Origin of the sequence: Halorussus marinus, assembly GCF_004521895.1 — an archaeon.
GTDB lineage: Archaea > Halobacteriota > Halobacteria > Halobacteriales > Haladaptataceae > Halorussus > Halorussus marinus.
The window spans coordinates 54,340-163,503 of record NZ_SBIR01000007.1 but is presented as its reverse complement, the minus strand read 5'-3'; the positions used below and the strand labels follow the sequence as shown (position 1 = coordinate 163,503).

119 protein-coding genes and 1 tRNA gene (2 of these 120 cut by a window edge) are annotated in these 109,164 nt (G+C 69.7%); 45 read left to right on the top strand and 75 right to left on the bottom strand.

Features of this window, described 5'->3' with window-relative positions; genetic code table 11:
• On the bottom strand, positions 1–21 hold the 5' portion of the coding sequence (locus tag EPL04_RS10995; RefSeq protein WP_134671393.1) for an archaeosine biosynthesis radical SAM protein RaSEA. 1,065 nt of this gene lie to the left of the window's left edge; only the first 21 of its 1,086 coding nucleotides appear in the window; the start codon lies at positions 19–21; its stop codon lies beyond the left edge, outside the window.
• A 125-nt stretch (positions 22–146) separates the two neighbouring features.
• Entirely contained in the window at positions 147–569 is a 423-nt protein-coding gene (locus EPL04_RS10990) for a VanZ family protein (RefSeq protein ID WP_134671392.1), read from the bottom strand.
• Positions 570–702: 133 nt separating this feature from the next.
• Between EPL04_RS10990 and EPL04_RS10985 the strand changes: the two genes are divergently transcribed.
• The 3 genes from EPL04_RS10985 to EPL04_RS10975 all read left to right on the top strand — a co-directional run bounded on the left by EPL04_RS10985 (position 703) and on the right by EPL04_RS10975 (position 4,839).
• A complete protein-coding gene (locus tag EPL04_RS10985; RefSeq protein WP_134671391.1) occupies positions 703–2,634 on the top strand; it encodes an aldehyde ferredoxin oxidoreductase family protein in 1,932 nt (643 codons plus the stop codon).
• A gap of 269 nt (positions 2,635–2,903) precedes the next feature.
• Positions 2,904–3,389 carry a GNAT family N-acetyltransferase gene (locus EPL04_RS10980; RefSeq protein ID WP_134671390.1) on the top strand — a complete coding sequence of 162 codons (486 nt, stop codon included), beginning with the start codon at positions 2,904–2,906 and terminating at the stop codon, positions 3,387–3,389.
• A 169-nt stretch (positions 3,390–3,558) separates the two neighbouring features.
• Positions 3,559–4,839, top strand: a complete 1,281-nt coding sequence (locus EPL04_RS10975; RefSeq protein ID WP_134671389.1) for a trans-sulfuration enzyme family protein — start codon at positions 3,559–3,561, stop codon at positions 4,837–4,839.
• Positions 4,840–4,845: 6 nt separating this feature from the next.
• On the opposite strand, the gene EPL04_RS10970 is transcribed toward EPL04_RS10975, so the two are convergent.
• Genes EPL04_RS10970 through EPL04_RS10950 form a run of 5 tightly spaced genes read right to left on the bottom strand, consistent with a single transcriptional unit; the run spans position 4,846 to position 6,637 of the window.
• A complete protein-coding gene (locus tag EPL04_RS10970) occupies positions 4,846–5,211 on the bottom strand; it encodes a hypothetical protein (RefSeq protein WP_134671388.1) in 366 nt (121 codons plus the stop codon).
• Positions 5,208–5,477 (bottom strand): hypothetical protein, encoded by a 270-nt coding sequence (locus EPL04_RS10965; protein WP_134671387.1) that lies wholly within the window; start codon positions 5,475–5,477, stop codon positions 5,208–5,210. Before EPL04_RS10965 ends, EPL04_RS10970 begins: the two co-directional genes overlap by 4 nt.
• Positions 5,478–5,747 carry a ubiquitin-like small modifier protein 1 gene (locus EPL04_RS10960; RefSeq protein ID WP_134671386.1) on the bottom strand — a complete coding sequence of 90 codons (270 nt, stop codon included), beginning with the start codon at positions 5,745–5,747 and terminating at the stop codon, positions 5,478–5,480.
• 33 nt (positions 5,748–5,780) lie between these two features.
• Positions 5,781–6,251, bottom strand: a complete 471-nt coding sequence (locus EPL04_RS10955; RefSeq protein WP_134671385.1) for a hypothetical protein — start codon at positions 6,249–6,251, stop codon at positions 5,781–5,783.
• Between the two features lie 2 nt (positions 6,252–6,253).
• A complete protein-coding gene (locus tag EPL04_RS10950) occupies positions 6,254–6,637 on the bottom strand; it encodes a hypothetical protein (protein ID WP_134671384.1) in 384 nt (127 codons plus the stop codon).
• 107 nt (positions 6,638–6,744) lie between these two features.
• Between EPL04_RS10950 and EPL04_RS10945 the strand changes: the two genes are divergently transcribed.
• Together EPL04_RS10945 and EPL04_RS10940 are read left to right on the top strand one after the other, a co-directional pair.
• Entirely contained in the window at positions 6,745–7,158 is a 414-nt protein-coding gene (locus tag EPL04_RS10945; protein WP_134671383.1) for a MoaD/ThiS family protein, read from the top strand.
• Between the two features lies 1 nt (position 7,159).
• Entirely contained in the window at positions 7,160–8,338 is a 1,179-nt protein-coding gene (locus EPL04_RS10940; RefSeq protein ID WP_134671382.1) for a hypothetical protein, read from the top strand.
• Here the strand turns inward: EPL04_RS10940 and EPL04_RS10935 are convergent.
• Positions 8,335–9,192, bottom strand: coding sequence for a GNAT family N-acetyltransferase (locus tag EPL04_RS10935; RefSeq protein WP_134671381.1), 858 nt, complete (start codon positions 9,190–9,192; stop codon positions 8,335–8,337). The genes EPL04_RS10940 and EPL04_RS10935 overlap by 4 nt on opposite strands.
• 73 nt (positions 9,193–9,265) lie before the next feature.
• Positions 9,266–11,065 (bottom strand): archaeosine synthase subunit alpha, encoded by a 1,800-nt coding sequence (arcS, locus tag EPL04_RS10930; RefSeq protein ID WP_134671380.1) that lies wholly within the window; start codon positions 11,063–11,065, stop codon positions 9,266–9,268.
• 106 nt (positions 11,066–11,171) lie between these two features.
• On the opposite strand from arcS, the gene EPL04_RS10925 reads away from it, so the two are divergent.
• Entirely contained in the window at positions 11,172–11,564 is a 393-nt protein-coding gene (locus EPL04_RS10925; RefSeq protein ID WP_134671379.1) for a hypothetical protein, read from the top strand.
• A 5-nt stretch (positions 11,565–11,569) separates the two neighbouring features.
• Here the strand turns inward: EPL04_RS10925 and tgtA are convergent, their stop codons facing one another.
• On the bottom strand, positions 11,570–13,045 hold the full coding sequence (tgtA, locus tag EPL04_RS10920; RefSeq protein WP_134671378.1) for a tRNA guanosine(15) transglycosylase TgtA: 1,476 nt from the start codon (positions 13,043–13,045) through the stop codon (positions 11,570–11,572).
• 94 nt (positions 13,046–13,139) lie between these two features.
• Between tgtA and EPL04_RS10915 the strand changes: the two genes are divergently transcribed.
• Positions 13,140–13,577 carry an FxLYD domain-containing protein gene (locus tag EPL04_RS10915; RefSeq protein WP_134671377.1) on the top strand — a complete coding sequence of 146 codons (438 nt, stop codon included), beginning with the start codon at positions 13,140–13,142 and terminating at the stop codon, positions 13,575–13,577.
• Positions 13,578–13,607: 30 nt separating this feature from the next.
• Here the strand turns inward: EPL04_RS10915 and EPL04_RS10910 are convergent, their stop codons facing one another.
• The 6 genes from EPL04_RS10910 to nucS all read right to left on the bottom strand — a co-directional run bounded on the left by EPL04_RS10910 (position 13,608) and on the right by nucS (position 20,095).
• A complete protein-coding gene (locus EPL04_RS10910; protein WP_134671376.1) occupies positions 13,608–14,906 on the bottom strand; it encodes a COG1470 family protein in 1,299 nt (432 codons plus the stop codon).
• Positions 14,907–15,089: 183 nt separating this feature from the next.
• Positions 15,090–15,695, bottom strand: a complete 606-nt coding sequence (locus tag EPL04_RS10905) for an NUDIX hydrolase (RefSeq protein WP_134671375.1) — start codon at positions 15,693–15,695, stop codon at positions 15,090–15,092.
• Positions 15,696–15,750: 55 nt separating this feature from the next.
• The gene (locus EPL04_RS10900) at positions 15,751–16,539 is read right to left on the bottom strand and encodes an ABC transporter permease (protein ID WP_134671374.1); all 789 of its coding nucleotides are present in this window, start codon (positions 16,537–16,539) and stop codon (positions 15,751–15,753) included.
• Positions 16,536–17,525, bottom strand: a complete 990-nt coding sequence (locus EPL04_RS10895) for an ABC transporter ATP-binding protein (RefSeq protein ID WP_134671373.1) — start codon at positions 17,523–17,525, stop codon at positions 16,536–16,538. The genes EPL04_RS10900 and EPL04_RS10895 overlap by 4 nt, the downstream gene beginning before the upstream one ends.
• 55 nt (positions 17,526–17,580) lie before the next feature.
• On the bottom strand, positions 17,581–19,248 hold the full coding sequence (locus EPL04_RS10890) for a potassium channel family protein (protein ID WP_134671372.1): 1,668 nt from the start codon (positions 19,246–19,248) through the stop codon (positions 17,581–17,583).
• Positions 19,249–19,342: 94 nt separating this feature from the next.
• Positions 19,343–20,095 carry an endonuclease NucS gene (gene nucS, locus EPL04_RS10885; protein ID WP_134671371.1) on the bottom strand — a complete coding sequence of 251 codons (753 nt, stop codon included), beginning with the start codon at positions 20,093–20,095 and terminating at the stop codon, positions 19,343–19,345.
• A gap of 145 nt (positions 20,096–20,240) precedes the next feature.
• On the opposite strand from nucS, the gene EPL04_RS10880 reads away from it, so the two are divergent.
• Positions 20,241–21,146 (top strand): glycosyltransferase family 2 protein, encoded by a 906-nt coding sequence (locus EPL04_RS10880; RefSeq protein WP_134671370.1) that lies wholly within the window; start codon positions 20,241–20,243, stop codon positions 21,144–21,146.
• A gap of 20 nt (positions 21,147–21,166) precedes the next feature.
• On the opposite strand, the gene EPL04_RS10875 is transcribed toward EPL04_RS10880, so the two are convergent.
• Positions 21,167–21,697 (bottom strand): AAA family ATPase, encoded by a 531-nt coding sequence (locus EPL04_RS10875; RefSeq protein WP_134671369.1) that lies wholly within the window; start codon positions 21,695–21,697, stop codon positions 21,167–21,169.
• A gap of 116 nt (positions 21,698–21,813) precedes the next feature.
• A complete protein-coding gene (locus tag EPL04_RS10870) occupies positions 21,814–23,010 on the bottom strand; it encodes a carboxylate--amine ligase (protein ID WP_134671368.1) in 1,197 nt (398 codons plus the stop codon).
• A 285-nt stretch (positions 23,011–23,295) separates the two neighbouring features.
• Between EPL04_RS10870 and EPL04_RS10865 the strand changes: the two genes are divergently transcribed.
• Both EPL04_RS10865 and EPL04_RS10860 read left to right on the top strand, forming a co-directional pair.
• Complete coding sequence (locus EPL04_RS10865) at positions 23,296–24,492, top strand: M20 family metallopeptidase (RefSeq protein ID WP_134671367.1); 1,197 nt, start codon at positions 23,296–23,298, stop codon at positions 24,490–24,492.
• Between the two features lie 81 nt (positions 24,493–24,573).
• Positions 24,574–25,194, top strand: coding sequence for a hypothetical protein (locus EPL04_RS10860; RefSeq protein WP_209019614.1), 621 nt, complete (start codon positions 24,574–24,576; stop codon positions 25,192–25,194).
• Here EPL04_RS10860 and EPL04_RS10855 read toward each other — a convergent pair whose 3' ends face one another.
• The 27 genes from EPL04_RS10855 to EPL04_RS10725 all read right to left on the bottom strand — a co-directional run bounded on the left by EPL04_RS10855 (position 25,195) and on the right by EPL04_RS10725 (position 41,028).
• Positions 25,195–25,920, bottom strand: coding sequence for a hypothetical protein (locus tag EPL04_RS10855; RefSeq protein ID WP_134671366.1), 726 nt, complete (start codon positions 25,918–25,920; stop codon positions 25,195–25,197).
• A gap of 48 nt (positions 25,921–25,968) precedes the next feature.
• Positions 25,969–26,433 carry a nucleoside deaminase gene (locus EPL04_RS10850; protein WP_134671365.1) on the bottom strand — a complete coding sequence of 155 codons (465 nt, stop codon included), beginning with the start codon at positions 26,431–26,433 and terminating at the stop codon, positions 25,969–25,971.
• 64 nt (positions 26,434–26,497) lie between these two features.
• Positions 26,498–27,964 carry a preprotein translocase subunit SecY gene (secY, locus tag EPL04_RS10845; RefSeq protein ID WP_134671364.1) on the bottom strand — a complete coding sequence of 489 codons (1,467 nt, stop codon included), beginning with the start codon at positions 27,962–27,964 and terminating at the stop codon, positions 26,498–26,500.
• A 188-nt stretch (positions 27,965–28,152) separates the two neighbouring features.
• Complete coding sequence (locus EPL04_RS10840; RefSeq protein WP_134671363.1) at positions 28,153–28,629, bottom strand: uL15m family ribosomal protein; 477 nt, start codon at positions 28,627–28,629, stop codon at positions 28,153–28,155.
• A 2-nt stretch (positions 28,630–28,631) separates the two neighbouring features.
• Positions 28,632–29,096 (bottom strand): 50S ribosomal protein L30, encoded by a 465-nt coding sequence (gene rpmD / locus EPL04_RS10835; protein WP_134671362.1) that lies wholly within the window; start codon positions 29,094–29,096, stop codon positions 28,632–28,634.
• The gene (locus EPL04_RS10830) at positions 29,093–29,740 is read right to left on the bottom strand and encodes a 30S ribosomal protein S5 (RefSeq protein ID WP_134671361.1); all 648 of its coding nucleotides are present in this window, start codon (positions 29,738–29,740) and stop codon (positions 29,093–29,095) included. The genes rpmD and EPL04_RS10830 overlap by 4 nt, the downstream gene beginning before the upstream one ends.
• Before the next feature lie 3 nt (positions 29,741–29,743).
• The gene (locus EPL04_RS10825) at positions 29,744–30,295 is read right to left on the bottom strand and encodes a 50S ribosomal protein L18 (RefSeq protein ID WP_134671360.1); all 552 of its coding nucleotides are present in this window, start codon (positions 30,293–30,295) and stop codon (positions 29,744–29,746) included.
• 2 nt (positions 30,296–30,297) lie between these two features.
• Positions 30,298–30,738, bottom strand: coding sequence for a 50S ribosomal protein L19e (locus EPL04_RS10820; RefSeq protein WP_134671359.1), 441 nt, complete (start codon positions 30,736–30,738; stop codon positions 30,298–30,300).
• Positions 30,735–31,439, bottom strand: coding sequence for a 50S ribosomal protein L32e (locus EPL04_RS10815; protein ID WP_134671358.1), 705 nt, complete (start codon positions 31,437–31,439; stop codon positions 30,735–30,737). Before EPL04_RS10815 ends, EPL04_RS10820 begins: the two co-directional genes overlap by 4 nt.
• A gap of 3 nt (positions 31,440–31,442) precedes the next feature.
• Complete coding sequence (locus tag EPL04_RS10810) at positions 31,443–31,979, bottom strand: 50S ribosomal protein L6 (RefSeq protein ID WP_134671357.1); 537 nt, start codon at positions 31,977–31,979, stop codon at positions 31,443–31,445.
• A 2-nt stretch (positions 31,980–31,981) separates the two neighbouring features.
• Positions 31,982–32,374, bottom strand: coding sequence for a 30S ribosomal protein S8 (locus EPL04_RS10805; RefSeq protein ID WP_134671356.1), 393 nt, complete (start codon positions 32,372–32,374; stop codon positions 31,982–31,984).
• Positions 32,375–32,376: 2 nt separating this feature from the next.
• A complete protein-coding gene (locus tag EPL04_RS10800) occupies positions 32,377–32,559 on the bottom strand; it encodes a 30S ribosomal protein S14 (RefSeq protein WP_132059700.1) in 183 nt (60 codons plus the stop codon).
• Entirely contained in the window at positions 32,556–33,080 is a 525-nt protein-coding gene (locus EPL04_RS10795) for a 50S ribosomal protein L5 (protein ID WP_134671355.1), read from the bottom strand. The genes EPL04_RS10800 and EPL04_RS10795 overlap by 4 nt, the downstream gene beginning before the upstream one ends.
• The gene (locus EPL04_RS10790) at positions 33,077–33,820 is read right to left on the bottom strand and encodes a 30S ribosomal protein S4e (RefSeq protein WP_134671354.1); all 744 of its coding nucleotides are present in this window, start codon (positions 33,818–33,820) and stop codon (positions 33,077–33,079) included. The genes EPL04_RS10795 and EPL04_RS10790 overlap by 4 nt, the downstream gene beginning before the upstream one ends.
• Positions 33,817–34,173, bottom strand: coding sequence for a 50S ribosomal protein L24 (gene rplX, locus EPL04_RS10785; RefSeq protein WP_134671353.1), 357 nt, complete (start codon positions 34,171–34,173; stop codon positions 33,817–33,819). The genes EPL04_RS10790 and rplX overlap by 4 nt, the downstream gene beginning before the upstream one ends.
• Complete coding sequence (locus EPL04_RS10780) at positions 34,170–34,568, bottom strand: 50S ribosomal protein L14 (protein WP_134671352.1); 399 nt, start codon at positions 34,566–34,568, stop codon at positions 34,170–34,172. Before EPL04_RS10780 ends, rplX begins: the two co-directional genes overlap by 4 nt.
• The gene (locus EPL04_RS10775) at positions 34,568–34,948 is read right to left on the bottom strand and encodes a 30S ribosomal protein S17 (RefSeq protein WP_134671351.1); all 381 of its coding nucleotides are present in this window, start codon (positions 34,946–34,948) and stop codon (positions 34,568–34,570) included. The genes EPL04_RS10780 and EPL04_RS10775 overlap by 1 nt, the downstream gene beginning before the upstream one ends.
• Positions 34,939–35,367 (bottom strand): ribonuclease P protein component 1, encoded by a 429-nt coding sequence (locus tag EPL04_RS10770; protein ID WP_134671350.1) that lies wholly within the window; start codon positions 35,365–35,367, stop codon positions 34,939–34,941. Before EPL04_RS10770 ends, EPL04_RS10775 begins: the two co-directional genes overlap by 10 nt.
• Position 35,368: 1 nt before the next feature.
• A complete protein-coding gene (rpmC, locus tag EPL04_RS10765; RefSeq protein ID WP_134671349.1) occupies positions 35,369–35,587 on the bottom strand; it encodes a 50S ribosomal protein L29 in 219 nt (72 codons plus the stop codon).
• The gene (locus tag EPL04_RS10760; RefSeq protein ID WP_134671348.1) at positions 35,587–36,507 is read right to left on the bottom strand and encodes a 30S ribosomal protein S3; all 921 of its coding nucleotides are present in this window, start codon (positions 36,505–36,507) and stop codon (positions 35,587–35,589) included. Before EPL04_RS10760 ends, rpmC begins: the two co-directional genes overlap by 1 nt.
• Entirely contained in the window at positions 36,507–36,968 is a 462-nt protein-coding gene (locus EPL04_RS10755) for a 50S ribosomal protein L22 (RefSeq protein ID WP_134671347.1), read from the bottom strand. Before EPL04_RS10755 ends, EPL04_RS10760 begins: the two co-directional genes overlap by 1 nt.
• Before the next feature lie 3 nt (positions 36,969–36,971).
• Entirely contained in the window at positions 36,972–37,397 is a 426-nt protein-coding gene (locus EPL04_RS10750; RefSeq protein WP_134671346.1) for a 30S ribosomal protein S19, read from the bottom strand.
• Position 37,398: 1 nt separating this feature from the next.
• Complete coding sequence (locus EPL04_RS10745; RefSeq protein WP_134671345.1) at positions 37,399–38,118, bottom strand: 50S ribosomal protein L2; 720 nt, start codon at positions 38,116–38,118, stop codon at positions 37,399–37,401.
• A gap of 3 nt (positions 38,119–38,121) precedes the next feature.
• Complete coding sequence (locus EPL04_RS10740) at positions 38,122–38,376, bottom strand: 50S ribosomal protein L23 (protein WP_134671344.1); 255 nt, start codon at positions 38,374–38,376, stop codon at positions 38,122–38,124.
• Positions 38,373–39,119, bottom strand: coding sequence for a 50S ribosomal protein L4 (rpl4p, locus tag EPL04_RS10735; protein ID WP_134671343.1), 747 nt, complete (start codon positions 39,117–39,119; stop codon positions 38,373–38,375). The genes EPL04_RS10740 and rpl4p overlap by 4 nt, the downstream gene beginning before the upstream one ends.
• A 3-nt stretch (positions 39,120–39,122) precedes the next feature.
• Positions 39,123–40,139: a 50S ribosomal protein L3 gene (locus tag EPL04_RS10730; protein ID WP_134671342.1), complete on the bottom strand. Its 1,017-nt coding sequence runs from the start codon at positions 40,137–40,139 to the stop codon at positions 39,123–39,125.
• Between the two features lie 4 nt (positions 40,140–40,143).
• A complete protein-coding gene (locus EPL04_RS10725; protein ID WP_134671341.1) occupies positions 40,144–41,028 on the bottom strand; it encodes a putative RNA uridine N3 methyltransferase in 885 nt (294 codons plus the stop codon).
• Positions 41,029–41,249: 221 nt separating this feature from the next.
• On the opposite strand from EPL04_RS10725, the gene EPL04_RS10720 reads away from it, so the two are divergent.
• Positions 41,250–41,320 (top strand) — tRNA-Gly (locus tag EPL04_RS10720).
• Between the two features lie 91 nt (positions 41,321–41,411).
• Here EPL04_RS10720 and EPL04_RS10715 read toward each other — a convergent pair.
• Positions 41,412–47,396 (bottom strand): S8 family serine peptidase, encoded by a 5,985-nt coding sequence (locus tag EPL04_RS10715; protein ID WP_134671340.1) that lies wholly within the window; start codon positions 47,394–47,396, stop codon positions 41,412–41,414.
• A 176-nt stretch (positions 47,397–47,572) separates the two neighbouring features.
• On the opposite strand from EPL04_RS10715, the gene EPL04_RS10710 reads away from it, so the two are divergent.
• From EPL04_RS10710 to EPL04_RS10695, 4 genes are all read left to right on the top strand, one after another.
• Positions 47,573–47,884, top strand: a complete 312-nt coding sequence (locus tag EPL04_RS10710) for an MTH1187 family thiamine-binding protein (RefSeq protein WP_134671339.1) — start codon at positions 47,573–47,575, stop codon at positions 47,882–47,884.
• A gap of 73 nt (positions 47,885–47,957) precedes the next feature.
• Positions 47,958–48,896, top strand: a complete 939-nt coding sequence (mch, locus tag EPL04_RS10705) for a methenyltetrahydromethanopterin cyclohydrolase (protein WP_134671338.1) — start codon at positions 47,958–47,960, stop codon at positions 48,894–48,896.
• Positions 48,896–49,384 carry a hypothetical protein gene (locus tag EPL04_RS10700; RefSeq protein WP_134671337.1) on the top strand — a complete coding sequence of 163 codons (489 nt, stop codon included), beginning with the start codon at positions 48,896–48,898 and terminating at the stop codon, positions 49,382–49,384. The genes mch and EPL04_RS10700 overlap by 1 nt, the downstream gene beginning before the upstream one ends.
• Positions 49,385–49,410: 26 nt before the next feature.
• A complete protein-coding gene (locus EPL04_RS10695) occupies positions 49,411–50,151 on the top strand; it encodes an HAD family hydrolase (RefSeq protein WP_134671336.1) in 741 nt (246 codons plus the stop codon).
• Positions 50,152–50,172: 21 nt separating this feature from the next.
• On the opposite strand, the gene EPL04_RS10690 is transcribed toward EPL04_RS10695, so the two are convergent.
• From EPL04_RS10690 to EPL04_RS10670, 5 genes are all read right to left on the bottom strand, one after another.
• A complete protein-coding gene (locus EPL04_RS10690) occupies positions 50,173–50,493 on the bottom strand; it encodes a hypothetical protein (protein ID WP_134671335.1) in 321 nt (106 codons plus the stop codon).
• 37 nt (positions 50,494–50,530) lie between these two features.
• Positions 50,531–52,168 carry a GTPBP1 family GTP-binding protein gene (locus EPL04_RS10685; protein ID WP_134671334.1) on the bottom strand — a complete coding sequence of 546 codons (1,638 nt, stop codon included), beginning with the start codon at positions 52,166–52,168 and terminating at the stop codon, positions 50,531–50,533.
• A 72-nt stretch (positions 52,169–52,240) separates the two neighbouring features.
• The gene (locus EPL04_RS10680) at positions 52,241–53,290 is read right to left on the bottom strand and encodes a restriction endonuclease (protein ID WP_134671333.1); all 1,050 of its coding nucleotides are present in this window, start codon (positions 53,288–53,290) and stop codon (positions 52,241–52,243) included.
• Between the two features lie 75 nt (positions 53,291–53,365).
• Positions 53,366–54,826, bottom strand: coding sequence for a DUF7827 domain-containing protein (locus EPL04_RS18765; RefSeq protein ID WP_167599458.1), 1,461 nt, complete (start codon positions 54,824–54,826; stop codon positions 53,366–53,368).
• A gap of 89 nt (positions 54,827–54,915) precedes the next feature.
• Positions 54,916–55,431, bottom strand: a complete 516-nt coding sequence (locus EPL04_RS10670) for a J domain-containing protein (protein WP_134671332.1) — start codon at positions 55,429–55,431, stop codon at positions 54,916–54,918.
• 339 nt (positions 55,432–55,770) lie between these two features.
• Between EPL04_RS10670 and EPL04_RS10665 the strand changes: the two genes are divergently transcribed.
• Entirely contained in the window at positions 55,771–57,471 is a 1,701-nt protein-coding gene (locus tag EPL04_RS10665; protein WP_134671331.1) for a DUF255 domain-containing protein, read from the top strand.
• A 57-nt stretch (positions 57,472–57,528) separates the two neighbouring features.
• The gene (locus EPL04_RS10660; protein ID WP_134671330.1) at positions 57,529–58,341 is read left to right on the top strand and encodes a TrmB family transcriptional regulator; all 813 of its coding nucleotides are present in this window, start codon (positions 57,529–57,531) and stop codon (positions 58,339–58,341) included.
• Between the two features lie 13 nt (positions 58,342–58,354).
• Here EPL04_RS10660 and EPL04_RS10655 read toward each other — a convergent pair whose 3' ends face one another.
• Positions 58,355–59,248 carry a Vms1/Ankzf1 family peptidyl-tRNA hydrolase gene (locus EPL04_RS10655; protein ID WP_134671329.1) on the bottom strand — a complete coding sequence of 298 codons (894 nt, stop codon included), beginning with the start codon at positions 59,246–59,248 and terminating at the stop codon, positions 58,355–58,357.
• Between the two features lie 192 nt (positions 59,249–59,440).
• Here EPL04_RS10655 and EPL04_RS10650 point away from each other — a divergent pair, with 192 nt between their 5' ends.
• Positions 59,441–60,436 (top strand): metallophosphoesterase family protein, encoded by a 996-nt coding sequence (locus tag EPL04_RS10650; protein ID WP_167599457.1) that lies wholly within the window; start codon positions 59,441–59,443, stop codon positions 60,434–60,436.
• A 27-nt stretch (positions 60,437–60,463) separates the two neighbouring features.
• On the opposite strand, the gene carA is transcribed toward EPL04_RS10650, so the two are convergent.
• Positions 60,464–61,522, bottom strand: a complete 1,059-nt coding sequence (carA, locus tag EPL04_RS10645) for a glutamine-hydrolyzing carbamoyl-phosphate synthase small subunit (RefSeq protein ID WP_134671327.1) — start codon at positions 61,520–61,522, stop codon at positions 60,464–60,466.
• A 102-nt stretch (positions 61,523–61,624) separates the two neighbouring features.
• Between carA and EPL04_RS10640 the strand changes: the two genes are divergently transcribed.
• A complete protein-coding gene (locus EPL04_RS10640; protein WP_134671326.1) occupies positions 61,625–62,038 on the top strand; it encodes an Lrp/AsnC family transcriptional regulator in 414 nt (137 codons plus the stop codon).
• A gap of 71 nt (positions 62,039–62,109) precedes the next feature.
• Here EPL04_RS10640 and EPL04_RS10635 read toward each other — a convergent pair whose 3' ends face one another.
• Positions 62,110–62,844 carry a CehA/McbA family metallohydrolase gene (locus EPL04_RS10635; RefSeq protein WP_134671325.1) on the bottom strand — a complete coding sequence of 245 codons (735 nt, stop codon included), beginning with the start codon at positions 62,842–62,844 and terminating at the stop codon, positions 62,110–62,112.
• 53 nt (positions 62,845–62,897) lie between these two features.
• On the opposite strand from EPL04_RS10635, the gene EPL04_RS10630 reads away from it, so the two are divergent.
• Complete coding sequence (locus tag EPL04_RS10630) at positions 62,898–63,857, top strand: diacylglycerol/lipid kinase family protein (protein ID WP_134671324.1); 960 nt, start codon at positions 62,898–62,900, stop codon at positions 63,855–63,857.
• On the opposite strand, the gene EPL04_RS10625 is transcribed toward EPL04_RS10630, so the two are convergent.
• The 7 genes from EPL04_RS10625 to EPL04_RS10595 form a co-directional block, all read right to left on the bottom strand.
• Positions 63,821–64,060 (bottom strand): hypothetical protein, encoded by a 240-nt coding sequence (locus tag EPL04_RS10625; protein ID WP_134671323.1) that lies wholly within the window; start codon positions 64,058–64,060, stop codon positions 63,821–63,823. The genes EPL04_RS10630 and EPL04_RS10625 overlap by 37 nt on opposite strands.
• Before the next feature lie 96 nt (positions 64,061–64,156).
• The gene (locus tag EPL04_RS10620) at positions 64,157–64,690 is read right to left on the bottom strand and encodes a DUF5815 family protein (protein WP_134671322.1); all 534 of its coding nucleotides are present in this window, start codon (positions 64,688–64,690) and stop codon (positions 64,157–64,159) included.
• Positions 64,691–64,787: 97 nt separating this feature from the next.
• On the bottom strand, positions 64,788–65,201 hold the full coding sequence (locus tag EPL04_RS10615; RefSeq protein WP_134671321.1) for a DUF7124 domain-containing protein: 414 nt from the start codon (positions 65,199–65,201) through the stop codon (positions 64,788–64,790).
• A 44-nt stretch (positions 65,202–65,245) separates the two neighbouring features.
• Positions 65,246–65,482 (bottom strand): hypothetical protein, encoded by a 237-nt coding sequence (locus tag EPL04_RS10610; RefSeq protein ID WP_134671320.1) that lies wholly within the window; start codon positions 65,480–65,482, stop codon positions 65,246–65,248.
• A gap of 113 nt (positions 65,483–65,595) precedes the next feature.
• Positions 65,596–65,832: a DUF7120 family protein gene (locus EPL04_RS10605; protein ID WP_134671319.1), complete on the bottom strand. Its 237-nt coding sequence runs from the start codon at positions 65,830–65,832 to the stop codon at positions 65,596–65,598.
• Positions 65,833–65,941: 109 nt separating this feature from the next.
• Positions 65,942–67,462: a PAS domain-containing sensor histidine kinase gene (locus EPL04_RS10600; RefSeq protein ID WP_134671318.1), complete on the bottom strand. Its 1,521-nt coding sequence runs from the start codon at positions 67,460–67,462 to the stop codon at positions 65,942–65,944.
• An 81-nt stretch (positions 67,463–67,543) separates the two neighbouring features.
• Positions 67,544–68,785, bottom strand: a complete 1,242-nt coding sequence (locus tag EPL04_RS10595; RefSeq protein ID WP_134671317.1) for an NAD(P)/FAD-dependent oxidoreductase — start codon at positions 68,783–68,785, stop codon at positions 67,544–67,546.
• A 105-nt stretch (positions 68,786–68,890) separates the two neighbouring features.
• Here EPL04_RS10595 and EPL04_RS10590 point away from each other — a divergent pair, with 105 nt between their 5' ends.
• Positions 68,891–69,484 (top strand): DUF6149 family protein, encoded by a 594-nt coding sequence (locus EPL04_RS10590; RefSeq protein ID WP_134671316.1) that lies wholly within the window; start codon positions 68,891–68,893, stop codon positions 69,482–69,484.
• 5 nt (positions 69,485–69,489) lie between these two features.
• Positions 69,490–70,836 (top strand): hemolysin family protein, encoded by a 1,347-nt coding sequence (locus EPL04_RS10585; protein WP_134671315.1) that lies wholly within the window; start codon positions 69,490–69,492, stop codon positions 70,834–70,836.
• A gap of 31 nt (positions 70,837–70,867) precedes the next feature.
• On the opposite strand, the gene EPL04_RS10580 is transcribed toward EPL04_RS10585, so the two are convergent.
• Positions 70,868–72,256 carry an NAD(P)/FAD-dependent oxidoreductase gene (locus EPL04_RS10580; RefSeq protein ID WP_134671314.1) on the bottom strand — a complete coding sequence of 463 codons (1,389 nt, stop codon included), beginning with the start codon at positions 72,254–72,256 and terminating at the stop codon, positions 70,868–70,870.
• A 119-nt stretch (positions 72,257–72,375) separates the two neighbouring features.
• Here EPL04_RS10580 and EPL04_RS10575 point away from each other — a divergent pair, with 119 nt between their 5' ends.
• Positions 72,376–73,254: a homoserine kinase gene (locus tag EPL04_RS10575; protein ID WP_134671313.1), complete on the top strand. Its 879-nt coding sequence runs from the start codon at positions 72,376–72,378 to the stop codon at positions 73,252–73,254.
• 20 nt (positions 73,255–73,274) lie between these two features.
• Here the strand turns inward: EPL04_RS10575 and pdxS are convergent, their stop codons facing one another.
• On the bottom strand, positions 73,275–74,183 hold the full coding sequence (gene pdxS, locus EPL04_RS10570; RefSeq protein WP_134671312.1) for a pyridoxal 5'-phosphate synthase lyase subunit PdxS: 909 nt from the start codon (positions 74,181–74,183) through the stop codon (positions 73,275–73,277).
• Positions 74,184–74,321: 138 nt separating this feature from the next.
• On the opposite strand from pdxS, the gene EPL04_RS10565 reads away from it, so the two are divergent.
• Genes EPL04_RS10565 through EPL04_RS10555 form a run of 3 tightly spaced genes read left to right on the top strand, consistent with a single transcriptional unit; the run spans position 74,322 to position 78,177 of the window.
• The gene (locus EPL04_RS10565; RefSeq protein WP_134671311.1) at positions 74,322–76,181 is read left to right on the top strand and encodes a formate/nitrite transporter family protein; all 1,860 of its coding nucleotides are present in this window, start codon (positions 74,322–74,324) and stop codon (positions 76,179–76,181) included.
• A gap of 53 nt (positions 76,182–76,234) precedes the next feature.
• Entirely contained in the window at positions 76,235–76,915 is a 681-nt protein-coding gene (locus EPL04_RS10560; protein ID WP_134671310.1) for a DUF1405 domain-containing protein, read from the top strand.
• Between the two features lie 53 nt (positions 76,916–76,968).
• Positions 76,969–78,177, top strand: coding sequence for an outer membrane protein assembly factor BamB family protein (locus EPL04_RS10555; RefSeq protein WP_134671309.1), 1,209 nt, complete (start codon positions 76,969–76,971; stop codon positions 78,175–78,177).
• A 64-nt stretch (positions 78,178–78,241) separates the two neighbouring features.
• On the opposite strand, the gene EPL04_RS10550 is transcribed toward EPL04_RS10555, so the two are convergent.
• The 4 genes from EPL04_RS10550 to EPL04_RS10535 form a co-directional block, all read right to left on the bottom strand.
• Positions 78,242–79,129 carry an HFX_2341 family transcriptional regulator gene (locus EPL04_RS10550; RefSeq protein ID WP_134671308.1) on the bottom strand — a complete coding sequence of 296 codons (888 nt, stop codon included), beginning with the start codon at positions 79,127–79,129 and terminating at the stop codon, positions 78,242–78,244.
• Between the two features lie 36 nt (positions 79,130–79,165).
• A complete protein-coding gene (locus EPL04_RS10545; RefSeq protein ID WP_134671307.1) occupies positions 79,166–80,635 on the bottom strand; it encodes a sodium:solute symporter family protein in 1,470 nt (489 codons plus the stop codon).
• A complete protein-coding gene (locus tag EPL04_RS10540) occupies positions 80,632–80,850 on the bottom strand; it encodes a DUF3311 domain-containing protein (protein ID WP_134671306.1) in 219 nt (72 codons plus the stop codon). The genes EPL04_RS10545 and EPL04_RS10540 overlap by 4 nt, the downstream gene beginning before the upstream one ends.
• A gap of 174 nt (positions 80,851–81,024) precedes the next feature.
• Entirely contained in the window at positions 81,025–81,981 is a 957-nt protein-coding gene (locus EPL04_RS10535) for a D-2-hydroxyacid dehydrogenase (protein WP_134671305.1), read from the bottom strand.
• Between the two features lie 104 nt (positions 81,982–82,085).
• Between EPL04_RS10535 and EPL04_RS10530 the strand changes: the two genes are divergently transcribed.
• Entirely contained in the window at positions 82,086–82,808 is a 723-nt protein-coding gene (locus tag EPL04_RS10530) for a sugar phosphate isomerase/epimerase family protein (RefSeq protein WP_134671304.1), read from the top strand.
• 347 nt (positions 82,809–83,155) lie between these two features.
• Positions 83,156–84,766, top strand: a complete 1,611-nt coding sequence (locus EPL04_RS10525; protein WP_134671303.1) for a Na+/H+ antiporter NhaC family protein — start codon at positions 83,156–83,158, stop codon at positions 84,764–84,766.
• 76 nt (positions 84,767–84,842) lie between these two features.
• On the opposite strand, the gene EPL04_RS10520 is transcribed toward EPL04_RS10525, so the two are convergent.
• Positions 84,843–85,196, bottom strand: a complete 354-nt coding sequence (locus tag EPL04_RS10520; RefSeq protein WP_134671302.1) for a hypothetical protein — start codon at positions 85,194–85,196, stop codon at positions 84,843–84,845.
• A gap of 160 nt (positions 85,197–85,356) precedes the next feature.
• On the opposite strand from EPL04_RS10520, the gene dnaG reads away from it, so the two are divergent.
• Positions 85,357–86,751, top strand: a complete 1,395-nt coding sequence (dnaG, locus tag EPL04_RS10515; protein WP_134671301.1) for a DNA primase DnaG — start codon at positions 85,357–85,359, stop codon at positions 86,749–86,751.
• On the opposite strand, the gene EPL04_RS10510 is transcribed toward dnaG, so the two are convergent.
• Together EPL04_RS10510 and EPL04_RS10505 are read right to left on the bottom strand one after the other, a co-directional pair.
• Positions 86,748–87,167 (bottom strand): GNAT family N-acetyltransferase, encoded by a 420-nt coding sequence (locus EPL04_RS10510; RefSeq protein WP_134671300.1) that lies wholly within the window; start codon positions 87,165–87,167, stop codon positions 86,748–86,750. The genes dnaG and EPL04_RS10510 overlap by 4 nt on opposite strands.
• Complete coding sequence (locus EPL04_RS10505) at positions 87,164–88,474, bottom strand: DUF92 domain-containing protein (protein WP_134671299.1); 1,311 nt, start codon at positions 88,472–88,474, stop codon at positions 87,164–87,166. The genes EPL04_RS10510 and EPL04_RS10505 overlap by 4 nt, the downstream gene beginning before the upstream one ends.
• A gap of 153 nt (positions 88,475–88,627) precedes the next feature.
• Here EPL04_RS10505 and EPL04_RS10500 point away from each other — a divergent pair, with 153 nt between their 5' ends.
• Positions 88,628–89,236 (top strand): undecaprenyl diphosphate synthase family protein, encoded by a 609-nt coding sequence (locus tag EPL04_RS10500; RefSeq protein WP_134671298.1) that lies wholly within the window; start codon positions 88,628–88,630, stop codon positions 89,234–89,236.
• Between the two features lie 179 nt (positions 89,237–89,415).
• Here EPL04_RS10500 and uppS read toward each other — a convergent pair whose 3' ends face one another.
• Positions 89,416–90,339, bottom strand: a complete 924-nt coding sequence (uppS, locus tag EPL04_RS10495; RefSeq protein WP_134671297.1) for a polyprenyl diphosphate synthase — start codon at positions 90,337–90,339, stop codon at positions 89,416–89,418.
• Positions 90,340–90,473: 134 nt separating this feature from the next.
• Here uppS and EPL04_RS10490 point away from each other — a divergent pair, with 134 nt between their 5' ends.
• The 6 genes from EPL04_RS10490 (at position 90,474) to EPL04_RS10465 (ending at position 94,263) form a co-directional block, all read left to right on the top strand.
• A complete protein-coding gene (locus EPL04_RS10490; RefSeq protein ID WP_134671296.1) occupies positions 90,474–90,668 on the top strand; it encodes a cold-shock protein in 195 nt (64 codons plus the stop codon).
• A 100-nt stretch (positions 90,669–90,768) separates the two neighbouring features.
• Positions 90,769–91,173 (top strand): DUF5778 family protein, encoded by a 405-nt coding sequence (locus EPL04_RS10485; protein WP_134671295.1) that lies wholly within the window; start codon positions 90,769–90,771, stop codon positions 91,171–91,173.
• A 152-nt stretch (positions 91,174–91,325) separates the two neighbouring features.
• On the top strand, positions 91,326–92,672 hold the full coding sequence (gene hemA, locus EPL04_RS10480; protein WP_134671294.1) for a glutamyl-tRNA reductase: 1,347 nt from the start codon (positions 91,326–91,328) through the stop codon (positions 92,670–92,672).
• Positions 92,673–92,933: 261 nt separating this feature from the next.
• Positions 92,934–93,209: a 4a-hydroxytetrahydrobiopterin dehydratase gene (locus EPL04_RS10475; protein ID WP_134671293.1), complete on the top strand. Its 276-nt coding sequence runs from the start codon at positions 92,934–92,936 to the stop codon at positions 93,207–93,209.
• Positions 93,209–93,577, top strand: coding sequence for an LWR-salt protein (gene lwrS / locus EPL04_RS10470; RefSeq protein WP_134671292.1), 369 nt, complete (start codon positions 93,209–93,211; stop codon positions 93,575–93,577). The genes EPL04_RS10475 and lwrS overlap by 1 nt, the downstream gene beginning before the upstream one ends.
• A 41-nt stretch (positions 93,578–93,618) precedes the next feature.
• Positions 93,619–94,263, top strand: a complete 645-nt coding sequence (locus tag EPL04_RS10465; RefSeq protein ID WP_134671291.1) for an HAD family hydrolase — start codon at positions 93,619–93,621, stop codon at positions 94,261–94,263.
• Here the strand turns inward: EPL04_RS10465 and EPL04_RS10460 are convergent.
• On the bottom strand, positions 94,243–96,216 hold the full coding sequence (locus EPL04_RS10460) for a molybdopterin biosynthesis protein (RefSeq protein ID WP_134671290.1): 1,974 nt from the start codon (positions 96,214–96,216) through the stop codon (positions 94,243–94,245). The two genes, EPL04_RS10465 and EPL04_RS10460, sit on opposite strands and share 21 nt — an antisense overlap.
• Positions 96,217–96,259: 43 nt before the next feature.
• Positions 96,260–97,540, bottom strand: coding sequence for a molybdopterin molybdotransferase MoeA (locus EPL04_RS10455; RefSeq protein ID WP_134671289.1), 1,281 nt, complete (start codon positions 97,538–97,540; stop codon positions 96,260–96,262).
• A 95-nt stretch (positions 97,541–97,635) separates the two neighbouring features.
• Here EPL04_RS10455 and EPL04_RS10450 point away from each other — a divergent pair, with 95 nt between their 5' ends.
• The 7 genes from EPL04_RS10450 (at position 97,636) to speB (ending at position 103,817) form a co-directional block, all read left to right on the top strand.
• Positions 97,636–97,992: an Hsp20/alpha crystallin family protein gene (locus EPL04_RS10450; RefSeq protein ID WP_134671288.1), complete on the top strand. Its 357-nt coding sequence runs from the start codon at positions 97,636–97,638 to the stop codon at positions 97,990–97,992.
• A gap of 9 nt (positions 97,993–98,001) precedes the next feature.
• On the top strand, positions 98,002–99,675 hold the full coding sequence (locus EPL04_RS10445) for an ABC1 kinase family protein (RefSeq protein ID WP_134671287.1): 1,674 nt from the start codon (positions 98,002–98,004) through the stop codon (positions 99,673–99,675).
• Between the two features lie 71 nt (positions 99,676–99,746).
• On the top strand, positions 99,747–100,637 hold the full coding sequence (locus EPL04_RS10440; protein ID WP_134671286.1) for a ZIP family metal transporter: 891 nt from the start codon (positions 99,747–99,749) through the stop codon (positions 100,635–100,637).
• A gap of 191 nt (positions 100,638–100,828) precedes the next feature.
• Positions 100,829–101,902, top strand: a complete 1,074-nt coding sequence (locus tag EPL04_RS10435; protein ID WP_134671285.1) for an aminotransferase class I/II-fold pyridoxal phosphate-dependent enzyme — start codon at positions 100,829–100,831, stop codon at positions 101,900–101,902.
• Positions 101,903–102,191: 289 nt separating this feature from the next.
• Positions 102,192–102,461 (top strand): hypothetical protein, encoded by a 270-nt coding sequence (locus EPL04_RS10430; protein WP_209019613.1) that lies wholly within the window; start codon positions 102,192–102,194, stop codon positions 102,459–102,461.
• A 168-nt stretch (positions 102,462–102,629) separates the two neighbouring features.
• Positions 102,630–103,010: a translation initiation factor IF-5A gene (locus tag EPL04_RS10425; protein ID WP_134671284.1), complete on the top strand. Its 381-nt coding sequence runs from the start codon at positions 102,630–102,632 to the stop codon at positions 103,008–103,010.
• Entirely contained in the window at positions 103,011–103,817 is an 807-nt protein-coding gene (gene speB, locus EPL04_RS10420) for an agmatinase (RefSeq protein WP_134671283.1), read from the top strand. It abuts the gene before it with no gap.
• On the opposite strand, the gene EPL04_RS10415 is transcribed toward speB, so the two are convergent.
• Together EPL04_RS10415 and EPL04_RS10410 are read right to left on the bottom strand one after the other, a co-directional pair.
• Positions 103,814–104,266, bottom strand: a complete 453-nt coding sequence (locus EPL04_RS10415) for a UPF0179 family protein (RefSeq protein WP_134671282.1) — start codon at positions 104,264–104,266, stop codon at positions 103,814–103,816. The genes speB and EPL04_RS10415 overlap by 4 nt on opposite strands.
• Positions 104,267–104,291: 25 nt before the next feature.
• Positions 104,292–104,684 (bottom strand): DUF5820 family protein, encoded by a 393-nt coding sequence (locus EPL04_RS10410; protein WP_134671281.1) that lies wholly within the window; start codon positions 104,682–104,684, stop codon positions 104,292–104,294.
• Between the two features lie 543 nt (positions 104,685–105,227).
• Here EPL04_RS10410 and EPL04_RS10405 point away from each other — a divergent pair.
• Together EPL04_RS10405 and EPL04_RS10400 are read left to right on the top strand one after the other, a co-directional pair.
• A complete protein-coding gene (locus EPL04_RS10405) occupies positions 105,228–107,291 on the top strand; it encodes a PrkA family serine protein kinase (RefSeq protein WP_134671280.1) in 2,064 nt (687 codons plus the stop codon).
• Between the two features lie 86 nt (positions 107,292–107,377).
• Positions 107,378–109,164: the 5' portion of a PrkA family serine protein kinase gene (locus tag EPL04_RS10400; protein ID WP_245154557.1), read on the top strand. It continues 481 nt past the right edge of the window; only the first 1,787 of its 2,268 coding nucleotides appear in the window; it begins with the start codon at positions 107,378–107,380; the stop codon falls past the right edge of the window.

Genomic DNA, 109,164 nt, shown 5'->3' with positions numbered 1-109,164 from the left:
CTCCGGACTCGGTTCGCTCATTGGCCACGAGTAGTCGTCGGGGGCGTAAATCGGCTTCGGGTCCCCGACGGCCTCGCAACCCCGAAACCCCGAACGGCCGTCGGGACCGCGACTCGTCGACGGTTCAGCGCGTCCGAGTCGTCTCCTCAGCCCTCCGATGGGGGTGACTCGAAGCGCCGCAGGCCGCCGACCGCGAGGCGCCAGCAGACGACCGCGAGCACCGCGCCGACGGCGTCGGCCGCCATGTCGCCGACCGAAAAGGACCGCTCGGGGATCGACGCTTGAACGAACTCGATGCCGACGCCGTACGCGACCGCGATGGCGGCCGCCAGCAGGGCCGCGACGAGCGCGCTCCGGTCGGCCGCCAGCGCCGACGCCAGCGCGGCCGCCAGCGCCGCGTACCCGAGACCGTGGAGCCACTTGTCGAGGCCGAACGTGCCGAACGGACCGAGCGGCGACAGCCCCGAACCGGGCGCGTCGAGTACCGACCCGTAGAACAGGACGCCGGCGACGACCGCGACACCGAGCCAGCGAACCCACCCGGGCGGTCCCAGTGATTCGAATCGCATCGGCGAGACGTTCTCGGGACCGCAAGTAAAAGACGGCGGTCGACGACCCCACCCCGGCGTAACCGGTTCCAGTTACGGCCACACGGCAATGACTAACTCACTTGCGGCCCAATATAAGCGTACGACGTTACTTATGACTGATTTAGGCGGATTCCAAGACAACGTTGCGAGAGTCGATCTGACCGAGGCCGGCGTCGACTACGAGAGCATCGACGACGAGGACGCGCGCAAGTACATCGGCGCGCGAGGCCTCGGCGTGAAGTACCTCTTCGACAAGGGGCCGGACGTAGACCCGCTCGGACCCGACAACCTGCTCGCGTTCATGAACGGGCCGCTCACGGGGACCCAGACCGTGATGAGCGGACGGATCGCGATCGTCACCAAGTCCCCGCTCACCAACACCGTCACCGACTCCCACCACGGCGGCTGGTCGGGCGCGCGACTCAAGTGGGCCGGCTTCGACGGCCTCCTCTTCGAGGGGAAGGCCGACGAGCCGGTGTACGCCTACGTCGAAGACGGCGAGGTAGAGCTCCGGGACGCCTCGCACCTCTGGGGGACCGGCATCCACGAGACGATCGACCACCTCGGCGAGGAGGTCGACGGCGAGGTCGGCAAGAACGTCTCGGTGATGGCGATCGGCCCCGGCGGCGAGAATCAGGTCCGGTACGGCTGTATCATCAACGAGGACGACCGAGCGTCGGGCCGCGGGGGCACCGGCGCGGTGATGGGCTCGAAGAACCTCAAGGCGGTCGTGGTCAAGTCCGGCACCAAGATGCCCAAGCCCGCCGACAAGGAGACGTTCCAGGAGGGCCACAAGCAGGCGATGCAGGTGATCCAGGAGTCGGACGTCACGGCCCCGAACGAGGGCGGACTGTCGATGTACGGCACCAACGTCCTGATGAACCTCACCGAGGAGATGGACGGACTGCCGACGCGGAACGCCCAGTACACCTCGACCCACAGCGAGCAGGAGGGCGACGACTCGGCGCCGAACATCGACGCCGAGAACGTCTCGGGCGAGAACGTCCGGGAGAACATTCTAGTCGACGAACCGACCTGCCACTCGTGTCCGGTCGCGTGCAAGAAGGAGGTCGAGGTCGACGTCCACCACAAAGGCGAGGACCACAACGTCCGGATGGAGTCCTACGAGTACGAGTCGGCGTGGGCGCTCGGCCCGAACTCGATGAGCGACGACCGCGACAAGGTCGCGATGATGATCGACCGGTGTAACGACATGGGCGTCGACACCATCGACGTGGGCAACACGATGGCGATGGCGATGGAGGCGACCGAGGAAGGCCACATCGAGGAGGGCCTCGACTGGGGCGACGCCGACACCATGATCGAGATGATCGAGCGCATCGCCCACCGCGAGGACGGCCTCCCGGACACGCTGGCGGAGGGCGCCGGTCGGGCCGCCGCCGAGTTCGGCGACCCGGACATGTCCCTCGACGTGAAGGGCCAGACGATGGCGGCCTACGACCCGCGAGCGATGAAGGGGATGGCGATCGGCTACGCCACCTCGAACCGCGGCGCCTGCCACCTCCGGGGGTACACCCCGGCGGCCGAGATCCTCGGCATCCCCGAAAAGGTCGACCCGAGCGAGCCCGAGGGGAAGGGCGAACTCTGTGCGACCTTCCAGGACCTCCACGCGATCAGCGACTCGTTCGACATCTGTAAGTTCAACGCCTTCGCGGAGGGCATCGAGGAGTACGTGCTCCAGTACAGCGGGATGACCGGCCTCGACGTGACCGAGGACGACCTGCTGGAAGCCGGCGAGCGCATCTACAACCTCGAACGCTACTACAACAACCTCGTCGGCTTCGACGGGAGCGACGACGACCTGCCCGCCCGGTTCGTCGAGGGCGATCCCAAGGCGATCCCGGGACAGGGCGGCTCCGAGGGCGCGCTCGTCGAACTCGACCAGCTCAAAGCGGAGTACTACGAGGTGCGTGACTGGGAGGACGGCGTCGTCCCCGACGAGAAGCTCGACGAGCTCGGCATCGAGGTCGGCCCGGGCACCGGCGTGAGCTCCGGCGGCGCGGCCGCTCCGAGCGACGACTAGCGACCGTTTGCAAGGCGGGACACGAGCGCCGCGCCGTTGCAAACGCTCGACCAAAAACGCCGGGAGAGTTTCGCTTTCCCGAGCCTGCGTTCACTCCGTTCACGCAGACACGGCGCTCTTCCCGACGGTCCTCGCTTGGGCCGCTCGCGGTACAGTTGCCCGTGTGGTCGCGTCGCCCGCTGTCGGATTCGCGATTCGTCTTCGCTCGGTCACGTCGACCCGCGAAACCGACCGCTACTGCTAATCCGCCTTGCGTGCTATCTTTTCGCATGGACATTCGCGAAGCGAGCGAACGAGACGTCTCGACCGTCCGGTCGGTCGCCCGGGAGGCGTGGACCGAGGCGTACGCCGACGCGGTCCCGGAGTCGGTCGTCGACGACGCGGTCTCGGCGTGGTACGCCGACGAGACTATGACCCGACTCATCGGCGACGACGAGCAGGTGTGTCTGGTGGCGGTCGAAGACCGTGAGGTGGTCGGATTCTGTCACGGCGCGACCCGGGACACCGAGGGCGACATCCTGCGTCTGTACGTCCGTCCCGGCCGGTGGAACGAGGGGATCGGCACCGCCCTGCTGGAGGCGATGGAGGAGCGGCTGACCGAGATGGGGATGGAGCGCCTGCAGGCGATGGTGCTGGCCGACAACGAGATCGGCAAGGCCTTCTACGAGTCACGCGGCTTCGAGAAGACCGACGAGGCAGAGACCAGACTCGACGGGACGACCCGAACCGAAAACGTCTACGCGAAGGCGCGGTGACCGCGCGCGAGTTCCATCCGACCGCGCGGACCGCTGAAATTTCCCCGCTCGTCCCGGCGAAAACCGCCGGTATTCTCCACGGTTATCTCTGGCTCGCACACATTCTTTCAGTGCATTAAATAATCGAAGGAATAATATAGCGGGTCGTGATACCGTGAGAGTGTTACGCATGAGCCCTGACAACCTCTCGGGCGAGGACGGCCGGCGGTTCGAAACGCTCGCGGTGACCCACGGCGAGGAGCCCGACCTCTCGAACGGCGTCGGCGACGTCACGTCGCCGATCCACCTCGCGTCGACGTACGCGGTCGACGGCATCGACATGGACACCGCGCTCGAGGACCTCGACCCCGACGCCGACGAGTTTCTCTACACCCGGCTGTCGAACCCGACCCGCCACGCCGTCGAGAAGCGGGTCGCGGCGCTCGAAGGCGGCGACCACGCGATGGCGTTCGCCTCGGGCACCAGCGCGGTCGTCGCGAGCGTGATGGCCGCGGTCGAACCCGGCGACCGGATCGTCGCGTTCGAGGACCTCTACGGCGGCACCAACACGATGCTGAAAGAGCTGTTTCGCGACAGGCTGAACGTCGCGGTGGAGTTCGTGGACGCGACCGACCCCGAGGCGGTGCGGGCGGCGACCACCGACGACACCGCGTTGCTCTGGATGGAGTCGCCGACGAACCCCCTGTTGCGGCTCTGTGACATCGAGGAGATGGCCGCGGTCGCCGACGACCACGACGCCCTACTCGGGGTCGACAACACCTTCATGGGGCCGTACTTCCAGCGGCCGCTCGAACTCGGCGCCGACGTGGTCGTCCACAGCACCACCAAGTACATCAACGGCCACAGCGACTCGCTCGGCGGCGTCGCGGTCCTCTCGGACGACGCCTACGCCGAGGAGATCGGGTTCCTCCAGCAGGTCGGGATGGGCAACGTGATGGCGCCGTTCGACGCCTACATGGTGTTGCGCGGGCTGAAGACGCTCCCGATGCGGATGCGCCAGCACGAGGCCAACGCCGCGGAGGTCGCGGCGTACCTCGACTCCCACGAACGGGTCGAGGCCGTCCACTACCCCGGACTCGACGCCCACCCCCAACACGACCTCGCGACCGACCAGATGGACGGCTACGGCGGGGTGCTGTCGTTCGAGATCGACGGCGACCTCGCCGACGTCGAGCGGTTCGTCGCCGCCCTAGAGGCGTTCACCCTCGCGGTGAGCCTCGGCGGCGTCGAGAGCCTGATCGAACACCCCGCGAGCATGACCCACTCGCCGCTCCCCGCCGAGGAGCGCGCCGAACTGGGTATCACGGACACGCTGTTGCGGGTCTCGGTCGGAGTCGAACACCCGAAAGACCTGCTCGCGGACCTCGAACGCGGCTTCGAGGCGATCGACGCCGCGGAAACCGACCCCCGGGACGCCGACCCCTCCGAGGCCTCGGCGTCGATGGACTGACGCCGCCTACGCGTCGGCGCCGACCACGACCGCCGCCCGCAGGTCGAGGGCGGTCTCGAACTCCTCGCGGCGGTCCTCGCGACCGCCGACCCTGAGCAGTTGCTCGGCGTGGGCGCGCGCGACCGCCTCGTGTTCGCGCCGCGACCACCCGAGCGCCTCGCCGACCTCCGCCCAGAACCCCTCGGGCGCGAGAAAGACCGCCCGGACGTCGTCCTCGTGGACGCACTCGAACCGGCGCCGGAACTCGTCGACCCGCGGCTCGACCGCCCGCCGGCCCGCCGCGACCAGCTCGGGCAACCGCCGGCCGTCGACGCTGGCCTTCGCGGCCGTGAGGACCAGCACTTGCCCCTCGACGGGGTTGTCCTCGGTCATCCCCCCGCGCGCATCGCCTTCTGGGAGAAGGCCTCGACGAGGTCGTCGAGGCGCTCCGCGTCGCCCTCGAAGACGACCGTCACCTCGGTCAGTTTGACCGACGGGCCGATCGAGACCTTCTCCGAGGAGAGGCTCGCGCGCCACTCGTCGGCGATCACGTCGCCGTCGCCTTCGGGGTCCCCGCCCTCGATCTCGCCGCCGAGGTTCGAGAGGTACCGGCGCGCGAGTCGCTCGGAGATGCCGCGAAACGACTTCTCGACCCGCATCTATCCCCCCGCGACCGGCGGGAAGACGCTCACCGCGTCGCCGTCGGCCAGCGCGGTGTCGATCCCGTCGAGGTGGTAGACGTCCGTCCCGTTTTTCATCACCGACACCTGCGATCTGATGTCACCGTCCTCGTAGACGTCGAGGTCGTACTCGGCCACGAGGTCGTCGAGCATCTCTCCGACCGTGGTTCCCGGCTCGACCTCGCGTTCGAGCACTTTCTGTCCGACGGCCTCCCGAAAGGTGGCGAAAAACCGCAGTTCCACGTCCATGGGGAACGGTTGCGCCGCCCCGGACATAAACCCTCAGTCGTCGGGACGACGCCGGCCCGCCCCGAGCGCGCCGACCGCCCCGCCCGCGAGGCCGGCGGCCGCGACGCCCGGCGCCAGCCAGTCGGCGAGCGCGAGCCCCGCGAACGGAATCGAAAGTACCGAGGGGCCGACCAGCAGGACCGCGGTCCCGGCCGCCGCGAGCGTCGACGCGACCAGCGCGACCGCCCCGTGGCGGGCGCCCCGTTCCCGACCCGGGCCGCCGAGCCGTCCCGCGACGACGCCCCCGAGCGGGACGCAAAGCGCCGTCAGCCCGGCCGTCGCGGTGAGGACGGTCTCGGGGACGCTCGCGGCGAACAGAATCGAGGGAACCACCTGCGGGCCGAGCGCGGCGACCATCCCGGCCGCGACGGCGCCGCCGTCGAGCCACCGGTCGGCGCTCGGGCGGGCCTTCGCGCGCCGGACCCGATCCAGCGGTTTCGGGGCGTCGCCGTCGGGGTCGCCCATCCTCAGTCGCCGAACCGGATGCCGTCGCTGACCAGCCGCGCGTGGCGCTCGCGGTCGATGCGCTCGCCGAGGTCCTCGTGGTCGTAGAGCTGTCGGGCGAGCGCTCCCATCAGGTCGCGCCACGCCATCGCGTAGATCGGCGACTGGCCCCACGCCCGGAGTTCGGCCACGAAGTCGTCGTACTGCTCGAAGCGGTTCTCGAACCGTTCGAGGGCGTCGACGACCGCGGCCGCGGCGTCGTCGTCGGCGTCGGCGGCCGCGATGGCGCGGTTGAGCCGGCGTTCCCACCCGGCGACCGCCTCCTCCATGTCGCGGGCCGCGTCGTCGCCGTCGGACGGGAGCGATTCGACGATCGCCTCGGGTAGCGTGAGCGAGATCTCGTCCATGTCCGGTGGTTGTGGCTGGTCGCTCAAATAGGTACGGCAGATCGCTCCGGATCCGTCCGAACATGTTCGGAAGGTCCTATTCCCCCGTGGCTCACGTAGCCACAACTATGACCACCACCACCGAGCGCGGCGCCGAGCGGCCGACCGGCGAGACCCACGAGACGACCACCGTCGAGGTGCGCTGTACCGGCCACGTCCGCGAGGCGGTCGGGGCGGCCGGACTGGAGTTCACCTTCGAGGGGACGACCCTCCGGGCGCTCCTCGAGGCGTTCTTCGAGGCGTACGACGTGAAAGACCTGCTCATCGCCGAGACCGAGGACGAAGCGACCACCGACGGCTGGGCCGACCCGCCCGACGAGCTCCCGGGGACGTGGCACAAGAACCCCGAGGGCGAGCAGACCCGCCAGTACGCCCGGGTGGCGATCGACGGCACCTTCAACGAACACCTCGCGGGGCTCGACACCGAGCTCTCGGACGGTGACCGGGTCTCGCTGATGTACCCGTTCATCTTCTGCTGCTAGGATGGCCGCCGACGCGGTGTCCCGACGGGCCCGGCGGTTCCTCGCGGCGAGCGCCGGCTATCTGGTCGCGTGGCAGGCGGCCGCGCTCGCCGGCCTGCCCCGTCGGAGTTGCGTCGTACTCGCGGTCTACGGGTTCGTCCTCCACGCGGTGTTCGGGAAGGCCTACTCGCTGGTGCCGTCGTACTTCGACCGGACGCTCGCGACCCCGGCCGCGCCCGCGATCCACCTCCCGCTCGCGGCGCTCGCCGCCGGCTGTCTCGCGGTCGAACCGCTCGCCGGCGTCCCCGACTGGGTCGGGGTCGCGGGCGCAGTCCTGTGGGCCGGCGGGGTCGCGGTGTTCGTCGGCGCGCTCGCGTGGACGCTCCGGGACAACCCCACGGGCCGCGAGACGGGGACCGGCGGCCCGAACGCCCACCGCGAGTCGGTCGACCGGTACGCCAACGCGTTCGTGCCGGTCGCGCTCGCGTACCTGCTGGCGGGGAGCTACGCCACGCTGGCGACCCGCGTCGGCGGCCCGCGGCCGATGGCGCTCGGGGCCGCGCCGACCGCCCACCTGCTCGCGGCCGGCGTCGCCGCCCTGCTGGTGTTCGCGGTCGGCTTCCGGCTGTTCCCACGGTTTCTGGTGGCCGCGCCCCCGCGCGCGCTGGTCGCGGTCGTCCTCCCCGCGGGCGCGCTCGGCCCCGGAGTGCTCGCGTGGCACTTCTACGGCGGGGCGTGGTTCCGGGTCGGCGCGGTGCTCGAAGCGGTCGCCGTGATCGGGTTCGGGGCCGCCTACGCCGCGCTGTTCGCCCGATCCGAGCGCCGGCGGGTCGGGCTGTACGGCCCGCTCGCGGGGGGCGTCTGCGGGCTCGCGGGGGTCGGGCTGGGGGTTCACTTCGCGTTCGCCGGGGTCGCGGGCGGGCTGACGGCGGTCCACTTCCGGCTCAACGCGCTTGGGTTTCTCGGGCTGACGATCGTCGGGGCGACCTACCAGTTCTACCCGCCGACGGTGGGCTCGTTTCCCGGGGCGTCCGACCGGACCGCGCTGGCGTCGATCGGGCTGGTCGGCGCGGGACTGGCCGCCGAGCTTTCGGGGGCGATAGCGGGGTCGACCGGCGCGGTGACCGCCGGCCGGGCGAGCGCGCTGGCCGGCGCGCTCCTGTTCGCGTCTCTGATCGGCGGCGTGTTCGCCGAGCGCTAATCCGACTCGTCGAGGCGGGTCGCGAGCTGGACCTCGTCGACGAGTTCGCCGTCGATCCGGTAGTGGTCCGCCCGGGTCGCCTCCCGCTCCCAGCCGTGGGTTTCGAGCAGGTCGAGGGCCTCCTCGTTGGTCGCCGGGATGCTCTGGTACACCTTGAGACAGCCGGCGTCGTCGGCCCACGCGATCCCGCGTTCGAGGAGCACCCCGCCGACCCCCTGCTCGCGGTACTCGGGGGCGACACCGACGGTGAGCTCGGCGGTGTGTTCTCGGGCCGGAAGCTCGAACCCGTGGACGTTGACCCACCCGATCGTCTCGTCGGCCGCGTCCTCCTCGCCCGGGATCTCGGCGACGAAGAACATCCGCGACTCCCGGTCGTTCAGCCGGATCAGCGCGCCCTCGCGGTCGGTCGGGGCGTCGGACCGCGTCCGGCGGTTCGTCGAGCGGGGCTCGACGGCGTCGGCCACGCGCTCGTCGACGACGATGGCCCCCTCGGCGGCGACCGATCGGATGAGGTCGGCGACCGCCGCCCGGTCGCGCTCGTCGGCGGGGCGGACGACGTACTCGAACTCGTCGGTCTCGTGGCGGTCGGTCCCGGCGTCGGGCGAGACGTAGAGGGTCCCGTCGCGCTCGGCCAGCGCCCCGTCGTCGAGCAGTTCGTCGATGTGCTCGTTGCACGCCGGCACCGAGAGCCGGGTCGCCGACTCGGTTCCCGACCGGGGCGGCTTCGCGCCCGGCGTCTCCTCGACCCGGACCGCGTCCCGGACCTCCTCGCGGGCGGCCGCCCCGCGGGCCTCGACGTACTCGTAGACGCGACGTTCCACGTCGCTGTCGAACTCCAGTTGCGTCGTTCCCATGTCGCCGGTGGCTACGCCGCCGATCGGCATGGGTATTGGGGCGATACGCCCGAGTACGGGCCCGCTTCGCGGGCTACTTCTCCTCGACGTGGCGGACGTTGGCGGCGATCCCGCGGGTGCTCTCGGACATCTCCGGGCCGGCCATCTCGGCGCGCCCGACAGCGAACGCTTCGGGGCCCTCGATGACGACCTCGTCGCCGACCCTGACGTCGTCGTCGGCGTCCACGACTCCCGGCGCGAGCACGCTCCCGTGGGGCGCGAACGCGTCGATCTCGACCCGCTTGGTGGGCGCCTCCGAGTCGACCCACCGGCGCGCGCCCGCGAGGGTGAACGAGAGCACGCCGTACTGGGGCACCATCGCCGCGAGCTGGACGCCGTCCCGATCCTGCACCCGGAGCTTGGGGTAGCGGCTCTCGGTCCGGATCTCCTCGAAGAGCGCGTCGCCCGCGCCCGGTCCGAACTGGTAGTCGGCGATCGCCTTCACCGTGTTGTGCTGGCGCTCGCGCTTGCCGTACTTGAGTTCGCCGTCGAGAGTCCGCATCAGGTTGCCGAGCGACTCGGTCGTCGTGGGGTGGTCTTCGACCGTGTACTCGAACTCCACGCCGAGGTCGGCCTCGACGCGCTCACAGACCTCACGGTACCCCTCCGGCGGGACGTGGGCGATCACCCGCGGGTAGTCGTTTCGTTCGAGGTACCGCCGGAGTACCGACGCCACGAACGCCGTTTCGTCTTCGGACCACCGGCCGGTCACCACCGCGTCGTAGTGTTGGGCCGGGTAGGTGAGTTCGAGTTCCTGGGGGACGACGCCGATCGGCGAGGTCATCGAGACGGTGTGGCCCCGGAACTGGATCGCGTCGTGGAACTGGCCGTGGCTCTGGGAGTCGCTGTACGGCTTGGTCGCCGAACAGGGCACCAACACGAGGGGGTTGTCGAAGCGGTTGCGATACCGGGTCGTCACGCGCTCGGCGAACCGCTGGATCTCGACCCGCCGCAGGGTGTCTTCGGTCGCGGCCGCGAGTTCGGCGTCCCGGACCACCGGCGCGCGCTGTTCGAGGTACGACCACTGCTGGTCGAACTCCCGGAGCGCGGCGGTGAGCCACTGGTCGTGACGAGCCTGCCCCTCGACGTAGTCGCGGAGTCGCCCCGCCCGGATGCGCTCGCGGACGACGCCGAGTTCGGCCCGGAGCGCGTTCTCGTTGTGCTCGGCGCAGTCGGCGCGGGTGAACTCCGAGACGGGCGTCCGGCATGCCGGACACGCGCAGGGCAGTTCCGAGAGGTCCTCGAGGTAGTGGGTCCCCTCGGTGGTGAGGTACTTGCCCTGCGTCCCCGCGACGACCGCCCGGTCGGCGTCGACCAGATCGACGCCCGCGTAGACCAGCGTCGCCACGTTCGCGGGCGTCGCCACGCCGGGCAGGTAGAGCGCGCTGTCGGCGGGGATCGACTCGCGGAGTTCGACGACGGCGTCTTTGAACCCCGCGCCGTGGCCGACAAAGCCCTGTGCGCCCGAGGCGACGTAGGCGTCGGTCCCGTAGTCGCCGGCGGTCTCGGGCGCGACGACCGCCGCGCTCGGGTAGTCGACGTCGGGGTACTCGACCGCGAACGAGTCCATCACGGCCTCGTCGGTCCCGCTCGGGAACCCCCGGTGCGGGAGGACGGTCAGTGCGTCGTCGTTGCCCTCCGGCAGGTCGCGGTCGGCGGTCCAGAGACTGCCGGCGTCGGCGACGGCGACGGTTCCCCGGCGACCGCCGGCCGGCCCGTCGGCCGAGCGGGGCTCCGCCTCCGCGATCGCCGGCGTCGTCACCGGCTCGGCGAGGCGCAACTCGGCGATCCGCGCCGGGCCGTCCCGACGGTGAATCTCGAAGTAGTCGGTCATACCGTCCGGTCGGGGGGCGAGACGCAACTATCTTGCGAGACACGCCGCTCGCCGACCGGCCGGCGTGGCAAAACAGTTAGGTCGGTGACGTGCGACGGTCGACCCGATGGCCGACAACCGCCCCGACGCCGGGTCCGGCGAGTCCCGCCGCCTGGCGCCGTCGTGGACGGTGGCGCTCTTCGCGCTCGTCGCGCTCTCGCCCGCCTTCGACCTCTACGAGGCCGGACGAGTCTCGCTTGTGTGGTTCGGTATCGGGGTCGTCTCGTGGGCGGCCGCGACGGGACCGGTCGCGGCCAGCGGATTCGGCCGGCGCGTCGGGGCGTGGTTCCGCGGGATCGGCGCGCTCGGCCGGGCGATCGTCATCCTCGGGGTCGCGGGCGCGTGGACGGGGGTCGTCGTCACCTTCGAGCCCCCGGCCGTGCCGATCGACAGCTTCGTTCTGGGGGGGCTCTGCGGGGGAGTAGCGACGATCCTTCGACGACGCGGTCGGCGGTCCTGACCGCCTCACTCCGCGAGGTCGACGGTCGCCACGCGGTCGGGCACGGCCGCCAGCGCGCGCTCGGGCCAGTCGTGGTGTGCGAGCGTGAACTCCGTCTCGGGGTTGGCCTCGGCGAGTCGGGCGACTCCCTTCGCGGCCGACCGGTGTCCCTCGGCGTCCATCCGTTCGGGCACCTCCGCGGTCAGGGGGTAGGTCTCCGAGAGGTGGCGCGGGAACGGTCCGAACGGTGCGAGCACCCGCCACGACTCGTCGTAGCGGTCGCTCGGCCCGCCCTCCGTGAGGAGGACGCTGTCGCCGGGGTCGAGCGAGAGGCGCGCGAGGCGCTCGCGGTGGCGCAGGACTTCGGGCCGGCGGGCGCTCTCGCCCGAGAGGTAGAAAAAGGCGCCCTTCGACGCCGAGTCCTCGCGTTCGAGGAGGTCGGCGTGGTCGGTCAGCGCCCGGTAGCCGTCGAGCATCGCGGGGTGGGCCCGAGCGCGGGTCTCGACCAGTTCGAGGAGATCGCCCGCCCGCAGGGCCTGCTTGATGGTGCGGATCTCCTCGAAGGTGACGTGGAGGTTGTGCTCGGCCAGCAGTCGCTCGCGGTCGCGGTCCCCGAGCGCCCGGAGGTCCGCCGGTTCGTGGTCGGCACAGACCGGACACGAACACGGGAAGTACTCGAGGTCGTCGAGATGCTCGGTCCCCCGGACGGTGAGATACCGGTCGTCGCGGGCGTACAGCGCGTAGGCGGCCGAATCGAACAGGTCACACCCCATCGCGACCGCGAGCGCGAACATCATCGGGTGGCCGGCGCCGAACAGGTGGACCGGCGCGTCCCGACCCAGTCCGCGCTTTGCGCCCGCGATCACGTCGACCATGTCGGCGTACCGATAGTCGTTCATCAGCGGGACCACCGCGCCGACCGGGAACACGTCGAGGTCGGTGGCCGCGACGTGGCGACCGGCCCGCTCGCGGAGGTCGGGGTAGGTCGACCCCTGAACCGGCGCGTTGACGAGCATCTCGCCGACGTCGACCCCCTCGGCGACTTCGAGCCGCTCCTGAGTGGTCGCCAGCTCCTCGTCGGCCTGCTCGCGAGGGGCGTCGGGCGGCGTGGGGACGTCGACCGGGGTTCCGATGTCGCTCCCGACCTCGCGCTGGAATCGGAGTATCTCGGGGGTCGTCACGTCGATCTCGCCGTACTCGGCCAGCTGGAACGACCCCGAGTCGGTCATGATCGCGCCGTCGAATCCGAGCACCTCGTGGAGCCCCTCGTCGAGCGCCCGCTGGCGGTAGTCGTCGCTCCCGTAGAAGATGTAGGAGTTGGTGATGAGGATCTCCGCGCCGAACTCCGACCGGAGCCGCGAGGGCTCGACCGTCCGCAGGTGGGGGTTGATGACGGGCAACAGCGCCGGCGTCTCGACGGTCACGTCCGCCCGCGGGACCGCGAGCTCGCCGATGCGACCCAGCCCGTCCTGGTCGCGGATCTCGAAGTGCTCTCTGGTCATCGGCTTCGGGTAGCCCGAGCGGGCGGGTAAGGGTTCCGTTCGCCGCCGGTCCGTCTCGACAACCCTTATGAGGGACGGATGTATTGGATCGCCTATGCGACGCCGTGCCCTCCTGTGCGCCGTCGGCGCGAGCGCGCTCGCCGGCTGTGGCGGCCGCCTCGGCGACGACGGCGACGCGACCGAAGTCGAGACCGAGACAGACACCCAGACGACGGCTTCGACCACCACCGCCGCACCGGAGCCGGTGCTCGAACTGGAGAACGACGACCTCGTCCGCTCGAACGAGGGCTCGGAGAGCGAGCTCGCGAGGGTGGTCGGGACCCTCCACAATCCGACCGAGGAGACGGTGGCGGAGGCGACCGTCACCGCGACGTTCGAAGACGAGGACGGCGAGGCGCTCGACGCCGCGAACGCGAGCGTCTCGGAGCTCTCGCCCGGCGGCTCGTGGTCGTTCGAGCTCGTCTACCCGGCGACCGGCGAGGACGCCCGCGCGGTCGCGGACTACGAGCTAACCGTCGAGATCGGCGAGTAGCCCCACCGAAGAGAAAAGACCGCGGAGCCGCTATTCTGCGCTCTCGTTGCGGACGATCTCGTAGCCGAACCCGATCACGTTCTCGGGCATGACCTGCAGGTCCCAGCTACCGGCTTCGGGATCGTCGATCCGGTAGACGAACTCCTGTGCGCCGCTCCGGACGCCGTACTCGCCCTGCTGTTCGACGTCGGGGTTGTTGGTCTCGCTCAGGTCGACCGACCCGCGGTCGGTCACCTGCACGCGCTCGGCCGTGACGGTCGTGCCGTCGGGCTTGACGAAGGTGACCTCGAAGTTCGCGGGGTCGTCGGAGCTCGACCCGTACATCGCGGTGCGCGGAGAGAGCGTGAGCGTGACGTTCTCGGCGTCCTCGCTCACGTCGAAGGAGGTCTCGAACGCCTGCTCGGGCTGGTTCCAGACCTCGAAGTTCATGCTGATCTCCTGCCAGTAGCCGCGGTCGTCGGCGCGGTTCGGGTCCTTCAGACCGAGGTCGAGGTTGCCGCGGTAGCGCATGCTCTCGGCGTCCTCGGGCGGCGAGACGGTGACGCTCACCGTCGCGGTTTCGCCGGGGTCGATGCTCGACGGCGCCTCGATGTCGACCCACGCGGGGTCGATCTTCGAGGAGCTACCGCCGTAGCGTCGGTTGCGCTCGTCGCCGAACTGCGGGCTGAGCGGGACCGCCTGCTCGCCGGTGTTCTCGATCACGATCTGCTTGGTCGCGCTGTCGCCGGCTTCGACCTGTCCGCGGAGGTACGTCGAGGAGACGATCTCGACGGTCGGCTCCTGCCAGACGCGGACGCTGAGGCTCGCGGCGTGGACCGGACGCTCGGGGCGACCGGGGTAGGTCACGGTCTCGTCGGTGAACGCGATCTGGCCGCGGTAGTGGCCGATCTCCGCGTCCTCGGGCACCGAGACGGTGACGCTGAACTCCTGCTCGCCGCCCGCCGCGACCGTCGAGTCGCCCTCGATGGTGACCCACGACTCGTTGAGGAGGTTCTCGCCGACCGGCGGCACGACGACGTGCGGGTCGAGGTCGACCTCGGAGTCCTCGCCGTTCTTCACCGTGACGGTGAACTCGGTGGACTCGCCGGGCTTGAGGTCGGGGTAGTCGTAGTCGCTCTCGACGTAGAGGTTGCGGTAGTCCGAGGAGTCCGACTCGGAGTCGTTTGTCGTTGTCTCCTCGGAGGCGGTCTCCTCGGAGGCGGTCTCCTGGACTGACGATACGTCTCGGTCGCTCAGGGCGGTCGCGTCGGCTGGCGACGGGGCGGACGCCGTGGCGGCGGGCACCGCGCCGACGACCAGCACGATCATGGCAAGTACTCGGAATCTCATATCTGTTGGTTGCAACTCCGCTCGCGGACGCTCTCGGGGTGGAGGGCGGTCTCGTCGGCGGAGTTGCTCGTTCGAAACAATTCGTCCCGCCCATATATGTTTAACGACTAAGTAGTTCAGGCGTTGATTACCCGCCAGAACCGATCACACCCCCGAGATGTCGGGCGGTCGGCGCCGCGACCCTCACTCACCGAACGCGTCGTAGTAGAGGACGCCTAACGTGGTCCGACCGTCCCGGACCTCGTCGGCGGCGACGTGCTCGCGGAGGTCGGCCATCGTCGTGGTCGCGACCCGAATCGACTCGTCGGCGTCGAGGTCCTGTTGGGCGGTCGGCGTACAGCCCCGGGCGACGAAAAAGTGGAGGACGCTGTTGGCGACCCCGTTCGCGGGCTCGACGGTGGTGAGGCGCTCGACGGCCTCGGCCTCGTGGCCGGTCTCCTCGCGGAGTTCCCGGCGGGCCGCCGCCGACAGATCGTCGTCGTCGGGCTCGGTGCCCCCGACCGGGAGCCCGCGGTTCACCCGACCGACCGCCTGTCGCCACTCCTCGATGACGACGACCTCCCCGTCGGGCGTGAACGGGAGCACGACCACGCTCGGCGGTTCGGCGAGGTAGTCGTAGTGGGTCTCGGTGCCGTCGGGGAGCCTGACTCGCTCGCGCCGGACGTCGAACCCCGGACAGCTGTAGGCCACCTCGGCGTCGAGGCTCTCCCACGCGAGCGGGTCGGCGGCGTCGGCGCTATCGCGGTCGTCGCCGTCGGTGCCCCGAGCGTCGCGTTCGTCGTCGGACATGCCCGAGAGGTCGTGGCGGGCCGGCAAAGAGCCACCGCTTGCCGACGACGGCCCCTCAGTCGGTCAGGCCGTACCCGCGCTCGAACAGCGCCACGTCGAGGCCGGCGACCGCGGCGGTCAGCCCCGTCAGCACCGCGAGCGACCAGACGGGGTCGACCTCCGAGACGCCCAGAAAGCCGTACCGGACGCCGTTGACCATGTACACCATCGGGTTCAGGAACGACAGCTCTTGGTACGGCGACGGGAGCTCGCGGACCGCGTAGAACACGCCGCCGAAAAACACCAGCGGCCGGACGATGAACTGATTCATCATGGTGAGGTTGTCCCAGTCGTCGGCCCAGAGCCCGACGACCACGCCGAAGCTCGCAAACAGCAGGCTCACCACCAGCCCGAACGCGAGCAGGTAGAGCGGTCGGGCGACCCCGACCGAGGTGAAGAAGGCGCCGATGACCGCGATGAGCGACCCCACCAGGATCCCGCGGGTCGCGCCCGCGACGATGTACGCCGCGACCATCCGGGAGTAGGGCATCGGCGACGTCAGCGTCTCCTCGATGTACTCGTTCCACCGGCCGTGAAAGATCGAAAACGAGGCGTTCTCGAAGGCGTTCGAGATGGCGCCCAGCACCACCAGCCCGGGCAGGATGAACAGGATGTACGGGACGGGGTCGCCGTCCGCGAGGCTGATCTCGCCCACCCGGTCGCCGAGGATGACGCCGAACACCGCGAAGTAGAGCACGTTGGTCACGAACGGCGGCACGAACGTGTTGCGGGGCCGCCGGAGGAATCGCAGGATCTCGCGCTTGGTGAGCGTCTTGAACCCCGTCAGCCCGGAGACCAGACTCACGGCAGTTCACCCCCGTCGGCCGCGACCGGCTCTGCGGTCCGGTCGCCACCGCCCTCGCGGGTCATCTCCACGAACACCTCTTCGAGGGAGGTCCGGGAGATGTCGAAGTCGACGATCTCGTGGCCCGCCCGGTCGAGCGCCCGGACCAGATCGGGCGCGACCAGCCCGCCCCGCGTGGCGGTGACGACCAGTTTGTCGCCGTCGAGTTCGACCGCCTCGATCCGGCCCTCGCGCTCGCCCGCCGCGAGCGTCGGCAGGTCGGGGACCGTCGCGGGCGCGTCCCGAAGCGTGACGGTGATCCGGTCGGGACCCCGGTCCATCAGCTCCTCGGGGGTCGCCACGGTGAGCAGACGCCCCGAGTCGAGGATCGCGACCTCGTCACAGAGCCGCTCGGCCTCCTCGATGTAGTGAGTGGTGAGCAGGATGGTGGTTCCGCCCTCGTTGAGCTCGGTGATGAGGTCCCAGAGGTCGTGGCGCAACTGCACGTCGACGCCCGCGGTCGGCTCGTCGAGGATCAGCAGGTCGGGGTCGGTGATCAGCGCGCGTGCGAGCATGAATCGCCGTTTCATCCCGCCGGACAGCCAGTCGAACCGGGTGTCGCGCTTGTCGTAGATCCCCACCCGCCTGAGCACCTCGTCGGCGCGCTCGCCCGCGGTCGACTCCGGGATGCCGTGGTAGCCCGCCTTGTGCTGGAGCACCTCCCGGATCGGGAAGAACCGATCGACGTTGAACTCCTGGGGCGCGAGCCCGATCGCGTCCCGGGCCCGCCGGTAGTCGTCCTCGACGTCGTGGCCGAACACCTCGGCCCGACCGCCGGTCCGGCGGACGAGCCCGACGAGGATGTTGATGAACGTGGTCTTGCCCGCGCCGTTCGGACCCAGCAGTCCGAAGAAGCTCCCCTCGGGGACCGTCAGCGAGACGCCGTCCAGCGCCCGGACGTCCTCGTAGCGCTTTTGAAGGTTCTCGACGTCGATGGCAGCAGTCATTCGACCCGGCCTACGCGTGTCGCGGCGTTAAGGCCGTTGGTGCGGACCGAGGCGGCTACGCGAGTTCGCGCTCGAACTCCCGGATGGTCACGTCGGTGCCGGCCACGATCACGGCGTCGCCGTCGGCGATCCGCGTCCCGTCGTCGAGCAGTAGCTCGCCGCCGCGCTCGACGCCCACGAGGACGTAGCCGCTCGCCGGGTCGGGCTGGGCCGCCCCGAGGGTCCGGCCCGCGAACGGCGCGGCGTCGATCCGGACGAGCCGGAGCTGTTCGACCGGCGTGAGCACGTCCTCGCCGCGGACCTCCCTGGCGAGCAGTCGGGCGCTGACCCGCTGGGTCGACAGCGCGTAGTCGGCGCCCGCGTCGAACGCGGTCGGCGACTTCGCGGTGTCGTCGACCCGGACCAGGATCTCGAGGTCGTCGGTGAGCGTGCGCGCGATCGCGACCGCGAGGAGCGCGGTCGAGTCGTCGTCGACGGTCACGACGAGCGCGCTCGCCGTCTCGATATCGGCGAGTTCGAGCGTCCGCGGGTCCGAGACGTCGCCGACGACGTCGACGCCGCGGGCCTCCCGCCGGTCGACGGTCGTCACGTCCGTCTCGTCGGCCAGCGCCTCGCGAGCCGCCCGGCCGCCGGTCCCCACGCCCGCGACGATCACCGCCGAGTGGCGGCGGGACGGCCGGACGCCGGCCGCGACCTCCTGAAGGTCGTCGAGCGCGTCCTCGGTGCCGGCCACGATCAACACCGAGTTCGGCGTGAGCTCGGTCCCGGGGTCGACGGGGAGTTCGAGCTCGCCGTCGACCCAGGCCCCGACGAGCGAGCGATCCGAGTCCCCGGCGAACCCGACGTCCTCGATGGCGACCCCGGCGAGCGCCCCGTTGCGCCGGACGAGCACCTCCCGGATCCGGAGGTCGCCCACGGCGGCGTCGCCGGCGGCCTCGGGCGACTCGGCCCACACGCCGGCCTTCTGGCCCAGCCGCCGGCCGATGAGCGCGTGGGGCGACAGGACCGTGTCGGCACCGACCTCCCGGAGCGCCGGCTCGTGGTCGGGCGTGTCGGTTACCGCGACGACTTTCAGGTCGTCTGCGTGTCTGCGAGCCGTCAGGATCACGCTCGCGTTCCGGTCGCCCGCGTCGGCGACGAGGGCGCTCGCGTCGCCGATCATCGCGCGATCGAGCGACTCGGGGGTCTCCGGGTCGCCGTGGATCACCTGATAGCCGTCGTCCGAGAGGCGTTTGGCCTCCTCGGGGTCGGACTCGATCAGGACGTAGTCGACGCCGAGCCGGCGAAACTCCTCGAGCAACACGCCGGTGTCCCGGCGGTACTCGCAGATCACGACGTGATCGTCTTTCGCGGTCAGCCGGTCGCTGAGGTCGAGAGGCGCGCGCTCGAACAGCGGGATGACGAGCACCCGGAGGGTCGCGAACCCGATCGCGACGCCCGTCAACTGCATGAACGCGACGTAGACGTTCATGATCGGCGACGACCACGGCGAGTCGGCGCCGTACCCCGTCGTGGTCATCGTCTCCACGACGGTCTGGAACGACCGGAAAAGCGAGTGGTTTCGCCCCTCCAGCGTCCGCATGCCGTAGTTGTAGAGGACGCTGTACGCCACGATGACCGCGAGGACGACCCCGGCGTAGGCGATCACGAGCCGCTGGCGCCGGGTCAGTCCCGGGATCGGTCCGTCGACGTCTCGAAACAGGTCGGCCCAGTTGCTAGGCATGTGATCGTCGGGGCGCGGTCGTCGGTCGAACAGTTCGCATCCCCCTGCCGTACACGCGCCTCCGTCATGAGTGATGTGACCGCGAGCGGGCCGCTCAGAAGTCGGTCAGCTTCGCCTCGACCGACCCCTTCGCGTCGGTGTCGAACGCCGAGAGGCCGACGAACTCCAACCCGTCGTCCCGGAGTGCGCGCTTCACCCGGTCGGACGCCGAGGGCGCGACCAGCATCCCGCGAACGTCCTCGTTGGTCTCCTCGTACAGCGAGACGTACCGTCGTAGCTGGTCGAAGTGGTCGAGCGTCGCCTGAATGCGCTTTACCTCCACCACGACGGGGTCGCCCTGAGCGTCGCGGGCGAAGAAGTCGACGTAGCCGTACTTTGTCTCGCGTTCGTGTTCGACGATCCGGAGTCCCGCTTCGAGCGCCTCGGGGTTGGCCTCGATGTACTCGTGCATCTCGGCCTCGGTGCCCGACTCCTCGTAGGTCGCGCCGTCGGTGGCGTCGAACCGCGTGAGCCCGTACGCGTCGTGGATGCGGGCCTCAACGCGCTCGTTGGGGTTGGTGCGACGCGCGAGCACCACCGCATCGCCGTCGCTCACCCGCGCGGAGACGCGCCCGCCGCCGGGCATCCAGTTGACCGGTTCGTGGCCGGTCGGCTGGTGGACGAGGAAGGTGCCGTCGGGCTTGGCGACCAGCACCCGATCGCCCGGCCCCAGCGAGCCGCTCGTGCGGCCCTCGTACGTTACCTCGCAGTTCGCCGCCACCGTCAACACCGCGCCGTCCCGGACCGCGGCCGTCACCGCCGCCGCCACGTCGTCGGGGTCGGGCGCGTCGAGTTGCTCGACCGCCATGCTCGTTGCCCGGTGGTCGCGTCGGTGATAAAAAGGTGGCCGATTCGACGCCGAGAGCGTCCGCGAGGCGGCCGCCGTCGCGGCGGACGCCCGCGCCGAGACAGCCGGTGGGGATTTGGGCCCCCGCGTCGTACCTGACCCACCCATGAGCAGGGACGGAGACGGGTCGGGACTGGTCTCGGTCGTCGTTCCGACCTACTACCGGAACGATCGGCTCCGAGAAGCCCTCGAAAGCGTGGCGGCCCAGGAGTACGAGCCCGTCGAGACGATCGTGGTCGACAGCGCCGAGGACGGCCACGCCCGGCCGGTCGCCGCGGAGTTCCCGGCGGTCGAGTACGCGTCCACCGACCGCGACGAGGGACCGCAGGCCGCCCGGAGCCTCGGTGCGGAGCGCGCCTCGGGCGAGTACGTCCAGTTTCTCGACGACGACGACCGGCTCGCGCCCGACAAGCTCCGCAAGCAGGTCGCGCTCCTCGACCCGCCAGTCGGCGTCGTTTACTGCGGGATGGACGACGAGGACCGCGGCGAGGTCCTGCCGAACCCCGCGGTCCGGGGCGACGTGCTGGCGTACGCCCTGGAGATGCGGACGTTTCCCTGCATCTACTCCACGATGCTCGTCGACGCCGACGTGGTCGAGGACCTGCTCCCGCTGGGACACCGCCACGGCGCCGACGACACCGCAACCAAGATCGATCTCGCGCTCCGGACCCGGTTCGACTTCGTGGCCGAGCCCCTGATCGTCCGGGGGCGGACCGACACCTCGCTGTCGGCGTCGTGGGCGTATCTGGAGGGTCGCAAGCGAGTGATCGCCGACTTCGACGATATCTACCGCCGGTTCCCGCGGGAGGTCCGCCGGCGCGCGGTCCGGGAGACCTACTCCCAGATCGGCCGGAAATTACTCGACGAACAGGGCTGGTCGCCGGCCGCGACCGTGGCGTTCGCCCGCGCGGCCTACTACACGCCCGACGACCGGGTCGACTACGTCGGGGAGTGTCTCGCGTCGGTGTTCGGCCGGCGAGGGGTTCGGGTCGCCGACCGCCTGCGCTCGTAGCGCCCGCCCGACGCCTCGACTCAGGGCTCTGCGTTCGGCGGGTCGCCGGCGCGCTCGGGGAACTGCTCGGCGACCTGCCGGCGGGTCGCTTCGAGCCCCTCGGAGTTGTCCACGGTGACGTGATCGCGCGCGAGCGGGTCGAACGTCTCGCGGTAGAGCCGGTGGACCTCGAAGTCGGCGTCGCTCTCGTCGCCCTCCCGGCGCTCGATCCGGTCGCGGACCACCGACTCCGCACACTCGACTTTCACCAGCCGGAACTCGGCGCCGAGGTCCGCGGCGAGCGTCGCGAGTCGGTCCCGGCGGCCGGCGTCCTGGAAGGTGCCGTCGAGCACGACGCTCCGGCCGGACCCGACGGTCTCGCGGGCCCGATCGAACAGTTCGTCGTACACCAGCCGGGACTCCTCCTCGGTGTAGTCGGGGTCGGTGAGGAGTTCCTTGCGGACCACGTCGGTCCGGAGGAGCCGGCCGTCGAGCCGGTCGGCGACGGTCTCGGCCACCGTCGTCTTCCCGACGCCCGGCAGGCCACAGACCGCGACCAGCGACTCAGCCATCGATACCACCGTCGGTCGAACGGGCGTGCGCGTCGGCCGCCGCGAGTCCCCGGATCATCCTGACTACCGTGTTCTGGCCGGCGACCCGTTATGAAAGTGGGGCAAACGCGTCGGGCTCACCCGCGCGCCGAGAGCATGTGACGGACGCCCTGAACGAACGGGCCGGGGTCGTCGAGCCGGAGGTAGTCGAAGTTCGGGTGGTCGTAGCACGACGAGAGGATCTCCCACGCGGTGGCGGCGAGCGAGGGCCGCTCGACGTGCGGGGAGTCGTCCCGGAGCACGCTCAGCAGGTAGCCGAGTTCGCCGTACAGGAGGTGGCTCCCGGCGCCGACCTCGTAGCCCGACTCGACCCGGTCGGGACGGTCAGTCGCCGCCAGCCAGTAGTGGAGCGGGAAGTCCGCGCCCGCCCGGACCGTCAACGGAAGCGACTGGTACATCCGGGGGTTGATCTCGGTGAGTACGAACTCGCCGGTCTCGGCGTCGCGCATGTACTCGATGCACGCGACCCCGTGCCAGTCGAGGGCCTCCAGCAGGGTCCGGCCGGCCCGTTCGAGCGCGGGCACGTCGACCGACTCGCGGTAGACGCCGCCCCCGCCGGTGTAGGAGTTGCCCCGGATCTGGCGGTGCTGGAACGTCGAGAGGAGTTCGCCCCGATCACACACCGCCCCAAAGAGGTACTCGTCGCTCGACTCGACGTACTCTTGGACGAGCGGCTCGTGGTGCATCTGCGCGACGAGCGCCTCGCTGTCGGGGCGCTCGCCGGGGCGCAGGTGGGTGACGGTCTTGACCTCCTCGGCCTCGTCGGGGGCGTAGGCGTCGAGGTACTCGTCAGTCAGGAGGTTGTACCGCGACTTCACGATCATCTCCTCGCTCCAGTCGTCGACCTCGCTCAGGAGCCGGGTTTCGGGCACCGCCAGGCCCGCCTGCGCCGCGATCTCGAACAGTCGCTTTCGGTCGTGGACGTTCCGGAGCGTCTCGAGGTCCGGCACGAGGAGCGAGACGTACGCCTCGAACTCCTCGCGGTACTTCGTGAGGACGTAGCTGTCCTCCTCGCGGATCGGGACCACCGTGCGGACGTCGGGACGGGCGGCGATGCCGACCAGCGCGTCCTTGTACGCGAGCAGGTCGTCGTGGGGCGAGGGAATCGTCAGCGCCTCGTCGCAGAACCGCGAGGCGAACTCCGGGACGTCGTCGTGGTGGGACGCGACGATCACGCGGAGCCCGCGGTCCGAGAGCGACCGCAGACACGCGTACGTCGCCGGGTCGTACCCCGTCGGCAGGAGGACGGCGTTTCGGTTCTCGGTCGTCGCCATACCCTCGGGTCGGCGTAGACGCTCATTAAGATAGGGAACCGTTAACTCCGGTTCGGCGGCGCAGGCCGAGCCTACGCTCCGATAGGCGTCGTCTGGGGGCGGTCCCGCGGTGCCTGCGCGACCCGGATCGTGCGAACCGTCCCCAGTCGAACCGCCTGCACTTATACGGGCCCCATTCACACTGGTAGCCATGACCGGAGACGAGCGGCGAATCGAGTCGACGGCGAACGCGGCGAGCGGAGACGAACGCGGCGCGCCGGGACGGACCGGCCCGGAGGGCGACCCATGAGCGGCGAGGCCGGCGCCGACCCGACTGCGAGCGACCTCGACGATCTGCCGGGGCTGGCCGCCGAACTGGTCCGCATCGAGACGGAGAACCCGCCGGGCAACGAGCGGCCCTGCGCGGAGTTCGTCGTCGAGTGGTTCGACCACCGGGGGATCGACGCGACGCTGTTCGAGGAGCCAAGCGCCCAGCGCCCGCAGGCGGTCGCCGAGGTCGGCGACCGCGAGGACGGGCCCACGCTCGTGCTGAACGGCCACACCGACGTGGTGCCCGCCGGCGACCGCGAGGCGTGGACCCACGACCCCTACGCCGGCGCGATCGCCGACGGCCGCCTCCACGGTCGGGGGAGCGCCGACATGAAGACGGGGATCGCGCTCGCGATGGTGACCGCCCGGGACCTCGCGCCAGAGATCGAGTCGGGCGACCTCGACGGCTCGCTGGTGGTCCACGCCGCGATGGGCGAGGAGACCGGCGACCCCGGCACCGCGAGCCTCCTTGAGGCGGGCTACGGCGGGGACGCCGCGGTCGTGCTCGAACCCACCGGCTTCCGGGTCGGCACGCGCGCGAAGGGGGTCGCCACCTTCCGGGTCGGCGTCGCCGGGGCCGCCGCCCACGCCAGCCACCCCGACGAAGGCGCGAACGCGATCGACGCCGCCCGGCCGGTGCTCGACGCGATCGACGAGTACGACGCCCGACTCCGCGAGCGCGTCGACGACCTCGTCGGGCGGGCCTACGCCACGGTCACGGAGCTGTCGGCCGGCACCGATTCGAACATGGCCGTGCTCCCCGAGCGCGCGGAACTGTTGCTCGATCGGCGAATCCTCCCGGACGAACGCTTCGAGGACGTGGAGACGGAGCTCGACGACCTGTTCGCGGGCGTCGAGCGCGAGGCGGGCGTCGAGACCGACCGCGAACTCGTGATGCACTACGCCTCGGCCGGGATCGCCGACGACAGCCCGCTGGCCGAGCGGTTGCGCCGGCTCTCGGCCGACCGGGCCGACGCCCCGACCGAGCCGTGGGGGATGGCGGCCGCGACCGACGCCCGGGAGTTCGTCGAGCGAGGCATCGAGGCCGTCATCTGGGGGCCGGGCGACCTCTCGAAGGCCCACGCGGTCGACGAGTGCATCGACCTCGCGGACGCCGCGACCGGGCTCGAAATCCTGAAAACCGCGACGAGAGAGGTTTTGTCGGAGTCCTAGCCGGGGACCGACGCCAGCAGGTCGACGCCGAACCCGGAGAAACCACAACTATGATCGGACGGCGGTCGGCTCCTGTCGGATATGGTAACGGAGCTCGCACGGCTGTACTCCGAGGCGTTCGCTCCGGAGTACTTCGTCCTCCTCTGTACGATCGCGCTCGTCGGACACGAGTGGCGACGGCGGCGGTTCGGTCCCGCCGGACTCGCCGGACGCGCGCTCGCCGTCGTCGCGGGATGGGCGGTCGCGTTCGCCATCTACGAGTCGACCGGCGCGGTCTTCGAGTCGGTGCCGTCGTGGGGCGAGGACTTCACGGGGAGCGTCGGGCTCGGGGTCGGGATCCTGCTGATCGGGATCGTCTGGCGCCTCCGAGAGTGGGGCCGACACGTCCCGCGGTTCGCGGCGCTCCTGCTCGGGGTCACCGTCGTCCACGTCGCGATCACGCCGTTCTGGGACGTTTCGAGTCACGTCGCGTACGCCGTCGCGCCCGCCGGCTACCTCGTCTCTGCGGACCGCCGGTTCTGGCCGCTGCTCGCGGTAGCGATCGGAATGGTGGCGGCCCGACCGCTGGCGGGGGCTCACACCTGGCTCCAGTCGATCGGTGGGTTCGCGCTCGCGGCGGCGTTCATCGCGGGCCTCAGCTACCGGGTCGGTCGAACCGGCGGGGCGGCGGCACCCGACCGAGCGACCGCCGATCGAGAGTAACTACGGATCGAGCGACACCGTCGAGAGGCCGGCATCGAGGTCCTCGACGTGGTCGTTGAACGCCGCCACGAATCCCGAGACGTCCCCCGCGAGCCGGCGCACGTCGCGGGCCGAGGGCTGTTCGTACTGCGAGAGGAGATAGACCCCGCCCTCGCCGCCGACCCGGAGGTAGCTCGCGCCGTCGACGTCCCACTTGAGTTCCCACCGGGTCCCATCGACCCGCGCCGCGAACGTGCCGTACTCGTCGGCCTCGTACCGGGAGAGTTCGAGCGCCATCCGATCGGCCGCGTCCCGGATCGCGCCGAGCACCCGGTCGCGCTCGGCGACGACCGACTCGGTCGAGGCCACCTCGGGGAACTCGTCGGCCACGTCGTCGAGGACCCCGGAGAGCGACCCGACGTAGTCGTTGTACGCCGCCACGAACGCGTCGTAGTCCTCCATGGCGGTCGCGAGTGCGTTGGGGTCGGGCGGATGCTTGGTCGAGACCACGTACGTCTCGGTCCGACCGCCGTCGAACAGGAGAAACTGGAGCGCTCCGGCCTCGTACTTGACCGTCCACTCGCCGCGCTCGGTCTCGAAGCTCCGCTTGCCGTAGTCGCCGCCGTGCAACAGCGCGAGTTCGCGCGCGATCGTCCCGGCGTGGTCGGCCACGCGCGCGACGACCTCGTCGCGGCGCTCGGCGACCGCCTCGGTCGATGCGGGGTCGCGGTCGGTGGGTTCGGTCATCGTCGACCGAACGCACTCGCAGGGGTTAACGACTGTGACCTGCGCCGGCTACCGGAACTCCCGGTGGAGCGCCAGCCCCTCCTCGTCGAGGACGCCCCCGACGACCGGGATCTCCCGGCCGCGGCGCTCGAAGATTTCGCCGCAGGGGACGCTCTCGGGCCCGCCGAACGCCTCGGCGAGGGCGGCGGCCGAGACGCTGTACACGACGCCGCCCAGTCCCGCGATGGCGATCGCGCCCGCGCACATGGGGCAGGGCTCGGTGCTGGTGTACATCACCGCCTCCGCCCGCTCGCCGGCGTCGAGTTCGCGAGCGGCGCGACGCGCCAGCGTGAGTTCCGGATGGAGCGCGATGTCGTCGTCGGTGTGCTCGCGGTTTGTCTCTTCCATCACCACGTCGCCGTCCCGGACGAGCACCGATCCGTACGGGCCGTCGCCCCGGTCGCCGGCCCGTCTGGCGAGCCGAATCGCTCGCCGGACGTGCGGTTCGTGATCGCGTTCGTCGAGTGAGCTCACGCCTCAGCAATCGGAGGCGACCGACAGAAACGTTTGGGTGCGACGGGGCGAGACGGGATCGGAGTCAGTCCGAGCCGAACATGTCCCGCATCATCGGGTGCATCTCCATCAGCTGCTCCTCGGCGATCTCCTCGTAGATCTTGTACGTGATCGAGACCGTCAGCAACAGCCCCGTCCCGGAGACGTCGCCGATGGTGCCGAGCATGTTCGCCATCACCGCGAGCAGACCGACCAGCGCGCCGCCGATGACGGTGACCTGCGGGATGTATCGCTCCATCACCTTCTCGATGACGCCGGTGTTCTGGCGGAAGCCGGGGATCTGCATCCCGGAGTTCTGGATCTGCTTGGCGGTGGCCTCCGGGCCCATGTCGGTGGTCTCGACCCAGAAGATGGCGAAGATGGCGCCGCCGATCACCATGAAGGTGAGGTCTACCGCGACCCGGATCATGATCTGCCACGGCTCCTGGGTCGCGCCCGCCGCCCACCACATCCACTGCTGGGGCGACTGTACCGGCGCGAGGTAGTAGAACAGCCCGCCGGTCGGCTGGCCCTGGCTGTACTGGCCGAGCCACGCGGGCATAGCCCCGAGCTGGCTGTTGAGGATGCGCCCGAGGAACTGGATGTTCATCTGGAGCGCCCGGACGAGGATCATCGGCAGGACGCTCGCGTAGATGAGCTTCACCGGGAACCGACCCCGCGCGCCCTTCACGCGGGCGTGGCTGAGCGGGATCTCGACCCGGACGCTCTCGGCGTACACGACGACCGCGAAGATGAACACCGTCGTGAAGATGGCGAGGATGCCACCCGGCCCGGTCAGGAGGTACTGGATGCCGTCGCCGGTCAGCAGCGAGGGCATGTTCTGGGCGCTCCCCGAGACGATCCCCCACCAGGTCGCGAGCAGGCCGGTCCGCTCGCCGAGCCCGGGCCACGCGAACAGGCCGCCGATGAGCCGCTGGCTCACGCCGGCGATGATGAACAGCCCGATCCCGGAGCCGACGCCCCACTTGCTCACGATCTCGTCCATGAACAGGATGAGGATCCCCCCGACGGCGATCTGGGCGAAGATGAGCCACTTGACGCCCCCGAGGCCGATCCCGAGGCTCTGGGCGACCTGCGGGTCCGCGGGCAGGAAGTTGCCGGCGAACACCATCGGCAGGCCGGTCAGGAAGATCATCACGACCACCAGCAGCTTCTGGAGGCCCTGATAGAGGATCTGATCGCGGGGGTCGTCGGTGTCGAGCCCGAGCAGGTCGGCACCGCCGAGCAGCTGCAACACGATGCTCGCGGTGACGATCGGTCCGATACCGAGCTGGAGGATGGTCCCCTGCCCGCCGGCCAGGATCGACCGGAACTGGCCGAACACGTCGGCAGTCTCGTTGGCACCGTACAGGAAGATGTTCGTGAGGAAGAAGTACAGGACCAGCACGCCCGCGGTCCAGCCAAGCTTTCGCTTGAACGGGACGTGGCCCTCCGGCCGTCTCACGGAGGGCATCCGGCTGAGGACTGGTTCGGCCGTCTCTTTCCAACTCATATATCGCAATACATCGGACGGGGGCTTGTATGTGCTTCGCTTTGGACCACGTTCGATCCCCGGAAGACGCCGCGTCTATTCGTCACGAATCCGGTAGGACAGCGGCGCACGCGCCGGTCGAGCTCGCCGCCGAAAGACGACTACGGCTGGCGCTCGCCGTCGAAAAAGAACGGAAAAACTCCGAGACGTTACTCGTCGTCGGCGTCTTCGTCGTCTTCGTCCTCGGCGCGCTCGCTGAGGACCGCCTCGCCGCCCTCCTCCTCGATGAGCTCGACCGCGCTCGCCGAGAAGGCGTCGGCGGTGACTTCGAGCTCGTTGCGGACCTGGCCGTCGCCGAGCACCTTGACGGCGTCGGCGTCCCAGCCGTCGTCGACGATGTCGCGAGCGTCGAGTCGGTAGCCCGAGTCGGTCTCCTCGGCGTCGCCGTCGGCGGCCAGCAGGGCCGCGTCCTCGTCGAGCTTCTGGACGGTGACGGTCAGGACCTCCTCTTTGACCTTCTCCGGCCGGGAGAAGCCGTGCTTGCCGAGCGGTTCGTAGTTGTGGAACTCGTGTTTGTCGCGTCCCGCGCGCCCGCGGCCGCCGCGGTTGCCGGCGCCGCGCCGGTTCTTGTGCGTGCCGCCGCCGTGGGTGCGAGAGCCGCGCTGTCGTCGTTTCTTGTCCGTCATGGTTATCGCATCGCCTTGAGGAGCGCGTCGATCTCCTCGGTGTCGTGCTTGCCGAGTTCGCCGCCCTCCACGACGGGGTGTTTGAGCCCCTCGTGGCCGCCCCGCGGCGGGTGGAGGCGAAGGACCGGTGCGAGTCCCTGCTCGCGCAGGGTCGTCTCGTCGTCGAGCAGTGCCGACGCAAGGTCGCTGACGCCGTCGTAGTCGGTGTTGTCCGCGACCCACTCGTCGTCGACGTCGGCCGAACCCTCGGCGGGCTCGGCGCGCTTCTCAAGCAGGGTTTCGAGCACGTCTTGGCTCGGTTCGCCGTACGCGGTGTAGTCGTTGACCTTCGTGATCATCCCGCGGTAGGCGTCGCCGTCGGGGACCAGCGCGCAGTGGTTCACGCGGTGGATGTTGAGCATCTCCAGGGTGTCCTGGATGTCCCCGCTCATGTCGACTTCGCCCCGAATCTGGACGACCGCCTTCATGAGTCGGCTACCTCCTCTTCGAAGTCCACCTGACCTCGCGGGCCGCGCGACTCGGCGGCGTTCTCCAGGGCGTTGTAGGTCGCCTTGGCGAGGTTGAGCGTGGTGCGGGTGTTGCCGTGGCTCTTGGTCCAGGCGTTCTCGACGCCGCCCAGTTCCAGAATCTTCCGGACGGTGTCGGTCGCCGCGAGTCCCAGCCCGGTCGGGGCGGGGATCAGTTCGACCTCGACCGAGCCGGCCTTGCCGGTCGTCCGGCGGGCCAGCGAGTGGGGTCGGTCGCTTCGGTCCTCCCACGACCCGGCGCCGCGGTTGACCTTGATGAGGTTGAGCTTCGCGATGTCGATCGCCTTCTGGATGGCCCCGCCGACCTGATCGTCGCGGCCCTCCGCGTAGCCGACGTAGCCGTCGCGGTTACCGATCGCGACGACGCATCGGAACTTCACGCGGCGACCGGAGTCGGTCATCCGCTGGACCATGTTGATGTCCAGTACCTCGTCTTCGAGCCCCGGCAGGAGCTGGTCGACGAGTTCGGACTCCTTCAGCGGGAGGCCGGAGTTGAGGGCGTCCTCCATCGTGTCGATCTCGCCCTCGGCGACTTTGCGGCCGAGACGGGTCTGGGGTTCCCAGCCGTCGTGGTTTGCACACATGTGTTAGTCCTCCTGTAGCGTTTCGAGCACGTCGTCGAAGTGCTCGGGCAGTTCCGTCGCGTCGAACTCCCCGCTGTAGAGGGGCTCGTCGCGCTGTTGGGCGTACTCGGCGATGTGTTCGCCGCGGTTACGCGACCAGTCGGCGAGCACCGACTCGTTGTGGGGGATCTCGAGGCCGGCGTCGATAGCGCCCTCCTGCACCGCGAAGGCCTTGTTGCCGGGCGTCGCGGTGTTGAGGCCGATGTCGAGCACCGCCTCCTCGTACCCCGCGTCGAGCGCACGCTTTCCGAGCAGGTACCCCGTGAGGTACGCGCTCGGGAGATTGCCCGTGGGGGCCTCCCAGCCGTACTCCTCGAGGTCGCCCGAGAAGGCGCTCGCGACTGTCTCGTCGCCGTCCGGACCCATCGTGACCAGCTGCGCCCTGACGTGCTTGTTGCTCTTGCGAGCGACCAGCCGGGGCTTACCGGATTTCAGCAGGCGCAACCGCTGATGGTAGTTGGTCCGGACCTCGCGGCGACGGCGCATCGGCACCGTGTATCGTGGTCCTGTTGCCATGGTTAGTAGTTACTCTCGATGTAGTTCAGCAGATACCGGACGCTCCGGAACTCGCCGCCTTTCGCCTTGTCGTAGAGGTCGCGGTACTGCGACTGGGTGATCTCACCCTCGGCGCGGAGTTCCTTGAGCTTCCGGCGCTGTGCGCGGATCGTCTTCTGCCACTGTTCTTTCTCGTTCTGGCGACCGCCCGCCTTCCCCTTGCGGGTGCCGGGGCCGGTCTGGTGCCCGTAGTCGCGCTTTTGCTTGCGCTTGCGGGCGCGACCGCGGGAGTTGCCCTTCTTGTCCTTGGCCCGAATCGTGCCGTCCTCGACGAGTTCGCGGATGTCCTCGCGGGTGATCGCCTCCGCGATGTCGCCCTGCGCGTCGGGGTCGAACCAGACGCGGTTCTCGCCGACGTCGAGCACGTCCGAGGCGAGTCGCTTCTGTGCGTTCAGGTCAGTCATTCGTCGACCTCCACTTCCTCGTAGGTCGGGTTCAGGACGCGGACGCCCTGGTCTTCTGCCTGTTCTTCGATGCGCTCGCGCTTGCGGGCGCCGACCTTCGAGGCGATGCGGACCGCCTCGCGGTCGCCGTCGACGCCCTCGAGGTCGTCGACGTTGTGGACGCGGACTTCCTCGAAGCCGCTGGGGTGCTTGCCGCGCACCGCCTTCGGCGTGCGGTAGCCCGCCTCGACCTTCGGGCCCTTGCCCTTGATGCCGCGGCGCTGTTTCGACAGCGTCCCCTTCGGACGCCGCCACGAGGTCGGGGTGCGCTTTTTCTTGTGGTAGTCCTGACGGTTGAACTGCGGTTTGCCCACGCGCTTGCGCTGGGCGAGCAGTTCCTCCTCGCGCTCGGTGAGGTCGGGCGTCTTGTCGACCAGCCCGCGGGGCTGGAGTTCGGTCTCGACCTCCTCGGCCTCGGCCTCGTCGGCTTCGGTCTCGTCTTCTTCGATCTCTGCCTCGGTCTCGTCCTCGACTTCGAGCCCGCCCACGTCCGCCTTGATGCGGGCCGCGAGGGCGTTCCCGATGCCTTCGACCTCGGCGAGCTCGTCCTGACTGGCCGCCTTGACGTCCTCGACGGCGTCGAAGCCGGCCTCGCGCAGCGAGTCGGCCTTGCTCGGGCCGACGCCGCTGATGTCTTCAAGCTCTTGGGGTTCGTCTGCCATTCGTTAGACACCTCCAGTCTGGGGCTTCTCGGTGATGTAGACGCCGTCCTGGAACACGCGGGTGTCCTTGTCCTGCACGCGGGTCAACTGCTCGATGTCCGCGGCGGTCTGGCCGACGTCCTCGATGCTCGGGCCGCTGAGACGGACGACCTCGTCGTCCACGTCGACGGTCGTGTCGCCGTGAACGTCGGTCCGTCGCGGGGCTTTCTCTCCGAGGAAGTTCTCGATGACGACCTCGTCGCCCTCGGCGCGGACCTGCATCGGGAAGTGAGAGTAAAACACCTCCATGGTGTACTCCCAGCCCTCGGTCACGCCGTGGAACATGTTGCGAACGTGGCTCTCGAACGTGCCGACGGTCGCGTTCGTCTTCGCGTCGTTCTCCTCGCTCTCGATGACCACCGAGCCGTCGTCCGTTTCGACGGTCACGTCGGGGTACCAGAGGCGTCGGGTGACGGCGCCGTTCGGACCCTCGACGGTGAGTTCGAGGTGGTCCATCTCGGCGGTTACCTCGTCCGGAATTTCCAGTTCTACTCGTGCCATTGTTAGTACACGTAGGCGATGATCTGGCCACCGACGCCGCGCTCGCGGGCCTCGTAGTGGCTCATGACGCCGCGGCTGGTCGTGACGACGAGCGCCCCGTAGTCCCGGGCGGGGAGGAACCGCTTCTCCCACTTCTCGAACTCGTCGGCCCCGGCCGAGTACCGGGGCTTGACCGCGCCGCACTCGTTGATTGCGCCTTTCAGTTCGACCTCGAACTCTCCGGCTTTACCGTCGTCGACGAACTCGAAGCCGTCGATGTACCCTCGGTCGTAGAGGACTTCGAGTACGCTGCCGATCTCGTTCGAGGCGGGCTGTACCGTGTGGCTCAGATGCCCGACGCTCTCGGCGTTGTCCACGCCCGAGAGTGCGTTGGCCAGCGGATCGTTTCCTGCCATGGTTATCGGTACTTCTTGAATCCCATGCTTCGGGCGATCTCGCGGAAGCACTGGCGACACAGATTGATGTCGTACTTGCCGACCAGTCCCTGCTTGCGGCCACAGCGCTGGCACTCCTCGATCTGGCCAGTGCGTTTGGCCGCGTGCTCTCCCGTCGCGTCGGATTCGGTTTCGCTTTCGCTCATTGCTCTATCTCCACGTCGAAGTTGGCTTCGAGGTACGCGATGGCGTCCTCTGCGCTCAGTCGATGACCCGACGGAATCGAACGGGTCACCTTGTCTCGCTTCGAGACACGGTAGCCGGGGCGGACGAGGTTGACCGTCACGTCGAGCCCGTAGATGCCGACGTTGGGGTCGTACTCCTGGCTCGGGAACTCGGTGTGCTCCTCGATGCCGAAGCTGAAGTTCCCGGTGTCGTCGAACTGCCCGGCCGAAACGTCCGCGATGGGGAGTGCCGTCTCGAGGAACTCCTCGGCCTCGTCGTCGCGCAGGGTGACCTTCGCGCCGATCGGGTCGCCCTGCCGGATGCCGAACTCGGGCTTGGTGGCCTTCGCCTGCGTCCGAACGCTCTGCTGGCCGGTGACGTCCTCGATGATCTCCTCGGCGTCCGCGAGCGCGCGGCCGCCCTCGCCGACGCCCATGTGGACGACGATCTTCTCGATGGTCGGCTCCCGCATCTCGTGGAAGTCGGCCTGCGACTCGCTCATTCGTCGTCACCTCCGTCCTCGGAGCTCTCGTCGTCAGAGGCGGCGTCCGCCTCGTCGCCGACGAAGTTCTCGTCGATGACGACGACGTACTCCTCGACCGTCTCGAACGAGTCGTCGCCAGCGTCGACCACGACGTTGTTCGAACCGCTGCCGGGAGTGGTCTGGATCTCGTCGACCTCGCCGATGTCGCCGGCGTGGGACCCCCGAACCGCGGTCACGAGGCTCCCCTCTTCGTAGGGGAAGTGGGCGACGATCTCGCCGTCGTCGTTGTCGATGACGATCGAGTCTTTGGCGGCGTACTCGTCGTCCTCGACGAGCAGGTTCTGCCCGTCGTGGAGGTTGAGCTGCGTCCGGCCGCCGGCGACCTTCGTCTTGTCCTCGATCTTCGAGAGCTTGCTGTCGGCGTCCGCGGCGTCGATGGGGGTCAGCGCGAGCCGACCGCCCTCGTCGGGGAACACCCGGTAGTACTCGTCGCGCTCGGTGAACGCCAGGATGTCGAACATCCCGATGGGACGGTCCTCGGCGACGTTCGCGTCGCCGTTGACCAGCACCGTGCCCTGTTCGAGCGCGTAGCGGGCTTCCTTCCGCGACGCGACGTAGCCCAGCACGTCCCGCAGCACGATCAGCAGCGGGACGCCGTCCTCGCCGTGGGGGCCTTGGGCCTTCACGGTGAACGTCTCGGTCTTGCGCTCGACCGGCCAGGACTTCGGAACGGAGAGTCGTTTCTGGTGGTTGCTCATTCGTCGTCACCTCGGAGGCGCGCCTCGCGCACGTCGTCCTCGAGGTCGAGGTCGGTCACGCGGAGGTTGCTCGCGTCGAGCGCCCGGGGCACTTCCTCCCCGTCTGCCTTCTCGGTCGTCACGTCCTCGACGCGAACGACCGCGTCGCGGAGGTCGACGTCGATGACTTCGCCTTCTTCGCCGGCGTAGTCACCGCGCATCACCTCGACGGTGTCGCCCGCGTTGACCCGGACGCGCCGGGTGTCGAACTCCTCGCGGAGGTCGTCGGACAGCGTGGCGTTGACCTGCTTGTGACGCTCGTGGAGCGAGGCGCTTTCGGTCTGGTTTCGCTGTTTGCGTGGTTGTTCAGTCATACTATCATCGTAGCCGTGCTCGCGATCGAGCCGAACCGTTCGGCGACTTCCCGCGCGATCGGACCCTTGATCTCGGTCCCGCGGGGCTCTTCGACGTCGTCGATGATGACGGCCGCGTTGTCTTCGAACTTGACGCGGGTGCCGTCGGGGCGACGGATGGGCTTGCGCTGGCGGACGACGACCGCCTCCAGCACCTGCCGGCGCATCTCGGGGGTACCCTTCGTGACCGAGACGGTCACCTTGTCGCCGATCCCCGCCTTGGGGTGTCGGCTCTTGGTGCCCGAGTAGCCGGAGACGCTGATGACCTTGACTTCGCGCGCGCCGGTGTTGTCGGCGCAGGTCAGCAGCGAGCCCTTCGCGAGGCCCTGCGTGACGTCAGCCTTCAGTGCCTCCATCAGTCTTCGCCCTCCTCGTCGGTTTCGGCGTGTTCGGTGCCGCCCGCTCCGAAGTCCTCGGTCGTGTCGAGGGTCTCGACGACGACGTGGGACTTCGTCTTCGAAAGCGGTCGGGTCTCTGCGATACGAACCGTGTCGCCGACTTCCAGGCCGAGGCACTCCGGCGCGTGAGCCGGAACGCGGGACCGGCGTTTCATGTACCGGTCGTACTTCGGCACCGGAACGTCGTACTCTCGCTCGACGATCACGGTCTTGTCCATGTCTGTGGAGGCGACCTCTCCTTCGAGGGTCTGTCCGCGCACGGAAAGCGTTCCGTGGAAGGGACAGTTCTCGTCGGAGCAGGTCTCCTCCGGTTCTGTTACGTTCAGTCCTATTGCCATCTGGATTCACCTGCCTTCTCGGTGCGTAGTTCGGGTCGTGAGAGCAGTCGCGCGCCATCCACCGTAACGTAGGCCACGCCCTCGCAGTGACCAGACTGACCGGAGCGACCTCCGGCAGTTTCCGATCCCCGTTTGGACGCGGTCCCCGACTCCTTGGCGGCGCCGTCACGCGAGACGCGACGGGGCTCCGAGCGCGGCCCGGAGCAGTCGGCGGGTTCATCTGTGAGCGCGAACTCGAACGTCGAGCCCTGCTTTTGCACCTGCCGCACCCGATCGGCCGACGCGACGCTCAGCGTGGCCCGCGTCTCGGCGACCACCCGGCCCTCGATTCCGACGAGGTCCGGATTGGCCGCGTCCACGACGCGGACCGACAGCCCGTTGAGCTCGTGTCGCGTCAGCGTTTCGGGTGTGAGTGGCATGTTATTCGTCGTCTTCGTCCAGGTCGCCTTCCTCGCGCTGGACCGTCTTGATGCGCGCGATGGTCCGGCGCAGTTCCTGGAATCGGCCGGGGTCCTCGGGCGCGCCACCCGCGGCCTTCACGGCCTTCGCGTTGAGCAGTTCGGTCTCGAGCTCTTCGAGCTCGGATTCGCGCTCTGCCGGAGTCATGTCGCGGATCTCCTCGACGTGAACGATCGCCATTATTCGTCACCCTCCTCGTCGGAGTCCATCTCGTCCATGAGCTCCTCGGCTTCCTGTTCGACCTCTTCTTCGAGTTCGTCGAGCTCCTCTTCGACCGACTCGTCGGCCTCGGCGTCCGCGTCGGACTCCTCGTCCGTCGCGGTCTCCTCTTCGAGGACCTCCTCGACGACCTCTTCGTCGACTGCCTGCTCGTCGGACTCGTCGGCGTCTTCGGCCGCCTCGTCGGCGCCGAGCTCTTCGAGTTCTTCGTCGGTCGGCTCGTCGAGCAGTTCCTCGACCGACTCGTTGGCTTCGACGGCCTCCGGGACGACCTCTTCGGGGCTCGCGCCCTCGTGGATCTCGAAGTCGTCGGGGAGGTCGGCGCCCGGCGGGATGATCTTGACGTCCACGCCGATAGTGCCGAGCTTCATCACCGCGACGCCCTGACCGTGGTCGACGATGTCCTCGGCGGGTTCGCCGTTGTGCTTGATGTAGCCGCGGTTGAACTTCTCGACGCGCGAACGCGCCCCGGACACCTTGCCCGAGAGGACGATCTCGGCGCCGAGCGCGCCCGCGTCCATGATTCGGTCGATGGTGGTGTGGCCGGCCTTCCGGAAGTACCAGCCGCGTTCGAGGGCGTTTGCGAGCCGGTCGGCGACGATCCGGGCGTTCAGGTCGGGCTCGTCGACCTCCTGAACGTCGATCTGCGGGTCGTCGAGGTCGAACCGCTCCTCGAGCTGGGTGGTGATCTTCCGGATGTTCTTGCCGCCCTTGCCGATGACCATGCCGGGCTTCTCGGCCTTCAGCACGATCTGGGTTCCCATCGGGGTCTTGGCGACGTCCATGCCGCCGTAGCCGGCGCGCCCGAGTTCGTCGCTGAAGAACTCGTCGATCTGGGAGCGCTGGAGCCCGTCTTCGATGAACTGGTGTTCGTCCGCCATTACTCGTCAGCCTCCTCGAGGATGAGTTCGACGTCTACTTCCATGGTGTTCCACGCGCTCGCGCGACCCATCGCGCGGGGCTTGCGGCCCTGGACCTCGCCGACCTTGTGGGCGGCGACGTGCATGATCTCCATCTCCTCGCCGTCGAAGCCCTGCTCGTCGGCGTTGTTGACCACGTTCTCGATGAGGTCGAGAAACGCCGAACTGGCCTTCTCGGGGTAGCGACCGGCGTCCCAGCCGTCGATGTCGCTTCGGTGGCCCACGCCGCTGTTGTGGGACTTGAACGGCACCGACCGCTCGCCGTCGATGACCTGCTGGAGGTAGTCGACGGCGTCGGCGGCGGTCATGCCCTTGATCTCGCGGGCGATGGCCTTGCTGTGCTTGTGACTCATGTGCCGCTCCCGGAGCATCCCCTTGGCGGTGGTGTCCGGGTCGGCCTCGACGCTGTAGCTGATTCCCATGATTTACTTGAGTGGCACGAACTTCGAGGAGCGGGTCGCCCCGATACCGGCCTGTCCGTGTTCGACCGAGGTTCGGGTCAGCTGGAACTCGCCGAGGTAGTGGCCGAGCATCTCGGGCTCGACGCGCACGCGCTCGAAGCTCTGACCGGTGTACACCGCGAACGTCTTGTCGACGAACTCCGGGAGAATCGGCATGTTCCGCAGGTGAGTGCGGATCGGGTCGTTGGCCGTCTCCTCCTCGCCGGCCTCGCGGGCCTCTTCGAGCAGTTTCTGCTGCTCGGTGGACAGGCCCCGCTCGATAGTTCGCCGCTGGCGTGCGGGAAGCAGTTCCGCGACTTCGTCGATGTCCATCTCCTGCAACTCGTCTAGCGTGTGACCGCGGAAGGTGAACTCACCCTCGCGGCCGGTTCTGTACTCGCCTTCGCTCATGTTAGTTCCCTCCTCGTCCCGTTCGTCGAGACGAGATGTCCCCGACCTTGCGGCCCGGCGGCGCGTTCCGCGAGACCGACTTCGGTCGGCCGGGGTGCTGGCGGCCACCGCCGCCGAACGGGTGGTCGACGGCGTTCATCGCGACGCCGCGCACGTTCGGCCACTTGGTGCCCCGCGCTTTCATCTTGTGGTGCTTGTTCCCGGCCTTGACCATCGGCTTCTCGGTCCGGCCGCCGCCGGCGACCACGCCGATGGTGGCCCGGCAGTCGGGCGAGAGCCGCTTGACCTCGCCGCTCGGGAGTTCGACGACCGCGGCGTCGCGGTCGTGGGTGATGAGGCTCGCGCTCACGCCGGACGCGCGGGCGAACTTTCCGCCGTCGCCCGGACTGCTCTCGACGTTACACACCGGGACGCCTTCCGGAATCTCGGCGAGCGGGAGCGTGTTGCCCTGCTTGATCTCGGCGCTGACGCCGATCTGGAGTTGCTCGCCGATCCCGACGCCCTCGGGCACGAGGATGAGCCGCTGGTCGCCGTCGTCGAACTCGACGGCCGCGACCGGCGCGCTCCGGGCCGGGTCGTGTTCGATGTCCACGACCGTCCCCGAGACCACGTCTCGCTCTTCGGGCTTTTTGTGCGTGAGGTCCGCCTTGTACCGGTGCGACGGGGCTCGGAACGTGGAGGTCCCGCGACCGCGTCGCTGTCCTTGAATTCGTCGTCCCATGTGTCAGAACACCCCGATTCTCGAGGCGACTTCCTGCGCGTCGTCGTCCTCCGAGAGTGTCACCGTGGCCTTCTTGTCGCCGTTCATGGTGACCTGCGTGTTGATCTTCTCGACGGTGACCTCGTACTGGTCCTCGATCTCCTCGCGGATCTCGGGCTTGTCGGCGTCGAGGTGGACGATGAACTGGAGCTTGTTCTTGAAGTCCATCTCGTTCATCGCCTTCTCGGTGACCCACGGGTACTCGATGATACCGCTCATCGGTCGGCCACCTCCTCGATCGCGCTCTCGGTCCAGACGGTGAGTCGGCCGGCGTCGGCGCCGGGCGCGAGGTCCTCGGTGTTGACCTCGCGGGCGGTCGCCACGTCGGCGCCCGCGAGATTGCGGGCGGCCTTCGAGGGCTCGCTACTGGTCACGAACAGGACCGACCGGGGCGTGTTGTACTTCCGGCCGCGGGTCGTCCCCTGACCGGCCCGGATCGAGCGGTTCTCCTCGGCGCGCTCGACGTCGGCGTCTGCGCCGACCGCTTCGAGGAACGAGACGACTTCCTTGGTCTTCACGAGGTCCTCGAAGTCGTCGCTCACCACGAGCGGCAGGTCGAGGTCGTCGTCGAACTGATGGCCGCGCTCGGCCACACGGTCGGCGTCGGCGGTCGCGGCGACCGCACTCCGCACCGCCTGCTTGCGCTCTTTGGTGTTGATGTCGAGCGAGCGATCCTTCTCTTCTTTCGGCGGGTGGGCCTTGCGACCCCCGACGGCCTGCGGGACCCGGGCGGCCTCGCCGTTCGTTCGGGGAACGTGGGCCATGCCCCGGCCGCTGCCGGGCGACTCCGCCGAGGTCCGCATCCCGGCGTAATCGTCGGCGCCGTAGTCCTGCTTTCGGTTTGCCTGAGCGGCGAGGACGGCGCGCTCGATGAGGTCCGTCCGGACGGTCGTCTCGAACACGTCCGGCAGGTCCACACTGCCGTCTTCCTCGCCGTCGAGGTTTCGGATAGTTGCTTGCATGGTTTATCCCTGGTTGGATTCGGTGCTCACGTACCGCACCTCGGGGTCGAGGCGCGGTTGGTCGTTCGGTCGGACGGCGGGACGGAAGCGCAGGAGGCGCTTGTCCGGGCCGGGCACCGAGCCTTTGACCAGCGCGTACTCGCCGTCGACCTCGCCGTAGTTGACGAAGCCGCCGTCGACGTTGATGTCGTCGCCCTCGCCGAGGTCGACGAGGCGCTTGTTGAGTTCGGTGCGCTGGTGGTAGCCGGTCTGGCCCTGCTGGGGGACGGTCGAACGCACGCGGGAGGGGTTCCACGGGCCGAGGTTACCGATCCGGCGCCGCCAGCCCTGCCGGGCGTGCTTGCCCTTGCGCTTCTGGACGCCCCACCGCTTGACGGGGCCCTGCGTTCCTTTCCCTTTGGTCACGCCGCTGACGTCCATGTACTCGCCCGCGCGGAACACGTCGTTCATCGCGTGTTCCCCGCCGTCGTCGAGGAGATCGAGCGCGAAGTCGACGCGCTCGTCCAGCGACCCGCCGCCGACGCGAGTCTCCATCACGTCGGGCTTCTTCTTGGGGACGCTGGCGATCTCGCTCGGGACGGTGTGGGTGACGACCCGGAGGTCCGCGACGTCGCCGTCCGCGACTGCTTCGCGCAGTTCGTCGGCGGCGGCGTCGGTGTCGTACTCCTTCGGGACGTCGAGGGTGCGGTCGAGTTCCTCGTGGAACTCTCCGCCCCACACTTCCGTCAGCGGCTTCTTGCCGTACGGCGTCTGCTCGTAGGCTCGCAGTGCGACCGCTCGCATCGGCGGCGTCTCCACGATGGTGACGGGCACGGTCTCCTCCATCCCCTCGCGCGGGGAGTCGGACTCGTCGTTGACCATCACCACATGGGTCATGCCGGCCTTGTAACCCGCGAAGCCCTGGAGCGACGGACTGCCGTCGCCGTCGGGCCACGAGTTGAAGCGCGGAACCTCGCTGGCCGCACGCGTGCGGGGGCCGAACCCTAGCGAACCTTTTCGTGGTCTGCTTGTTTCTGGCATCGTATCACTTCTCTTTGAGGTTCAGGCAGGCGAGGGCGGCGAACATCGCTTCTTCGGTTCGCACGACCTCGCTGCCTTGATTCGGAACCGCGTTGACCCAGAGGTCGAACCGGCCGGGTGCGCCCGATTCGACTCCGGACTCCGCGTCCGCCTCGTCCTCGCGGCCGTCGCCCGGGTCGCCGAGCGAGTCGACCGAGAGGTCGAGTATCTCCGGCAGGCCGCGACCGGGCGAGCCGAAAGCGACGGTCATCCCGTCGTCGGCTGTGCGGCCGACCAGTTCGGTCAGCCGCCCGGTCGTCAGTTCGACCCCGTGGCGGGACGTCGCGATGCGAACGCCCGCGTCGTCGCGGTCGAGGGCCGCCGGGAGGTCCGTGCGCGTCACTCCGAACCCCGGGAGGGGTTCGTCGACGAGCTTCGCACGGACCGGACTTCGCGAAGAGATCCTGACGGTGACGCGCTCCCCCTCTTCGACCGCCATTTTCGGCGGTGCGACGAGGGAGATCGGGTGTTGCAGTCCGCAATTGACCCGAACGCGCCCTTCAGGTCCGACCTCGGTCACGATTCCCTGTCTTAACGACCCCGAACCCTCGGATTCGGAGCCGGTCAGCGACGGGCCGCGGAGCGGCGGTAGGACGCCCGCGTACTCCAGTTCGTCGCGCTTGCCGAATACCTCCTTTCGGAGGTAGGGCGGCGTCGCGGCGTATTCCAGCACGGTGCTTACGAACCCGCCGCCCCAGTGGCGTTCGCCGTCGGGATCCGGAAAGACCCCGAGGCGATCGGCCCGGAACACCATCGCCGCGCGGGCGACGTAGCCGAGCTTGCGAGTTGCCTCGCGTTTGTCCTCGGCTTCCCGGACGAGGGACGACGGAACGAGTACGCTGACGGTCATACCGTGACGCTTCGACGGCCGGTCACTAGACTGTAGCGAATCGTACCGGCTTGGGTCGTAAAAGGGTGCCGCTTCTCGTCCGGCGGTGGGAGGCGCTCACAAAGTCGCTCGCGCCGGAACTCGGCGATTGAACCGTGGTACCGGGCCTCGCTCTGCCCGCGATTCGGAAGCCTTATTTAGTATCCTCCGGTTATGTGTGAATGCAGACGAAGGCCCGCAGGGCGCCGGTAGTGTAGTGGTATCACGTGACCTTGCCATGGTCGCAACCTGGGTTCAAATCCCAGCCGGCGCACTTCTCTCCGATCCGCTTTTCGCCGAGTTACGTCTCCGACAACCCCACCGTTCTCTCACGCTTCGACAGACGCCCGAGAGCCCGTGGCGGCTCACGAGGACTCGCGCCAGGCGGCCACCGCGGCGCCGACCAACGCGACGACCGTCGCGAGGAGTCCGAATCCCGGCGCCCCGGTGGTGGTACCGCCGTCGCGCGTCGGGTCGTCGGTCGCGTCGGTTTCGGCGGTCGTCGGTTCCGGCGTCTCGGCCCGGTCTGCGGTCACCGCGAGCGTCCCCGCCGTGGCCCCGCCCACCGCGATCGAGCGCTCTCCGGGCGTCTCGAACGCCCGATCGAACCGAACGGCCTCGGTTTCGCCGGGCGCGAGCGTCACGTTCGCCGTCACAACGGTCTCGCCGTCGACCGCGAGCCCGACGCGTTCGATACCGGCCGCCATCCCCGCGTTCTCGACGCTCGCTGTCACCGCGACCGCCTCGCCGACCCGCACCGACGAGGCGTTCAGGCCGGCGCTCCGCACCTCGAAGACTGGCTCGTCGAGCCCGACAGCGAAGGCGCCGGTGCCGGCGGCGCTCGCGGTGAATCGGTGGGCGCCGTCCCGCGTCCCGACGAGATCGGTGTCGAGTCGCCGCCAGTCGCCGTCGGCGTACCGGTACAGCGAGACGCCGGCCGGGGCGTCCGTGGTCGCGGTGTCCACCCCAAATCTTACCCACACCGCGTCGAGTTCGCCGTCCGCGATGTACGTCGGCGTCGCGTTCAGGTAGCCGAGCGTCCGGCTCGCGTCCGCGAGCGCGGGAACGCCGGTCGGCGCCCCCGCGGAGGCGTCGAGACCGAGGAAGAATCGCGGCTCGGGCTCCGAGCTCGCCGGCGTGAGTCCGACCGTCCGGAACGCGACCTCGCCCCCGCGGAGGCCGTCGTCGAGCGTCACGCGACCGGGCGCGTCCGCGCGGGCGCTTACTATCTTTATCGTGGCGCTGGCGGCGTCGCGCTCGGTGACCTCGGCCCGGACTGACGGAGGCGGGACGGACCCGCCGCCAGACCCGCCTCCGCCGCCGGCGCCACCGCCGGTCTGCTCGGGCTCCGAGTCGGCGACGCCGAACGCGTGGGTGTAGGTCGCGCCGTTGCCGGCCTCGTCTTCGAGGACCAGTTCGATCGCGTGGTCGGACCCGTCGGCCAGCGAGTCGACGGTGTACGCGACCGCGTCGGCGGAGACGGTCGCGTCGGCGGTCACGTCCGCGCCGTCGTACCGGACTCGCACGGCGTCGGGGTTCACGCCGGTCGCGTCGTCGGCGAGCGCGAACTCGAACCGGCGGCTATCGGTGCCCGCTGGGAGTTCGGCGCCGTCGGCGGGCGAGGCCTCGACTACGCGCGGGGGCGTCTCGTCGCCGACGACCGCGAACGTGGTCGTCGCGTTCGCCGCGTTGCCCGCCTCGTCGACCACGCGGATGGTCGCGGCGTGGGTCCCGTAGTCGAACGCCCCGCCGTACCGGACGGCCTCGCTCGTGACGCTGGTCGCGGGAGCGTCGGTCACGCGCTCGCCGTCGACGAACAGTTCGACCGCGCTGGCGTTGACGGCCGAGCGGTCGTCGCCGTACTCGAACGCGACGGCCGGCACCCCACCGTCGCGCCGGTACTCGCCGCCGTCGGGCGCCCGACCGTCGATCGTCGGCGGGGTCTCGTCGGGCGCGACCGCGCCGTACGTCGAGAAGCGGGTGACGTTCGCGACCCAGTAGGCGTCCGTGGCGCCGTCCACCGTCACGTTCCGGACCGCGGTCGCACGCCGGTCCCAGCCGCCGGTCGCCGGGTCGCGGTAGCGTACCTCGACGTCGCCGGGTGCGACGCCGGGCGGGAGTCGGGACTCGTCGACGGGGATTCCGACGGTTGCGTTCGCGAGCGCGCCGGACACCGCCGAGTCGAGATCGGCGTTCAGAAAGCCCAGCCCGGTCAGTCCGGGTTCGAGCGGCGCGAACGCCGACCCGCTCTGGGTCAGAGTCACCGAGCCGTTCGCGACCCGGTCGGTCCGGAGTCGGACGAACGCGTCCGACCCCGCCGGCGAGACCGTCGCCGGGCGACCGGGGCTGGCGTCGACCGCCGCGACGCTCGCGTTCGAGACCGCGCGACCGGGGTTGCCGGCGCGGTCGGTGGCGGTCGCGGTCACGCCGTAGCCGGCGTCGCCGTCCGCGAGCGAGACGGTCCCGGCCCACTCGCGGTCGCCGGTCGCGTTCAGCGCCACGTCGGTCGACGTGCCGTTCGGACGTTCGACCGTCGCCTCGGGCGTCGACGCCAGCGGCTCGTCGGCCGAGACGGTCACCCGGCCGGTCGCGTCGTCGACCCGGGTCAGCGTCGCGCCGAGCGCCGGGGGCTCGCGATCGAGCGCGACCGTTCCCGCCGGGGCGGTGCGGTTCTCGTTGCCGAACCGGTCGCGGGCGAGCGCCCGGACCGAGTAGGTGCCGTCGTCGGGCAGGTCGGTCAGGTCGCCGTCGACCGCCCAGTCGCCGTCGGGCGTCCGGGCGGCGGGGAGTTCGGTCCGGTAGTTCGCGAACGCCGCCGACAGCCCGAGCGAGACGTTCCCGACCGCCCCGGCGGCGTCGTCGGCCGTGACGTTCGCCGACACCGTGCCGTTGGTGTGGATCGAGCCGTCGGTCGCGGTCGACCCGTCGGCCCCGAGCGACGCGACCGCGACGGCCGGTCCCCGAGCGTCGACCCGGACGGCGTCGAAGACGGTCGACTCCATCGCGTTGCCCCGGTCGTCGGTCGCGGCGACCGCGAGGTCAACCCGGCCGAGATGCCCCGCCGCCACTCGGAAGGTCGCCTCGTAGACCGCGGCGTCGCCCGGCGCGTCGACGCGCTCGACCGACCCCGCGGTCCAGCCCGTCGGATCGTCGCCCGCCGGGGCCGAGTCGCCGCCGAACGGGACCGCCTCGGCGTCGGTCGCCAGCCACGCCTCCGCGCGCTCTGCGTCGCCGTCGACCGCGAACCGCACCCGGAGGTCTCGGCCGGCGGTGTTGTTCGCCGACAGCTCGCGGACCGCGAGCGAGCGGAGCCCCGGCGGCGTGTCGTCGTCGCCCGGCGCGTAGGTCGCGCGGTGAGTGGTCACGGTCCGGGTCGAGAGCGGGGTCGCGCCGTTCCGGCCGACGACCGTGAGTTCGAGATCGGCGCCGGGGGCGATCTCGACGCCCGGGTCTCGCCACGCCGGCGCGCCCCCGAGCTCTCGGGAGAGCCTCTCGCGGCCGTCGACCCGGACCCGGATCGAGTCCGCGCGACCGTCCGCGAACCGGTGGCCGTCCCCGTCGGTCTGGCCGGCCGCGCGATATCGGAGGTCGCCGTCGTCGACGGTCCACCGGAGGCTCCCGAGGAACGGGTGGCGGTTGAACGCGACCTCGCTGGTCGCGTTCGGCCCGTGGAAGCCGGTCGCCGACGGGGTCAGCCGCCACTCGTCGCCGGACGCGCCGATCGCGTGGTCGTCGACGCCGTCGGTGAGATACACCGTCTGGGTCCGGCGGTCGCCGACGCCCCCGACGACGGCGTGGGTGAACTCGCCCGCGGTCGCCCGCATCGTCGCCTCGTACGAGCCGTCCCGGCTCGCCCGCCGGTAGGTCACGTTCTTCGCCGCGAGCGCGTCGGGGTCGACAGTCGTCGTCCGACCCCCGTCGACGCCGTCGACCTCGTGGAGTAGGTGGTAGACCGCGGCCGCGTCGAACGCGGCCCCGTCCCCGGAGCCGTTCGAGACCAACAGGCGGCCCACGGTGGCGTTCAGCGCCGAGTCCGGCCCGAACCGGACCGCCGGCGCGTCCGGGTTCGGGGCGGTGATGGAGCCGCCGTACGTCCGGCCCGACGCGGTGGTCGCGGCGTAGTCGACGGTCACGTTCCGGGTCGCGACCGGGCCGATTTCGCCGGTGTCGAGGTCGTGGCGGACCGTCTCGGTCTCGTTCAGGACGACCCGCTCGTCGCCGTCGACGGTCAGCGTCCGCTCGAACACGATCGGTTCGCCGGTCCGCTCGTCGCGGCCCGACGAGAGGAGCCGGTAGGTCCCGCCGCCGACCGCGTGGTAGGTGGTCGACGAGCCGTTCAGCCGGACGAGCCCGTCCCGGCCGGTGAGCTTCGACCGTCCCGGTCGGTCGGCGAACAGCCAGACGCGGTCGCCCGCCGTCGAGGTGTTCGGGACCGGCGCCTTCTCGACGGTGATCGCGTGTTCGCGGACGAACCCGAAGACGACGGTGTGGTTTCCGACCGAGAGCCGCCCGGAGTAGGTGCCCGGCGACGCGTCGCCGGCGTCGACCGCGAGACGGAGGTGTGCGGTCTCGCCGGGGTCGACCGAGACGGTCGAGCGGTTCACCGAAACCGGCGCCGCGTCGCCGTCTCGGACGTCGGTCGCGGCGGCGTCGGCGTCGACGGTCGTCGTCTCGTCGCCGGTGTTGGTGAGCTTCACGGTCCGGGCGGCGTCGTCGCCGCGCCGAAGGGTGCCGAAGTCGACGGTGGCGGGCGCGACCGCCAGTTCAGAGCCGAGCGCCTCGGTGGCGTTCAGGACGCCCGCCCCCTGCGTGTAGACGTCTGGCCCGGAGAGTGGGTCGGCCGTCGCCGTCAGGACGCCCCGGATCCGGGCGGGCGACCAGTCGGGGTTGTCCTCGAGGAGGAGCGCGGCGACCCCGCTGACCGCCGGGGCGGCCATGCTCGTGCCCGTCTTGCGCGCGAAGCCGTCGGTGCCGGCCGCCGCGCTGACGACGCCCCAGCCCGGGGCGACCAGATCGGGCTTGAGGTAGTAGCCGTACTTGGTGGGCCCGCGCGAGGAGAAGCCCGGAATCCCGTCGTCGTCGACGCTCGCGCCGACCGTGAGCGCCCGCGACTGGATGCCGGGCGTAGTGACGGTGCCGTACGCGTCGCCGCCGTTACCCGCGGACGTGACCACCACGGCGCCGCGATCGGTCGCGCTGTCGACCGCCTCAGTGTAACGGTCGTCGGACCGCTCGGAGCCGACGCTCCCGCCGAGGCTCACGCTGACGACGTCGGCGCCGCTGTCGACGGCGTACTCCATCCCAGCGAGGATCCACGAGGTGTACCCCCACCCGTCCTCGGTCAGCACCCGGGCGTCGATCAGGCTGGCGTCGGGCGCCATCCCGGTGTAGGTCTCGTCGTCGCTGGCGACGATGCCGGCGACGTGCGTGCCGTGACCGTTGGGATCGTCGGTCCGGCCCTCGTAGGTGAAATCGCGCTCGGCGACCACCCGGTCGATCGCGGGGTGATCGTCGTCGATGCCGCTGTCGACGACCGCCACCGTGACCCCGTCGCCGGTCGCGCCGTAGGTCCGGCGGGCCCGCGTCGCGCCGACCGCTTCGTCGGCGTCGCGCAGGTCGAGGCGGTGTTTCGCGTCGAGGGTCACGCGAGCGACGGCGTCGTCGGCCGCGAACCGCCGGGCGGCCCGTCGGGCCCGCGCCTTCCCGACGGTCGCGGCCGCGGCCCCGATGCTGTCGAGGGTCGCCCGCGGTCGGACGCCCTCGACCGCCTCGAGCGTGTCGGCCGGAGTTCGCTCCTCGGCCGTCGGGCCCGGCCGGTCGGGGCCGCTGACGATGACCGGGATAGCGTCGGTCTCGGCGTCGGTCAGGTTCTGTCGAACGAGGAGATCGACGTCGAACAGCCGGCGGCCGAACGTCTCGAAGTCGACTCCCGCGGGGTAGACGTAGGTGGCGTCGCCGGTCGTCACCTTCCGCATTCGGTCGTCGCCGGCGACCCGGTATCGGGTCCCGTTCGCGGTCTCGACCGCGGTCACGGTCTGGCCGGTGACGAGGGTCACGTCGGTCCGGTTCGCGCCCGTCGGGGGCTCCGAGTCGTTCGCGCCGATGATCTCGACGTCGGCGCTCTCGTTGACCCCCGGCGGGCGCGGAATGCCCTCGGAGGCGGTCGCGTCCGGTCCGAGTCCGGCCGGCGGGGCGGTGACAGCCGTCGCCGCGCGGTCGGCGGCGGCCGGCGCGCCACCGGTCGGGGCCGGCGCCGCGAACGCCGGAACCGCGGCGCTGGTCACGAGTACCGCGACGAACGCGAGCGTCGCCGCGAGCCGTCGCGCCCGCGGACGGGGCCGGTCGCTCATTCGAGTGATCGACGGCAGGTCCCACTACGTATATTTAAATACTTTCCTTCAATTAGAAACTAAATTCTGATATGAAATCTGACTTACCGCCGGGCGGTCACCGTCCCGGACGCGAGGCGACCCCGGAGCGGTCGCGCGGCGGTATCTTGAACTGGCTCGGGCGCGCGTGGTCCGGTATGACGACGATCGGTTTCCTGAGCGTCGCACCAGTCACCGAAGGTAGCATGGCCGGGGAGGTCGCCAAGGCGGTCGCCGCGCTCGATGACTTCGAGGTCTCCTACGAGACGACGCCGATGGGGACCACGATCGAGGCAGACTCGGTCGACGAGCTGTTCGCGGCCGCACAGGCCGCCCACGAGGCGGTCGACGGCGACCGGGTGAGCACGTTCCTCAAGATCGACGACAAGCGAGCGCGCGACCAGCGCGCCGACGAGAAGGTCGACGCCGTCGAGGACGCGCTGGGCCGCGAGGCGAGACGCGACCGATAACACCTCGCGGGCGCCGAACGCCCGCGCGAGCCAGACTGAAAACTGTTTACCGGATCGCGCCCAACCCACGTCCATGGACAGTCTCAATCGCAACGCGCTCGAACTCGCCGACGAAGCGCTCGATTTCGCCGAGGAACTCGACATCGGCGCCCACGAACTCGACAACGGCGCGACGGTGCTCGACTTCGGCCACGAGTTCGACGCCGGCGTCGAGGCCGGCCTCCTGCTCGCGGAGCTCCAGACCGGCGGGCTCGCCACGGTCCAGAGCCGGCTCGACGACGTGGCCGACGCCCCGTTGCCCCACGTCGAGCTCTCGACCGACCACCCCGCGCTGGCGTTGCTGTGCGCCCAGAAGGCCGGCTGGGAGGTCGCGACCGACGACTTCGAAGGCCTCGGGAGCGGGCCGGCCCGCGCGCTGGTCGCCGACGAAGAGGAGTTCGCCCGGGTGGGCTACCGCGACGAGTTCGAGTTCGCGGTGCTGGCGGTCGAGAGCGACGACTACCCGACGGCGTCGGTCGCCGACCACGTCGCGGACCTGACCGGCGTCGAGCCGTCGAGCGTCTTCCTCCCGACGGCGCCGACCGCGAGCCTCGCCGGGAGCGTCAGCGTCGCGGCCCGCGCGGCCGAGATGGCGGTGTTCCGGCTCTCGGAGTTGGGCTACGACCCCCTCGACGTGGTGAACGCGACGGGGTCGGCGCCGGTCGCGCCGGTCGCGGGCGACGAGCAGACCGCCATCGCTCGCACCAACGACGCGCTGGCGTACGGCGGTCGGGTCCACCTCACCGTCCGCGAGGAGTTCGACCGGTTCGACGAGATCGTCTCGACCGCGACCGACGAGTACGGCACGCGGTTCGCCGACATCTTCGAGTCGGTCGACTGGGACTTCTACGAGGTCGACGAGAGCGTCTTCGCGCCCGCGCGGGCGACGATCAACGTGATCGGCGGCGACACCCACGTCGTCGGTGGGCGCGACGAACGACTGCTGGCCGAGAGCTTCGGCCTCGGGGACTGATGCGTTTCAAGCTCGTCCCCGAACCGCCCGCCGATCTCGACTCCGTGGCCGAGGCCCAGCGGGCGGTCCCGCTCGTTCCCGGCACCGAGGACGACTGCTGTGCCCGACTGCTCGACCGGACCGACCTCCAGATGCGAGACGAGGCCCGGACGTGGCTCACCTTCCTCCGGGCGCTCGGGTTGGCCGAGGAGACCGACTCGGGGTTCGTACGGCTCCGCCGGGATCCCGACCCCGAGTACCTCCGCGAGCGGTTCCGCGACCACGTCTTCGGCGCGCCAGCGATCCTCGCGGCGTTAGACGACGCCGACGAGCCCCTCTCCGTGGAGGCGGCTTTCGAGCGGTTCCGCGACGAGGTGCCGACGTGGGAACACCACAAGAACCCGAACTCGTGGGAACAGCTCTGGCGCGAGCGAGTCGGGCACATCCTGGAGTGGTGCGTGCTCCTCGGACTGGCCGAGCGCGCCGACGGCGGCTACCGCGGGCCGTAACCCGCGGCGACGACGAACCCATCAGTATGACGAGCGACGACCCACACCCGAACGACGACCCGCATCCGAACGACGACCGCGCGGCGTCGACTCCCGACTCGCCCGCCGACGCGGTCCTGTTCGACCTCGACGGCACCCTCGTCGAGTACGACCGCTCGCCGGCCGAACTGCTCGAAGTCGCCTTCGAGGCGGCGGGCGTCGAGCCCTTCTTCGGCGCCGAAGCGTACCTCGAACGGTTCGGCGACCACCTCGGACCGGGCGTCTCGATCGCGGAGGGCCGGGCGGCCTGCTTTGCCGACCTCGCCGAGCGCCGCGGGCGCGACCCCGCCCTCGGCCGGCGGGTCGCCGCGGCCTACGCGGCCGAGCGCGACCAGACCCGGGTGTCGACGCTACCGGGCGCGGTCGAGGCCCTCGACGCGCTCGGGGCGGACCACGCGCTCGGCGTGGTGACCAACGGGCCGCCGGAGATGCAGACGACGAAGCTAGAAGCCGCGGGGCTCGCCGACCGCTTCGAGACGATCGTGTTCGCGGGCCACGACGCTCCGCCCAAACCCGACCCCGAGCCGTTCGACCGCGCGCTCGACGCGCTGGGAATCCCGGCCGGCCGCGCCGTCCACGTCGGCAACTCCCTGTCCTCGGACGTCGCGGGCGCCCACGCCGCGGGACTGCGGTCGGTCTGGGTGCCGGCCGAGTCGGACGCGGACCCCGACCCGGCGCCCCACTACTCGCTCGCGTCGCTGGCGGAGTTGCGCGACGCGCCGTGGTGAGCCCGGCGGCTCACCGCGGGACTACCGGTCGATCGCGTTCGCGGCGACCATCACGACGCCGATCGCCGCCAGCGCCAGCGAGAGGACGCCGCCGTCGGCCGCGAAGTACTCGTAGGTGCCCCAGACCGCGACCCCCGAAAAGAACGCGAGCCGCCAGCCGCGGGTCCGCATCGAGTCCCGAAGGACCGCGAACAACAACAGCCCCGTGAGGTAGACCCCGAACAGCGCCGAGAGCACTCCCTCGCCCTCGAGCACCGCGCCGTAGACCCCGAAGGCGCTCAGGACGAACAGCGCGGTGACGAACACGCCGACGGCGATCTCGACGGCTCTGTCGCGGTTCACAAACGTAGTGGTCGCTCGCCCTACAAAAACCACGCGATCAGGAGGGGTCGAGGTCGGTGACGGTGCCGACGCCCTTGCTCTGGCCCTCGCGGAACACGAACCGCTGGCCCTCCTCGAAGAGGTACGACCGGAACTTGAATCGGACGCGCGTTTTACCCGAGTCGCCGGGAAGCAGTTGGCCGCCCTCGGGGTGGAACTGCGCGGCCTCGCTGATCGTTTCGAGGTGGACCACCGGCTCGTAGCCGTCGCGGATCCGGGTGGGGTGGTTGAGCACCACGACCTCGGCCTCGAACTCCCGGACGGGCTCGGGCTCGGAGCCGGCCGGCACGAGCACCATCCCGCGCTCGATGTCGGCCTCTTGGACGCCCTTCAGCGCGATGCCGACGATCCGGCCGGCCGTCGCCCGATCGACCCGGTGGTAGTGCATCTCGATCGACCGGACCTCGACTTCCCGGAACTCGCCGTCGGCCATCGGCCCGAGCAGGAGTTCGTCGCCCGCCTCGACCTCTCCGGCCATGATGGTGCCCGACGCGACCGCTCCCACGCCGGTGACCGAGTAGCTCCGGTCGATGTACATCCGGAACTCCCCCGCGTCGGCGGTGGTTTTGGGGAGGCGCTCGAACAGCTCGTCGAGGGTGTCGAGCCCCGTCATCGTGACCGCGCTGGTAGTGAGCACCGGGACCACGCTCTCGTCGATCTCCTCGACCGCGGCGTCGACGCCGTAGCGCTCGATCCGGAGCGGGGTCTTGCCCGCGTCCCGGAGCAGGCGCTCGACCGCCCGCTCGACCTCGGCGAGGCGGTCGTCGGTGACCGCGTCGGCCTTGGTGATCGCGACGATGGTCGGGAGTTCGGTCGCGAGCAACACCCCGAGGTGCTCGCGGGTCGTCTTCGTGGGGCCGTCGTCGGCCGCCACGGTCAGCAGGCCGTAGTCGAGCTTCTGACCCACCAGCCCCCGGATCGTGGTCCGGAGCCACGGCTCGTGGCCGACGGTGTCGACGAACGACACCAGCCGATCGGACTCCTCGACCACACGGGCGCGGTCGGACTTCCGGTGGGGGTTGTCCATCCGGACCGGCCCCTCGCCGTCGAAGCCGTAGACGCCGTACGAGAGGTCGGCCGAGAGCCCCCGCTCGACCTCGTGGGGCTGGACGTCGAGGTAGCCCCGGGTGCCGCCCTCACCGTCGTCGGCCTGCCCGGTCACCAGCGACCCGACCAGCGTGGACTTGCCGTGGTCGACGTGGCCCGCGGTCCCGACGACGATGTGGTCGCTGTCGGTGTCGAGCATCGCGCCCTCCCGGATCGTCGCCACGCCGACGAGGCCGTCGGCCCCGCCGTCGCGGTTGGTCGCCACCGACCCGTCGTCGTCGATCCCCCACGTTTGGACGTCCTCGATGTGGGCGCCCGCCTCCTCGGCGAGCAGGCTCAGCACGTCCATCGACTCCGAGAAGGCGTCGTGGCTGATTCCCGCGATCCCGCCGTCGTCGGTGACGCCGACCACGTAAGTGGCCTCGCCGTCGCCCGACAGCACGCGGTGTCTGAGCTGTGCCGCCAGACTCTCCATCCGACCGTCCCCGAGGTGGAGGTCTCTGGTGAGTCGCTCCTTGAACTCGACGCTGCCGCCCTCTCGCTCGCCGCGATCGAGAGCGCGTTGCAACGTGGCCCGGTTAGGGCACATACCGCGCGATTAGGCCGGAGTCGGCAAAAGCCTTGCCCGGAGTGTGAGGCGCAGTACCACGGATTCGGGGAGTCACCGCGCGGTCACGTTCGTCGAGATGGCGGTGTCGCGCTCGAACTCGACGGCCACCGTCGCGTCGGTCGCGTTCTGGTCGTACACGAGCGTGCCGCCCGAAACCCCGTCGGGAACCACGAACACGGTCCAGACCACGCGGTTCTCGCCCGGCCCCATCGGGAAGTCGACGAAGCCGTCGTGGTCGGCCAGCGTCTGATTGTCGTAGGTCGTGGCGTTGGCTCGGAACCGGAACGCGGCCTGCCGCAGGGGCGCCCGCGTCTCGCCGGTGTTGTTGACCGACATCCGAACCACGACGAACCGGGTCCCCTCGGGCGCCCGGTAGGCCAACTCGTCGGACTCGTTGGGGTCGATCGTGTCGGTCGTCGCGGCGTTCCACGCGACGTGGAGGCTGGCGTTCGCCCCCTCGGGGGAGACCGACTCGGCGGTGATGTCGTCGCCGCCCCCGCCGATGAACGGGATCGACGGCACGCCGAGCACCCCGGCCGCGACGATCGCGACCGCGACGACCACCGCGAGTGCGAGCCCCCGCGAGCCGACCCCGCCGGCGAGGCCCGCGACGCGCCCGACCGCGGTCTCGGCGATCGCCCGGACTCGGTCGACCGGCGACCCGCCGTCCGATCCGCCTCCGGTCGCGCCCCCGGCGTGGCGTTCGAGCAGATCGGTCATGTCGCGACGCTCCAGGAACGACATCACGCCCTCGCCGTCGAGCAGTTTGATCTGGGTCCCCTGGGCGGCCTTCTCGGCGTGGTCGGAGGCCGACCCCGCCGAGACGATGGCGGCCTCGTCGACGCCGTACTCCCGACAGAGTTTGACGAACTGCTGGACCTGCTTGCCGCCGACCTCGCCGGCCGAGGCCGGGATCGCCCAGAGCAGTCCCTCGTCGCCGGTCTCGGGGCGCTGGACCGCGACGAACGTCCGACCGTCGTCGGTCTTGACCTGCGTCTCCCAGCCCTGCTGGTCCCAGAGGGCCGCCACGAACTGCCCGAACTCCGACTGGTCCATTTCCTGCAACATGGTAGTCACCGCGGGGACTGCGTTCGATCTCACATCCGCAGGCCCCGTATAAAAAACATCACCCCTGCGACCGAATACGAAGAGCCGACCCCCCGCGGGCGCAGGCGGTCAGGTCCGACGGGCGGCCAACACCCCGGCCGCGAGGAGCGCGACGACCACCGCGGCGACGTCGAACCCCGGCACGTCGGTGACGCCGCTACTGCCTCGTTTCACGGGTCGCTGGGTCAGCGGCCCCGACTCGCGGCCCGACGAGACCTGTGTGAGCCCGACCGCGGTGGAGTCGGCGGTCGTCGTGGCGGCGGTCGTCTCGGTCGGCGCCCCGGTGGTCGCGGTCGTCGGAGCGACCGTCGTCTCTGTGGCGGTCGGCTCGGTCGTGTTCGGGGCGGCCGTCGTCTCGGGCGCCAGCGGCCCCACGACGGCGTCGTACGTCCGGTCCTGATCGCGCAACTCGACGACGAGCTCTCGGCCGGACTTGTAGTCGCTCAGATTGAACGTCGCGGCGAACGCCCGGTCGCCGCCGACCATCTTCGTGCGAGGCATGTGGATCGGCGGGAGGTCGTCGTCGGTGGCGGTGATGTTGACGGTCGTCCCCGGCGCGAGAGTGGTGTCCGCCCAGAGCGTCGTCCGGTTCTCGAAGACGATCCGGTCGCCCCCGTACTGGAGGTCGACACGACGCTCGACCACCCGGAGTTCGGTGGAGACCGCCTCGCGTTCGGCCGCGAGCGGGCTGTCGGCCGCGATCGAGAAGGTCACGTTGTACCGATCGCCCGCTCGGATGCCGTGTTCGGCGGTGTCGACGAAGAGGTAGAACCCCTTGCGGTCGGGGTCGCGGACGATCCGCTCGTCGCCGGCGAACGAGAAGCCGGGCGAACTAAGGTTGAAGTCGTTGGGCTCGATGTTCATGTTCCGTTTGGACTGGACGAACGAGACATCGACGTTGTCGCTCAACAGGTCGTCTGGGAGGAGCCCGTTCAGTCCCGTGGCGTCGACGTGGACGACGAACCAGTCGCCGCGCGCGACAGTCCCGTTGTCCCCGAGCGGGGTCGTCGCGCCCACCGCGTCGCCGGGCGCGAGTTCGCCGACGTTCGTGCTCCGGGGCGCGATGCGGGCCTCGATCCCGTTCGTCGACCGGCCCTCGATCACGAAGCCGGCCTTGTCCTGGGTGACCCCGTTCACCGTGACGTTCATGGGGTAGTTGGCGACTTCCAGCGGTGCCGAGAGCCGGTCGGTCTTGAGTTCGACCGCCGGGTTGCTGTTCACGAACCACTCGCTCTTGTCGGTCCCCGTACGGCCGACTTTGTACGTGTTGATGCTGAGTTCGGTCGTCCCCCCGCCGACGTCCACCTGAAGCCAGAACCCCTTTTTGGGCGAGCCGAGGTTCACCGTCCCCGCGTCGGACGTCGAGACGGTGACGTTCAGCACGTCGCCGCGGTCGGCGTACACGACGTTGTCGCCGAACGAGCCGCTGGGCGCTGCGGTCGCGCCGGCGGCGCCGACCCACGGAGCGACCGCCGCGAGCAGAAGCGCGAGGACGGCGAGAGCGGCGCCGTACGGGGGATTCGAGAGCATAGACGGTGCGTAATCGAGGTGTAACGACCCATCCGTAATAAATCCGCGTGGTGGTGACCGCCGCGGTCGGCCCGCCGACCCCGGATCGTCTACTCCCGGAGGCGCTCGTAGGCGTCGTTGACCCGTTTGAACGCCTCCTCGTCGCCGCCCTCGCGGTCCGGGTGGACCGACTTCACGCGCTCGCGGTACGCCTCCCGGACCGCCTCCTCGTCGGCGTCGGCGTCGAGGCCGAGCGTTCGGTACGCCTCGGCCGCGGTCGGGCCGGCGTCGGTCCGGGGGCCGGCCGCCCCGCGAGTTCGGCGGCGACGGCCGCCCCCGGCCTCGCGGTCGCCGAACCCGCCCCGGCGTCCCGAGAACGACTCTCGCGGGCCGGCGCCGAACCCCCCGGCCTCGGTCCCGCGGTCACGATATTGGCCTGCCCGCCCACGCTCGACGCGCTCGCGGAGTCGACCGCTCGCCTGGTACCACACCAGATACGCGGCCGCGCCGAACGGGAGCGCAACCCCCAGCAGGGCCGGCGAGTAGACGAACGCCAGCACGAACTGGAGCGTGGCGATGCCCGCGAGCACCGCCGCCAGTCCGAACAGGAACCGCGTTCGGTTCACAGTTCGACGTTGGCGCCCATCCCCGTAAGCGTCTCGCTACCGGCGGTCGGGCCGACGGTCTGCCGGCGCGGAATTTAAGTGGGCGCGGCGTCGACTCGGACGCACGGCGTTTTGCGAACCGGCTCCGAGCAGGTGACCGGCCGGAGTCGCCCGATGATGCCGTCCGGCGGAGGGCGCTCGAACGCGACTCGCAGGAGGACCGCGCCCGTTCGACTCCTCGCGGCCCGACCGGCCGCGGGGCGCCGGTCCTTCTGCTCTCTTGCCCCGAGTCCGACCGCCCGCCGAGCCGCGCGAGTATAGCAAGACCCATCCCCGACAGACACGAACCGTGGGGTACCGATGAACGAGAGCGCCGAGCGAACCAAAGTCGAGTGGCGCGAGTGGGGCGCCGACGCCTTCGAGGAGGCCCGAGCGGCCGACAAGCCCGTCCTGCTCTCGCTGTCTGCGACGTGGTGTTCGTGGTGTCACCGGATGGACCGGGAGGCCTACAGCAACCCCATGGTCGCGGCCAACGTCAACGATTCGTTCGTCCCGATTCGGGTCGACATCGACCGCCAGCCGCGGGTCCGCGAGCGGTACAACGTCGGCGGGTTCCCCTCGAACGTGTTTCTCACCCCCGAGGGCGAGACGCTGACCGGCGCGACCTACCTCGGAGTCGACGGCATGCGGCAGGTCGTCGAGCGCGTCCGGGACCTCTGGACCCACAAGGGTCGGGACGCCGCCCGGGTCCCGCGAAGCCTGCGCGAGGACCCGCCCGCCGGCGAGCTGTCGCCGGAGATCGAGCGGCTGGTCGCGGGCCAGCTCGGCGAGAAGTTCGACGACCAGTTCGGCGGGTGGGGCGACAGCGAGAAGTTCCCGCTCGCCCGCACCGCGGAGTTCGCCCTGAAGCGCGAGCGCGAGCAGGCGCTGGCGAGCCTCACGGCGGTCCGCGAGCACCTCTTCGACGACTACGACGGTGGGTTCTTCCGGTTCGCCGAGGGGCGAGACTGGACCGACGTCCACCACGAGAAACTGCTGTCGACCAACGCCGCGCTCGTCCGGGCGTTCGCCGAGGCGTACCTCTACACCGGCGAGGCGGAGTACCGCGAGCCCGCCGACCGGACGGTCGAGTACCTCACGACGACGCTCTGGACGGGCGAGGCGTTCGCCGGGAGTCAGGCGCCCGGCGACGAGCCAGACGCCCCGGACGACTCCGAGAGCGAGGCCGACGAGCCGGGCTACTACGACCGGCCGGCGAGCGACCGCGAGGCCGCCGACCCGCCGGCGGTCGACGCCACCGCGTTCGCGGACTGGAACGCGATGGCCGCCGACGCGCTGTTGACCCTCCACGCGTACACCGACGACGAGCGCGCCCGGACGTACGCCGAGCGCGCGCTCGATCACGTCCTCGACGAACTGGTCGCGGACGGCGCGATCACCCACTTTCGGGCCGACGGTCGGACCGGCGAGACCGACCTGCTCGCCGACCACGCCCACCTCCTCGGCGCGCTGACGACCGCCCGACAGGTGACCGGCGATGCGGCGTCCCTCGGGGCCGCCCGCGAGGTTGCCGACCGCGCGCTCGAGGCGCTCCGGGACGAGGACACCGGGGCGTTCGTCGACGGTCCCCGGTCGGGGCCGGGACTGCTCGACCGACCGCTCCGACCGCTCGACGGCAACGCCGAACTCGCGGACGCGCTGATCGACCTCGCGATCCTGTCGGGCGAGGACCGCTACCGCGAGGCCGCCGCCGAAGCGGTCGCGGCGTTCGCGGGCGCGGCCGACCGCTTCGGGGTGCAGGTCGCGAGCTACGCGACCGCGGCCGCCCGGCTCTGCCGAGAGCCGCTCGTGATCGAGGTCGCCGACCCGGCGGGGTCGGACCTCCACCGGGCCGCGCTCCGGGTCGCCGACCACGAGAAGGTCGTGATCCCGGCGGTCGGAGAGCTCCGGGACCGCGAGTACGAGGCCGGGACCGCTCACGTCGTCGTCGACGGCGAGCGAGCGGGGACCGCGAGCGACCCCGCGCAACTGAGCCAACTCGTCGGCGAGGCGACCCAGTAGCCCCGGATCAACAAACGGGCCGGGAGTTTATATGTCGGGAGCGTAATGTCGAGGCGTATGGCGAGTCTACGAGACCTCGGCCTCTCCGAGTACGAATCTCGGTCCTACCGATCGCTTCTCGACGCGGGGCCGACAACTGCAAAAGAGTTGTCACGCGCGAGCGACGTCCCGATGGGACGCATCTACGACGTCCTCTCCAGCCTCGAAACCCACAGCCTGGTGCGCTCCCAGAGCGCGAGCCGCCCGAAAAAGTACGTCGCGGTCGAGCCCGAGACCGCGCTCAACCGACTACTGGAGGACAAGCTCGCGGAGTTAGAGGAGCAGGCCGAGCAGTACGAGGAGATCGTCGACACCCTCACCGACGAGCTCGAGGCCGCCGAACCCCTCGAAGAGCAGTTCTGGACCGCGTCGGTGGGCGCCGAGGAGTCGGTCGACCTGCTGATCGAGCGCCTCGACGCCGCGGACCGCCGGATCGTGATGGTGGTCGGGCGGTCGTCGGCCCAGTTCGACCTCGGGAGCGTGGGCGACCGGGTGGCCGAACACCTCGAAGCCGCGCTCGACCGCGGGGTCGAGATCTCGCTGTTGATGGCGCCGGATCTCGTCGACACCCTCCCGCCGAGCGTCGGCAGGCGCTACACCGAGCGCCTCGCCGACCGCTCGACGTTCGCGGTCCGCACCGTCGACGGGCTCCGGGGGACGTTCAACCTCATCGACAGCGTGGAGGTCTGTATCGAGGTCGTCAACCCCCTGAACCCGGGCGAGCCGTTCGCGATGATCGACCTCAAGGACCCCGAGTTCGCCGCGGACGTCCGCGAGGAGTTCGCCCCCCGATGGGAGGCGGCCGAACCGCTCTCTATCGGTGGCTCGTGAGCCGCCGGGGCTCTCAGATCCGGTAGAGCCGCGTCGTCCAGAACGTGCCGAACGCGTCGTCGAGCGCCGCCTCCGGGTCGCCGGTCGCGTCCACGGCCGCGGTCGCGTCCGCGCGGTCGTCGAACTCCCCCAAGAGCGTCGACTCGCCCACGACGAACAGGCGGTCGGCGTCGACCGCCGCCAGCGCCGCCTCGGCCTGTTCGAGGTGCTCGTCGATCTGGGCGTCCCGGCGGCGCTCGAATCGGCCCTGCGAGAAGCCGCCCTTCGAGTGGTCGGCTTTCACGTCGCTCTCGAACCCCTCGAAGTCGACCCGCTCGCGGCCCTGGTAGGTGCCGACCGCGAACAGATCCGAGCGCACGAGCGCGAGCGCGAACCGACCGGTCGGGAGGAACCACTTCCGTTCGAGTCGGAAGCCCGCGTCCCACTCGGCGAACGGGGCGGGCGCGACCGGGGGCGCGAGCGCCGCGCTCACGAGGCCGGCGTCGTCGGCCACCGCGAGACAGGGCCGGGCCCGGTCGACCAGCGCGGCCCGATCGCCAAAGGCCTCCTCGACCGCGTCGGGGCGGGAGCCGCCCGCACCGACCATCGCGGTCAGCGCGCCCTCCGGGTCGGTCTCGACCGATTCGAGCCGCGAGAGGACCTCGTCGAGTCGGTCGCCCCGCACCGTCTCGACGCCGCGGAACTCCAGATCGGGGGCGTCGCTCTCGGTGCGCTCGACCCGGTCTTCGAGCTCGGCGATGCGGTCTTCGAGGCGGTTGACCCGCTCCTCGGCCGCCTGCCGCGCGGTGGCGGCCTCCGCCCGGCGCTCCTCCTCGGCCTCCGCGCGGCGTTCGAGGTGGCGCTTTTCCTCTTCGAGTTCCTCGATGCGCTCTTTGAGCCGTGCGCGCCCGAGCAGTCGGTCGAGCATTCGCCGAAAGGGCGCACGCGGGCGCCTTGTAGTTTCTGCTTGCGCCGGGGGCGTCGCCGGCCCGCGACTCTCGGGTGGTGTCGGTGTCGCCGGACATCGGCTCTCGGGCGCCACTATCTATATATTATATGGTGTTAAATATATATTATGTGCGTCATCCTTATATCTCTCTGCCCGGTAGTCCCGATCGAGATGCGAACCGAAGACCGGGGGCGACCCGAAACGGAGTACGGGACGAACGCCGACGGCGCCGAGACCTCGACGACGCGCGAGTCCGCGGGCGCCCGAACGCTCGCTCGCTTCGCCCGCCCGCGAGCCGACACCGAGACGGCGCTGGCGGTCGTCTCGGACCCGCACGTCTCGACCGCGAAGACGGGGACTTGGAAAGCGTTCCACCGGACAGAGGCCCGACTCCGGGCCGCGCTGGCCGACGCCGACGCGCGCGGGGTCGACGGCGTCGTTCTCACGGGCGACCTCACCGAGGACGGCCGGCCGGACGACGTCGAGCGAGTCGCCGACCTCCTCGGAGCGCTGGACGCGCCGTTCGTCGCGGTGCCGGGCAACCACGACGTTCCCAAGGCGTTCGACGAGCACGAGACGCCGCCCGTGTCGGCGTTCGAGTCGCGGTTCACGCCCGACGGGCTCCCGTTCCGGGCGCGGCTCGGCGGCGTCGACGTGCTGGGACTCGACAGTGCGACGGCGCCTGACGGCGAACTCGACGCGACCCACGACGGCGAGATCTCGGCCGGCCAGCGCGAGTGGCTCGACGGCGCGCTCGCCGACGCCGAGGCCCCGCTCGTCGTCTCGCACCACAACCTCCCGGGGCTGGACGCGCGGGTGGGCGCCGACGGATACGCGCCTCACCCGCCGGTCGGGGACGCGACCGCGTTCGCCGACGCGCTCGCGGGCCACGACGCGCTGCACGTCTCGGGACACGTCCACCTCCCGGCGGCGATGTCGGGCGACTTCCGGGGGCTGATCTGCCCGCCGCTGTCGTCGTTCCCGCAGGCCTACGTGCTCGCGGAGATCGGTCCCGGAGGGACGACGCTCCGACAGGTCCCGGTCGCCGACGAGGCGGGACTCGCCGAGGCCCGCGAGCTCGCGCGGGACCACTCGACCCGGAGCGCGGACGTCTGCGAGATGGTCGAGGCCCAACTGGCGGACCTACCGCTGGTCGACGAGCGATAGATCGGGAGAACAGAAGGGGTAGCCGGATCAGTCGGCGGCCACGGGCGTTCGACAGTCGGCCAGCTCCAGCACGTCGTCGAAAAAGCCCAGCGAGTCGTTCGGGCCGGGGTTGGCCTCGGGGTGGTACTGGCGGGTCAACACGTCGAGGGCGTCGCTTTCGAGCCCCTCGGGCGTGTCGTCGTTGACGTTGACCTGCGTGACTTCGAGCTCGCCGGGATCGGCGACCGTGTAGCCGTGGTTCTGGGTGGTCATCACGACTCGGTCGGTCCGGAGGTCCCGAACGGGCTGGTTCACGCCGCGGTGGCCAAAGTCCATCTTCTCGGTCGACCCGCCGAGCGCGCGAGCGATGATCTGCTGGCCGAGACAGATTCCAGCCAGCGGAATCTCGCCCGCGAACTCCTCGACCAGCGACTGGGCGGCCTCGAAGTTCGCCGGGTCGCCGGGGCCGTTCGAGATGAACAGCACGTCGGGGTCGAGGTCGGCGACCTCCCCGGGCGCGGTGTCGTACGGCAGGACGTGGACCGTGGCGTCGCGCTCGACCAGCGACTGGGCGATGCTCCCCTTCGCGCCGCAGTCGACGAGCGCGACGTCGGTCGACCCGTCGCCGCGAGTCTGGGTCTCGGCGACGCTGACCTGCGCGCCGATGTCGGTGTGGTCGCTCATCCCGGGACAGTCCGCGAGCGCCTCGCGGGCCTTCCGCTCGGAGGCGTCGGGGCCGGCCGAGATGCCACACTTCATCGCGCCGCCCTCCCGGATCTGGCCAACCAGATCGCGGGTGTCGAGGCGGTCGACCGCGGGCACGCCCTCCTCGGCGAGCCACTCGGCCACGTCCTCGGTGAGTTCGCGAGCGACGACCGCGCGGGGGTGGACGCGCTCGCTCTCGAACCGCTCGGATCGGACGCCGTAGTTCCCGATCAGGGGGTACGAGAACGTCAGGACCTGCTCCTCGTAGGAAGGATCGGTCAGGCTCTCTTCGTACCCGGTGTAGGCTGTCGTGAACACCAGTTCTCCGTGGGACGTGCCCGGAGCGCGACAGCGCGCCGCCACGACGCTGCCGCCCTCCAGCGCTACGTATGCGTCCGGCATTACGAGATTCATACGAAACCCGGCGTTATAAACCTTGCTTTCGTAGTGAGATTACGAATTTCGTAATCGTCAAGTGTACCCCCCGTCTACGTTCGCACCTCGATGGACGAACTGGACCGCGAGATCCTGACCATACTGCGCCGAGACGCCCGAAAGCCCTACACCGAGATCGCCGACGAAGTCGGGACGTCCGAGGGGACGGTGCGCAACCGCGTCGATCGGCTGACCGAGGAGGGGGTCATCGAACGGTTCACCGTCTCGACCCGGACCGGGAACGTGAAGGCGATGATCGAACTCGACGTGGCGGTCGACGTCAACACCGCCGACCTCGGCGAGCGGGTCGCCGACTGGGAGCAGGTCGACTTCGTCTGGCAGGTCTCGGGCGAGGAGGACATCGTGTTGGTCGTCGACGCCGCCGACACCCAGAGCGTGAACCAGCTCATCACGAAGGCCCGCGAACTGGAGGAGGTCGTCAACACCAAGACGCGACTGATTCTCGACGAGAAACTGGGGTGAGAGACAGCGCGCCGCGCCGCCCCCGAATCGCCCGGCGACGCGCCGCTCCAATACACAGGGCGCTCGCCGGGCTACTTCGGCGGTTCGCCCACGCCCGGCGACTCGGCCCACTCGGGGCGCTGGAGGTACCCCTTGTCCTCGTGGATCTCCCGGTAGAGCCACCGGACGCCTCGGTTGATCGGCCCGCGGCTCACCCGCGACTCGACCCGGCCGTCCCGGATCGCGTCGACGACCGCTTCGGGCGTGAGCTCGGCGGCGCCTGGCCGGCCGCTCGTCCCGAGGTCGAGCTTCGTGTACGCCCGGCCGACCTCGACGGGGTAGTGGGCGTCGCTCCCCCCGACGATCGGGAGGTCGTGGGTCTCGGCCAGCCGTCGGACCCACTCCTCGGTCCGGGGATGCTTGCCGTTGACCTCGATGGCGTCGAAGTCGGCCTCGACGTTCCGGACGGTGCTGTTGCGGTACGGGTGGGCGATGATGGCCACACAGCCCCGGTCGTGGGCCAGTTCGACGGTCTCCTCGGGCGTGAGCTCGCCGGGAGCGGTCCGGCGCGGCGGGTCCGGGCCGACGACGAGGACGTGTCCGTGGGTGGTCGTGACTTCGACGCCCGGGATCGTGGTCGCGAACGCCCCCGATCCCCCGAGGTCGAACTCGCGGTAGTAGTCGTGGTTGGTCAGCGCGACGCCGTCCAGCCCGCGGGCCCGCGCGACGCCCGCGAGCAGGCGGACGCCGAGCGGATCGAAGGCCGCCGCGGCGTCCTCGTGGCCGTGGAAAAACCGGGTGTGAGCGTGTAGGTCGACTGCGAGCACGCACTGGGTGACGCGCCGGTAGACCTTTGTCTTTCTGCCCCGAACGGGGCTACATGTCGGGGGACGGGGACGACGCCGCGACCGCAGGGACCGAGCCGCTCGACCGCGTGGTGGTGTTGAACCCCGAGAGCGGGGACGCCGACCACCGCGATCGCGTGCGCGAACTCGCCGACAGTTACGGCTACACGGTACTGGAGACCCAGGCCGAGGGCGAGGGGCTCGCGTTCGGTCGGATCGCCGGCGCGGCCGGCGCCGACCTCCTGCTCGCGGCGGGCGGCGACGGGACGCTCAACGAAGCCGTCCGCGGGCTCGACGCCGCCGACGCGCTCGAGGAGACGACCTTCGGGGTGGTCCCGACCGGGACCGGCAACAATTTCGCCCAGAACGTCGGCGTCGAGGACGCGCCTCACGCCTTCGAGGTCGCCGAGCACGGCGAGCGCCGGCGGATCGACCTCGGGACCGGCAACGACCGGATCTTCCTGAACTCCTGTATCGCGGGTGTGACCGCCGACGCCAGCGCCTCGGCCTCCGCCGAGATGAAGGCCCGGTTCGGGATGCTCGCCTACGTCATCAGCGGCCTGCGAACCGCCCGGGAGTTCGACGGCCTCCCGCTGGGGGTCGAGGCGACCGGGTCCGAGAGCGACCGGACATGGGGCGGCGAGGCCGTCGCCGTCCTCGTCGGTAACGCCCGGCGGTTCCCCGACGAGGGCCGGACGCAGGCCGACGTCGAGGACGGACTGCTCGACGTGACCATCGTCGAGCAGGTCCCGACCGTCGAACTGCTCGAGGAGGCCGCTATCAAGCGGCTGTTCGGCGACGAGACCGACAACGTGACTCGCCTGCTCGCCGCGGAACTGGACGTGACCGTCAGGCGCGACAGCCCGGTCAGCTTCAGCTTCGACGGCGAAATCCGCGACTACGAGTCGCTCGCGCTCCGGACCAGACCGAAGGCCCTGGAGCTGTGTGTCGGCGACGCCTACGAGCCAGACCCCGACGCGGGGTCGAGCCGATAGCGGTACGGCGACGACCGGATGACCGTCACCTCGCCCTCGCGGGCGCGCCGTCCCAGCACGGTGGCGACTCGGTGGGGGCTGTCGAACGCCCCGTCGGAGGCGTCGAGCAACTGGAGGATCTCGTTGGCGGTCAGCGGTTCGTCGGGGTCGGCCTCGGCGAGAACGGCGCGGATCCGATCGTACTCTCTCGCGCGCTCGACCATACCGCGAGGTTCGGTCGAATCGCACTTAGTGTTCAGTCAGTCGGGCGTCTGACGGCGGTCCCGGCGCCGAGGTGTCGATCGCTCGGCCCGACCGCGTCAGGCCGGGGTGTCGTGGGGGCCCGAGAAGTCGCGCTCGCGGCGGTACTCGTCGACGAACTCGGTCACGTCGAAATCGAGCATGTCGGCCTCGAACTGGGTCATCGCCTCGTCGCTGTCGGCGTGGCTCAGCGCGTGCTCCATCAGTTCGACCACGAGTTCGACCACGATCTCGTGGAGGCGCCGCGAGTCGAAGTCGGTCACCCACACCAGCGCGTAGCCGACGTCCTGATCCTCCTCGACGTTCTCGGTGGCGACCTCGCCCGGGAACTCCTCTAAGACGATCCCCATGAGGTGGGTGGTACCGAACTCTCCCATGTCGTCGTCGGTCTCGATTGTCTCTCTGAGGATGTCGACGAGGAACTCGGGGAAGAAACGTGACGGCGGGTGGATGTCGGTGACGACCGCGTGGGACGCCCCGCACGCACAATCGTACTCTCGCATGCCCATGTCGAGGTCGTGAACGTGGACCGACTCGCCGCAGGGGAGATCGAGTTCGGCCCCGCGGCCGCCCGGAACGCGCGGTTCTGCCATGGGACGCACTTAGAGATTCGGGCGTTTAAACGCCGCGACTGCGGTCGGGCGGCCCGCGAAACCGGCGGGGAACGCCCGCGAAATCGGGGGCGTCGGCTCAGGGCCAGTCGTCGCGCTGGTCGTCGTCGGCCGCGTCGGGCTCGTCGTCGGCGTCGTCGGCGAGTCGCCACTCGGCGGCCTCGGCGGCCTCGGTCACGTCGAGGTACTCCCAGTCGTACTCCTCGGCGAGCGCGCGGTCCTCGTCGTCGACGCCGACGAAGACGTGGCGGTCGGTGTCGAACTGCTCGCCGACGCTGTCGAGGCTCTCGCCCCGGCCTTTCGGCCCCGAGAAGAAGTCCTGTCGGATGCGGTTCTTCCGAGTGAAGTTGGTCACCACGTAGGTGGGTTGCTCGGAGATGACCCCGACGTACTCGCTCCACCGCCGGGCGTCCTCGAACACCGTCCCGGGCTCGGCCAGCTCCTTCAGCGCGGAGAGCTCGAAGGCCAGGGTCATCTCGCCGCTTCCGTTCATACTCCCCGTTGGGCGCGTGGCGGGCAAAACGCCTTCGGTCCGGGTCAGGCCGACTCGATCAGGAGGTACTCGGAGAACACGACGACCGGCTCGTCGGCGAACGCCGACGCGAGGTCGGGCGCGACCGCGACGCAGCCGCGGTCGTCTCGTTCGGCGAGCAACTGCTGTGCGCGCTCGGGCAGTTCGTCGAAGTGCCACACCGGGCGGTCCGGCGGCACGTCGTCGATGGGACGGACGCGGAGCGTTCGAGCGTCCGAACCGGATGTCGTGTTCGTTGCCATCGTGCTACAAGGTACCAAATACCACGGAAACACTTAAATCTTCTCCTAACAGCAATCGACCGGACAAAAAACGGGACAGCGACGGAGCGACTCGGCGCCGAGAGCGGGCGCGTTCAGAACCGATAGCCGTCGTCGTCTTCGCCGAGCGACCGCTCGGTCGTCTCCATCATCTCGTCGGCGAACTCCATCTCGTCGCGCGTGTCGGTGCCCATGGTCGTCTGATACTCCTTGATCCCGAGCGAGAGCATCTCTTCGAGGGCCTCCTGTCGATCCACGAACTCCTCCTGGGAGACGAGCTGGTCGATCTGCATGTCCATGTCGTCCGTGAGGTCGATTTCGAGTTGGGGCATACCGCCCACCTTCTGTCCCCAGCCACAACAACGTTGGGTTGGGTCTCGATTCCGCCGCCGCCCGCGGCGACCAGAGAGTAGTGGCCCGACTCGTGGATCGGGCGGTGGCTCACGCGAGCCCGACGCCGACGAACTCGAAGCGGGCGCCGCCCGCCTCGCTCTCGGTGATCGACCACTCCCAGCCGTAGGCCGCCGCGAGTTCGGCGACGAAGGTGAGCCCGAGACCGATTCCGGTCTCGTCGGTGGTGAAACCCGGCTCCGCGACGGCGGCGCGCTGAGACTCGGGGATGCCCGAGCCGGTGTCCTCGACGTAGAAGCCCCCGACGGGCGCGTCCGATCCCGGGTCGGGGTCCGACAGGTCGCCGATCCGCACCGTCACCGGAGCGTCGTCGGAGTCGGCGGAGTCGGGTTCCGAGTCGCCGTCGTCCGAAGGACCGTCGCTGGTCGAGCCGTGCTCGATCGCGTTCCGAAACAGGTTCTCCAGCAGATGGCGGAGGTGGCTGGGGTTCGCCCGGACCACCGCCTCGGCGTCGTTCTCCAGCGTGGCCGCGCCGGTCTCGATGTCGGCCCACGCGTCGGCGGCGACGTCGGCGAGCGCGACCGCCTCGACACCCTCGATCAGCTCGCGGTCGCGGGCGATCGCCAGCAACACGTCGATGATCTCGTCGATGCGTCCGAGCGCGTCCGCGATCTCCTCGCGGGTCGCCTCGTCGCCGCCGTCGAGGAGTTCGACCGACACCCGTGCGATCTCGAGGGGGTTGCGGAGCTCGTGAGCCAGCATGCTGGCGAACCGTTCGAGCCGGTCGTTCTGGCGTTCGAGTTCGCGCTCGGCCGCCTTGCGATCGGAGATGTCCCGGAAGGTGCCGACGAAGTAGTGCTCGCCGGCGTGTTCGAAGTCGTTGAGCGAGACCGCGAGCGGCACCTCGTGGCCGTCGGCGTGGCGCCCCGGGAGTTCGACGTAGGTCCAGTCGATGTGCTTGCGGCCGGTTTCGAGGTACCGCTGGAGCGCCTCGGCGTGGACCTCCCGGAGCCGCTCGGGGATGATCGTCATCTTCGAGGCGCCGACGAGCTCGTCGGGCTCGTAGCCGAGGATGCGCTCGACCGCGGGGTTGGCGTACCGGACCGTGCTGTCGTCGTCGAGCATGATGATGCCGTCGGCCGACGCCTCCGCGAGCGCGTCGAACGCCTGCCGGTGCTCGCCGACGTCATCGATTCCCGGGGCGTCGGCGTCGTCGACCTCGCGAACGACCCCGACGGTCCCGCGGAACTCCCCCTTGAGCCGGATCGGACTCGCCCGCACCTCACACGCCACGGTGTCGCCGCCTGCGGTGAACACCGGGCAGGTGAGCCGGATCTCGTCGCGGGACTCGCCGACCAACAGCTCTCGGATGGCGGTCTCGGCCCCGACGACGTCCTGCACGTCGAGAACCCGCGAGACGTGACTGCCCACCAGCGACGACCGCGAGTGGCCAGTCAGGTCTGCGAGCGAGTCGTTGACCGCCACGAACCGGCCCTCGCGGTCGAGTTGGTAGACGCCGTCGGCGACCGCGTCGAGGAGCGCCGCGCCCGACAGTCGCGGGTCGTCGGCGTCGGATTCGTCGCGCTCCTCGGCCGGAGAGAACTCCCCCATCGGCGCGACGTTCGGCGCGGACGCTGATAAGGACGCCGGCCAACAGGGCCGGGGCGATCGGATTCGAAAAAACGGGTCGGCTTACTGCTCTTGGCGGATCGCGAGGTTCTCGGGGTCGAACTCCTTTTCGAGGAGGACCTCCTTCTGGTCGGCCACCTCGGCCTCCTGGCGGATGAGGTCCTTGTACTTGCCCTGCGGGGCGATGTCGCCGATGAGGACGCCCCCGACCAGCTTGCCGTCCTTGAACGCGAGGCGGCGCCACTCGGTGTCGCTGTACTTGCGCTCGCACTCGTCGTCGCCCAGCGTCGGGAAGCCAAACGAGAGGAACGGGAAGTCGAAGTGGGTGATCGAGTACGAGGAGACCCACCGGAACGACTCGACTTCCTCGTCGGCGGCCATGTTCTTGGCCGCGATCTGGCCCTGCTCTTTCGCCGAGCCCCACGAGCCGTTCTGGGCGTGCTCGTCGAGGATGGTGTCGTAGTAGCGGGTGATGTCCCCGGCGGCGTAGATGTCGTCGACGTTCGTCTGCATGTACTCGTCGACGACGATGCCGTTGTCCTCCTCGATGCCGGCGCCCTGGAGGTACTCGGTGTTGAAGTTCAGCCCGATGGCGACGCCGACGAACTCGCTGTCGAACGTCTCGCCGTTCGCGTCGACGGTCGAGACGACCGCGCCGTCGTCGTCGGTCTCGAAGCGCTCGACGCCGCTCTCCAGCACGAGGTCGACGCCTTTCTCTTCGAGGGCGTCGTGGATGATCTCGGCGCCGTCGAGGCTCAGCCCGTAGCGCCACCAGCGGTTGCCCCGCATGATGTACTTGGCGTCGACGTCCTGGGCGGCACACACCGCCGCGAGGTCGATCCCGAGCAGTCCCGCCCCGACGACGACGCCGGTGTCGGCCACCGCGGCGTCCTGCTGAATCTTCCGGGCGTCCTGGAACGTCCAGAAGTGATGGATACCCTCGGCGTCGCTGTTCTCGACCGGGAGCTGAGTCGGGGTGCCGCCGGTCGCCACGAGCAGTTTGTCGTACTCGTAGGTGCCGCTGTCGTGGGTGTGGACCTCGCGGGCGTCGGGGTCGACCTCGGTGACGAACGTGTTCAGTTCGAGGTCGATGTCCCGCTCTTCGTACCAGTCGGGCTCGTGGATCGAGATGGGAGCCTCCGGAAGCTTCCCCTTGGCGAACTCCTTGATGAGGATGCGGTTGTAGAGGGCCTCACCTTCGTCGGTGATGACTGTCACATCGGCGTCGGGGGCCTCCTCTCGGAGGGTCTCGGCAGCGGAACTCCCCGCGATGCCGTCGCCGATTATCACGTACGAATCGCTCATAGCCGAACGTTCAGTGTCGGGGTTAAAGTGGATTGCTATCTGTCTATCGTGACAGACAGTCACGAACAAACGATCTTTTAGGAGTTCGGCCCTAACTCTCGGGTGATGAAGATAAACCAGAACGTCCGCCACTTCGCATCGAAGAAGGCACTCGAACTCCCGATGGTCTCGGACCTCGTGAAGGGGAAGCTCGTCGACATGCACACCGACATCTTCCTCGGGAAGGCCGACGCCGAGCGCCGCGAAGAGCGCCGCGAGCACCTCGACGCCTTCTTCGACGCGACGATGGACACCTACCTCGCCGCGCTCCAGGACGGCGCGCCCGAGGCCGAGGCCCGCGAGATCACCCACATCCAGGCCAACTTCGACTTCTACAACCACGGCTGGACCGAGATGATGGAGTTCCCGGTCGACGAACTGGGCGACCACTACGAGCGCTACGAGACGTTCTTCGAACGACACGGCATCGCCATCGACGACCCGCTCGGGGAGTTCGCGCCCCCGAGCGACATCCCCGAGGCCCCCTCGACTCCCGAGAAGCTCGCCGAGCCCGAACACCCCTACGCCGAGGGCGGCTTCGCCGACGACGTGTACGTCGAAGGTCCCGACGGCGAGGTCCGCGTCGGCGGCGGCGAGGAGCCCGAGGACGTGGACGTGAGTCAGGCGCCGGGCGTCGGTGACGAGAACGCCGAGGCGTAACCCGAATGGTAGACGTCGCGTTCTCGGTCGGTCGCGTTCTGTTCGCCCTGTTTCTGGTCGTCCTCAACGGCTTTTTCGTCGCGGCGGAGTTCGCGTTCGTCAGGGTCCGGTCGACGTCGGTCGACAGCCTCGTCGAGGAGGGCCGGTCGGGCGCGAAACTGCTTCAGGAAGAGCTCAAACACCTCGACGACTATCTGGCGGTCACGCAACTCGGGATCACGATCGCGTCGCTCGGGCTCGGGTGGGTCGGCGAGCCCGCGGTCGCGGCGCTGATCGAGCCGGTTCTTGGCTCGATCCTCCCGCCGGACCTGATCCACCTCGCGGCGTTCGCGATCGGGTTCGGGACCATCACGTTCCTCCACGTCGTCTTCGGGGAGCTGGCGCCCAAGACCATCGCGATTGCGCGCGCCGAACAGCTCTCGCTGTTCGTCGCGCCACCGATGCGCTTTTTCTACTACGTGTTCCTGCCGGGGCTCGTCGTGTTCAACGGCACGGCGAACGCGTTCACCCGACTGCTCGGCATCCCGCCGGCCTCCGAGACCGAAGAGACCCTCGAAGAAGAGGAGATCCTGATGGTGCTGTCGCGGTCGGGGAGTCAGGGCAACATCGACAAGGCGGAGGTCGAGATGATCGAACAGGTGTTCGAGCTCGACGACACCTCGGTGCGGGAGGTCATGGTGGCCCAGCCGGACGTGGTGAGCGTCCGAGCCGACCTCTCGCTGGCCGACCTCCGCAAGGTCATCATCGACGAGGGCCACACCCGCTACCCCGTGCTGGAGGCCGACGGCGATCAGGTCGTCGGCTTCGTCGACGTGAAAGACGTGTTGCGGGCCGGCGAGTCGAGCGACGGCCCGTCGGACGCGACCGCCGGCGACCTCGCTCGCGAGCTCCCGGTGGTGCCAGAGACCGGCCGGATCGACGACCTGCTGGCCGAGTTCCAGAGCGAGCGCAACCAGATGGCGGCGATCATCGACGAGTGGGGGTCGTTCGAGGGAATCGTCACGGTCGAAGACCTCGTCGAGCAGATCGTCGGAGACCTCCGGGACGACTTCGACGTCGACGCCCGCGAGCCGTCGATCGAGGCCCGCGAGGACGGGAGCTACGCCGTCGACGGCACCGTCACCATCTCGGAAGTCAACGACGAACTCGACGCCGACGTCGAGATCGACGACTTCGGGACGGTCGGCGGGCTCGTGCTCGACCGGCTCGGGCGCGCCCCGGAGGTCGGCGACCGGATCGAGGCCGGCGGCTACGCGTTCGAGGTCGTGCGGGTCGAGGGCGCCCGTGTCTCGAAGGTGCTCGTGCGGGAAGCCGAGTCCGAAGAGCCCCCCGGAGAAGAGCCGACCGAGTGACCGATCGTCGCGCGTTCCGGACGGATCGGATCTACTCGGTCCGGACGACTTCCTTCCGGTCGGCGATCCGGTCGGCGCACTCGTAGCCCGCGAGGATGCCGCCGTTCAGGCTCCGTTCGGGGTACTGGGCTCGGCTCGCCATCCCGGCGTAGTAGACGCCGTCGGCGACCTCCTCGGCGAGGTCGTAGGGGACGACCGTGTCGAGATACCCGCGCTCGTAGATCGGCGCGGCCCGCGGGTTCCGGGCGAGCCGGAACTGCGAGACGCTGTCGCGGTCCCAGTCGGGGAACATCTCCTCGATGTGGTCGAGCCACAGCGCCTCGATCTCGTTGTCGTCCATCTGCCAGAGGTCCTCCTCGTAGTCCTGAATGTAGCTCGCGACGTACAGCAGTCGATCGCCGCCGTAGCGCTCGGGCGGGACGTAGTTGGTGTGCTCGATGAGCGCGCCGAACGGGGCGTCGTGGCCGATGTTGAGCCAGTACGTGTCGGTGAGCGACTCCTCCATCGTCACGAGCGCACAGACCGCCCCCTGAAAGTCGATGTCGCACTCGTAGCCGGTGAGATCTTCGAGGACGTTGGGCATCGCCGCGACCACCACGTCGTCGACCGCGTGCGTCCGAGTCGTCGTCCCGCCGTCGGCCTCCGCGTGGGCCGCCGCGTCCGGACCGTCGGTGCCAGCGCCATCCTCGACCGCCACGGTGAGCTCGCCGACCGCGCCGTCCTCGATGCCGAGCCCCTCGACGCGGGCGTTGGTGGTGATGTTCTCTCGGCCGACCGCCGCGACGAGCGCGTCGAGTAAGCGGCCGAACCCGCCTTCGAGGTACCCGAGCGGCTCGCCCCGGAGGAGGTCGCGCTCGCCCCGGAACTTGATGCGCCCGAGGAGCCACGCCGCGCTCACGTCCTCCTTGCGGTCGCCGAACTTCGCGTCGAGCAGCGGCTCGAAGAAGTTCTCGTACACCCCACGGGAGGTGTGCTCGAGCAGGAACTCCTTGATCGGAACGTCCTCGAACGCTTCGAGGTCGTCGTAGGTGTCGAACTTCGGGACCCCGCCCCGGACGTCGATCTCCTGGGTGAGCATCGTGAGCCGGAACTTGTCGTAGACGCTCATGTACGGGTACGCCGCGATCTCCCACGGCTTGTCGAGGGGGTAGACGGTCCCCTCCATGTAGTAGGCGTTCTTGCCGATCGGCCACACCAGATCGTCGCCCAGTCCGAGCTCCTCGATGAGGTCGACGATGGTCTCTTCGGTCGCCGAGAGGTGGTGGTAGAACTTCTCAATCTGGTCGCCCCGGGTCTGGTACGTCGCCGCGAGGCCGCCGATCTGGTCGCTGGCTTCGAACACCTGCACGTCGTGGCCGTGCTTCTGGAGGCGGTAGGCGGCCGCGAGGCCCGCGATTCCCCCACCGACGACACCTTTCATGCCACCGGGTTCGCCGCGGGCGGCCAAAGGTCTTGTTGAAGCTCGCCGGCCGCCGGCGCGGGTCGCCGGGCCCACCGGCTCCCGGCAGGTTTTTGCTGGGGCCCCCGTAACGGTCGGACATGCTAACGGTGCGGGCACCGGCGACGAGCGCGAACCTCGGGAGCGGCTTCGACGTGTTCGGGGTCGCGCTCGTCCGACCGGGCGACGTGGTGCGGGTCGAGCGAGCCCGCGAGACGACGATCGAGATCACGGGCGCTGGCGCGGAGTTCATCCCGACCGACCCGGCCGACAACACCGCGGGCGTGGTCGCCCGAGAGCTCGACGCGCCGGCCCGCATCCAGATCGACAAGGGGATCAGACCCTCCTCGGGGCTGGGCTCGTCGGCGGCGAGCGCGGCCGCGACCGCTGTCGCGCTAGACGAACTCTACGACCGCGGACTCTCCGACGAGGAGTTGGTCCGGGTCGCCGCCGAGGGAGAGGCCGCCGTCTCGGGCGAGGCCCACGCCGACAACGTCGCGCCCGCGATCCTCGGCGGGTTCACGATCGTCACCGACGACGGGATCACGACGCTCGAGGCCGACCTCTCGCTGGTGGTCTGTCTCCCCGAGACCGTCGTCTCGACCCGGGACGCCCGCGGGGTCGTCCCCGACTCGGTGACGATGGATCAGTCGGTCGAGACGGTGGGCAACGCCGCGACGCTGGTCGCCGGGATGGCCCGCGACGACCCCGACCTCGTCGGGCGGGGGATGGCCGACCCGGTCGTCACGCCCGCCCGCGCCGAGCTCATCGACGGCTACGAGGCGGTCGAGTCGGCGGCCCGCGAGGCGGGCGCGACCGGGATCGCAGTCTCGGGCTCGGGGCCGTCGGTGCTGGCGGTGTGTCGGCCCGGCGACCGCCGCGAGGTGGCGGCCGCGATGGTCGAGGGGTTCTCGGAGGCGGGCGTCGACGCCCGCGCCTACCCGACCGAGGTCGGGTCGGGCGCGGAGATCTATCGATAAAAAAGTCGGCGAGTCGCCGTTCAGTTGCCGCGGCCCTGCAACTTCTCTTCCTCGGGGAGGTCGGCGTTGGCCTCGCCCTTCATGCCCGAGCCGATGTCCTTGCTGATCTCCGCGAGGCGCTCGGGGTCGTCGTAGTTGTTGGTCGCCGCCACGATGGCGTCGGCCATCGCCTCGGGGTCCTCCGCACCGAAGATGCCCGAGCCGACGAAGATGCCGTCACAGCCGTGGTGCATCATCAGCGCGGCGTCGGCGGGGGTGGCGATGCCGCCGGCCGCGAAGTTGACGACCGGGAGCCGCCCCGCGTCGGCGGTCTCGTGGACGAGGTGTGCGGGCGCCTCGATCTCGCGGGCGAACGCCTCGCGTTCCTCGTGGTTCATGCCCACGATCTTCCGGATCGCGCCCTTGATGGTGCGCTGGTGGTGGACCGCCTGATTCACGTCGCCGGTGCCGGCCTCGCCTTTGGTCCGGATCATCGCCGCGCCCTCCTCGATGCGCCGGAGCGCCTCGCCGAGGTTCCGGGCGCCACAGACGAACGGCGAGGTGAACTCCCGCTTGTCGATGTGGTAGGCGTCGTCGGCGGGCGTGAGGACCTCCGACTCGTCGATCATGTCGACCCCGATCGCTTCGAGGATCTGGGCCTCCTTGGTGTGGCCGATCCGGGACTTGCCCATCACCGGGATCGAGACCTCGTCGATGATCTCCTCGACGTCGGCGGGGTCGGCCATCCGCGCGACGCCGCCGCGCTTGCGGATGTCGGCGGGGACGGCTTCGAGCGCCATCACCGCGACCGCGCCCGCGTCCTCGGCGATCCGGGCCTGCTCGCGGTTCACCACGTCCATGATGACGCCGCCTTTCTGCATCTGGGCGAACCCGCGCTTGACGAGTTCGCTACCGCGCTTGAGTTCCTCGATATCGGTTGGGTCGGCCATGGTGGTTGGTTACGACGGGAACGGTTAATGCGTACCGGTTGGCCACGAGGTTGCCGCGTCGGGCGGTCCGGTCGCGCCCGGAGCCGAGCCGAACGCAGATGCCAAACGCTTAGTTTTTTGTGCGAGACAGTTCCGACGATGACGGACGCCGATACCGGCCCTGCGGAGTCGAGTCGAACTACACCCGACTCGGGCGCGCCGCCCGACCCCGAGGAGTCGGTGCGGGAGGCGGTCGAGCGCTCGCGGAGCGGCGCGCCGGCGGTCGGGTCGGTCGTCCGCGACCGGTTCTCCTCGGACGAGATCTTCCAGCGGATCATCGCGGCCGCCGACGAGGAGATCACCTCGGGGAGCCGCGAGTTGTTCTTCAGCGCGCTGGCGGCCGGGTTCGCGATCACCATCACCTTCATGCTGTACGTCTCGCTGAAGGCCTCCACCGGCGGTGATCCGGTGGTGAGCGCGCTGTTGTACCCGCTCGGGTTCATCTACATCATCATCGGGGGCTACCAGCTCTACACCGAGAACACGCTCCCGCCGGTGGCGCTGGCGCTCGAACGGCTGGCGAGCATCCCGGCGCTGTTGCGAAACTGGACGGTCGTGCTGGCCGGCAACTTCGTCGGCGGGGCGCTCGGGGCGACCGCGCTCGCGTTCGGCGGGGTCATCTCGCCGGAGGCGGCCGCGGTCGCCGCGGACCTCGGCCAGACCGGCGTCGACACCGCGTGGTGGAGCCTGTTCTCGAAGGCCGCGTTCGCGGGGCTCATCGTCGCCGGGGTCGTCTGGGTGGAGTACGCCGCCCGCGACACCATCTCGCGGCTCGCGGTGGTGTACATCGCCTTTCTCGCGATCCCGCTCGGAGGGCTGTACCACTCTGTGGTCTCGTTCACCGAGATGGTGTATCTGGTGCTTCACGGCGACCTCGCGTTCTGGGTCGGCATCGTCGAGTTCGTGTTGCCGGTGTTGCTCGGCAACACGATCGGCGGGGTGGTGCTGGTCACCATCGTCAACTACTTCCAGACCACCGACCACCGCCTCGAATCCGCCCGGTTCGACGGGGTCGATCGCCAGCTCTCGCTCCGGGAGTGGCTGTTGGGCGGGCTCGCGGGCCGATCGTACGTCCCGCTGATCGACACCGCCGAGCACGGCGGCGAGGGCCGGGAGGGCTATCGCATCGTCGTTCCGATCTCGAACCCGCGGACCGAGACCGCGCTCGTGGAGCTGGCGTGCGCGCTCGCGACCCGGAAGCCCGACGCCAGCGTCCACGTCGTCCACATCGTCCAGACGCCTGACCGGACGCCGAAAGGGTACAACGTCGACCAGCGCGACCGCATCATCGAAGAGTCCGACGCGCTGATGGCCGACATCCGGGAGATCGCCGACCACTACGACGTCGACTCGCGGACCTCGACGGTCGTCTCCCACCGGTCGTTCGAGGAGATCTTCGACATCGCCGAGCGCAACCGCGCCGACCTCGTGGTGATGGGCTGGGGCGACGACCGGCTGTGGTCGGCGGGGCGGGCCGAGCGCGCGCTCGACGAGCTCACGAGCCGGCTCCCGGCCGACTTCCTCGTGTTCAAAGACCGCGGGCTCGACGCCTCCCGGATCCTCCTGCCGGTGGCCGACAACGCCCACGCGGACCTGAACGCCGAGGTCGCCCGGGCGCTGGGCGAGACGGCCGGCTCGGAAGTGACGCTGTTGCGTGTCGTCGACGACCCCGACGAGCGCGAGGCGGGCGAGCGGTTCCTCGCCGACTGGGCCGACGCCCACGACCTCGGAGACGCCGAGCTGGTGGTCGACGACTCGGGCGACGTCGAGGGCGCGATCGCCCGCGAGGCCGCCGATCGGTCGCTGCTGCTGGTCGGGGCGACCGAGCAGGGCCTGCTCGCGCGACTCGTGACCGACTCGCTCCACTTCGACATCGTCAACGAGGTGAACAACTCGGTGGTGCTCGCCGAGCGGGCGACCGACAGGAGCCTCCGGCGCCGGCTGTTCGGGCGGCCGTAAGGCGGCTCGCCGAGACCGCCAGAGCTTTGCGCCGGTCGTGCGACCGTCCCGGTATGTCGCTGCCGAGTCGGGAGGACCTCCCGCGGTACGTCGCGCCCCTGCCCGGGCGGCTGGAGGAGTTCGCGCTCAGGTACGCGTGGGTCATCGTCGCGATCAACCTCGTCGGCACCGCGTTCGGGTTCTGGTACTATCAGGGGCAGTTCTCGTTCGAGCCGGTCGTGATGTGGCCGTTCGTCCCGGACAGCCCCGTCGCGACCCTGTTCATCGCGGGGAGTCTGGCGCTCTGGAAGCTCGGGCGCTCCCGGGAGTGGCTCGACGCCCTCGCGTTCTTCGGCTGTATCAAGCTCGGGCTCTGGACGCCGTACGTCCTGCTCGCGTTCAACGCGGAGTTCTCGTATCTCCACTGGGCGATGTACAACTTCCTGTTCTGGAGCCACCTCGGGATGGTCGCCGAGGCGTTCGTGCTCCACCGATACGCCGACTTCTCGGTCCGGGCGGTCGCGGTCGCGGTCGCGTGGTACGGGTTCAACGACCTCGTCGATTACTTCGTCCCGATCGTCGGCGAGCCCCACCACACGACCGTTCCGGCCGAGTGGGTCGGCTCGACGTACGACCACGCGCTCGCCGCTCACGACGTGGCGGCCGCCGGGGCGGTCGCGCTCACGCTCGGGGCGACGTTTCTGGCGCTGTCGACCCGGGTGAAGAAGCTCGAAGCCGACCGCCGCGAGGCCTGAGCCGCCCGTCGGCGACGAAATCCTTTTGAGCCGAGCCCGTAATCTCGGAACCGATGCCCTCCACGACGCTCTCCCGTCGCGAGCTGCTCGCCTCGGCGGCGACCGCGGGCGCGGCCGCGACGGCCGGCTGTACCGGCTCGGACGGCGTCCCCGACGACCAGCGCTGGCCCCAGTTCGGGTTCGACGCGACCAACGCCGCCGCCAACCCCGACGCCGTCGGCCCGTCCGAGGAGCCGACGGTGGCGTGGGTCCACGCCGCCGGTAGCTACTACCGCAACTCGACCCAGCCCCTCGTGGGCGACGCGGTCTACGCCAACGCGTGGTTCGACGGGGTGTTCGGGCTCGCCCCCGCCGACGGCGCGGTCCGGTGGCACGACGCGGGCGACTACGCCCAGCTCACGCCCGCGCTGGCCGACGGGACGCTCGCGGTCCCCCACCGCGACGGCCTCCGCGGAGTCGCCGCCGACGGCGGGCTCCGGGCGTTCGGCCGGGCGGTCGGCTTCGGGCGGTGGCGGACCGACCTCACCAACCCCGAGTCGTCGCCGTCGGTCGCCGACGAGGCGTTCGTCCTCGGCGTCGGAACGGCAGGTCACGGCCCGGACGGCGGCCGGGTCGCGGCCGTCGAGCGCGCCGACGGCTCGGTCCGGTGGGAGTACTCCGTCGAGACCTCCGTCTGGGGCGCGCCAGCGCTCGCCGACGGCGTCGCCTACGCCGCGGCCCGCGACGACGACGAGGCCGACCCCGACACGCGGGGCACCGTCCACGCGATCGACCTCGCCGACGGCGCGGCGGTGTGGTCCAAACGGCTCGGCGAGTCGCCGCGGTTCAACCCCGTCGGGGCGCCCGTCGTCGGCGACGGCCTCGTCTACGTGCCCACCGGAACCGGCCCGCTGGTCGCGCTCGACGCCGACACCGGCGACGAGGCGTGGCGACTCGCCCCGCCAGACGGCGTGCAGGCCTCGCCCGCGCTGGCCGACGGCGTCCTCTACGTCGCCGGCCTCGACGGGACGCTCCGGGCCGTCGACGCCGCGACGGGCGACCCCGAGTGGACCGAGGCGGGCGAGAAGTACTACGGCGGCCCGACCGTCGGCGATCGTGGCGTCTACGCGGTCGGCGCCGACGGCGAGGTGGTTTCGTGGACCCGGAACGGCGCCGAGCGGTGGCGGGTCCGGATCGACCCGCCGGTCAGCGGGTCGCCGGTGCCCGCCGACGGGATGCTGTACGTGGGGACCGGGGACGGACTGCTGTACGGGCTGGAGTGATAGCGCCGAAAGAGTCGAGAAGACGACGCGGTCGCCAGCAGGCGAGGTCAGCTATCGGACGACGTCACTCCCCGTTCGCGTGGGCCCGAACCCACAGCTCGCCGATTCGCGAGAGTTTGGTCCGGTAGGACTTCCCGTGTTCTTCCTGCTCGATGTACCCCTTGCCGCCCGGCCCGAGCCGGTCGACGTTGTAGATGACCTTCGACCGGAAGCTGTCGGTGTACTCCTCGTCGAGTTCGCTGGCGAGCGCCTCCGCCAGCTCCGAGACCGACGCGAACTCCCCGTCCTCGCCGAGCTTGAACAGGATGACCTCCTCGAACGGCTTGACGTTCGAGAACGAGGCGACCGGAAGCTCGACGATGTGACCGTCGCCGAACTCCTTTGCGCCGATGGTGGTCCCGCGCTCGTCGAACTCCGCGAGGAGGTCCCGGGCGCTGTCGAGGCGCTCGGCGACCCGGTCGTCGTCGACCCCGTCGTCGAGGTCCGCCAGCAGGTCGGCCTGCCGGCGTAGCTCCTCGGCGAGTTCGGTTTCGAGGTACTTCTCCGGGGCGGTGTAGTAGGTGTGGATCTTCGCGCGCTCGTCCTCGCGCTCGACCATCACCGAGTGGGCCGCGGTGGCGTACGCGAAGCTGACCGTGCGGGGCATCGAGGAGATGTTGACCCAGATCTCGCGTCCGGCGTCGAGCTCGGCGTTGATGAGGTCGTAGGCCTGCTCGAACGCGGCGTCGTAGTCGTAGACGTCCGCGACCACGACCCGCTCGGTAGTCGCGCCTAAGAGGTTCCGGAAGTCCTGTTCGAGCTTCTGTGAGATATGCCGGGAGTATTCGACGTTCGCCTCGCTCCCCACCGCACCTTCGAGCAGGATGACCCTGTCGACGTCGAGCTGGTCGCGGACGAGCGGGGCGATGAGCCGGTCGTAGTCGAACCCGACCGGGACGACGTGTGTCTGCATGCGCGTGGGTTGTTCCGAGCGCGAGAAAAGGTTTGGCTAGTCGGCGCCGAGCCCCTCGTAGGTGGCGGGGCGCTCGTCGGCCGCGGGCGCGGTGAACGCCGAAACGCCGACCGTGAGCGCGAGCCCGATCAGCATCCCGACGACCGAGGCGCTCCAGCCCCAGAAGGCGTCGGGAACGAACCCGGTGAAGACGCTGGCGAGGTAGAACGCCTGACTCCCGCCGACGCCCGCGAACATGCCCGCCCGCGTAGTCTCACGCCAGTAGAGGGCGGCGATGACCGGGAGCGCGAGCTGGGCGAACCCGCCGAAGGCGGTGTCGCCGATCTCGATGAGCGAGCCCGGCCGGAACAGGCTGGCGACGAACGCCAGAATCGCGAAGACGGCGACACCGATCCGCGCGAGGACGTCCTCGCGCCGGTCGCTCGCGTCGGGGTTGACGAACGGCCGGTAGAGGTCCCGAGTGAAGTACGACGACCCCGAGAGCAACATCGAGTCCGAGGAGCTCATCATCGCGGCCATCGCGCCCGCGACGACCAGCGCGGCGAACCACGCCGGCGTGTACTCGTTCAGCAGGACCGGCAGGACGTTCCCGCCGTCGGGCACCGCCAGCCCGAGCCCCTGCGCCCACGCCCCGAGCAGGAACGCCGGGACGAACAGCAACACGACCAGAATCGGCCACAGCGCGAAGGTGCGCTTGAGCACCGTCTTGGACTTCGCGACGAAGAACCGCTGGTTCACCTGCGGGAACATCGCCACCCCGAACGCGATCGAGATCGCCTGCGAGAGCATCCACGGGACGGTGTAGAGCCCGCCGCCGAGCGCGAGGAACTCGGGGTTCGAAGCCGCGAGCCGGTCGGTGGCCGCGCCCGCCCCGCCGACGGCCGAGAGCACCCACGCGAGGGCGGCCCACACCATAACGAGCATGAACGCCCCCTGGAGGGTGTCGGTCCACGCGATGCCCCGCATCCCCGCGAGCACGACGTAGGCGATCATGAACGCCGTGATGAGCCCCGCGCCGGCCCAGTAGGGGATGGTCCCGCCGGTGAGCGCTTCGAGCGCGGTGCCGGCACCGACCTGCTGGAGCATCACGTACGGGAACAGCCAAAAGAGGCTGACCGCGGCGACGAGTCCGCGGAGCCACTGGGAGCCAAAGCGGTCCCCGAGCATCTCGCCGAGGGTGACGTAGCCGTGCTCGCGGCCGACCAGCCACTGCTTGTAGCCGACCACGTACCACAGCACCGCGAAGATGATCCCGTCCATCAGCCCCATCACGAGAATCCACTCGGGGCCGGCGCCGTACGCCAGGTTCGGCCCGCCGAAGAAGGTAAACGCCGACAGCAGGGTGGCGAAGGTGGTAAACAGGAGCACGACCGTCCCGAGCGTCCGGCCCGCGAGGTAGTAGTCCTCGGCCGAGCGGTCGGTCAGCCGGTAGGCGAACAGGCCGATGGCGAGCGCGAGCACCAGATAGCCGCCGATGATGCCGAGTTGGAGCGGGAGGTCGCTCACGGTCGCACCTCCGCCTCGATGCCGAGGCCCCACGCGCGGCGGGCGAACGCCCAGAACGTCGCGGCCGCGAGCGCCATCCACCCGATGTGCCACCAGAGCCACGCCGGCAGTCCCGCGATCACGGTCGCGTCACGCCACATGAACCACGGGATCGCCAGTGCGGCGACGACGAAGCCGGCGATCGCCCACCCGACCGCTTCCAGTTTCGAGACCATATCAGCCGATTGCCACCACGCCGGCATAAGTATTGCTGAAAGTACCCAAGGTAGTTCTTTGAATCAAAATTTTATTCAAATGTGCGGTTCCGGTACGATTGTCTTTCGTCGTCCTCGGGGGAGTCCGCGATCGGGCCACCGGGCCCGCTCGGGAATCGACCGCTCGACCGGCGCTCAGAGCACCCTGTTTGTCATCCCGTCGAGGTCGCCGGCGACGTACCGCTCGTAGTTGTCCGCGAACAGGTCCGCACACCGCTCCCAGTAGTGGGGCGTCGACCCCGCCATGTGGGGCGTGAGGACCGCGTTCGAGAGGTCCCAGAGCGGCGAGTCTGCCGGCAGGGGCTCCTCGTCGAACACGTCGAGGGCCGCTCCGCGGATCCGGCCCTGCTGGAGCGCCGCGGTGAGCGCGTCCTGATCGACGATCTCCCCGCGGGCGACGTTGACGACCACGCCGGTCGAGGGCATCGTCCGGAACGCCTCCTCGCCGAGCAGTCCCCGGGTCTGGTCGGTGAGCGGACAGGCGACGACGACGTAGTCGGACCGCGAGAGCACCTCGAAGAGCCCGTCGGGGCCGAACGCCTCGTCGACCGCCTCGGGGGCTGTCTCGGGGGTCCGCTTGGTGCCGAGCACTTCCATCCCGAACGCGGACGCCAGTTCGGCCACGCGGGCGCCGATGGCGCCGACGCCGACGATACCGACCGTCTCGTCGCGGAGTTCGCGCCCGCCGTACGACTCCCAGACGCCGCGGTGTTGCTGGGCGATCCCCTTGTGGATGTTGCGCTCGAACACCAGCATGTACCCGAGCACCTGCTCGCCGATGGGTTCGGCGTGGACCCCCGAGGCGTTGGTGAGCGCGACGTCCCGGGATTCGAGCGCGTCGGCGTCGAAGTGGTCGACGCCGGCGCTCAGCGACTGCACCCATCGGAGGCGCTCGGCGCGGTCGAGCCGGTCGTCGGGGAGCCGGACCGTCGCCACGATCTCGGCGTCGGGGAGTCGGTCGTCGGTCTCGGGCGGCGTCGCGGTCACCGCGAGATCGGCGCCGGGCAGTCGGTCGGCGAGCGCGGTCCGGAGGCTCGCTCTGGCGTCGTCCGAGAGGTAGTGGGGGATCAGAACGGTCGGATCGTTGGGCATGTCTACGGCGTCGGCCGACACCGAGTAATAGCTGTTGCTGGCCCGCTCGCCGACCGGGGGTCGGGCGCAACAACCGATTTAGGTCCGTCCGGCGTACCGGCGGTATGCGATCCGCGATTCAGCTGTACACGCTCCGCGAACTGGACGAGCCCGTCCCCGCACTGGTTTCCCGGGTCGGCGAGACCGCCTTCGACGGCGTCGAGTTCGCCGGGCTCGGCGGCGCGGACCCCCGCGACGTCCGGCGCGCGCTCGACGACGCCGGCCTCGACGCGGCCGCCGCCCACGTCGGGATCGAGGCGCTCGAAAACGACTTCGAGGCGACCGTCGAGACCTATCGGCGACTCGAGTGCGATCGGCTCGTCGTCCCGTATCTCGACGAGCCACACTTCACGAGCCGCGACCGCACGACCGAGACCGCCCGACTCCTCGCGGAGATCGACGCCCGTCTCGGCGAGCGCGGGCTCGGACTCGCGTACCACAACCACGACCACGAGTTCGTCGCGGTCGGCGACGCCACGGCGTACGATCTGTTGGTCGACGAGACCGACCTCGATCTCGAACTCGACGCGGGGTGGGCGACCGCGGCGGGACGGGAGCCGGCCGAACTGCTGGGTCGGCTCCGGGACCGCGCGCCGCTCGTCCACCTCAAGGACGTGGCGGGCGACCGGCCGGTCGAACTCGGCGACGGCGACCTCGACGCCGAGCGGTGTGTCCGAGCGGCCCGCGAGGCCGGGACCGAGTGGCTCGTGTACGAGCACGACGACCCCGACGACCCCGAGGCGTCGCTGGCCCGCGGCGCGGCCGGCGTGGCCGACCTCCTCGCGTAGAGGTCGCGGGCGACGCGTTCACGCCTCTTTTTTCGTGTGAACCAGCCGACAGGGTCTCGGCGAGACACCCGGGGATTCGGACTGGAGCCGACCGAATTGATGGTTTATCGAACCTCTCAAGTATTACGCTACGATAGTCAGAGAAAACTCCGATAATGACAAGCTACCTGTGAATCCGGAGGGTTTATTTGCGTCAACTGTCCACCCAGTACTGGGTTACGCCAAAACACAACATATGTCATACACAAAAAGCGTTTTCGACGGAGCCAAAGCGGAGGCCGGACCGACGCGGGACGGAACGCCGAGCGCAGTTCGCGTCGAACGGAGCGCCGTCGCGGAGGGACTCGATGGCGACTGAGACGTTCGGTGCGCTCTCGCTGGTACCGCCGCTGCTGGCGATCGTACTGGCGATGGTCACGCGCCGCGCCATCCTCTCGCTGTTCCTCGGAATCTGGTCGGGCGGGGTCATCTACACGGGTGGCCACGGCGTCGTCCAGACGCTGACGTGGACCGCCCAGTCGATCGGCGAGAGCCTCTTCCACGCGAAGATCCTGATGATCGTGATGTTCCTCGGGGCCGGAGTCGCCCTGATATGGCGGCTGGGCGGGGCGCTCGCCATCGCGAACGCCGCCACCTCCCGGTTGGACTCCCAGCGGAAAGTCGGGCTGGCGACGTGGATCTTCGGGATGCTGTGGTTCTTCGGAGACTACTCGAACACCGCCATCGTCGGCACGACGATGCGTGACATGGCCGACGAGATGCGGATGTCCCGGGAGAAGCTCTCGTACATCGTCGACTCCACCGCCGCGCCGGTGGCGACGTTCGGCATCTCCAGTTGGGTCGTCTACCAACTGAGCATGATCGAACAGGGCTACGAGGCCGCGGGGATCACCGGTCAGGCCCCCGAGTCGTTCGGCCTCTTCCTCCAGAGCATCCCGTTCAACATGTACTGCATCTTCGCGCTGGCGATGGTCGGGATCATCATCCTCACCCAGCGTGACTTCGGCGAGATGCTCGACGCCGAGCACCGCTCGTGGAAGGAGGGGAAGGTGCTTCGGGACGACGCGGTGCCGATGCAAAGCGCCGAGGACAGTCTGGGCGACATGTTCACCGACTCGCCCCAGCTCCGGTACTTCCTCCTGCCGGTCGGAACGCTCATCGCCGTGGTCTTCGCGGGCGCGGCCTACACCGGCTTCGCGGGATCCGAGAGCGGCGCGGCGTTCATCGACGTCGTCAGCAACGCCCAGTTCGTCGACGCGCTCCTCTGGGGGGCGTTCTCGATGGCCGCGATGGGGATCATCTCCGGGACCGTCGGGGGCCTGATGGACCTCGAAGAGGCCATGGAGACGGTCATCGACGGCTTCAGCATGATGCTGACCGCGGCGTCGATCCTCGTCATGGCGTGGACCATCGGCGGCGTCACCAGTTCGCTCGGGACGGGCGTCTACGTGACTAACGTCGCCGAGTCGCTGATCAGTCCGATGCTGTTGCCCGTCATCATCCTGTTCGCGTCGGCGCTGATCGCGTTCTCCACGGGGACTTCGTGGGGGACAATGGCGATCGTCACACCGATCGCGGTCCCGCTGGCGTGGAACATCGGCAACTCGACGCCGGAGCTACTACCGGTCGCGATCGGGACCGTGTTCAGCGGTGCGATCTTCGGCGACCACTGTTCGCCCATCTCGGACACGACGATCCTGTCGTCGACGTTCACGGGGGCGGACCACATCGACCACGTCCGGACCCAGATGTACTACGCGGTGACCGTCGTCCTCGTCGCGGCGGCGATGCTGACCATCTGGGGCGCGACTCGGGTCACGCCGCTCGTGTTGCTCCCGGTCGGCGTCGGCCTGCTCTACGGGCTGGTCTACGGCCTCTCGGAGTGGGACGCCAACCGCAAGAACCTCACGGCGCGAGCCCAGCGGTCGAGCCGGGACGCCGCGCCGTCCGACGACTGATCGACCGACAGCGACTTTTTTGCGATTCGGGGAGGTGAGCGGTCGCCCGCACGCCGGGCGGCGAGCCCGCGACTGACTACTGAGAGCCGGACTCGCCCCGTTCGTACGCGATTCCCGTCACGAAACCGAACCCGGCCAGCCCCCACCCCAGAACCGTCGCGGCGAGCGTCGGGCCGGCGTCGACGCCCTGCAAGAGCGCCGTGGTCCCGAACGTGAGGACGCCGGCGAACGCGCCGCTCGTCCAGTTGGGCGCGTCGGTGCGGCGGAGCCGGTCGGGAAATCGGAGCGCGATGGCGGTTCCAACGGCGTACACCTGTGCGATGGCGACGAGCAGTATCGGGACGCGAGAGGTTGGCGCGGCGGCCGCGACCGCCGCGGGCACGGCGAGACCGACCGCGACCCCGACGGCGTACCGAACGGTGCGGTTCACGACCGACGATTTCGGCGACAGTTCAAAAAAGGTGGCACCCGGCTCCCCACGGTGACGACAGGTATTTCAGTTTCGGTGTGTCAGTTTAAAACATCCATGGCCGCGTTTCCGCACATGGACACATCACAATCACGCCCCTCACACGGGCAGTTCATCACTCATGGACGATACAGCAAAATACGTCATTCACGCGGACATCACCGCCGACGGGGTGGTAGAGCGGAGTGACGTCGTCGGCGCGGTCTTCGGGCAGACCGAAGGCCTGCTCGGCGACGACCTCGATCTCCGCGACCTCCAGCAGTCGTCGAAACTCGGTCGCATCGACGTCAGCGTCGACAGCCAGAACGGACAGTCGTTCGGAACCGTCACCATCGCGTCGAGTCTCGACAAAGTAGAGACCTCTATCCTCGCGGCGGCGCTCGAAACGATCAGCCGCGTCGGTCCGTGTCGCGCGAGCGTCTCGGTCTCCAAGATCGAGGACGTGCGGGCCGCCAAGCGCCGGAAGGTCGTCGACCGCGCCAAGGAGTTGCTCGCCGACTCGTTCGACGAGGACGTGATGTCCTCCAGAGAGATCATGGAGGAGGTCCGCCAGAGCGTCCGCGTCGAGGACATCGCCGAGTACGAGGGCCTGCCCGCGGGACCGCGGGTCGAGGACAGCGACGCCATCGTCGTGGTCGAGGGCCGGTCGGACGTGCTGAACCTCCTGCGGTACGGCGTCAAAAACGCCGTCGCCGTCGAGGGCACCAACGTCCCCGACGCCGTCGCCGACCTCACGCAGGGTCGGACCGTCACCGCGTTCCTCGACGGCGACCGCGGGGGCGACCTCATCCGGAAAGAGCTCTCGCAGGTCGGGGACATCGACTACGTGGCGTTCGCGCCCGGCGGCAAGTCCGTCGAGGACCTCGAACGCCACGAGGTCATGTCCGCGCTCCGGAGCAAGCGCCCGTTCGAGAAGTCGATGGTCGGCGAGGACGACGAGCGCTCCGACGACGGGGACGCGACACCGAACGGCGCGGACGCGAGCGTCGACTCGGACGCGAGCGAGCCCGGGACCGCGGCGACCGACGGGAGCGCCCGGCCCGCGCCCGCACCCGACGGCGACGCCGGCCCCGAGGAGCCGGCGTCGGCCGACGCCGAACCGGTCTCGCCCGGCGCCGAACCCGACCCGGACGCGACCGACCCCGACTCCGCGCCCGACGCGTCCGACGCGGAGTCGACCCGTGAGGGCGACGACGCCGACGCCCCGACCGACGCCGAGCCAGCGCCGGCGACCCTCGAGGGCCACGTCGAGGAGGTCGTCGACGCCGAGACCGGGACGGCCCGACTGCTGGGCGAGTCCTACGAGACGCTCGGCGAGGTGGCGGCCGAAAACGCCTTCGAGGCGGTTCGGGACGCCGACGAGACGCCGTACGCCGTCGTGCTCGACGGGACGCTCGAACAGCGACTCCTCGACGTGGCGGCCCAGCGCGGCGTCGGGCAACTCGTCGCCGCCGACCTCGGGGAGTTCGTCAAGCAGCCGGCCGGCGTCCGTATCCGGACCGCAGACCAGTTCTAGAGCCGTCGACCGAGCACTCGGGCGTCGCTACCGTCGGCGTAGAAGGCCGGGTCGCGACCGACTTCCTCGAACCCCATCGACTCGTAGAGGGCGCTCCCGGCGTCGTTCTCCGGGTGGACCGCGAGGCGGACTCGCGAACAGCCGGCCGCCCGGAGCGCGTCGAAGGCGCCGGCGAGCAATCGCCGCGCTCGGCCCTCCCGCCTGCGGGCCGGCGCGACGACCAGCTCCGCGACGTAGCCGGCCTCTCCGTCGTGGAACGCGACGAGGTAGCCGGCGGGCTCGCCGTCGGCGACCGACACGAGGGTGATCGGCGGACCGTCGATCGCGTAGCTCAACAGCGGCGGGTTCGGCTCCCGGAGGTGACCCTGAAGTTCGCGGAGCCGGGGTTCGTCGGCGGCGACGGCGGTCCGGATCACGCGACCACGAGCGCCGCCAGCGCCGCGCCGACGATCGCGCCGGTCAGCGTGGCGAGGAAGTTCACGCCCTGATTGCCGAGTCGGTCGCCCTCGACGGTCGCCCCGAGCACGCTGTCCATCGTCATCCCGCCGACTCCGGCGAGGACGATCACGGCGCCGCCGACGAGCCCGATGTCCCCGAACAGCGCGACCGCGAGCGCCGCGACGACCGACGCGCCCGCGAGCCCCGCGAGTTCGCCCTGCCAGGTCACGCCGCCGTCGGTGCCGGGTTCGACCCGCTCGAACGTGGTGATGAGCCGTGGCTCGTCGAACACCCCGCCGATCTCCGAGGAGAGGGTGTCGCTCATCGCGGCGGCCATGCTACCGGTGAACGCAAACAGGAACAGCGAACCGTCGACCGGGAGCTTCCCGTGGGCCGCGTACGCGAGCACCGCCAGGAGCGCGACCGCGGCGTTCCCGAGCACGTTGCCGCTCCCGCGGGCGCCCTCGTTGTCCTCGGCGACGCCGCGGGCCTGCTTGTCCTCGTACCGGAACTTCGTCGAGAGGCTCCCGATGCCGAAGAACGCGATGAGCACCGCGAACCACGCGTAGCCGCCGAGCACGACGGTGAGCACCGCCAGTAGCATGCCCGTCAGCATCCCCGGGATCGAGGCGGCGTCGAGCGCCCACGAGACGTAGCCAAAGAGCGCGGTCACCGCAACCGCGATCGCGACGTTCTCGACGGTCACCGCGACCGCGAGATCCGCGAACAGCCAGAGCAGGAACGCCACCGACAGCAACACCAGCGGGTCGTCGCGGGCGAACAGCACCGACCGGAGGAGCGCGGCCGCGAGCGCGCCGCTGGCCGCCAGAAACACCACTTTCGGCAGGGCGCCCGCGATCCCGGGTCCGTCGATTTCGAGCACCAGAGCCTGTCCGACCGCGGCCGCGAGCAGGCCGCCGAGCACGAACGCGCCGGTGCGCTGAAGCTCGTCGGCGCCGTACTCCCGGGCCGCCTGCTGGGCGAGGTTGCCGAATCCGACCACGAGGAGGCTGGCGACGAACGCCCGCGTCGGGAGTCCGAGCAGCGACGACAGCAGAGCCAGCCCCGTCGCGGCGAAGGCGAATCCCGCCAGCCCGTCGAGCCGACCCACCTGTCTGTCGGCGGGCCGGGCGAACAGCTCGAACACCGGGCCGTCGGTGATCGAGAGGGCCGCCACCGCGACGAGACCGAACGCGATGGCGGTCGCCGGACCGACGGCGAGGGCCCCAAGCGACAGCGTCGAGACCGCGGCGTACGCCGCCGCGCGACGAACTCTCGTGGTCACGTTGCTTCCCCGTTTCCGCCGACGCCTACTTAATCCTCCCGAAGCGCCGGCTCTGCTCCCCGGCGCCGTCTGACGGACGGCGGACGGACGACCCGCCGAGAGCCCCGTCGCGGTCCGTGACGTTTAGGGCGCTCCCCGATCAACTCCCACTCAGTGGGGCTGTACGACCGGTATCTGGCCGCCCGCCTGCGTCGCCACGAGGCGACCCCGCCCAGCCACGTCGCCGTCGTCATCACCGAGCGCGACCTGCTCGAACAGGGCGCCTACCGGACGCTGGAGGAGTTTTTCGAGTGGGCCTTCGAGTACGACGCCGACCGGGTAACCGTGTACGTCAGCGTCCTCGACGAGGGCGCGGTCCCGACGCTCGAACGCGAACTCGAACGCGTGAGCGCGCCCCGCCCGCTGGCGGTCCGCAGTCCCGAGGACGTCCAGCGGGCCGACGCGCCGATCCAGGTGTCGGTCGGACTCGGCGGCAAACACGAGTTCGCGGGCGCGGTCGCCCGGATCGCCGAGGACGTCGAGGCGGGCGAACTCGCCCCCGAGGAGATCGACGAGACCGACGTCGAGCAACACCTCGTCTTTCCCGAGAACCCCGATCTGGTGATCAAGACCGGCGCCGAGCGCCTCTCGGACTTCATGATCTGGCAGTCGGTCTACTCGGAGCTGTACTTCACCGACGTGAACTGGCGTGACTTCCGGAAGCGCGACTACCTCCGCGCGCTACTCGACTACGAGAACCGCCAGCGGCGGTTCGGCCGGTAGGCCGAACGGCGTCGCGAGCGAAGCGCGGCAACGAAAGTTCGGACGCTGAGCGAAGCGCCCGAGCCTCGACGAACGAAGGCAGTGAGTTCGTCGGCGGTTCGGCCGGTAGGCCGAACGGCGTCGCGAGCGAAGCACGGCGACGGAAGTTCGGACGCTGAGCCGGGCGGGGCCCTCCGACCTCAATCGGCCGACGAGCTCTCGCCCTCCGCGTCGAGTTCGTCGACGGTCGTCCCCTCCGGGAGCGTGTCCCGGAACCGGTCGATGACCTCGCGGGCCTCCCGGAGTTCGACGCCGCCGACCGCCCGCACGAGCGCGGCCGCGCGCTTGACTTTGGTCCGGCGCCAGGACTCCTCGCGGGACTCGTAGGTCCGGATTCCCCGGAGGAAATCCACCTTCGAGAACTCCGGCCAGTAGGGCGTACAGAAAAACACCGCGGCCTCGTTGCCGTTGGCGTGCCACGGCAGGAAGTTCGACGTGCGCTCGTCGCCCCCGGTTCGGATGATGAGATCGACGTCCCGGAGCGGGTCGTCGTAGAGCCTGTTGTCGATCTCGCCGACGTCGATGTCGTCGGGGTCGAGGTCGCCGTCCTCGACCGCGCGGGCCACGTCGCGGGCGGCCCCCAGTAGCTCGTTTCGACCGCCGTACGCCAGCGCGACGTTGAGCGTGAACCGGTCGTAGTCGTCGGTCCGGCGCTCGGCGTACCGGATCGCCTCTCGGACGCTCTCGGGCAACATCGTCTCGTCGCCGATGGCCCGGATCCGGACCTCGCCGTCGTGGACCCGGTCGTCGTCGGCGAACTGGTAGAGCTTCCGTTCGAGCAGGTCGAAGAGGGCCTCGCGCTCGTGGTCGGGTCGGTCGAAGTTCTCGGTCGAGAACGCGTACAGCGTCAGCTCCTCGACGCCGAGGTCCCGGCACCAATCGAGCATCCGCTCGGTCGTCTGGGCGCCCGCGCGATGGCCGTCGGGGGCCTCGCCGCCGTTCCGGTCGGCGTACCGGCGGTTGCCGTCCTGAATGACCGCGACGTGTGTCGGCCCGCCGGAAATTTCGCGTTTGAGGAGACGCTCGTAGGCGGCCCGCGCTCGGCGCTGTACCCACGGTAACATCGCTTTGTCGAGCAGACGCCGCCGAGAGCAATTAGTTTTGTGACCTGTGGCGCGCTAAGAGAGTCACTCACATCCGGGTCAGCTCCGCCCGTTTGCATAGCTTTTTAAGGATGGAACGAGTTGGTACGACTGCAATGGCGAAAGGTACGGTCGACTTCTTCAACGACACTGGCGGTTACGGTTTCATCGACACTGAGGACGCGGACGAGGACGTTTTCTTCCACATGGAAGACGTCGGCGGCCCGGACCTCGAGGAAGGACAGGAAGTCGAGTTCGACATCGAACAGGCAGACAAAGGGCCGCGGGCGACGAACCTCACGCGTCTGTAACGGTTCCGCCCGTAGCTGTATTTTCTTGGCGCCGACCGCGTAGCGACGGGTGTCCTCCGAATCGTAGGGCGTTTAACGCCCGGAGCGCGTTGGTCGAGACATGAACGAGACGCTCGACGAGGACCTGTATCGCCGGACGAAACAGCTGCTCGAACCCGGCGAGATCCGGCTCAACGGCGCGATCGTCCACACCGACCTCGACGGGAGCGACGACATCGAGATGCACCAGCTCACCGTCGACGTGGGCGAGGTCATCGCCGAGCACGCCGGCTACGAACCCAAGGACACGTTCGTCTACTCGGGCACCGACGACACCGACTTCGCGTCGAATCAACACCAGGGGCTCACCCTCGACGACGAGGAGTTCGTCTGGGAGTGCCAACAGCTCCTGCGGGAGGGCACCTTCGACGTGGTGTTTTACTACGAGGCCGACGCCGATCAGGCGGCGATCCTCGACGACGTCCGCGAGCTCGGGTTCGACGTGACCGGCGTCGAGGGCGAGTGACCGCGACACGGCGTGGCACGAACTGTCGCGTTTGGAAGGCTTTACGTAGCGGCGGTTCAAACCCCCGAACAAGACGAGTGCGGTGAGTTCATTCAGACAATCATGACTCTCGGAACATCTACTGCCGGCGTCGTCTCGGGGGGTCGGTTCCCGTGACCGCAGCGACCGGCGTCGTCTCGGGGCTTCGGGTGACTCACGAGAACGCGAGCCTCGACGACGTCGAAGCGGCCTGTCACGCGGACACCGAAGCGGTCGTCGAGCGACTGGTCGCCATCCCGCGCGTCGAGGAGGCGTTCGCGCTCCAGACGTGCAACCGCTTCGAGGCGTACGTCGTCACAGACGAGAAGTCGACGGGCCGAGCGGTGCTCGGCGACTTCGCGCCCGACGCGGCGGGCCACGCCGCCGTGGAGATGGGCCACGAGGAGAGCCTGCGCCACCTGCTCCGGGTCGCGGCCGGGCTCGAATCGCTGGTACTCGGCGAAGACCAGATCCTCGGACAGGTCCGGGACGCATACCAGACCGCCGTCGAGGCCGACGCGATGGGGCCGATGCTCGACGACGCGGTCACCAAGGCGATCCACGTCGGCGAGCGCGCCCGCACCGAGACCGCGATCAACGAGGGCGCGGTGTCGGTCGGGAGCGCGGCGGTCGAACTGCTCGGCGAGCGCCGGGACCTCGGCGACGCCGCCGGACTGGTCGTCGGCGCGGGCGAGATGGGCGCCATCGCAGCCCACGCACTCGCGGACGCCGCCGTCGAGACGCTGTACGTGGTCAACCGCTCGCCCGAGCGGGCGGTCAAGCTCGCGACCGAGACCGACCACGACGACGCTCGCGGACTCGGGCTCGACGCGCTCGACGCCGCGCTCTCGGCCGCCGACGTGGTGGTCTCGGCCACCGGGAGTCAGGGCCACGTCCTCGACGCCGCCGACCTCGCCGACACCGGCGCGCTGGTCGTGGACATCGCCCAGCCCCGGGACGTCTCGCCGGCCGCGGACGCGCTCGACGGCGTCACCGTCTACGACATGTCCGCCCTCGAATCGGTCACCGGCGAGACCGAGCGCCGCCGTCGGGCGGCCGCCGAGTCTGTCGAGGCGATGATCGACCGGGAGTTCGAGCACCTGCTGGAAGGGTACAAGCGCAAGCGCGCCGACGAGGTCATCGCCACGATGTACGAGAGCGCCGAACGCATCAAAGAGCGGGAGATCTCGCAGGCGATCTCCCAGCTCGAAGCCGACGGCGACCTGACCGACGACCAGCGCGAGGTCGTCGACGCGATGGCCGACTCGCTGGTCTCCCAGCTGCTCGCGCCCCCGACCAAGAGCCTGCGCGACGCCGCCGCCGAGGACGACTGGGCGACGATCAACACCGCGCTCCAACTGTTCAACCCCGAGTTCGGCGACGACGAGCGACCGGCGGATCACGCCGACGAACTCCCCGACGAGGCCGCCCCGGGCATGCCCGACCACGTTCGCCAGCGGATCGCCGGCGACGACGACTAACCGCGACCTTTTGTTCGGTCGGCGCATAAACGCGCCTCCCTTGCAAACGCTCGATCAAAAACACTGCCTCACCCCCTTCGGGGGTTCCTTGGTCTGCTCGCTCCCTCCGGTCGCTCGCGGTCCAACTGCTTGTGGGTCCGGTGGGTTGTCGAGCGTTCGCGGATCCTCGATGGACCGTCGAGCGTTCGCGGATGCCCGCTGCTCAGTGAAACTCGGGGGCCGCCACGGACCTTTATTTACGAGCGCGACGAATTCGACGGTATGAGTGACCTGCTATCCGACGAGGAGATCAGCGAGAAGGCGCCCGAAGGCTGGGAGCGCGAGGGCGAGGAGATCGTCCGAACGTTCGAGTTCGACGACTACCTAGAGGGCGTGGCGTTCGCCTCGGAGGTCGGCGAACTCGCCGAAGAGGAGTTTCACCACCCCGAGATGCGGATCGGGTACAAGGTGGTCGAGGTGCGGTTCACCAACCACGAGGCCGGCGGCATCACCGACGCCGACGTCGAGATGGCCGAGTTGGTGAACGACGTGCGCTGATGGACGCCCGCTACGTCTTCGCGGTGCGGTTCCGGCTCGATCCCGCGGCCGAGGGCGTGAGCGTCGACCCCGCCGAGTTCGAGACCCGCCTCGCCCGGGCGGCCGACCCGCCGGGCGAGGAGGGGTGGCTGTTTTTCCGGGACAACCTCTGGCGCGGCGAGGTCAACGACGACGAGCACTTCCGGCGGCTCACCGAGGAGGCGCTGGGCGTGGACGTCCGGTCGGTGGAGTACCGCGCGTTCGAGACCGACGAGGAGTACTTCGAGGCGCTGAAAGACGCGATCCGGACGGAGCTGGCGACGTTCAACGCCGACTCGGTCCCGGCGGTGCTCACGAAGTACCTCGGGAGCTCTGTCGAACTCCGATAGGGCAGAATACTTATCTTTCCGCCGTCCCTACGAGCGGTCCCATGGTCGCCCGCGAGTACGACTTCTGGCTGCTCGACCTCGACGGCACGCTCATCGACATCGACTGGTCGTACCCCCGGTCGGTGTTCGACGAGGTCGGCGACCGGCTGGGCCGGGAGTTCACCGACCGGGAGGCAGAGCTCCTGTGGCACGGGCTCGGCGGGAGCCGCGACGACCAGCTCCGGGCGTGGGGAATCGACCCCGAGCGGTTCTGGGACGCGTTCCACGGCGTCGAGGACCCACAGCGGCGGGCCGAGAAGACCTACCTCTACGACGACGCACGGTTCGTGGCTGAGCTCGACTGTCCGGTCGGGCTGGTGACCCACTGCCAGCCGTTCCTGACCGGGCCGGTGCTCGACGAACTCGACATCCGCGACTGGTTCGACACCGTGGTCTGCTGTGACGCCGACCTCGGCTGGAAGCCCGACCCCGGCCCCGTCGAGCACGCGATGGCCGACCTCGGCGTCGGAGCGACCGACCGGCGGGGGGTCTTCGCCGGCGACGGCGCCAACGACGTGGGCGCGGCGTGGAACGCCGGCCTCGACGCGGTCCACGTCGAGCGCCACGGCCACGACCGGCGCCGCCAGTGCGTGCTCGGCGACTACCGGATCGAGAGCTTCGACGAGCTACTGGCCGAACCCCGGTAGCTCGTCGAGGATCGCGGCCAGTCGCTCGTCGAGGGCGGTCACGAGCGCCTCGACGCCCGGCTTCTCGGCGCGGTCGGGGTTGGCAAACAGCCGGACGCGCTCGGTGCCGACCGACACGAACCCGAGCCCCAGCTTCTCGGCCGTCGCCCGGAGCCCGAGCCCCGCGTCGGCGTCGCCGGCCGCGACCTTCCGTGCGGGACTCTCGTGGGCCCGGGCCGCGAGTTCGAAGCCGTCGATCGCCTCGACCAGCTCGTGGCGGGTCGTCGCCCGCTCGTCGGCGAGGTCGGCGAGCGCGTCGGCGAGGTTGGTCCGGAGCCCCGAGTCCGTCCCGCGGTTGACGAACCGCAGTTCGCGGTCGACGAGGTCCCCGAGTCCCGCGATGCCCTCGGGATTACCGGCCGGGACGACCAGTCCCCACTCGCGGTCGTAGGCGCCGAGCGGCTCGGGGTCGCCGGCGGGCGATCCCGCGGTCGTCGCGACGACGTCGGGCACGCCGTCCCGGAACCGACGCAGACCCTCCCGGGAGCCGACCGCGAGGTATCGCGGCCGGTCGAGCGCGTCGAGCAATCGGGCGAGCGCGGGATCGTCCTCGCCGACGCCGAGGACCGACGGCGGGCGCACGTCCGGCGAGAACAACTCGACTTCGACCGACTCGCCGGCGCCGACGTAGGCGGTGTCGGCGTCGACCTCGACCACGCCGTCGGCCTCGACGAGGCTGGTGGTCGCGCCGCTGCCCTTGTCGACGGTGTAGGCCAGCAGGTCGCGGTCGCCGCCGGCGGCGCCGGTCGCGTCGCCCTCCTCGCCGACCGCCTCGGGCGCCTCGACGAGTCCCACGGGGAGCATCCGGGTCCGGCCCTCGCCGTAGCGCTCCTCGGCCGCCATCCGCGCGGTGACGGTGGCGGTCGCGGGCTCGGGCAGTCCCGCGGCCTCCCGGATCGCGGGCGCGACGAAGGTGCGGAAGATCGTGAGCGCCGAGACGGGGTAGCCCGGCAGGCCCACGTACGCGGAGCCGCCCGACGGTTCGGCGGGGTCGTCGGCCGACTCGTCGGGGCGGCCGTCGAGCCGGCCGACCAGCATCGGCTTGCCGGGCTTGACAGCCACGCCGTGCAACAGGAGTTCGCCCCGTTCTTCGATGACCTGATAGATGACGTCGACCGCGCTCGCGCTGGTCGAGCCAGACGACAGCACGAGATCGCACTCGGCGGCCGCCTTCCGGAGGAGCCGCTCCATCTCGTCGTAGTCGTCGCCCGCGTGGGGGTAGAGCACCGGGTCGCCGCCGGCTTCGGCGACCGCCGCCGCGATCGTGTAGCTGTTGACGTCGTAGATCTGGCCCGCCGCGCTGTCGAGGTCCTCGCCGGGTCGGACGAGTTCGTCGCCGGTCGAGACGATGCCGACGACCGGCTCGCCCCGGACCGGGACCGACTCGACGCCGAGCGCCGACAACAGGCCGATCTCGCGGGCCGTGAGCCGCGTCCCGGGGCCCAGCGCGCGCTCGCCGGCGGCCACGTCCGCGCCCGCCAACATCACATGGTCGCCCGGCGCGACCGCGGTGCGGATCTCGACGCCGGCCTCGGTCTCGGTGGTGCGCTCGACCATCACCACCGCGTCCGCGCCGGGCGGCATCACCGCGCCGGTCGATATCTCTGCGGCTTCGCCTTCCTCGACCTCGACGTCGGGCTCTGCGCCAGCGTGGACGGTGCCGACGAGATCGAGGACGACGGGGTCGGCCTCGTCGGCGCCGAAGGTGTCCCGGCCCCCGACCGCGTAGCCGTCCATCGCGGCCCGATCGAACCCCGGCACGTCGAGGCCGGCGTCGACGCGCTCGGCGAGGACCCGACCACGGGCCTCGTCGAGCGGGACGCGTTCGGCGTCGGGCGCGAGGTCGAGGCCGTCGATCGCGTCGCGGGCTTGCGCGGGGGTCGAGAGGTCCCGGAACTCCTTTCGATCGGTCATCGCGTCTCACCCCCCGTGGTCGCGCCGCGGGTCGTCGGTCCCGTCACGCCGACCACTCCCAGTCCTGAACCGCGACGGTCTCGCCCGCCGGAATCCCCTCCCGGCCTTCGGGCACGACGACCCAGCCGTCCGCGAGCGCGACGCTCGACAGCACGCCCGACCCGGAGGCTCTGGTCGGGGTCGCCACTCGCTTGTCGCCGTCGGCCTCGACCTCGACCCGCGCGAACGTCCGGATTCCGGGCTCGCTCCGGATCTTGCGGTCGAGTCGGGCCTCGGTGGTCGGGAACGACTCGTCGGGGAGTCCGCCCACGTACTTCAGCAGGGGCCGAAGGAACTGGACGGCGTTGACGATGCACGCCACCGGGTAGCCCGGGAGCATCACGATCGGCGTCCCCTCGATCACGCCCGCCGCGACCGGGTGGCCGGGCTTCAGCGCGACCCCGTGGAAGACGATCTCGCCGAGGTCCGCGACCACCTCCGGGAGCAGGTCGCGTTCGCCGACCGAGGAGCCGCCGGTCGTGACGACCACGTCCTCGGTCAGGTCCCGCTGGATCGCGACCCGGAGCGCCTCGGCGTCGTCGGTCACCACGTCGCGGTAGGTCGCCGACCCGCCCCACCGCTCGACGTACCGCGAGACCGTCAGGCCGTTGGTCTCGATCACCTCGCCGGGGTCGGGGTCGGACTGGACCAACTCCTCGCCCGTCGGGACGACCGCGACCGAGGGGCGCTCGCGGACCGCGACCGACTCGATCCCGACCGACTTCAACAGCCCGAGGTCGGAGGGCCGGAGCCGGTGGCCGGCGTCGTAGAGGTGCTGGCCGGCGGCGACGTCCTCGCCGACGGGCGCGACGTTCTCACCCTCGGCGACGGCGTCGAAGACCTCCACGTCGCGGGCGACTTCGGCGCTCGCGCCGTCCGAGGCGCCGGGCGCCTCGCGCTCGTCGGTCTGCTCGATCATCACCACGCCGTCGGCGCCGTCGGGGAGTTCGCTACCCGTGTGGACGCGGACGGCCCCGTCCGGCGGGACCGTCTCGACCTCGCCGGCCTCGCCGACGCGCCGGAGCACCTCCGGCGACCGGTCGCTCGCCCCGAACGTGTCGGCCGCCCGGACCGCGTAGCCGTCCATCGCGGCCCGGGGGTAGTGGGGCACGTCGCGGGCGGCCTCGACCGACTCGGCGAGCGCCCGGCCGTCCGCCGACGAGAGGCCGACGGTCGCGGTTCGGTCGTGGGGCTCGACCGCGTCGAGGAGGCGCTCGCGGGCCGCGGCGAGCCGCGTCTTGTCCTTGAACCCGGACCGCTTGCGGTCCGGCTGGTCGTCGCTCATGCCTGAAAATCTACCGCCCGCGGCCAAAAGCGTGTGGGACGGCGAGCCGGGACGGTACCCCACCCTTTTTCGCCCCCGCGTCCCAAGTCCCGGGTATGTCAGCGCTTCGTGAGGCGGTGCGCGAGTTGCCCGACGCGGTGTTCGCCGACCTGCTAGAGAGCGACGACGCCTACCTGCTGGTCGTCGACCTCCCGGGCGCCACCGCCGAGACGGTGGAGCTGAGCGTCGATGACGGGCGACTGGAGATCGAGGCCCGCCGGGAGAAAGACGCGCCCATGGAGTTTTCGTACCTCCGCGAGGAGCGATCGCTGTTTCTCGACGCCGACCTCCCACTGCCGCCGGACGCGACGGGTGCGGACGCGTCGGCGACCGTCGACCGGGGCGTGCTGGAGCTTCGCCTGCCGAAGCGCGAGGCCACGCCGAGCCGCGAAATCCCCATCGAAGGTCGCTGAGACGCCGGGGTGATCACACTGGTCAACCTCCGTGCGTACCGACGGTTCTTCGTGGTCGCGTACCACTTCCTCCCGCTGTTGGTGAGCTACGCCCGCGATCGCCGACGCTTCCTGCTGTTCGGTCGGTCGCGTCGCGTCGACAGCCAGACGCGCATCGAGCGAGCCAACACCCTGCTGGAGTCGCTGTTGACGCTCGGGCCGACGTTCATCAAGCTCGGCCAACTCCTCTCGACCCGCCCCGACGTGCTCCCGACCGAGTACGTCGACGTCCTCTCGAAGCTCCAAGACGAGGTCCCGCCCGCGCCGTGGGCCGAGGCCCGGGTCGTGCTCGAAGACGAGGTCGGACCGGTCGAGGAGCACTTCGACGACTTCGACACCGACGCCATCAGCGGCGCGAGCCTCGGGCAGGTGTACACCGCCGAGGTCGACGGGCGAGAGGTCGCGGTCAAGGTGCGGCGCCCGGACATCGAGGAACTGGTGGAGGCCGATCTCCGGGTCATCCAGTGGTCGCTCCCGATCCTCCTGCGGTTCATCGGGCAGGCCCGGGCGTTCTCGCTCGAGAACCTCGCCGACGAGTTCGACCGCACCATCCGCCAGGAGATGAACTACGACCGGGAGGCCCGGATGCTCGCTGAGATCCGGTCGAACTTCGAGGGCGACGACGCCGTGGTGATCCCGGCGGTCCTCGACTCCCACTCGGGGCCGAGGGTCCTGACGATGGAGTACATCGAGGGGACGAAGATAAACGACGTCGCGGAGCTCGACGAACTGGGGATCGACCGCCACCAGCTCGCGGTCAACCTCCAGGAGGCGTACCTCCAGATGATGCTCGAAGACGGCGTGTTCCACGCCGACCCCCACCCGGGGAACCTCGCGGTCCGGCCGGACGGCACCATCGTCTTCTACGACTTCGGGATGTCCGGGCGGGTCGACGAGTTCATCCAGAACAAGATCATCGAGTTCTACGTCGCGGTCGCGAACCAGGACATCGACGGGATCCTCGATGCGCTCATCGAGATGGGGACGCTGAGCCCGGAGGCCGACCGCGCCACGATGGGCAACGTGATGGAGCTGGCCATCGAGGACGCCCGTGGCGAGGACATCGAGACCTACCGGGTCCAGCAGATCGTCGAGCAGGTCGAAGACACCATCTACGAGTTCCCGCTCCGGCTCCCGTCGAACCTCGCGCTGGTCCTCCGGGTCGCGACCGTGGTCGAGGGCGTCTGTGTCACGCTCGACCCCGAGTTCGACTTCATCACGGTCGCGACCGACTACCTCTCCGAGCAGGGCTACCGCGAGGAGTCGATCAAGCGGTACGCCGGCGAGGCGAGCGACCAGCTCCAGCAGTCGGTGCTGTCGTCGGTCCGGGTCCCGCCGAAGCTCGAACGGACGCTCGATCGGATCGACCGCGACGATTTCTACGTCCGGGCGGACATCGAGGACGGCAACGACGTCTTCGCGTTGCTCGCAAAGCGGCTCGTCTACGGGATGATGGTGGCCGCGGGCGCGTTCTCGACCGCGTTCCTCTACGCCACCACCGAGGTGGAGGCCGCGGCCGTCGCGGCGGTGCTGTCGCTCGGAGTCGCGTTCGCGCTCTTCCGGACGTTCCGCAAGCGCAAGGGGACCCGGGTCACCCCGCAGTTCACCCGCCACGAGATGCGCCAGCGACGCGGCGGCGACTGAGGTTTAGGATAGCCAAAAATATTTTTCCGTTTATCAGAAATCTTTTCACCGGGCGGCGACTCGGTTCGACCATGGGACTCGTCGAGAACCTCGTGCTCGTGTTCGTCGCCGGGCTGATGACCGCGCTCGCGACCGGTCTCGGCGCGCTCCCGTTCTTCGTGGTCGACGACTTCAGCGACCGCTGGAACGTCGCGCTCTGGGGCGTCGCCTCGGGCATCATGGTCTCGGCGTCGCTGTTCGGCCTCGTCAACGAGGGGCTGGCGTACTCGGAGGGACTGCCCACGCTGATGGTCGCCGGCCTGCTCGTCGGGGTGGTGCTCGTCGAGGTCTCCGACTGGCTGCTCGACCGGATCGACGTGAGCGGTCGGACCGACGACCACCCCGAGGAGACAGACGAGTCGAACGCGGGCGTCGACCCGGAGCACGCACACGACGAGCACGCGCTGGAGGTCGAAGCGTTCGCCGAGGGCGACCTCAAGAAGCTCGTGCTCATCCTCGGCATCCTGACCGTCCACAGCTTCCCCGAGGGGGTCGCGGTCGGGGTGTCGTTCGCAGAACTGGGACTGGAGGGCGGCGTGGGAGTGCTCGGCTTCTCGGTCCCGGTGCTCGCGGTGTTTATGACCGTCGCCATCTCCATCCACAACGTCCCGGAGGGGCTGGCGATCTCCATTCCGATGCGAGCGATGGGGCTCTCTAACTGGCGGATGGTCGGGGCGGCGGTCTTCTCCAGTCTCCCCCAGCCGATCGGCGCGGTGATCGCGTTCGCGTTCGTCCGGTGGGCCCAAGAGTTTCTCCCGTTCGGCTTCGGGTTCGCGGCCGGCGCGATGGTGTATCTGGTCGTCACCGAGTTCGTGCCCGAGGCGCTCGAAACCGGCGCGGACCTGCCGGGCGAGGGCCGACGCGAACTCCTCGTCGGCGCGCTCGCGGGCGCCGCGGCGATGGTGCCCCTGCTGGCGGTGTGATCCCGGCGGTCGGACGTCGGACAGCGAGCCCTCGCGAAGCGACGAGGCGGTGCGGGTCGACTCGACCGGAGGCCGACCCGCGAGACGCCGGACGCGATAGCGTTCTGGCTCACGCCCGGCCAAGCGGAGACGACTGGCGTCGAGACTACCCCTTCCCGTAGCTTTACGCTCTCGGCCGCCAATCTACCGGTATGAACGTCGCCGAATTCGGGCTCGAACGGTGGTTCGACAAGTACGAACACGACGCCGACATCATGCTCGCCGAGAGCGGCATCCGGAGCCTCGACGCGAGCCGGTTCGACCTCGATCCCGGAACGCTCGGGTACGTCATCCCGACGAACGGCGATCCGGAGTTCCGAGCGGAAGTCGGCGAGCGCTACGACCGGAGCGCCGAGGAGGTCGCGTTCACCTGCGGCACGCAGGAGGCCAACTTCCTCGCGTTCACGTCGCTGATGGACGAGGACAGCCACGCGGTCGTCGTCACGCCGACCTATCAGGCGCTCCACGCCGTCCCCGAGGCGGTGGGATCGGTGACGCGAGTCTCGCTCGAACCCCCAGAGTGGGAACTCGACGTCGACGCGGTCGCCGACGCGATCCGCCCGGAGACCGAGATCGTGGTCCTCAACAACCCGAACAACCCGACCGGACGGTACCACCCTCAGGAGAAGGTCGAAGCGGTCTACGACCTCGCGGCGGACGCCGACGCCTACCTGCTGTGCGACGAGGTGTACCGACTGCTCGCGGCGGAGCCGCTCCCGCCGGTCGCGTCGCTGGGCGAGCACGGGATCAGCACGACGAGCCTGACGAAGGCCTACGGGCTCGCCGGCCTCCGGTTCGGATGGATTGCCGGGCCCGAGGACGTGATCGAGGGCGCGCTCCAGTGGAAAGACTACACCACGATCTCGCCGGGCATCGTGGGCCAGCACGTCGCTCGGCAGGCGCTCGGTGCGGACGAAGACGAGATCCTGACCGAGAACCGAGAACTCGCGGCCGACCACCGCGACCGGGTCCGGGCGTTCGTCGAGGACCACGGCCTCTCGTGGCACGACCCCGTCGGCGTCAACGGCTTCGTCTCGGTTCCAGACGGGTTCGACGACAGCGAGGCGTTCTGTCGGACGGTCGTCGAGGAGGAGAGCGTCGTGCTCGCGCCCGGGTCGATGTTCGGGTACGACGACTACTTCCGGATCGGGTTCGGCCTGCCGACCGACGAACTGGAGGAGGGGCTGGCGCGGGTCGGCGACTGCATCGAGCGCCACCGCGCCTGAACCGCGGGCCGAGCGCGCGGGCCCCGGCGACCCGACCGCACCCCGGGTCAGATGGCCGGATCGGGCGACCGAAGCCGCCGCAGTCGCCCCGCCCGTCGAAAACATCGGGACGCCACGAGAACGGATCGTAAAACGTCTCGGCGCTTCTAAAACCGTCGTAAAACGTCGTCGACCGCGTCGTAAAACGTCGGAACTCGACGCCTGAGCGCGAAATCACGCGAATCTCCACGAAGGCTCGACCCCTTATATGACGGTGGCGCTCCACGGGACGAGTAAGAGGTTCCCCACGATGTCCAACGCTCCCTCCACCCTCGACGGCGAACAGTTCCCCGAACTACCGGACGATTCGGCGGTCGATCTGCCGGCGTCGCCGGCCGACGCGCTCGGGTCGATCGCGACCCCGTTCGAGTTCGTCGGGTTCTGGTCGGCGGTCGCGCTCCCGCTGGCGTACGTCCCGGTACTCTCGGGCGCGGTCCCGAGCGGTCGGTCGACGCTCGCGGTGCTGGTCGCGGTCCACGCGCTCGCGCTCCTCGCCGGCCACGACTACCGCCGCGACTGATTCTCATTCTCTCGACACCCTCCCCGAGGTCCCCGACGCGACCGGACGCGGTTCTCTCGACGCGACCCATCCCGGTTCTCTCGACGGCCGTACCGCGCCCCGTGGCACCCGTACGCGCCCGAACCGCATTCCAAACCGTTTATACCCCCGCGAACGCTATCCGGCGGTATGGCAAGAGAGCAGAAGGAAGTGCGGGACCTCCAGGAAGGCAACTACGTGATGATCGAGGACGCGGCGTGCGAGATCAACTCCTACAGCACCGCAAAGCCGGGCAAGCACGGTAGCGCGAAGGCCCGGATCGACGCCGAAGGCGTCTTCGACGGTAAGAAGCGAAGCCTCTCTCAGCCCGTCGACGCGAAGATCTGGGTCCCCATCATCCACCGCAAACAGGGGCAGGTCGTCGCGGTCGAGAGCGACGAGATCGCACAGGTCATGGACCTCGAAACGTACGAGACCATCACCATCAAGACCCCCTCGGACGTCGACCTCTCGCCCGACGACGAGATCGAGTACCTCGAGATGGACGAGCAGCGCAAGATCCTCGAGTAGATGTTCCCCGGCGCGTCCGCCGACCGCGATCGAGCCGACTACGTGGTCGTGGGCGCGCCTCTCGACGTCTCGACCACGTTCCAGCCCGGGACGCGGTTCGGCCCCGATCGGATCCGCAAGTACGCCCGGGCCTTCGACGACTACGACGCCAGAACCGACCGACACTTCTCGGATCTCGCAGTCCACGACCACGGCGACGTCCGCGCGTGGGACGACGCCGCCGAGTATCTGGAGTACCTCGGCGGGGTCGCGACCGACGCGGTCCGAGACGGCGCCGTCCCCGTTCTGCTCGGGGGCGAACACACCGTCTCGGTCGCGGGCGTGCGGGCGGTCGACCCCGACGTCTTCGTCTGTCTCGACGCCCATCTCGACCTCCGCGAGGAGTACGACGGCAACGAGCTCAGCCACGCGACCGCGACCCGCCGCGCGCTCGCGGTCGCCGACGAGGCGGTGATTCTGGGCGCCCGGACCGGGAGCGAAGCCGAGTACGACCGGGCGAGCGAGCCCGACGTGACCGTCGTCGAACCCGAGGCGGTCGCCGACTGGACGCCCGACTTCGAGGGGGAGTCGGTGTATCTCAGCGTCGACATCGACGCGGCCGACCCCGGGTTCGCACCCGGGACCGGGACGACCGAGCCGTTCGGGCTCGCGCCCCGAGAGATGCGCGGGGTGGTGCGGTCGGTCGCGCCGCTGGCCGACGGCTTCGACGTCGTGGAGGTCAACGACCGCGACGACGGGCAGGCCGCGGCGCTGGCGGGCAAGCTCCTCCGGGAGTTCGTCTACGCCAGCGCCGCGAGTCCGGACTAACTGTCGCTTTTCGGCGCGAACTCCACAAGCGTCAGCTCGCGGTCCAGCATGCAGTAGTCGTGGGGCGGATCGCCGAGCTTCTCGGCGATCTGGTACTCCTCGTCGAACGCCGCGCCCACGGGCTCGCAGTACTCGTGGCTCGGACAGTCGGTGTGGGGACAGGGGCCGGCGAGTTCGGCCTTGCTCCCGGCGTAGGCGTTCTTCGAGGGGACGTTTGCCTTCATCCCGACGGGCTCGACTTCGACCGCGGTGACGCCGGCGTCGTGGACGGCACAGTCGAGCGTCTGGGCGCCCTCCCGGACGTCGGTGATCCGATAGCGGACGCCCTCCGAGAGGTTGAGACACTGGCTCCGGTACGGACAGCCCTCGCAGGCCGTCGACTCCCCGCGGTAGACGAACTCCCGGTCGGGCTCGGCGAGGCGAGTCCCGACGAGCGTGATGGACGACATGAGCGTGGGTACGAAGGCCGGGCGGTTAAGGCTCCCGTCCCGTGAGCTCGTCGAGTCGGTCGAGGTACGCCTCGCGAGGCAGTTGGTAGGCGCCGCGGTAGTCGAGCTCGCCGGCGGCGAACGCGGCGGCCAGTTCGCGAGCGGCCGCCCGGGCGTCCGCCCGGGAGTCGTACGTCCGGGCGCTCGTGAGCTCCACGTCGGGTTCGAGGAAGAACTGGACGCGCCAGACGTCGGTCGAGCCGACCTCGGCTTCCCCCGGCGGGCGGTTCGGGGCGCCCGCCGCGACGTACAGCGTGGGGAGGCAGGCCGCCGGGAACCGCTCGGCGTCGAACACGTCGGGCCGGTAGGCGAGGATCCGCCGCCCGCCGGGCTCGTCGTTCCAGACGGTCCACCCCTCGGGCAACTCGTCGTCGGTCATGGCGAGTCGTTGGGTGCAAGTCGGTAAGTCGTTGGCGGTCGCCCGGGAGCGGCCCGTACTTAAACGGGAGAATCGCCACGGCTCCGAGCCCGACGGCGCGCGCGAGCGACGCCGACGACACACGCTAGTTCTTCTTTCATCTACTGATTGAATTAACTCCCTACAGTCTCGTTTAGAGGCAACAGTTATATGTTCTCTCGCCCCATCCATTAAATAGTATCGGTGGTAGCGATCCACACGGTACACGGTAGCACACAATCCCCCTTCACGTTCGCTCGATTCAGTCGCCCTCCGACGCCCGGCCGCCGTGAGAGGGGTGTGGGGATGGCACGCACATGAACTGCCAGCACGGGATCGGCCCGGACTCTCGCGGGACGGCGCGCACGCTCACGACGCCGACTGGAGCGGGCCGTCCATCTGGGCGCACGAACGCGGCCCGAGCGGGCCGCCAGAGCTTAGTAGGCGTGTGCCTACCACATACTCCGACCGAAGCGCAGTCGGTCGCTTCTCTCTCGGCTTTCCCACCGAACAAAACGTGATACAATGACGGAAACACTGGAAGAACTCAGCCAGCGATACCAGGAATCGATGCCCGAAGACCTCCGCGAGACCAAGTCGTTCGACTGGTACCTCGAAGAGGTGTACGCCGACCCGAAAGTCGCCCGCAACGCCCACCAGCGGGTCGCGGACATGTTCGACTACTACGGCACCGAGTACGACGAGGAGGCCGGCGTGGTCGAGTACCTGCTCGCCTCGGAGGACCCCCTCCACGACGGCGAGAACACCTTCTACGGCCACGAGATCCACCGCGCCATCCACGAGTTCGTCAACAAGGTCAAGTCGGGCGCACGCGGGCTCGGTCCCGAAAAGCGCATCAAGCTCCTGCTCGGCCCGGTCGGCTCCGGGAAGTCCGACTTCGACCGACAGGTCCGGACCTACTTCGAGGACTACACCCTCCGCGAGGAGGGCCGGATGTACACCTACCGGTGGACCAACCTCTGTGACGTGATCCACGATCAGGACCCCGCCGACGACGTGGTCCGGTCGCCGATGAACCAAGACCCGCTCGTGCTCCTCCCGGTCGAACAGCGCCAGCGGGTGGTCGAGGACCTCAACGAGAACCTCGATGCGCCCTACACCATCCAGAACGAGCAGTCGCTCGATCCCGCCTCGGCGTTCTACATGGACGAGTTGCTCGCCCACTACGACGACGACATCCAGCAGGTGCTCGAGAACCACGTCGAGGTGATCCGGCTGACCGCCGACGAGAACAAACGACAGGCGGTCGAGACGTTCGAGCCCAAAGACAAGAAAAATCAGGACGAGACCGAGCTGACCGGCGACGTCAACTACAGCAAGATCGCCATCTACGGCGAGTCCGACCCCCGGGCGTTCGACTACTCGGGGGCGTTCTGTAACGCCAACCGCGGCATCTTCAGCGGCGAGGAACTGTTGAAGCTCCAGCGGGAGTTCCTCTACGACTTCCTCCACGCGACCCAAGAGCAGACGATCAAACCCAAGAACAACCCCCGGATCGACATCGATCAGGTGATCGTCGGCCGGACGAACATGCCCGAGTACCGCGACAAGAAAGGCGACGAGAAGATGGAGGCGTTCAACGACCGCACCAAGCGGATCGACTTCCCGTACGTCCTGGAGTTCGAGGAGGAGGCCAACATCTACCGGAAGATGCTTGGCAACGCCGACGTGCCCGACGTCCACATCGAGCCCCACACCTTGGAGATGGCCGGGCTGTTCGGCGTGCTCACCCGCGTCGAGGAGCCAGACTCCGAGACGGTCGACTTACTCCAGAAGACCAAAGCGTACAACGGCGAGAGCGAGGAGAGCGACGAGGTCGACGTGAAGAAGCTCCGCGAGGAGGGCGAGGAGAGCGCCGACATCGGCGAGGGGATGGAGGGCGTCTCGGCCCGGTTCATCGGCGACGAGATCGCCGAGGCCATCATGAACTCCACCCACCGCGAGAAGGGCTTTCTGAGCCCGCTATCGGTGTTCAACCACTTCGAGGAGAACCTCGAGAACCACGGCTCGATCCCCGAGGAGAACTTCCAGACGTACTACCGCTACCTCGAGATGGTCCGCGAGGAGTACAAGGACCGGGCCATCGAGGACGTCCGTCACGCGCTGGCCTACGACATCGAGGAGATCCAGCGCCAGGGCGAGAAGTACATGGACCACGTCATGGCGTACATCGACGACGACACCGTCGAAGACGAGCTCACCGGCCGCGAGCAAGAGCCCGACGAGAGCTTCCTCCGGGCGGTCGAGGAGAAGCTCGACATCCCCCGCGACCGCAAGAACGACTTCCGCCAGGAAGTGAGCAACTGGGTCTCCCGGCGCGCACGCGAGGGGTCGCCGTTCGACCCCCAGGACAACGACCGACTGCGCCGCGCCCTCGAACGCAAGCTCTGGGAGGACAAGAAGCACAACATCAACTTCTCGGCGCTGGTGTCGGCCAACGAGATGGACGACGACGAACAGAACGCCTGGATAGACGCCCTGATCGACCAGGGGTACTCGCGGGAGGGGGCCAAGGAGGTGCTGGAGTTCGCCGGCGCCGAGGTCGCCCGCGCGGAGATGGAGGACTGACCGTGGCGACCGGCCACGACGACCGCCCGCACCGCGAGGACGCCGCCCGAACCGGGGACCGAGACCCCGTCGACGGCGAGACGTTCATCGAGGACGCCGATCGGGAGCTCAGAGAGACCTACGAGGAGCCCAAGGGGCTCGCGACGTTCGTCGAGGAGGCCTTCGAGAACCCGACGGTCGCCGCCCACGCGAGCAAGTACCTCCTCGAAGCCATCGAGTCGATGGGCACCCGGACCGTGATCGAGGAGGGCGAGGAAAAAGAGCGCTACCGGTTCTTCGACGATCCCGCCAACGACGGCGAGCACGCCATCCTCGGCAACACGGAAGTGCTCAACGCCTTCGTCGACGACCTCCGGTCGATCGCGGCCGAGCGGGGCAAAGCCGAGAAGATCATCTGGTTCGACGGCCCGACCGCGACCGGCAAGTCCGAGCTCAAGCGGTGTCTGGTCAACGGTCTCCGGGAGTTCTCGAAGACCGAGGCCGGCCGGCGTTACACCATGGAGTGGAACGTCGCAAGCGCCAGCGGCGGCCGGAGCCTCTCGTACGGCGAGGGCGGGGCCGCCACCGACGAGGAGAACTGGTACGCCAGCCCGGTCCAGTCGAACCCCCTGACCGTGTTCCCGCCGGCGGTCCGCGAGGAGATCCTCGCCGAGATCAACGCGCGGGTCGACGACCACATCGACGTGCGAGTCGACAGCGACCTCGATCCGTTCAGCCGCGAGGCCTACGAGTTCCTCGAAGAGCAGTACCGCCGGACCGGCGAGGACGACCTGTTCTCGGCGATCACCGACCCCAGCCACCTCCGGGTCAAAAACTACGTCGTGGACGTCGGTCAGGGGATCGGGGTGCTCCACTCGGAGGACTCGGGTCCGCCCAAAGAGCGCCTCGTCGGCTCGTGGATGCGCGGGATGTTGCAGGAGCTCGACTCCCGGGGACGCAAGAACCCCCAGGCGTTCAGCTACGACGGCGTGCTCTCGCAGGGCAACGGCCTGCTGACCATCGTCGAGGACGCCGCCCAGCACGCCGACCTGCTCCAGAAGCTGTTGAACGTCCCCGACGAGCAGACGGTGAAACTCGACAAGGGCATCCAGATGGACATCGACACCCAGCTCGTCATCATCTCGAACCCCGATCTGGAGGCCCAGCTCAATCAGCACGCCGACGCGGGCGGCGCCGACCCGCTGAAGGCGCTGAAGCGCCGGCTCGACCGCCGGCGGTTCAAGTACCTCACCAACCTGAGCCTCGAAGCCGAGCTCATCCGCCGGGAGCTGACCAACGAGACCGACGTCTGGCGGGCCGAAAGCTACGACGAGCTCGAGGGGCTGATCCGCGAGCCCCTCCGGGTCCGAGTCCGGAGCGACGGCGACGGCGTCGCCGAGCGCGAACTCGCGCCACACGCCGTCGAGGCCGCCGCGCTCTACAGCGTGGTGACTCGGCTCGACGGCGACGACGTGCCCGCGGGGCTCGACCTCGTGGACAAGGCGACGCTGTTCGATCGGGGGTACCTGCTCGACGGCGACGACCGGCTCGACAAAGACGACTTCGAGTTCGACGACGACGCCGCGGACGGCGAGGAGGGGATCCCGGTGACCTACACCCGGGACGGCATCGCCGACCTGCTCAACGACGAGAGCGACCGAGCCCACGCCGAGTACCCGGTCGAGGAAGTCATCATGCCCCGGGACATCCTCAACGCGATGGCCGAGGGGCTCTCGGACGCCCCCGTCTTCTCGACCGCCGAGCGCACCGAGTACGAGAACCGGCTCGTGCCCGTCAAAAACCACATCTTCCAGCGCCAGGAGGCGGACGTCCTCGACGCGATGATGCGCGAGAAGCGCGTCGACGAGGAGACCGTCGAGGAGTACGTCGAGCA

Coding starts and splice junctions, on each gene's coding strand:
- rpl4p (WP_134671343.1), bottom strand. CDS start 39,119: ATGCAAGCAACTATCCGAAACCTCGACGGCGAGGAAGACGGCAGTGTG.
- EPL04_RS10595 (WP_134671317.1), bottom strand. CDS start 68,785: ATGAGCGATTCGTACGTGATAATCGGCGACGGCATCGCGGGGAGTTCC.
- EPL04_RS10405 (WP_134671280.1), top strand. CDS start 105,228: ATGACGGAAACACTGGAAGAACTCAGCCAGCGATACCAGGAATCGATG.
- EPL04_RS10655 (WP_134671329.1), bottom strand. CDS start 59,248: ATGCTCGACCGACTGCTCGGGCGCGCACGGCTCAAAGAGCGCATCGAG.
- EPL04_RS10600 (WP_134671318.1), bottom strand. CDS start 67,462: ATGGGGGAGTTCTCTCCGGCCGAGGAGCGCGACGAATCCGACGCCGAC.
- EPL04_RS10485 (WP_134671295.1), top strand. CDS start 90,769: ATGAACGAGACGCTCGACGAGGACCTGTATCGCCGGACGAAACAGCTG.
- EPL04_RS10800 (WP_132059700.1), bottom strand. CDS start 32,559: ATGAGCGAAAGCGAAACCGAATCCGACGCGACGGGAGAGCACGCGGCC.
- EPL04_RS10970 (WP_134671388.1), bottom strand. CDS start 5,211: ATGACCGAGGACAACCCCGTCGAGGGGCAAGTGCTGGTCCTCACGGCC.
- EPL04_RS10540 (WP_134671306.1), bottom strand. CDS start 80,850: ATGGTCTCGAAACTGGAAGCGGTCGGGTGGGCGATCGCCGGCTTCGTC.
- EPL04_RS10810 (WP_134671357.1), bottom strand. CDS start 31,979: ATGGCACGAGTAGAACTGGAAATTCCGGACGAGGTAACCGCCGAGATG.
- EPL04_RS10560 (WP_134671310.1), top strand. CDS start 76,235: ATGTCGCTGCCGAGTCGGGAGGACCTCCCGCGGTACGTCGCGCCCCTG.
- EPL04_RS10455 (WP_134671289.1), bottom strand. CDS start 97,540: ATGAGCGACGACCAGCCGGACCGCAAGCGGTCCGGGTTCAAGGACAAG.
- EPL04_RS10430 (WP_209019613.1), top strand. CDS start 102,192: ATGTCCAACGCTCCCTCCACCCTCGACGGCGAACAGTTCCCCGAACTA.
- EPL04_RS10990 (WP_134671392.1), bottom strand. CDS start 569: ATGCGATTCGAATCACTGGGACCGCCCGGGTGGGTTCGCTGGCTCGGT.
- EPL04_RS10700 (WP_134671337.1), top strand. CDS start 48,896: ATGCGTTTCAAGCTCGTCCCCGAACCGCCCGCCGATCTCGACTCCGTG.
- EPL04_RS10425 (WP_134671284.1), top strand. CDS start 102,630: ATGGCAAGAGAGCAGAAGGAAGTGCGGGACCTCCAGGAAGGCAACTAC.
- EPL04_RS10975 (WP_134671389.1), top strand. CDS start 3,559: ATGAGCCCTGACAACCTCTCGGGCGAGGACGGCCGGCGGTTCGAAACG.
- EPL04_RS10895 (WP_134671373.1), bottom strand. CDS start 17,525: ATGACTGCTGCCATCGACGTCGAGAACCTTCAAAAGCGCTACGAGGAC.
- EPL04_RS10610 (WP_134671320.1), bottom strand. CDS start 65,482: ATGGCAACGAACACGACATCCGGTTCGGACGCTCGAACGCTCCGCGTC.
- EPL04_RS10630 (WP_134671324.1), top strand. CDS start 62,898: ATGTCGGGGGACGGGGACGACGCCGCGACCGCAGGGACCGAGCCGCTC.
- EPL04_RS10855 (WP_134671366.1), bottom strand. CDS start 25,920: ATGACCGAACCCACCGACCGCGACCCCGCATCGACCGAGGCGGTCGCC.
- EPL04_RS10685 (WP_134671334.1), bottom strand. CDS start 52,168: ATGTGCCCTAACCGGGCCACGTTGCAACGCGCTCTCGATCGCGGCGAG.
- EPL04_RS10575 (WP_134671313.1), top strand. CDS start 72,376: ATGCTAACGGTGCGGGCACCGGCGACGAGCGCGAACCTCGGGAGCGGC.
- EPL04_RS10435 (WP_134671285.1), top strand. CDS start 100,829: ATGAACGTCGCCGAATTCGGGCTCGAACGGTGGTTCGACAAGTACGAA.
- EPL04_RS10925 (WP_134671379.1), top strand. CDS start 11,172: ATGGCCGACAACCGCCCCGACGCCGGGTCCGGCGAGTCCCGCCGCCTG.
- EPL04_RS10605 (WP_134671319.1), bottom strand. CDS start 65,832: ATGCCCCAACTCGAAATCGACCTCACGGACGACATGGACATGCAGATC.
- EPL04_RS10780 (WP_134671352.1), bottom strand. CDS start 34,568: ATGGAGGCACTGAAGGCTGACGTCACGCAGGGCCTCGCGAAGGGCTCG.
- EPL04_RS10590 (WP_134671316.1), top strand. CDS start 68,891: ATGAAGATAAACCAGAACGTCCGCCACTTCGCATCGAAGAAGGCACTC.
- EPL04_RS10860 (WP_209019614.1), top strand. CDS start 24,574: ATGGTAACGGAGCTCGCACGGCTGTACTCCGAGGCGTTCGCTCCGGAG.
- EPL04_RS10565 (WP_134671311.1), top strand. CDS start 74,322: ATGACGGACGCCGATACCGGCCCTGCGGAGTCGAGTCGAACTACACCC.
- EPL04_RS10940 (WP_134671382.1), top strand. CDS start 7,160: ATGGCCGCCGACGCGGTGTCCCGACGGGCCCGGCGGTTCCTCGCGGCG.
- EPL04_RS10755 (WP_134671347.1), bottom strand. CDS start 36,968: ATGGGAATCAGCTACAGCGTCGAGGCCGACCCGGACACCACCGCCAAG.
- EPL04_RS10640 (WP_134671326.1), top strand. CDS start 61,625: ATGGACGAACTGGACCGCGAGATCCTGACCATACTGCGCCGAGACGCC.
- EPL04_RS10725 (WP_134671341.1), bottom strand. CDS start 41,028: ATGACCGTCAGCGTACTCGTTCCGTCGTCCCTCGTCCGGGAAGCCGAG.
- EPL04_RS10550 (WP_134671308.1), bottom strand. CDS start 79,129: ATGCAGACACACGTCGTCCCGGTCGGGTTCGACTACGACCGGCTCATC.
- arcS (WP_134671380.1), bottom strand. CDS start 11,065: ATGACCGACTACTTCGAGATTCACCGTCGGGACGGCCCGGCGCGGATC.
- EPL04_RS10650 (WP_167599457.1), top strand. CDS start 59,441: ATGCGAACCGAAGACCGGGGGCGACCCGAAACGGAGTACGGGACGAAC.
- dnaG (WP_134671301.1), top strand. CDS start 85,357: ATGGACGATACAGCAAAATACGTCATTCACGCGGACATCACCGCCGAC.
- EPL04_RS10730 (WP_134671342.1), bottom strand. CDS start 40,139: ATGCCAGAAACAAGCAGACCACGAAAAGGTTCGCTAGGGTTCGGCCCC.
- EPL04_RS10910 (WP_134671376.1), bottom strand. CDS start 14,906: ATGAGATTCCGAGTACTTGCCATGATCGTGCTGGTCGTCGGCGCGGTG.
- pdxS (WP_134671312.1), bottom strand. CDS start 74,183: ATGGCCGACCCAACCGATATCGAGGAACTCAAGCGCGGTAGCGAACTC.
- EPL04_RS10625 (WP_134671323.1), bottom strand. CDS start 64,060: ATGGTCGAGCGCGCGAGAGAGTACGATCGGATCCGCGCCGTTCTCGCC.
- nucS (WP_134671371.1), bottom strand. CDS start 20,095: ATGGCGGTCGAGCAACTCGACGCGCCCGACCCCGACGACGTGGCGGCG.
- EPL04_RS10620 (WP_134671322.1), bottom strand. CDS start 64,690: ATGGCAGAACCGCGCGTTCCGGGCGGCCGCGGGGCCGAACTCGATCTC.
- EPL04_RS10890 (WP_134671372.1), bottom strand. CDS start 19,248: ATGCCTAGCAACTGGGCCGACCTGTTTCGAGACGTCGACGGACCGATC.
- EPL04_RS10465 (WP_134671291.1), top strand. CDS start 93,619: ATGGTCGCCCGCGAGTACGACTTCTGGCTGCTCGACCTCGACGGCACG.
- EPL04_RS10760 (WP_134671348.1), bottom strand. CDS start 36,507: ATGGCGGACGAACACCAGTTCATCGAAGACGGGCTCCAGCGCTCCCAG.
- EPL04_RS10865 (WP_134671367.1), top strand. CDS start 23,296: ATGAGCGGCGAGGCCGGCGCCGACCCGACTGCGAGCGACCTCGACGAT.
- EPL04_RS10695 (WP_134671336.1), top strand. CDS start 49,411: ATGACGAGCGACGACCCACACCCGAACGACGACCCGCATCCGAACGAC.
- EPL04_RS10830 (WP_134671361.1), bottom strand. CDS start 29,740: ATGTGTGCAAACCACGACGGCTGGGAACCCCAGACCCGTCTCGGCCGC.
- EPL04_RS10905 (WP_134671375.1), bottom strand. CDS start 15,695: ATGTCCGACGACGAACGCGACGCTCGGGGCACCGACGGCGACGACCGC.
- EPL04_RS10875 (WP_134671369.1), bottom strand. CDS start 21,697: ATGGCTGAGTCGCTGGTCGCGGTCTGTGGCCTGCCGGGCGTCGGGAAG.
- EPL04_RS10955 (WP_134671385.1), bottom strand. CDS start 6,251: ATGGGCGACCCCGACGGCGACGCCCCGAAACCGCTGGATCGGGTCCGG.
- EPL04_RS10915 (WP_134671377.1), top strand. CDS start 13,140: ATGCGACGCCGTGCCCTCCTGTGCGCCGTCGGCGCGAGCGCGCTCGCC.
- EPL04_RS10615 (WP_134671321.1), bottom strand. CDS start 65,201: ATGAACGGAAGCGGCGAGATGACCCTGGCCTTCGAGCTCTCCGCGCTG.
- EPL04_RS10715 (WP_134671340.1), bottom strand. CDS start 47,396: ATGAGCGACCGGCCCCGTCCGCGGGCGCGACGGCTCGCGGCGACGCTC.
- EPL04_RS10525 (WP_134671303.1), top strand. CDS start 83,156: ATGGCGACTGAGACGTTCGGTGCGCTCTCGCTGGTACCGCCGCTGCTG.
- EPL04_RS10475 (WP_134671293.1), top strand. CDS start 92,934: ATGAGTGACCTGCTATCCGACGAGGAGATCAGCGAGAAGGCGCCCGAA.
- EPL04_RS10790 (WP_134671354.1), bottom strand. CDS start 33,820: ATGAGCAACCACCAGAAACGACTCTCCGTTCCGAAGTCCTGGCCGGTC.
- lwrS (WP_134671292.1), top strand. CDS start 93,209: ATGGACGCCCGCTACGTCTTCGCGGTGCGGTTCCGGCTCGATCCCGCG.
- mch (WP_134671338.1), top strand. CDS start 47,958: ATGGACAGTCTCAATCGCAACGCGCTCGAACTCGCCGACGAAGCGCTC.
- EPL04_RS10490 (WP_134671296.1), top strand. CDS start 90,474: ATGGCGAAAGGTACGGTCGACTTCTTCAACGACACTGGCGGTTACGGT.
- EPL04_RS10815 (WP_134671358.1), bottom strand. CDS start 31,439: ATGGCAGACGAACCCCAAGAGCTTGAAGACATCAGCGGCGTCGGCCCG.
- EPL04_RS10985 (WP_134671391.1), top strand. CDS start 703: ATGACTGATTTAGGCGGATTCCAAGACAACGTTGCGAGAGTCGATCTG.
- EPL04_RS10440 (WP_134671286.1), top strand. CDS start 99,747: ATGGGACTCGTCGAGAACCTCGTGCTCGTGTTCGTCGCCGGGCTGATG.
- EPL04_RS10775 (WP_134671351.1), bottom strand. CDS start 34,948: ATGGCAATAGGACTGAACGTAACAGAACCGGAGGAGACCTGCTCCGAC.
- EPL04_RS10770 (WP_134671350.1), bottom strand. CDS start 35,367: ATGCCACTCACACCCGAAACGCTGACGCGACACGAGCTCAACGGGCTG.
- EPL04_RS10935 (WP_134671381.1), bottom strand. CDS start 9,192: ATGGGAACGACGCAACTGGAGTTCGACAGCGACGTGGAACGTCGCGTC.
- EPL04_RS10820 (WP_134671359.1), bottom strand. CDS start 30,738: ATGACTGACCTGAACGCACAGAAGCGACTCGCCTCGGACGTGCTCGAC.
- rpmD (WP_134671362.1), bottom strand. CDS start 29,096: ATGAAGGCGGTCGTCCAGATTCGGGGCGAAGTCGACATGAGCGGGGAC.
- secY (WP_134671364.1), bottom strand. CDS start 27,964: ATGAGTTGGAAAGAGACGGCCGAACCAGTCCTCAGCCGGATGCCCTCC.
- EPL04_RS10840 (WP_134671363.1), bottom strand. CDS start 28,629: ATGACGGACAAGAAACGACGACAGCGCGGCTCTCGCACCCACGGCGGC.
- EPL04_RS10745 (WP_134671345.1), bottom strand. CDS start 38,118: ATGGGACGACGAATTCAAGGACAGCGACGCGGTCGCGGGACCTCCACG.
- EPL04_RS10825 (WP_134671360.1), bottom strand. CDS start 30,295: ATGGCAACAGGACCACGATACACGGTGCCGATGCGCCGTCGCCGCGAG.
- EPL04_RS10665 (WP_134671331.1), top strand. CDS start 55,771: ATGAACGAGAGCGCCGAGCGAACCAAAGTCGAGTGGCGCGAGTGGGGC.
- EPL04_RS10750 (WP_134671346.1), bottom strand. CDS start 37,397: ATGAGCGAAGGCGAGTACAGAACCGGCCGCGAGGGTGAGTTCACCTTC.
- rplX (WP_134671353.1), bottom strand. CDS start 34,173: ATGACTGAACAACCACGCAAACAGCGAAACCAGACCGAAAGCGCCTCG.
- EPL04_RS10880 (WP_134671370.1), top strand. CDS start 20,241: ATGAGCAGGGACGGAGACGGGTCGGGACTGGTCTCGGTCGTCGTTCCG.
- EPL04_RS10450 (WP_134671288.1), top strand. CDS start 97,636: ATGTCAGCGCTTCGTGAGGCGGTGCGCGAGTTGCCCGACGCGGTGTTC.
- EPL04_RS10945 (WP_134671383.1), top strand. CDS start 6,745: ATGACCACCACCACCGAGCGCGGCGCCGAGCGGCCGACCGGCGAGACC.
- rpmC (WP_134671349.1), bottom strand. CDS start 35,587: ATGGCGATCGTTCACGTCGAGGAGATCCGCGACATGACTCCGGCAGAG.
- EPL04_RS10530 (WP_134671304.1), top strand. CDS start 82,086: ATGCGATCCGCGATTCAGCTGTACACGCTCCGCGAACTGGACGAGCCC.
- EPL04_RS10660 (WP_134671330.1), top strand. CDS start 57,529: ATGGCGAGTCTACGAGACCTCGGCCTCTCCGAGTACGAATCTCGGTCC.
- EPL04_RS10580 (WP_134671314.1), bottom strand. CDS start 72,256: ATGAAAGGTGTCGTCGGTGGGGGAATCGCGGGCCTCGCGGCCGCCTAC.
- tgtA (WP_134671378.1), bottom strand. CDS start 13,045: ATGACCAGAGAGCACTTCGAGATCCGCGACCAGGACGGGCTGGGTCGC.
- EPL04_RS10410 (WP_134671281.1), bottom strand. CDS start 104,684: ATGACCGACGACGAGTTGCCCGAGGGGTGGACCGTCTGGAACGACGAG.
- EPL04_RS10585 (WP_134671315.1), top strand. CDS start 69,490: ATGGTAGACGTCGCGTTCTCGGTCGGTCGCGTTCTGTTCGCCCTGTTT.
- EPL04_RS10965 (WP_134671387.1), bottom strand. CDS start 5,477: ATGCGGGTCGAGAAGTCGTTTCGCGGCATCTCCGAGCGACTCGCGCGC.
- EPL04_RS10950 (WP_134671384.1), bottom strand. CDS start 6,637: ATGGACGAGATCTCGCTCACGCTACCCGAGGCGATCGTCGAATCGCTC.
- EPL04_RS10980 (WP_134671390.1), top strand. CDS start 2,904: ATGGACATTCGCGAAGCGAGCGAACGAGACGTCTCGACCGTCCGGTCG.
- speB (WP_134671283.1), top strand. CDS start 103,011: ATGTTCCCCGGCGCGTCCGCCGACCGCGATCGAGCCGACTACGTGGTC.
- EPL04_RS18765 (WP_167599458.1), bottom strand. CDS start 54,826: ATGCTCTCGAATCCCCCGTACGGCGCCGCTCTCGCCGTCCTCGCGCTT.
- EPL04_RS10535 (WP_134671305.1), bottom strand. CDS start 81,981: ATGCCCAACGATCCGACCGTTCTGATCCCCCACTACCTCTCGGACGAC.
- EPL04_RS10960 (WP_134671386.1), bottom strand. CDS start 5,747: ATGGACGTGGAACTGCGGTTTTTCGCCACCTTTCGGGAGGCCGTCGGA.
- EPL04_RS10460 (WP_134671290.1), bottom strand. CDS start 96,216: ATGACCGATCGAAAGGAGTTCCGGGACCTCTCGACCCCCGCGCAAGCC.
- EPL04_RS10805 (WP_134671356.1), bottom strand. CDS start 32,374: ATGGCAGGAAACGATCCGCTGGCCAACGCACTCTCGGGCGTGGACAAC.
- EPL04_RS10795 (WP_134671355.1), bottom strand. CDS start 33,080: ATGAGCGAGTCGCAGGCCGACTTCCACGAGATGCGGGAGCCGACCATC.
- EPL04_RS10870 (WP_134671368.1), bottom strand. CDS start 23,010: ATGGCGACGACCGAGAACCGAAACGCCGTCCTCCTGCCGACGGGGTAC.
- EPL04_RS10415 (WP_134671282.1), bottom strand. CDS start 104,266: ATGTCGTCCATCACGCTCGTCGGGACTCGCCTCGCCGAGCCCGACCGG.
- uppS (WP_134671297.1), bottom strand. CDS start 90,339: ATGTTACCGTGGGTACAGCGCCGAGCGCGGGCCGCCTACGAGCGTCTC.
- EPL04_RS10710 (WP_134671339.1), top strand. CDS start 47,573: ATGACGACGATCGGTTTCCTGAGCGTCGCACCAGTCACCGAAGGTAGC.
- carA (WP_134671327.1), bottom strand. CDS start 61,522: ATGCCGGACGCATACGTAGCGCTGGAGGGCGGCAGCGTCGTGGCGGCG.
- EPL04_RS10740 (WP_134671344.1), bottom strand. CDS start 38,376: ATGAGCGGTATCATCGAGTACCCGTGGGTCACCGAGAAGGCGATGAAC.
- EPL04_RS10555 (WP_134671309.1), top strand. CDS start 76,969: ATGCCCTCCACGACGCTCTCCCGTCGCGAGCTGCTCGCCTCGGCGGCG.